This window comes from Prescottella equi, assembly GCF_002094305.1.
Taxonomy (GTDB): domain Bacteria; phylum Actinomycetota; class Actinomycetes; order Mycobacteriales; family Mycobacteriaceae; genus Prescottella; species Prescottella equi.
Genome location: NZ_LWTX01000010.1, coordinates 1 through 114,379, shown reverse-complemented (window position 1 = coordinate 114,379; position 114,379 = coordinate 1). Strand labels below are relative to the sequence as shown.

108 protein-coding genes and 2 pseudogenes (1 of these 110 cut by a window edge) are annotated in these 114,379 nt (G+C 69.4%); 49 read left to right on the top strand and 61 right to left on the bottom strand.

Going from position 1 to position 114,379, the window contains the following annotated elements; all coding sequences use genetic code 11:
• On the top strand, nt 1–2,742 hold the 3' portion of the coding sequence (locus A6I89_RS20970) for a TM0106 family RecB-like putative nuclease (protein ID WP_022594918.1). 789 nt of this gene lie to the left of the window's left edge; 2,742 of the gene's 3,531 nt are visible here — the last part of the coding sequence; its start codon lies off the left edge, out of view; it ends in the stop codon at nt 2,740–2,742.
• Here the strand turns inward: A6I89_RS20970 and A6I89_RS20965 are convergent.
• Together A6I89_RS20965 and A6I89_RS20960 are read right to left on the bottom strand one after the other, a co-directional pair.
• Nucleotides 2,712–3,890 carry an amino acid deaminase/aldolase gene (locus A6I89_RS20965; protein ID WP_005514389.1) on the bottom strand — a complete coding sequence of 393 codons (1,179 nt, stop codon included), beginning with the start codon at nt 3,888–3,890 and terminating at the stop codon, nt 2,712–2,714. The genes A6I89_RS20970 and A6I89_RS20965 overlap by 31 nt on opposite strands.
• Before the next feature lie 59 nt (nt 3,891–3,949).
• Complete coding sequence (locus A6I89_RS20960; protein ID WP_005514390.1) at nt 3,950–4,621, bottom strand: TetR/AcrR family transcriptional regulator; 672 nt, start codon at nt 4,619–4,621, stop codon at nt 3,950–3,952.
• Nucleotides 4,622–4,698: 77 nt separating this feature from the next.
• Between A6I89_RS20960 and A6I89_RS20955 the strand changes: the two genes are divergently transcribed.
• From A6I89_RS20955 to A6I89_RS20945, 3 genes are all read left to right on the top strand, one after another.
• Nucleotides 4,699–6,009 (top strand): D-arabinono-1,4-lactone oxidase, encoded by a 1,311-nt coding sequence (locus A6I89_RS20955; RefSeq protein WP_005514391.1) that lies wholly within the window; start codon nt 4,699–4,701, stop codon nt 6,007–6,009.
• Between the two features lie 34 nt (nt 6,010–6,043).
• A complete protein-coding gene (locus A6I89_RS20950; protein WP_231814860.1) occupies nt 6,044–7,402 on the top strand; it encodes an amidase family protein in 1,359 nt (452 codons plus the stop codon).
• A gap of 87 nt (nt 7,403–7,489) precedes the next feature.
• Nucleotides 7,490–8,662, top strand: coding sequence for a thiolase family protein (locus A6I89_RS20945; RefSeq protein WP_013415430.1), 1,173 nt, complete (start codon nt 7,490–7,492; stop codon nt 8,660–8,662).
• Nucleotides 8,663–8,723: 61 nt separating this feature from the next.
• Here the strand turns inward: A6I89_RS20945 and A6I89_RS20940 are convergent, their stop codons facing one another.
• Complete coding sequence (locus A6I89_RS20940; RefSeq protein ID WP_022594914.1) at nt 8,724–9,980, bottom strand: MFS transporter; 1,257 nt, start codon at nt 9,978–9,980, stop codon at nt 8,724–8,726.
• 24 nt (nt 9,981–10,004) lie between these two features.
• Nucleotides 10,005–10,871 (bottom strand): hypothetical protein, encoded by an 867-nt coding sequence (locus tag A6I89_RS20935; RefSeq protein ID WP_022594912.1) that lies wholly within the window; start codon nt 10,869–10,871, stop codon nt 10,005–10,007.
• A gap of 210 nt (nt 10,872–11,081) precedes the next feature.
• On the opposite strand from A6I89_RS20935, the gene A6I89_RS20930 reads away from it, so the two are divergent.
• From A6I89_RS20930 to A6I89_RS20920, 3 genes are all read left to right on the top strand, one after another.
• Nucleotides 11,082–11,621: a Dps family protein gene (locus A6I89_RS20930; RefSeq protein WP_013415427.1), complete on the top strand. Its 540-nt coding sequence runs from the start codon at nt 11,082–11,084 to the stop codon at nt 11,619–11,621.
• A gap of 58 nt (nt 11,622–11,679) precedes the next feature.
• A complete protein-coding gene (gene mbp1, locus A6I89_RS20925) occupies nt 11,680–11,919 on the top strand; it encodes a microaggregate-binding protein 1 (RefSeq protein WP_005514401.1) in 240 nt (79 codons plus the stop codon).
• 84 nt (nt 11,920–12,003) lie between these two features.
• Nucleotides 12,004–12,264 carry a GlsB/YeaQ/YmgE family stress response membrane protein gene (locus tag A6I89_RS20920; protein WP_005514402.1) on the top strand — a complete coding sequence of 87 codons (261 nt, stop codon included), beginning with the start codon at nt 12,004–12,006 and terminating at the stop codon, nt 12,262–12,264.
• Between the two features lie 89 nt (nt 12,265–12,353).
• On the opposite strand, the gene A6I89_RS20915 is transcribed toward A6I89_RS20920, so the two are convergent.
• From A6I89_RS20915 to A6I89_RS20890, 6 genes are all read right to left on the bottom strand, one after another.
• Nucleotides 12,354–13,322, bottom strand: coding sequence for an adenosine deaminase (locus tag A6I89_RS20915; protein WP_255221274.1), 969 nt, complete (start codon nt 13,320–13,322; stop codon nt 12,354–12,356).
• A 5-nt stretch (nt 13,323–13,327) separates the two neighbouring features.
• On the bottom strand, nt 13,328–14,089 hold the full coding sequence (locus tag A6I89_RS20910) for a crotonase/enoyl-CoA hydratase family protein (RefSeq protein WP_005514407.1): 762 nt from the start codon (nt 14,087–14,089) through the stop codon (nt 13,328–13,330).
• On the bottom strand, nt 14,079–15,593 hold the full coding sequence (locus tag A6I89_RS20905) for a class I adenylate-forming enzyme family protein (RefSeq protein WP_022594908.1): 1,515 nt from the start codon (nt 15,591–15,593) through the stop codon (nt 14,079–14,081). The genes A6I89_RS20910 and A6I89_RS20905 overlap by 11 nt, the downstream gene beginning before the upstream one ends.
• Before the next feature lie 85 nt (nt 15,594–15,678).
• Nucleotides 15,679–16,497, bottom strand: a complete 819-nt coding sequence (locus tag A6I89_RS20900; protein WP_022594906.1) for an enoyl-CoA hydratase/isomerase family protein — start codon at nt 16,495–16,497, stop codon at nt 15,679–15,681.
• A 22-nt stretch (nt 16,498–16,519) separates the two neighbouring features.
• Nucleotides 16,520–17,401, bottom strand: coding sequence for an alpha/beta fold hydrolase (locus A6I89_RS20895; protein WP_022594904.1), 882 nt, complete (start codon nt 17,399–17,401; stop codon nt 16,520–16,522).
• Nucleotides 17,402–17,518: 117 nt separating this feature from the next.
• Nucleotides 17,519–19,882 (bottom strand): ATP-binding protein, encoded by a 2,364-nt coding sequence (locus A6I89_RS20890; protein ID WP_022594902.1) that lies wholly within the window; start codon nt 19,880–19,882, stop codon nt 17,519–17,521.
• 94 nt (nt 19,883–19,976) lie between these two features.
• Between A6I89_RS20890 and A6I89_RS20885 the strand changes: the two genes are divergently transcribed.
• Complete coding sequence (locus A6I89_RS20885; protein ID WP_022594900.1) at nt 19,977–20,681, top strand: GNAT family N-acetyltransferase; 705 nt, start codon at nt 19,977–19,979, stop codon at nt 20,679–20,681.
• A 29-nt stretch (nt 20,682–20,710) separates the two neighbouring features.
• Entirely contained in the window at nt 20,711–21,781 is a 1,071-nt protein-coding gene (locus A6I89_RS20880) for a glutathione S-transferase family protein (protein ID WP_022594898.1), read from the top strand.
• Between the two features lie 7 nt (nt 21,782–21,788).
• Here A6I89_RS20880 and A6I89_RS20875 read toward each other — a convergent pair whose 3' ends face one another.
• Nucleotides 21,789–22,175, bottom strand: a complete 387-nt coding sequence (locus A6I89_RS20875) for a VOC family protein (protein WP_037085474.1) — start codon at nt 22,173–22,175, stop codon at nt 21,789–21,791.
• Nucleotides 22,176–22,355: 180 nt separating this feature from the next.
• On the opposite strand from A6I89_RS20875, the gene A6I89_RS20870 reads away from it, so the two are divergent.
• The 8 genes from A6I89_RS20870 (at nt 22,356) to A6I89_RS20835 (ending at nt 34,876) form a co-directional block, all read left to right on the top strand.
• Nucleotides 22,356–23,075, top strand: a complete 720-nt coding sequence (locus A6I89_RS20870) for a hypothetical protein (RefSeq protein WP_022594896.1) — start codon at nt 22,356–22,358, stop codon at nt 23,073–23,075.
• 33 nt (nt 23,076–23,108) lie between these two features.
• Nucleotides 23,109–23,927 carry an alpha/beta fold hydrolase gene (locus tag A6I89_RS20865; RefSeq protein ID WP_022594894.1) on the top strand — a complete coding sequence of 273 codons (819 nt, stop codon included), beginning with the start codon at nt 23,109–23,111 and terminating at the stop codon, nt 23,925–23,927.
• A 30-nt stretch (nt 23,928–23,957) separates the two neighbouring features.
• On the top strand, nt 23,958–24,356 hold the full coding sequence (locus A6I89_RS20860; protein WP_139794593.1) for a DUF6153 family protein: 399 nt from the start codon (nt 23,958–23,960) through the stop codon (nt 24,354–24,356).
• Nucleotides 24,357–24,439: 83 nt separating this feature from the next.
• On the top strand, nt 24,440–25,156 hold the full coding sequence (locus tag A6I89_RS20855) for a DUF305 domain-containing protein (protein WP_013415415.1): 717 nt from the start codon (nt 24,440–24,442) through the stop codon (nt 25,154–25,156).
• A gap of 134 nt (nt 25,157–25,290) precedes the next feature.
• A complete protein-coding gene (locus A6I89_RS20850) occupies nt 25,291–26,334 on the top strand; it encodes an ABC transporter ATP-binding protein (protein WP_172504566.1) in 1,044 nt (347 codons plus the stop codon).
• On the top strand, nt 26,331–27,095 hold the full coding sequence (locus A6I89_RS20845) for an ABC transporter permease (protein ID WP_005514422.1): 765 nt from the start codon (nt 26,331–26,333) through the stop codon (nt 27,093–27,095). The genes A6I89_RS20850 and A6I89_RS20845 overlap by 4 nt, the downstream gene beginning before the upstream one ends.
• Before the next feature lie 73 nt (nt 27,096–27,168).
• Complete coding sequence (locus tag A6I89_RS20840; RefSeq protein ID WP_044990728.1) at nt 27,169–30,993, top strand: ABC transporter ATP-binding protein; 3,825 nt, start codon at nt 27,169–27,171, stop codon at nt 30,991–30,993.
• A gap of 112 nt (nt 30,994–31,105) precedes the next feature.
• Nucleotides 31,106–34,876, top strand: a complete 3,771-nt coding sequence (locus A6I89_RS20835; RefSeq protein ID WP_080668381.1) for a multifunctional oxoglutarate decarboxylase/oxoglutarate dehydrogenase thiamine pyrophosphate-binding subunit/dihydrolipoyllysine-residue succinyltransferase subunit — start codon at nt 31,106–31,108, stop codon at nt 34,874–34,876.
• 209 nt (nt 34,877–35,085) lie between these two features.
• Here the strand turns inward: A6I89_RS20835 and A6I89_RS20830 are convergent, their stop codons facing one another.
• The gene (locus A6I89_RS20830; RefSeq protein ID WP_013415410.1) at nt 35,086–35,697 is read right to left on the bottom strand and encodes a TetR/AcrR family transcriptional regulator; all 612 of its coding nucleotides are present in this window, start codon (nt 35,695–35,697) and stop codon (nt 35,086–35,088) included.
• Nucleotides 35,698–35,768: 71 nt separating this feature from the next.
• Here A6I89_RS20830 and A6I89_RS20825 point away from each other — a divergent pair, with 71 nt between their 5' ends.
• Genes A6I89_RS20825 through A6I89_RS20815 form a run of 3 tightly spaced genes read left to right on the top strand, consistent with a single transcriptional unit; the run spans nt 35,769 to nt 39,132 of the window.
• Complete coding sequence (locus tag A6I89_RS20825) at nt 35,769–37,355, top strand: flavin-containing monooxygenase (protein WP_022594885.1); 1,587 nt, start codon at nt 35,769–35,771, stop codon at nt 37,353–37,355.
• On the top strand, nt 37,352–38,182 hold the full coding sequence (locus A6I89_RS20820; protein ID WP_022594883.1) for an SDR family NAD(P)-dependent oxidoreductase: 831 nt from the start codon (nt 37,352–37,354) through the stop codon (nt 38,180–38,182). The genes A6I89_RS20825 and A6I89_RS20820 overlap by 4 nt, the downstream gene beginning before the upstream one ends.
• Before the next feature lie 14 nt (nt 38,183–38,196).
• Entirely contained in the window at nt 38,197–39,132 is a 936-nt protein-coding gene (locus A6I89_RS20815; RefSeq protein WP_022594882.1) for an alpha/beta hydrolase, read from the top strand.
• Here A6I89_RS20815 and A6I89_RS20810 read toward each other — a convergent pair.
• Complete coding sequence (locus A6I89_RS20810; protein ID WP_022594881.1) at nt 39,091–40,017, bottom strand: ABC transporter substrate-binding protein; 927 nt, start codon at nt 40,015–40,017, stop codon at nt 39,091–39,093. The two genes, A6I89_RS20815 and A6I89_RS20810, sit on opposite strands and share 42 nt — an antisense overlap.
• A gap of 189 nt (nt 40,018–40,206) precedes the next feature.
• On the opposite strand from A6I89_RS20810, the gene A6I89_RS20805 reads away from it, so the two are divergent.
• From A6I89_RS20805 to A6I89_RS20790, 4 genes are read left to right on the top strand one after another with little or no spacing between them, the layout of a single operon-like run.
• On the top strand, nt 40,207–41,154 hold the full coding sequence (locus tag A6I89_RS20805) for an ABC transporter substrate-binding protein (protein ID WP_022594880.1): 948 nt from the start codon (nt 40,207–40,209) through the stop codon (nt 41,152–41,154).
• The gene (locus A6I89_RS20800; protein WP_022594878.1) at nt 41,151–42,272 is read left to right on the top strand and encodes an ABC transporter ATP-binding protein; all 1,122 of its coding nucleotides are present in this window, start codon (nt 41,151–41,153) and stop codon (nt 42,270–42,272) included. Before A6I89_RS20805 ends, A6I89_RS20800 begins: the two co-directional genes overlap by 4 nt.
• 4 nt (nt 42,273–42,276) lie before the next feature.
• Nucleotides 42,277–42,966, top strand: coding sequence for an ABC transporter permease (locus A6I89_RS20795; protein ID WP_022594876.1), 690 nt, complete (start codon nt 42,277–42,279; stop codon nt 42,964–42,966).
• Nucleotides 42,966–43,673, top strand: a complete 708-nt coding sequence (locus tag A6I89_RS20790; protein WP_022594875.1) for an ABC transporter permease — start codon at nt 42,966–42,968, stop codon at nt 43,671–43,673. The genes A6I89_RS20795 and A6I89_RS20790 overlap by 1 nt, the downstream gene beginning before the upstream one ends.
• On the opposite strand, the gene A6I89_RS20785 is transcribed toward A6I89_RS20790, so the two are convergent.
• From A6I89_RS20785 to A6I89_RS20765, 5 genes are all read right to left on the bottom strand, one after another.
• Nucleotides 43,636–44,511, bottom strand: coding sequence for an alpha/beta fold hydrolase (locus A6I89_RS20785; RefSeq protein ID WP_022594874.1), 876 nt, complete (start codon nt 44,509–44,511; stop codon nt 43,636–43,638). The two genes, A6I89_RS20790 and A6I89_RS20785, sit on opposite strands and share 38 nt — an antisense overlap.
• 113 nt (nt 44,512–44,624) lie before the next feature.
• A complete protein-coding gene (locus A6I89_RS20780; protein WP_013415403.1) occupies nt 44,625–45,815 on the bottom strand; it encodes an NAD(P)-dependent malic enzyme in 1,191 nt (396 codons plus the stop codon).
• 345 nt (nt 45,816–46,160) lie between these two features.
• Nucleotides 46,161–46,481, bottom strand: coding sequence for a hypothetical protein (locus A6I89_RS20775; RefSeq protein ID WP_005514439.1), 321 nt, complete (start codon nt 46,479–46,481; stop codon nt 46,161–46,163).
• Complete coding sequence (locus tag A6I89_RS20770) at nt 46,478–47,374, bottom strand: PHP domain-containing protein (RefSeq protein ID WP_022594872.1); 897 nt, start codon at nt 47,372–47,374, stop codon at nt 46,478–46,480. The genes A6I89_RS20775 and A6I89_RS20770 overlap by 4 nt, the downstream gene beginning before the upstream one ends.
• A gap of 121 nt (nt 47,375–47,495) precedes the next feature.
• Nucleotides 47,496–48,083 (bottom strand): suppressor of fused domain protein, encoded by a 588-nt coding sequence (locus A6I89_RS20765; protein WP_022594871.1) that lies wholly within the window; start codon nt 48,081–48,083, stop codon nt 47,496–47,498.
• Between the two features lie 181 nt (nt 48,084–48,264).
• Here A6I89_RS20765 and A6I89_RS20760 point away from each other — a divergent pair, with 181 nt between their 5' ends.
• Nucleotides 48,265–49,755 (top strand): MFS transporter, encoded by a 1,491-nt coding sequence (locus A6I89_RS20760; RefSeq protein WP_022594870.1) that lies wholly within the window; start codon nt 48,265–48,267, stop codon nt 49,753–49,755.
• On the opposite strand, the pseudogene A6I89_RS20755 reads toward A6I89_RS20760, so the two are convergent.
• Nucleotides 49,689–50,174, bottom strand: a pseudogene (locus tag A6I89_RS20755) (YflT domain-containing protein); the annotation flags it as partial. The gene A6I89_RS20760 and the pseudogene A6I89_RS20755 sit on opposite strands and share 67 nt — an antisense overlap.
• A 99-nt stretch (nt 50,175–50,273) precedes the next feature.
• The gene (locus tag A6I89_RS20750) at nt 50,274–51,233 is read right to left on the bottom strand and encodes an HpcH/HpaI aldolase/citrate lyase family protein (protein ID WP_005514446.1); all 960 of its coding nucleotides are present in this window, start codon (nt 51,231–51,233) and stop codon (nt 50,274–50,276) included.
• A 55-nt stretch (nt 51,234–51,288) separates the two neighbouring features.
• Here A6I89_RS20750 and A6I89_RS20745 point away from each other — a divergent pair, with 55 nt between their 5' ends.
• From A6I89_RS20745 to A6I89_RS20730, 4 genes are all read left to right on the top strand, one after another.
• Nucleotides 51,289–52,563: a magnesium transporter MgtE N-terminal domain-containing protein gene (locus A6I89_RS20745; protein WP_005514447.1), complete on the top strand. Its 1,275-nt coding sequence runs from the start codon at nt 51,289–51,291 to the stop codon at nt 52,561–52,563.
• On the top strand, nt 52,556–53,095 hold the full coding sequence (locus A6I89_RS20740; RefSeq protein ID WP_022594867.1) for a DUF1003 domain-containing protein: 540 nt from the start codon (nt 52,556–52,558) through the stop codon (nt 53,093–53,095). The genes A6I89_RS20745 and A6I89_RS20740 overlap by 8 nt, the downstream gene beginning before the upstream one ends.
• Before the next feature lie 174 nt (nt 53,096–53,269).
• Nucleotides 53,270–54,376 carry a lytic transglycosylase domain-containing protein gene (locus A6I89_RS20735; RefSeq protein ID WP_022594866.1) on the top strand — a complete coding sequence of 369 codons (1,107 nt, stop codon included), beginning with the start codon at nt 53,270–53,272 and terminating at the stop codon, nt 54,374–54,376.
• Nucleotides 54,377–54,399: 23 nt separating this feature from the next.
• On the top strand, nt 54,400–55,536 hold the full coding sequence (locus tag A6I89_RS20730; protein ID WP_013415395.1) for an Mrp/NBP35 family ATP-binding protein: 1,137 nt from the start codon (nt 54,400–54,402) through the stop codon (nt 55,534–55,536).
• Between the two features lie 74 nt (nt 55,537–55,610).
• Here the strand turns inward: A6I89_RS20730 and tatB are convergent, their stop codons facing one another.
• From tatB to sigE, 4 genes are all read right to left on the bottom strand, one after another.
• Nucleotides 55,611–56,015, bottom strand: a complete 405-nt coding sequence (tatB, locus tag A6I89_RS20725; RefSeq protein ID WP_022594865.1) for a Sec-independent protein translocase protein TatB — start codon at nt 56,013–56,015, stop codon at nt 55,611–55,613.
• 72 nt (nt 56,016–56,087) lie between these two features.
• Entirely contained in the window at nt 56,088–57,584 is a 1,497-nt protein-coding gene (locus tag A6I89_RS20720; protein WP_044990726.1) for a S1C family serine protease, read from the bottom strand.
• Nucleotides 57,585–57,662: 78 nt separating this feature from the next.
• Nucleotides 57,663–58,025: a cupin domain-containing protein gene (locus tag A6I89_RS20715; protein WP_022594862.1), complete on the bottom strand. Its 363-nt coding sequence runs from the start codon at nt 58,023–58,025 to the stop codon at nt 57,663–57,665.
• Nucleotides 58,026–58,043: 18 nt separating this feature from the next.
• Entirely contained in the window at nt 58,044–58,718 is a 675-nt protein-coding gene (gene sigE / locus A6I89_RS20710) for an RNA polymerase sigma factor SigE (protein WP_022594860.1), read from the bottom strand.
• 271 nt (nt 58,719–58,989) lie between these two features.
• On the opposite strand from sigE, the gene A6I89_RS20705 reads away from it, so the two are divergent.
• Nucleotides 58,990–59,622: an O-methyltransferase gene (locus tag A6I89_RS20705; RefSeq protein ID WP_005514457.1), complete on the top strand. Its 633-nt coding sequence runs from the start codon at nt 58,990–58,992 to the stop codon at nt 59,620–59,622.
• A gap of 3 nt (nt 59,623–59,625) precedes the next feature.
• Here A6I89_RS20705 and glgC read toward each other — a convergent pair whose 3' ends face one another.
• Nucleotides 59,626–60,840: a glucose-1-phosphate adenylyltransferase gene (glgC, locus tag A6I89_RS20700; protein ID WP_022594859.1), complete on the bottom strand. Its 1,215-nt coding sequence runs from the start codon at nt 60,838–60,840 to the stop codon at nt 59,626–59,628.
• A gap of 100 nt (nt 60,841–60,940) precedes the next feature.
• Between glgC and glgA the strand changes: the two genes are divergently transcribed.
• Nucleotides 60,941–62,113: a glycogen synthase gene (glgA, locus tag A6I89_RS20695; RefSeq protein ID WP_022594858.1), complete on the top strand. Its 1,173-nt coding sequence runs from the start codon at nt 60,941–60,943 to the stop codon at nt 62,111–62,113.
• Here the strand turns inward: glgA and A6I89_RS20690 are convergent.
• From A6I89_RS20690 to dapE, 10 genes are all read right to left on the bottom strand, one after another.
• Complete coding sequence (locus tag A6I89_RS20690; RefSeq protein ID WP_044990725.1) at nt 62,086–62,940, bottom strand: putative RNA methyltransferase; 855 nt, start codon at nt 62,938–62,940, stop codon at nt 62,086–62,088. The genes glgA and A6I89_RS20690 overlap by 28 nt on opposite strands.
• 135 nt (nt 62,941–63,075) lie before the next feature.
• The gene (locus tag A6I89_RS20685) at nt 63,076–63,243 is read right to left on the bottom strand and encodes a DUF3117 domain-containing protein (RefSeq protein ID WP_003931055.1); all 168 of its coding nucleotides are present in this window, start codon (nt 63,241–63,243) and stop codon (nt 63,076–63,078) included.
• Nucleotides 63,244–63,393: 150 nt separating this feature from the next.
• The gene (locus A6I89_RS20680) at nt 63,394–63,966 is read right to left on the bottom strand and encodes a DNA-3-methyladenine glycosylase I (protein WP_005514462.1); all 573 of its coding nucleotides are present in this window, start codon (nt 63,964–63,966) and stop codon (nt 63,394–63,396) included.
• Nucleotides 63,963–64,292: a DivIVA domain-containing protein gene (locus tag A6I89_RS20675; RefSeq protein WP_005514464.1), complete on the bottom strand. Its 330-nt coding sequence runs from the start codon at nt 64,290–64,292 to the stop codon at nt 63,963–63,965. The genes A6I89_RS20680 and A6I89_RS20675 overlap by 4 nt, the downstream gene beginning before the upstream one ends.
• Before the next feature lie 49 nt (nt 64,293–64,341).
• Complete coding sequence (locus A6I89_RS20670; protein WP_022594856.1) at nt 64,342–65,265, bottom strand: glucosyl-3-phosphoglycerate synthase; 924 nt, start codon at nt 65,263–65,265, stop codon at nt 64,342–64,344.
• Nucleotides 65,262–66,188, bottom strand: coding sequence for a dihydropteroate synthase (gene folP, locus A6I89_RS20665; RefSeq protein WP_005514466.1), 927 nt, complete (start codon nt 66,186–66,188; stop codon nt 65,262–65,264). The genes A6I89_RS20670 and folP overlap by 4 nt, the downstream gene beginning before the upstream one ends.
• Nucleotides 66,189–66,217: 29 nt before the next feature.
• Complete coding sequence (locus A6I89_RS20660) at nt 66,218–67,999, bottom strand: long-chain-acyl-CoA synthetase (protein WP_044990724.1); 1,782 nt, start codon at nt 67,997–67,999, stop codon at nt 66,218–66,220.
• Nucleotides 68,000–68,082: 83 nt separating this feature from the next.
• On the bottom strand, nt 68,083–68,643 hold the full coding sequence (locus A6I89_RS20655; protein WP_022594853.1) for an LOG family protein: 561 nt from the start codon (nt 68,641–68,643) through the stop codon (nt 68,083–68,085).
• Entirely contained in the window at nt 68,637–69,443 is an 807-nt protein-coding gene (locus A6I89_RS20650; protein WP_022594852.1) for an LOG family protein, read from the bottom strand. The genes A6I89_RS20655 and A6I89_RS20650 overlap by 7 nt, the downstream gene beginning before the upstream one ends.
• An 18-nt stretch (nt 69,444–69,461) precedes the next feature.
• Nucleotides 69,462–70,559 carry a succinyl-diaminopimelate desuccinylase gene (dapE, locus tag A6I89_RS20645; RefSeq protein WP_005514470.1) on the bottom strand — a complete coding sequence of 366 codons (1,098 nt, stop codon included), beginning with the start codon at nt 70,557–70,559 and terminating at the stop codon, nt 69,462–69,464.
• A 116-nt stretch (nt 70,560–70,675) separates the two neighbouring features.
• Between dapE and dapD the strand changes: the two genes are divergently transcribed.
• From dapD to A6I89_RS20630, 3 genes are all read left to right on the top strand, one after another.
• On the top strand, nt 70,676–71,629 hold the full coding sequence (gene dapD / locus A6I89_RS20640) for a 2,3,4,5-tetrahydropyridine-2,6-dicarboxylate N-succinyltransferase (protein WP_037084456.1): 954 nt from the start codon (nt 70,676–70,678) through the stop codon (nt 71,627–71,629).
• Nucleotides 71,630–71,639: 10 nt separating this feature from the next.
• Nucleotides 71,640–73,034 carry an amino acid permease gene (locus A6I89_RS20635; protein WP_044990711.1) on the top strand — a complete coding sequence of 465 codons (1,395 nt, stop codon included), beginning with the start codon at nt 71,640–71,642 and terminating at the stop codon, nt 73,032–73,034.
• A gap of 206 nt (nt 73,035–73,240) precedes the next feature.
• Complete coding sequence (locus A6I89_RS20630; RefSeq protein ID WP_022594846.1) at nt 73,241–74,050, top strand: enoyl-CoA hydratase; 810 nt, start codon at nt 73,241–73,243, stop codon at nt 74,048–74,050.
• Here A6I89_RS20630 and A6I89_RS20625 read toward each other — a convergent pair.
• Nucleotides 74,047–74,652, bottom strand: a complete 606-nt coding sequence (locus A6I89_RS20625; protein WP_232244703.1) for a DUF4304 domain-containing protein — start codon at nt 74,650–74,652, stop codon at nt 74,047–74,049. The two genes, A6I89_RS20630 and A6I89_RS20625, sit on opposite strands and share 4 nt — an antisense overlap.
• Before the next feature lie 129 nt (nt 74,653–74,781).
• On the opposite strand from A6I89_RS20625, the gene A6I89_RS20620 reads away from it, so the two are divergent.
• Together A6I89_RS20620 and A6I89_RS20615 are read left to right on the top strand one after the other, a co-directional pair.
• On the top strand, nt 74,782–75,414 hold the full coding sequence (locus A6I89_RS20620; RefSeq protein WP_044990721.1) for a TetR/AcrR family transcriptional regulator: 633 nt from the start codon (nt 74,782–74,784) through the stop codon (nt 75,412–75,414).
• Nucleotides 75,411–76,373, top strand: coding sequence for a TauD/TfdA dioxygenase family protein (locus A6I89_RS20615; RefSeq protein WP_005514481.1), 963 nt, complete (start codon nt 75,411–75,413; stop codon nt 76,371–76,373). The genes A6I89_RS20620 and A6I89_RS20615 overlap by 4 nt, the downstream gene beginning before the upstream one ends.
• Before the next feature lie 3 nt (nt 76,374–76,376).
• Here A6I89_RS20615 and A6I89_RS20610 read toward each other — a convergent pair whose 3' ends face one another.
• Nucleotides 76,377–77,408, bottom strand: a complete 1,032-nt coding sequence (locus tag A6I89_RS20610) for an NADP-dependent oxidoreductase (RefSeq protein WP_044990708.1) — start codon at nt 77,406–77,408, stop codon at nt 76,377–76,379.
• A 93-nt stretch (nt 77,409–77,501) separates the two neighbouring features.
• On the opposite strand from A6I89_RS20610, the gene A6I89_RS20605 reads away from it, so the two are divergent.
• On the top strand, nt 77,502–78,359 hold the full coding sequence (locus tag A6I89_RS20605) for a 3-hydroxyacyl-CoA dehydrogenase (RefSeq protein WP_013415382.1): 858 nt from the start codon (nt 77,502–77,504) through the stop codon (nt 78,357–78,359).
• 193 nt (nt 78,360–78,552) lie between these two features.
• On the opposite strand, the gene A6I89_RS20600 is transcribed toward A6I89_RS20605, so the two are convergent.
• From A6I89_RS20600 to fdxA, 5 genes are all read right to left on the bottom strand, one after another.
• On the bottom strand, nt 78,553–79,956 hold the full coding sequence (locus A6I89_RS20600) for an acyl-CoA synthetase (protein WP_022594840.1): 1,404 nt from the start codon (nt 79,954–79,956) through the stop codon (nt 78,553–78,555).
• Between the two features lie 25 nt (nt 79,957–79,981).
• Nucleotides 79,982–80,950: a proline dehydrogenase family protein gene (locus A6I89_RS20595; protein WP_022594838.1), complete on the bottom strand. Its 969-nt coding sequence runs from the start codon at nt 80,948–80,950 to the stop codon at nt 79,982–79,984.
• Entirely contained in the window at nt 80,947–82,596 is a 1,650-nt protein-coding gene (pruA, locus tag A6I89_RS20590; protein ID WP_022594836.1) for an L-glutamate gamma-semialdehyde dehydrogenase, read from the bottom strand. Before pruA ends, A6I89_RS20595 begins: the two co-directional genes overlap by 4 nt.
• Nucleotides 82,597–82,798: 202 nt before the next feature.
• The gene (gene dapC, locus A6I89_RS20585) at nt 82,799–83,899 is read right to left on the bottom strand and encodes a succinyldiaminopimelate transaminase (RefSeq protein WP_044990706.1); all 1,101 of its coding nucleotides are present in this window, start codon (nt 83,897–83,899) and stop codon (nt 82,799–82,801) included.
• Between the two features lie 15 nt (nt 83,900–83,914).
• Nucleotides 83,915–84,238 carry a ferredoxin gene (fdxA, locus tag A6I89_RS20580; RefSeq protein ID WP_005514494.1) on the bottom strand — a complete coding sequence of 108 codons (324 nt, stop codon included), beginning with the start codon at nt 84,236–84,238 and terminating at the stop codon, nt 83,915–83,917.
• A 221-nt stretch (nt 84,239–84,459) separates the two neighbouring features.
• Between fdxA and A6I89_RS20575 the strand changes: the two are divergent.
• Nucleotides 84,460–86,253, top strand: a pseudogene (locus A6I89_RS20575) (thiamine pyrophosphate-requiring protein).
• Nucleotides 86,254–86,297: 44 nt separating this feature from the next.
• On the opposite strand, the gene A6I89_RS20570 reads toward A6I89_RS20575, so the two are convergent.
• The 3 genes from A6I89_RS20570 to A6I89_RS20560 all read right to left on the bottom strand — a co-directional run bounded on the left by A6I89_RS20570 (nt 86,298) and on the right by A6I89_RS20560 (nt 90,018).
• Entirely contained in the window at nt 86,298–87,104 is an 807-nt protein-coding gene (locus tag A6I89_RS20570; protein ID WP_022594830.1) for an MBL fold metallo-hydrolase, read from the bottom strand.
• A gap of 63 nt (nt 87,105–87,167) precedes the next feature.
• A complete protein-coding gene (locus A6I89_RS20565) occupies nt 87,168–89,774 on the bottom strand; it encodes a bifunctional FO biosynthesis protein CofGH (protein WP_044990704.1) in 2,607 nt (868 codons plus the stop codon).
• Nucleotides 89,775–89,814: 40 nt separating this feature from the next.
• Complete coding sequence (locus A6I89_RS20560) at nt 89,815–90,018, bottom strand: hypothetical protein (protein ID WP_037085488.1); 204 nt, start codon at nt 90,016–90,018, stop codon at nt 89,815–89,817.
• A 137-nt stretch (nt 90,019–90,155) separates the two neighbouring features.
• Between A6I89_RS20560 and A6I89_RS20555 the strand changes: the two genes are divergently transcribed.
• Nucleotides 90,156–90,635, top strand: a complete 480-nt coding sequence (locus tag A6I89_RS20555) for a PH domain-containing protein (protein ID WP_044990702.1) — start codon at nt 90,156–90,158, stop codon at nt 90,633–90,635.
• Nucleotides 90,632–92,164 carry a PH domain-containing protein gene (locus tag A6I89_RS20550; protein WP_022594824.1) on the top strand — a complete coding sequence of 511 codons (1,533 nt, stop codon included), beginning with the start codon at nt 90,632–90,634 and terminating at the stop codon, nt 92,162–92,164. Before A6I89_RS20555 ends, A6I89_RS20550 begins: the two co-directional genes overlap by 4 nt.
• On the opposite strand, the gene A6I89_RS20545 is transcribed toward A6I89_RS20550, so the two are convergent.
• The 5 genes from A6I89_RS20545 to typA all read right to left on the bottom strand — a co-directional run bounded on the left by A6I89_RS20545 (nt 92,155) and on the right by typA (nt 97,537).
• The gene (locus A6I89_RS20545; RefSeq protein ID WP_005514502.1) at nt 92,155–92,565 is read right to left on the bottom strand and encodes a hypothetical protein; all 411 of its coding nucleotides are present in this window, start codon (nt 92,563–92,565) and stop codon (nt 92,155–92,157) included. The two genes, A6I89_RS20550 and A6I89_RS20545, sit on opposite strands and share 10 nt — an antisense overlap.
• Before the next feature lie 49 nt (nt 92,566–92,614).
• Nucleotides 92,615–92,773 (bottom strand): hypothetical protein, encoded by a 159-nt coding sequence (locus tag A6I89_RS24725; RefSeq protein ID WP_005514503.1) that lies wholly within the window; start codon nt 92,771–92,773, stop codon nt 92,615–92,617.
• A gap of 86 nt (nt 92,774–92,859) precedes the next feature.
• Entirely contained in the window at nt 92,860–93,735 is an 876-nt protein-coding gene (gene mshB, locus A6I89_RS20540) for an N-acetyl-1-D-myo-inositol-2-amino-2-deoxy-alpha-D-glucopyranoside deacetylase (RefSeq protein WP_022594822.1), read from the bottom strand.
• Nucleotides 93,736–93,740: 5 nt separating this feature from the next.
• A complete protein-coding gene (locus tag A6I89_RS20535; RefSeq protein WP_172504564.1) occupies nt 93,741–95,528 on the bottom strand; it encodes an ABC transporter family substrate-binding protein in 1,788 nt (595 codons plus the stop codon).
• Between the two features lie 113 nt (nt 95,529–95,641).
• Nucleotides 95,642–97,537: a translational GTPase TypA gene (typA, locus tag A6I89_RS20530; protein WP_005514506.1), complete on the bottom strand. Its 1,896-nt coding sequence runs from the start codon at nt 97,535–97,537 to the stop codon at nt 95,642–95,644.
• Between the two features lie 398 nt (nt 97,538–97,935).
• Between typA and A6I89_RS20525 the strand changes: the two genes are divergently transcribed.
• The gene (locus tag A6I89_RS20525) at nt 97,936–98,118 is read left to right on the top strand and encodes a hypothetical protein (protein WP_005514508.1); all 183 of its coding nucleotides are present in this window, start codon (nt 97,936–97,938) and stop codon (nt 98,116–98,118) included.
• Nucleotides 98,119–98,127: 9 nt separating this feature from the next.
• Here the strand turns inward: A6I89_RS20525 and A6I89_RS20520 are convergent, their stop codons facing one another.
• Entirely contained in the window at nt 98,128–98,520 is a 393-nt protein-coding gene (locus A6I89_RS20520) for a (deoxy)nucleoside triphosphate pyrophosphohydrolase (RefSeq protein ID WP_005514509.1), read from the bottom strand.
• Between the two features lie 33 nt (nt 98,521–98,553).
• Here A6I89_RS20520 and A6I89_RS20515 point away from each other — a divergent pair, with 33 nt between their 5' ends.
• Nucleotides 98,554–98,844 carry a 4a-hydroxytetrahydrobiopterin dehydratase gene (locus A6I89_RS20515; protein ID WP_005514511.1) on the top strand — a complete coding sequence of 97 codons (291 nt, stop codon included), beginning with the start codon at nt 98,554–98,556 and terminating at the stop codon, nt 98,842–98,844.
• On the opposite strand, the gene A6I89_RS20510 is transcribed toward A6I89_RS20515, so the two are convergent.
• Complete coding sequence (locus tag A6I89_RS20510; RefSeq protein ID WP_013415368.1) at nt 98,786–100,054, bottom strand: mannosyltransferase; 1,269 nt, start codon at nt 100,052–100,054, stop codon at nt 98,786–98,788. The two genes, A6I89_RS20515 and A6I89_RS20510, sit on opposite strands and share 59 nt — an antisense overlap.
• Nucleotides 100,055–100,439: 385 nt before the next feature.
• Here A6I89_RS20510 and A6I89_RS20505 point away from each other — a divergent pair, with 385 nt between their 5' ends.
• Entirely contained in the window at nt 100,440–101,195 is a 756-nt protein-coding gene (locus tag A6I89_RS20505) for an Rv1157c family protein (RefSeq protein WP_041674609.1), read from the top strand.
• An 84-nt stretch (nt 101,196–101,279) separates the two neighbouring features.
• Nucleotides 101,280–101,618, top strand: coding sequence for a hypothetical protein (locus A6I89_RS20500; protein WP_022594817.1), 339 nt, complete (start codon nt 101,280–101,282; stop codon nt 101,616–101,618).
• Here the strand turns inward: A6I89_RS20500 and A6I89_RS20495 are convergent.
• Nucleotides 101,615–102,079: a MarR family winged helix-turn-helix transcriptional regulator gene (locus A6I89_RS20495; protein ID WP_022594816.1), complete on the bottom strand. Its 465-nt coding sequence runs from the start codon at nt 102,077–102,079 to the stop codon at nt 101,615–101,617. The two genes, A6I89_RS20500 and A6I89_RS20495, sit on opposite strands and share 4 nt — an antisense overlap.
• Nucleotides 102,080–102,137: 58 nt before the next feature.
• Between A6I89_RS20495 and A6I89_RS20490 the strand changes: the two genes are divergently transcribed.
• The 3 genes from A6I89_RS20490 (at nt 102,138) to A6I89_RS20480 (ending at nt 104,819) form a co-directional block, all read left to right on the top strand.
• Nucleotides 102,138–103,637, top strand: coding sequence for an MFS transporter (locus A6I89_RS20490; protein ID WP_080559270.1), 1,500 nt, complete (start codon nt 102,138–102,140; stop codon nt 103,635–103,637).
• A gap of 328 nt (nt 103,638–103,965) precedes the next feature.
• Complete coding sequence (locus A6I89_RS20485) at nt 103,966–104,208, top strand: hypothetical protein (RefSeq protein ID WP_005514519.1); 243 nt, start codon at nt 103,966–103,968, stop codon at nt 104,206–104,208.
• A gap of 110 nt (nt 104,209–104,318) precedes the next feature.
• Nucleotides 104,319–104,819 (top strand): nuclear transport factor 2 family protein, encoded by a 501-nt coding sequence (locus A6I89_RS20480; protein WP_013415363.1) that lies wholly within the window; start codon nt 104,319–104,321, stop codon nt 104,817–104,819.
• A 71-nt stretch (nt 104,820–104,890) separates the two neighbouring features.
• Here A6I89_RS20480 and A6I89_RS20475 read toward each other — a convergent pair whose 3' ends face one another.
• From A6I89_RS20475 to A6I89_RS20455, 5 genes are all read right to left on the bottom strand, one after another.
• Nucleotides 104,891–105,253, bottom strand: coding sequence for a hypothetical protein (locus A6I89_RS20475; RefSeq protein ID WP_005514524.1), 363 nt, complete (start codon nt 105,251–105,253; stop codon nt 104,891–104,893).
• Between the two features lie 91 nt (nt 105,254–105,344).
• A complete protein-coding gene (locus A6I89_RS20470; protein ID WP_044990716.1) occupies nt 105,345–106,094 on the bottom strand; it encodes a DUF1906 domain-containing protein in 750 nt (249 codons plus the stop codon).
• A 112-nt stretch (nt 106,095–106,206) separates the two neighbouring features.
• Entirely contained in the window at nt 106,207–107,163 is a 957-nt protein-coding gene (locus A6I89_RS20465; RefSeq protein ID WP_013415361.1) for a restriction endonuclease, read from the bottom strand.
• Nucleotides 107,164–107,296: 133 nt separating this feature from the next.
• On the bottom strand, nt 107,297–108,733 hold the full coding sequence (locus A6I89_RS20460; RefSeq protein WP_013415360.1) for an FAD-dependent oxidoreductase: 1,437 nt from the start codon (nt 108,731–108,733) through the stop codon (nt 107,297–107,299).
• A gap of 121 nt (nt 108,734–108,854) precedes the next feature.
• Entirely contained in the window at nt 108,855–109,439 is a 585-nt protein-coding gene (locus A6I89_RS20455) for a TetR/AcrR family transcriptional regulator (protein WP_005514528.1), read from the bottom strand.
• 144 nt (nt 109,440–109,583) lie between these two features.
• Here A6I89_RS20455 and A6I89_RS20450 point away from each other — a divergent pair, with 144 nt between their 5' ends.
• Nucleotides 109,584–110,684 carry an ABC transporter permease gene (locus A6I89_RS20450; RefSeq protein WP_232244702.1) on the top strand — a complete coding sequence of 367 codons (1,101 nt, stop codon included), beginning with the start codon at nt 109,584–109,586 and terminating at the stop codon, nt 110,682–110,684.
• Nucleotides 110,685–110,752: 68 nt separating this feature from the next.
• Here the strand turns inward: A6I89_RS20450 and A6I89_RS20445 are convergent, their stop codons facing one another.
• A complete protein-coding gene (locus tag A6I89_RS20445) occupies nt 110,753–112,369 on the bottom strand; it encodes an amidohydrolase (protein ID WP_013415358.1) in 1,617 nt (538 codons plus the stop codon).
• Nucleotides 112,370–112,554: 185 nt separating this feature from the next.
• Between A6I89_RS20445 and A6I89_RS20440 the strand changes: the two genes are divergently transcribed.
• Nucleotides 112,555–112,776 (top strand): PLDc N-terminal domain-containing protein, encoded by a 222-nt coding sequence (locus A6I89_RS20440; RefSeq protein WP_005514534.1) that lies wholly within the window; start codon nt 112,555–112,557, stop codon nt 112,774–112,776.
• Here A6I89_RS20440 and A6I89_RS20435 read toward each other — a convergent pair whose 3' ends face one another.
• Entirely contained in the window at nt 112,777–113,445 is a 669-nt protein-coding gene (locus A6I89_RS20435; protein WP_022594808.1) for a class F sortase, read from the bottom strand.
• Between the two features lie 3 nt (nt 113,446–113,448).
• On the bottom strand, nt 113,449–114,379 hold a 931-nt coding region (locus A6I89_RS24885), incomplete at its 5' end, for a hypothetical protein (RefSeq protein ID WP_237171835.1).

Here is a 114,379-nt window from a genome sequence, read left to right as displayed (position 1 = left end):
GCTACCCGGAACGCACCCGTCCCGGGCCTGTCCGCGGCGACGCTGGACACCCTGCGGTCCCAGGCCGCCCTCCAACTTCGCCAGGAGACGTCGGGCACCGCCGAGTACGAGATCTTCGATGCCGCCGCGCTCGCCGCGCTGCCGCCACCCGATCCGGGCGACATCTACTTCGACTTCGAGGGCGATCCACTGTGGGCGGAGCCCGGTGAGGCCGAGTGGGGCCTGGAGTACCTCTTCGGTGTCCTGGAGGAGCCCACGGCGGGCGGCGCGCCGCTGTTCCGTCCGTTCTGGGCGCACGATCGAGCCGAGGAGCGAAATGCGCTGTCCGCCTTCCTCGAATACATCCGGGCGCGACGCATCGCGCATCCCGGAATGCACGTCTACCACTACGCGGCATACGAGAAGTCGGCGCTGCTGCGCCTGGCCGGGCGTCACGGCGTCGGCGAGGAGGAGGTCGACGAGTTGCTGCGCGCCGGGATCCTCGTGGACCTCTATCCGATCGTCCGCGCGTCGCTTCGGATCGGCGAACGGTCGTACAGCATCAAGAAGCTCGAGCCGCTGTACCTGGGAGAGGACCTGCGCGACAACGACGTGACGACCGCGGCCGACTCCGTCGTCGCGTACGCGCGCTACTGCGATCTGCGTGATCTCGGTCGGCCGGACGACGCCGCCGACGTGCTCCGTGAGATCCGCGACTACAACGAGGACGACTGCGTCTCCACCCGGGAACTGCGCAATTGGCTGCTGGCCCGTGCCGCCGACCACGGCATCTCGCCCCACTCACGCGAAATCACGCCTCCCGCGTCCGAGCCCGAAGAGGACAGCGCCGCCGAACGCGTCCTGCGCCGTTTCGCCGGTGAGGGACCGGCCTCGGCCCGGACCGGCGAGCAACAGGCTGCGGCGCTCGCGGCCGCCGCAGTCGGGTATCACCGGCGCGAGCGAAAACCGTTCTGGTGGGCGCATTTCGCGCGACTCACCGAACCGGTGGACGACTGGCCCGACACCCGGGACGTGCTTGTCGTCGACCACGCGGAAGTGGTGCAGGGCTGGCACAAGAGCACGCCCCGACAACGGAAGCTGCGCCGACACGTCCGGCTCACCGGTACCTTCGGCACCGGCAGCACGATACGACCGGGCGCCGAAATGTTCCCGCTGTACGAGCGGCCGGTGCCGGGAGCCAAGACCTCGGAACACCCTGGCGGGCGCGCGTGGTCGACGGCCGTCGTGTCGTCTGTGGACACGAACGCGGACTTCGACGACGTCGTCGTCGTGGAGGAGACCCTCACCGGCGACGTCGAATACGACGCCACACCGATGGCGCTCGCCCCGGGGCACCCGGTCGCGACGGCCCGGATCGACCGCGCCGTCGAGGAGTTCGCGGGGGCCATGGCGTCGGCCCTGCCCGTGTCGCCCGCGAACGCGGCAACGGACGTCCTGCGCCGGGTTCCTCCGCGGCTGCGCAGCGGATCCGGACTGCCGGCGATCTCGGGGTGCGACCCGGCGACCGCCATCGCCACCGCGCTCGTCGATCTCGACGACTCGTACCTCGCGGTGCAGGGGCCGCCGGGTACCGGCAAGACGTACACCGGGGGGCGGGTCGTCGCGTCTCTCGTCGCCGAACACGGATGGCGGATCGGCGTGGTCGCCCAGTCTCACTCGGTGGTGGAGAACATGCTGGATGCCGTGGTCGACGCGGGGCTCGACGGCTCTATGGTCGCGAAGAAGGCCGACGCCGCGCCGGGCCGCCGGTGGACCGCCCTCCCCACCACCGAGTACCCCCGCTTCCTCGCGGACGCCACCGCCGGTTGCGTGATCGGCGGGACGGCTTGGGACTTCGCGCATTCCGGCCGCGTGCCGGTCGGCAGCCTCGATCTGCTGGTGATCGACGAGGCCGGACAGTTCTCGCTCGCGAACACGATCGCGGTGAGCGCGGCCGCCCGCAATCTGCTCCTTCTCGGGGACCCGCAGCAACTTCCGCAGGTCAGCCAGGGCACCCATCCGGAGCCGGTCGACGAGTCCGCACTGGGTTGGCTCGCCGCGGGCCGCGATTCGCTGCCCCGCGACCGTGGCTACTTCCTCGAACGGACGTGGCGCATGCATCCCGCGCTGTGCGAGCGGGTCTCCCAGCTGTCGTACGAGGGCCGACTCCACTCGGAGGAGACGGTGACGACCGCGCGACGCCTCGCGGGCCTCGGCCCCGGAGTGCACGTCGAGACCGTCGAGCACGACGGCAGATCGACCGAATCCCCCGAGGAATCCGCGGCGATCGCCGCCCGGATCCGGGAACTTCTCGGCCGAGCCTGGACCGATCCGAGCGACTTCGCCGGCACCCGGCCGCTCGGCCAGGCCGACGTCCTCGTCGTCGCTCCCTTCAACGCGCAGGTTGCACGGCTCCGGCAGGATCTCGCGGCCGCAGGACTGCCCGATGTCCTCGTCGGAACCGTCGACAAGTTCCAGGGACGTCAGGCGGCGGTCGTCCTCGTGTCGATGACGGCGTCGACGGCCACCGACGCTCCTCGCGGGATGTCGTTCCTGTTGTCCCGCAATCGGCTGAACGTCGCGGTGTCGCGCGCCAAGTGGTGCGCGATCGTCGTGCGCTCGCGCACGTTCACGCACTACCTGCCGCCCACCCCCACCGCCCTCGCCGAACTGGGCGCCTTCCTGCGATTGGCGCCCGAACCGGCCGGGGACCGCGACCGCGAGTCACCGGGTCAGCCGAAGCACATTCCTTCGCCGCGGTAGGTCGGGGTCGCCGTGGCGCGCCCGTCCTCGTCCACGAGGTGAACCTGGGTGAAGCGCTCGCACAGCTCGCCGGCCTTCGCGTGCCGGAACCACACCCGGTCCCCAACGGCGAGTTCGGCTGCGGCGGCGCCCGTCACCGGGGTCTGCACCTCGCCGGCGCCCTCGTTGCGCAGCAACGTCAATCCGGTCGGCCACACCGGCGCCGGTACGCGCGTCTTCCCCGCGGGACCCGACGCGATGTAGCCGCCGCCGAACAGCGTGGTGATCTTCGGGGTCGGCTTCCGGACCGCGGGCAGCGCGAAGAACATGGCCGGTCGCGGCCTGAACGAGTGGTAGCGGTCGAACAGGGTGGGCACGTACAGGCCGGAGCCCGCGGTGACCTCGGTGACGACCGAATCGGCCGAACTCACCTCGATCGAGCCGGTCCCACCGCTGTTGACGATCTCGAGCCGCCCGACCTCTGCGGTGACGGCGTCGACGACAGCCGTTCGCCGCGTGGACAGTTCGGCCGCGGACGCCTTCTTCACCATCCGCACCGCGAAGCTGGTGTCGGGTAGACCGGCGATCTGTGCCTCGTAGAACATGACACCGACGACGGCGAATCCCCGATCGGCCGCGGTCCGGGCGAGCCGGGCCACCTGGCCCGGCTCACGCAGCGGCGACCGCCGCACCCCGAGGTGCGCCGGTCCGAGCCGCAGCGAGGCGTCGACGTCGAGACAGATCCTCGGCCGCACACCGGCGGAGCCGACCGCGTCGCGGATCAGGTCCAGCTGCGCGACGTCGTCGACCATGAGCGTGATGCGTCCGAGCAGTGCGCTGTCGGAACCGAGTTCGGCGAGCGCGCCCCGATCCACCGTCGGGTAGCCCATCAGCACGTCTTCCGCGCCCTGCCGCGCCAGCCATACGGCCTCCCGCAGCGAGTACGCCATGATGCCCCGGAAGCCGCCCGACGCGGTCAGGCCGGAGCCGAGCGCGATCTCGAGGACGGCTCGGCACCGCACCGACTTGCTCGCGACCCGTACCGGCGTACCCTCCGCGCGCCGCACCAGGTCTTCCGCGTTCGTACGCAACGTCGCGAGATCGAGGGCCGCCAAGGGCGGATCGAGGCTCGCGGTCGCGGCGTTGAGACGGTCGATCGTCGCAGTCACATCAGTTCCGTTCGTCGGTCCCGTCGAACACACGGGAGGCAGGCGTCCGGATCAGTCGATCACTCTCCTGAACGATTGTCCAGGTCCGTACCCGCCTCGACGGCCTTGCTGCCGACGATGCGAACCAGGTCGTCGAGTTCGGTGAGGATCGCGGCGCTGTCGCGATCGACCAGCCAGCGCAGGACGATTCCGTCGATGACGGCGAGCGCGAAACGCGCGATCGCCTCCACCGGCTCGGTCCACGTGCAACCCGTCCGCCGCGCGCTCTCCTCGAGGAACACGGTGGCCTCGATGTCCATGACCCGGTACTGCTCGTCGGCGACGCTCCCGGCGAGCGGCGCGCCGGCCGCACGATGGCGCAGCGCGTAGGCGGTGATCTCGTAGGTGAGCAACTGACGATCGGCCGTGGCCTCGATCAGGGGCCACATGCCGGTCAGGCCGGTGTGCAGCACCTCGCGCAGGTCGCGGAGTCCGCTGAGCTCCTGCGTGTCCCACACCGACGCGAACGCCTCGCGCATGCCCCCGCTGAGCTGCAGCACCAGACTCTCGGCCATGGCCGCGACCAGCGCCTCCTTGCTCTCGAAGCAGTAGTGCACCACCCCGAGCGAGACCCCCGCCTCCTCGGCCACGGCACGGATCGTCACTGCCGCAATGCCACCCCGTTCGGCAATGTTCAACGCCGCTTCGACGAGCTGGGCGCGGCGCTCTTCCGCTGGAAGCCGATTCAACATCCCATGATCGTAAAACCCGGAGACGAAATTTCGTGTCTCATTTGCCTGGACGCTCGTCCAGGTGAATAGTTGCGGGAATGGCACAGGACACGTGGCGCAACTGGGCGGGGACCCACTCGTCGACACCTCACCGATTCGAGACTCCTCGATCGGTAGCCGAACTGAGCACGCTGGTCGCGCAGGCGACCGAGCAGGGATTACGCGTCAAAGCCGTGGGGGCGGGCCATTCGTTCACCGGGGTGGCCGTCACCGACGGCGTCCTCGTCAGCCTCGACAACATCTGTGGCATCGAGTCGGTCCGGCAGACGCCGGAAGGCCCGGTCGCCACGGTGCTGGCCGGGACACGTCTGCGCAGCCTCAACGAGCAGTTGTGGGAGCGCGGGCTGGCGATGATCAACCTCGGCGACATCGACGTGCAGTCGATCGCCGGCGCTCTCGGGACCGGCACCCACGGAACCGGCGCCCGCTTCGGCGGCCTGGCGACACTGATCCGCGGACTGCAGATCGTGCTCGCCGACGGCACCGTCGCGGACTGCTCGGAGACGGAGAATCCCGAGCTCTACCAGGCCGCCCGGATCGGGCTCGGCGCGTTCGGCATCATCACCAAGCTCGACCTGGCGGTCACCTCGGCCTACGCGCTGCGCGCGGTCGAGGGCCCGGCCCGGCTCGACGAAACACTCGACGGACTCGAACACGATCTCGCGACCGTCGACCACTTCGAGTTCTACTGGTTCCCGCACACCAATCGCGTACTGACGAAACGCAACACCCGACTCCCGGGCGACACACCGTTGGAACCGGTGAGCCGGATCCGTGGCTTCCTCGACGACGAGTTGATGTCGAACACGCTCTTCGAGGGCATCAACCGGATCACCACGGCTTTCCCGGCGGCGATTCCGCAGATCAACCAGATCTCGGCGCGCGCGCTGTCGGCGCGGCAGTTCGTCGACCGCAGCTACCACGTGTTCGCGTCGCCGCGCCGGGTGCGATTCCGCGAGATGGAGTACGCGGTGCCGGTCGAGACCGTCAAGGACACGTTGCGGGAGATCTCGACCTGGCTCGATCGGTCCGGCTGCAACATCGCGTTCCCCGTCGAGGTGCGCTTCGCGCCCGGCGACGACGTGTGGCTGTCGACCGCGAACGGTCGTGACAGCGCGTACATCGCGGTGCACCAGTACCACCGGCGCGATCACCGCGAGTACTTCGACGCGGTCGAGGCGATCGCGCGTGCTGTCGACGGTCGCCCGCACTGGGGCAAGATGCACGGGCGCACCGCCGACGATCTGCGTCCGACGTACGCACGCTTCGACGACTTCTGCACGGTGCGCGACAAGCACGACCCCGCGCGCACGTTCGACAACGCCTACCTCCGACAGGTTCTGGCCTGACACGGCCTCGATCGACCGAATTACCGGTCGGCGCATGGCTAGTCTGAGCGATGTGCCGACCGGACCGGAGCGACCACGACTCGATCGCCGCGCGTTCCTCCGCGCGAGCGCGGTGGCCGTGATCGCGGGCGGGGCCACCCTGGCGGCGGGCTGCGGCGACGGACCCGAGGATCCCGGTGTTCCGCCGCTGCCGGGCGGGAACGTCGTCCCCGAAGACAAGTCGATCTGGCGGGTCATGGGCGATCCACTCGTTCCCGCAACCGGTTCCGGCCCCACGAGCGGCCTACGCGTCGCCGTCACCGACCTCTTCGCGATCGAGGGACAGCGCATCGGCGCCGGCAACCCGGCCTGGCTCGGTCAGGCGGCGACGGAGACCGCTACGGCCGACAGCGTGGCTCGTCTGCTCGCGGGAGGCGCGACGGTCGCCGGTATCGCGCAGACCGTCGGCTTCGGGTTCGGGCACTCGGGAATCAACACGTCGTACGGGACGCCTCCGAACGCGGCCGCCTCGGGACGCGTCCCCGGCGGCGCTACGTCCGGGGCGTCGACCGCGGTGGCCCGCCGCACGGCGACCGTCGGCCTGGGTCCGGACACCACCGGGTCGATCCGGATCCCCGCCGCCTACCAGGGGCTGTACGGGTTCGGCCCCACGCACGGTGCGGTCTCGACAGCCGGGGCGATGCCGCTCTCGCGAACCTTCGACAACGTCGGCTGGGTGTGCGCCGACGCGCCGACACTCGCCACCGTCGGCGATGCCCTCCTCCCCTCCGCACCCGAGATCGAATTCGACGCGGCCGTCACCTGGCCGGGACTGCTCGCCGTCGCCGACGCCGACGTCCAGCCCGCGGTGCGTGCCGCGCTGGCGCAGTGGAAGCGGTCCGGTCTGCCGCCGCTCACCGAGGAGGACCTCGACATCGCCGCGCTGCCCGACTGGTACGACGCGGTCGTCGCCGTACAGGGATACGAGGCGTGGCAGCAGTACGGCGGCTGGGTGTCCACCGCGACCGGTTCGGTCACGGACGAGGCGCGGGTGAACTTCCTTGCTGCATCCAAGGTTTCGGCGTCCACGTACGACCGCAGCCTGGCCGACGTACGCCGGGCCGCGCAGACCGTCCGCGACTTCCTCGGCTCCCGGGTGCTGCTGCTGCCGACCACGGGATCGGCGGCGCCGTCGTCCTCCGACGACCCCGGAAGCGTCCACCTCGCCGCCACGCTGCGCACCACGGGACTGCTGATCACGGTGGCGACCGTCGCCGGACTGCCGGTGGCAACCGTTCCGGTGCGGTCCGAAGGGGGCCTACCGGTGGGGCTCTCGGTGATCGGTCCCGCCGGGCGTGACCGGGACGTGCTCGCGCTGGTCGGCCGAATCGTCCGGGCCGGCGTCGCAGTGTGAAGAACGGCGTTACCGACGGCCGGTCATCAGCATATTTCTTGAACTGATTACACTCGATCCACTTACCTTCGGAGAGAGTGAGGCGACATGCGTGACGCAGTAATCGTCGAGGCAGTACGTACCCCCATCGGCAAGCGCAAGGGTTCACTTGCGGATGTGCACGCGGTGGAGCTGTCCGCCCACGTGCTCCGCTCGATCGCTCAGCGCACCGGGATCGATCCCGCGATCGTCGACGACGTGTACTGGGGCAACGTCAACAGCGTCGGCATGCAGACGGGCAACATCGGCCGCATGGCCGTCCTCGGCGCCGGCTGGCCCGAGTCCGTTCCCGGCCTGACCGTCGACCGCCAGTGCGGCTCGTCGCAGCAGACCATCTCGATGGCCGCCGCGTCGGTCATCTCCGGGCAGGCCGACGTCATCGTCGCCGGCGGTGTCGAGATGATGACCTCGGTTCCGCTCGGCTCCTCGAACGTCCCGGGTACCGGCGATTCCGCCGGCCCGGCCCGTGAGCGCTACGCCGCGCAGCTCGAGGCGCCCGGCTTCAACGGCCGCTTCAACCAGGGCGTCGGCTCCGAGCTGATCGCGCAGCAGTGGAACATCTCCCGCGCGCAGCTCGACGAGTACTCGGTGGCCTCGCACGAGCGCGCCGCCGCCGCGCAGGACGCCGGCGCCTTCGACGCCGAGATCGCGCCCTTCACGCTGGCCGACGGCACCGTGTTCTCCGCCGACGAGGGCATCCGCCGCGGTTCCACGACCGAGAAGCTCGGGCAGCTGAAGTCGCCGTTCCTCGAGGGTGGCGTCATCACCGCCGGCAGCGCGTCGCAGATCTCCGACGGCGCCGCCGCGGTGCTGGTGATGACCTCGGAGAAGGCCAAGGCCCTGGGCCTGACGCCGCTCGCGCGCATCCACACCGCCGTCGTCGCCGGCGACGACCCGGTCAAGATGCTGACCGGGCCGATCCCGGCGACCGCGCTGGCGTTGAAGAAGTCGGGACTGTCGATCGACGACATCGACGCCTTCGAGGTCAACGAGGCGTTCGCCTCGGTGCCCATGGCGTGGCAGCTCGAGACCGGCGCGTCGATGGACAAGATGAACCCGCTGGGTGGCGCGATCGCCCTCGGCCACCCGCTGGGCGGTTCGGGTGCACGTCTCGCCGCGACGCTGGTGCATCACCTGCAGCGCACCGGCGGCCGCTACGGCCTGCAGACGATGTGTGAGGGTGGCGGCACCGCGAACGCCACCATCTACGAGCGCATCTGACGCGCGACGCGAACAGTGAAGGCGGCCGCCCCTGCAAAGGGTCGGCCGCCTTCGGCGTTCCTCAAGACCGACGCGCGTGCACCGCGAGCGCCGGGACGATCAGCAGGGAGACCAGCCCACCGAGGATTGCCAGCCAGCCGTAGCTCGCGGCTCCGACGACCATGCCCGACGTCAATCCGCCGCCGGCGCCGGCGATCGCGATCGTGAGGTCCACGGTCCCCTGGGTGCGGGCGCGGGTGGCGATCGGCACGGAGTCGGTGATGATCGCGGTTCCGCTGACGAGTCCGAAGTTCCAGCCCAGGCCGAGAAGGGCGAGTGCGACGGCGAGCGCGGGGACCGACTCCGCCGGCGCCGCCGCGGCAGTGACACCGGCGGCCAGCATGGTCAGCGCGGCTGCGCCCGCGACCGGACGCGGGCCGAACCGGTCCGCGAGTCGTCCCGACAGCGGCGACGGCAGGTACATCGCCGCGACGTGGATCGCGATGACCAGCCCTGCGGCGCCCGTGCCGTGACCGTGGTGGAGCATGTGGATCGGGGTCATCGTCATGACCGCAACCATCACGAGTTGGGTGAGGACCATGACCGTCGCTCCGAGGGTCACCGACGGGTTCCAGGTCCGGGCCGCCGCCTCCTCGTCCGCACTGCCCGCGGCGCTCGAGACGAATTCGCCCGCCGCGGCGTCGATGTCGCGGGCGAGCAACAAGGGATCCGGTCGCAGCATCGACCACAACACCGCCGCGGCCGCCGCGTACGCGACGGCGGCCAGGATGAACGGTCCTGCGAGCGCGGGGATTCCGAGGCCGTCGGCGACACGGCCCATCACCGTCACCAGATTCGGGCCCACGACGGCGCCGAGGGTCGTCGCGACGGGCACGGTGCTCACCGCCCGGCCACGATGCGCGGGCTCGGCCAGATCGGCTCCTGCATAACGCGCCTGCAGATTCGTCGCCGTCCCCGCCCCGTAGACGAACAGCGCGATCAGCAGCAACACGACGTTGTCGACCGCAGCCGCGGCCACCACGCCCACGCTGCCGAGGGCGCCGACGCCGTATCCCGCGGCCAGGCCGGCCCGGCGACCGAGGCGTTGCGAGAGCCGACCGACGGCCACCGCCGCCGCGGCGGAGCCGATCGTGAACAGCGCACTGGGGACGCCCGCGAGCCCGGTACCGCCCAGCATGTCCTGGGCGAGCAGGGCACCGACGGTGATCCCGGCAGCGAGCCCGGCACCGCTGAGGATCTGCGCGGTCACCAGCACCGCCAGCACCCGGCGCTGGGCGCCCGCGACATCGGGCGTCGTCGTCACATTCTCCGAGGTCACGACACGAGATCCTAGCGACGGCGCTCAGCGCAGTTCGGCGACCGCAGCGTCCGCGTCGGCAACGCGCCGGTCCGCGTGCTCGGCGGCATCGTGTGCGGTGGCGAGCGCGTCCACGGCCGCGACCTCCGCTCGCGTCAGGAACTCCGCACGCTCCTCGAGCTGCGCGAGTTCACGTCGCACGCTCTGCAGACGTCGTTCCCCGTCGGCCACGTCGGACCGGATGCGCGCCAACTCGTCCTCGGCCGCCGACAGCGCCTCCTGTGCGGCCTCCGCTTCGGCCCGGGCCGCGGCCGCCGCGAGCTGCGCGCGCTCGCGCTCCGCCGCGCGCTCGGCCTCACGCCCGCCCTCGCCCTCGCTCTCGCCCTCGCGGTTGCCGGGATGCGACTCGGGCCGGTCCTCGACGGCCTCGAGCCCGGACGGGCCGAAGCCGCTGTAGGTGGCTGCGCCCAGCAATCGACCTCGACGTACGGTGTCGGCGAGTTCGCGGTCGGCCATCGCCGCGTGCAGGGTTTGCGAAACCTCCCGCAGCGCAGATTCGTTCAGCGCTCGGCCGTGCTCGCGCACGAGCTTCTGCGCCCGCGTCGTGAGCGAACGCACCAACCGCTGCCGCTGCTCGGTGAGCCCGCGCAGGGTCTCGGCATCGAGTCGGCGCTGCGCCCTCTGGAGTGCGTCGCCCAGCGCGAGGACGGCGTCGACCTCGTCCGGCAGTTCACGCGCCAGGAGGTTGACAGCCCACCCCACCACCGTCGGCTTCTTCAGGCGCGCGATCGCGGTGGCGGCCTCTCGGTCCTTCGACGCTTTCGCCTCCGCGACCCGAGTGGTCCGGGCCGCGACGAAGCCGGAGGGATCGAGCGCGTACAGCTCGTCGGCCACCTGGTCGACATTCGTCATCGGTCGATCTTGACACCGGGATGCACGCTCGACCAGCAGGCCGAACACCCCGCTCGACCTGCGGCAACTTATCTGCCGTGCGCGACATAGATTTTGTAGTACGGTTGGAGACGACAACATCACTTCTCCGAATAAGGGTTGCATCCGGCGAATCGGATGCATGAACCCCGCGGCGAAGGGGAATACCTGGAGAGGACGAAAGGACAGACGATGACGAACTTCACGGTTCCGGGACTGACCGCCGAACAGGGCTCCGAAGTCGCCCAGACTCTGCAGAACCGGCTCAGCGCCTACAACGATCTGCATCTGACCCTCAAGCACATCCATTGGAACGTCGTCGGACCCAACTTCATCGGCGTGCACGAGATGATCGACCCGCAGGTGGAACTGGTCCGCGGGTACGCGGACGCGGCGGCCGAGCGCATCGCCGCTCTCGGCGCATCCCCCAAGGGCACGCCGGGCGCCATCGAGAAGGACCGGTCGTGGGACGACTACTCGGTCGGCCGCGACAGCGCGCAGGCCCACCTCGCGGCGCTCGACCTGGTCTACACCGGACTGATCGAGGACAACCGGAAGGCGATCGGCAAGGTCGGCGAGATCGATCCCATCACCGAGGACATGCTGATCGGTCAGACGGCGGAACTGGAGAAGTTCCAGTGGTTCGTCCGCGCCCACCTCGAGAACTCCGGCGGGCAACTCGCGAACGAGGGCGAACCCACCGAGAAGAAGGCGGCCGCTGCGGCCCGCTGATCCACCCGACCGAAACGATCCACCCGACCGTCAACTCCCCGAGGGGAAAGGAACCGCGATGACCGAACAGCGCAAGAGTGGGCCCGCTGAAGCCGTCGAAGGCGTCGTCGAAGGCATCAAGGGCAAGGTGAAGGAAGTTGCCGGCGCCGTGACCGGACAGGACTCGCTGCGCCGCGAGGGCGAGGCCCAGCAGGACAAGGCAGAAGCGCAGCGCGAGGTCGCTCAGAAGGAAGCCGAGGCCGAGAAGGCCCGAGCCGAAGCCTCCGCGCAGGAAGCGCGCCAGCGCGCCGAGCAGTAGACACGCGCCGGACGAATCCTGGTCCGGGTGCCGGTCGGGGGTACCCGGACCGGCCCGGACCGCCCTCATCTCGAAAGGACCGCCATGCTCTCTCTCGGAATCATCGGTTGGATCATCATCGGCGGTCTCGCCGGCTGGATCGGCAGCAAGGTCATGAAGACCGACGAACAGATGGGAATCATCCTCAACGTCGTCGTCGGCATCGTCGGTGGTCTCATCGGTGGCTTCATTCTCAGCGCGTTCCTCGACGTCGAGGGCGGCGGCTTGATCTTCAGCTTCTTCACGTGCCTGTTCGGCGCGATCATTCTGCTGTTCCTCGTCAAGCTGGTCACCGGTCGACGCTGACGGCCACGATCACGGAATGGGCCCGGCCACCTCGAGGTGGCCGGGCCCATTCGTCTGCGGAGACACCGACAGGCGTCGGCGCCGCTCGGTCAGACGGCGAGCAGCTCCGCCTTTCTCGCATCACTCGCGAACGATGCCTCGATCGAGTTCCGCGCCAACTTCTCGACCTCGTCGTCCGTGAGGCCGATTCCGCGCCGAAGTTGAGCGAAGTTCTCGCCGACGTCCCCGCCGAAGTACGCCGGGTCGTCGGAGTTGACGGTGACGCGCAGACCGGCCCGGAGCATCGTCCGCAGCGGATGGTCGTCGATCGTATCCACCACGCGCAGGCGCACGTTGGACAGCGGGCACACCGTCAACGGAATCTCCTCGTCCACCAGACGCGCCACCAGGGCCGGGTCCTCGAGACAGCGCACGCCGTGATCGATCCGCTCGGCGCCGAGCAGATCGAGCGCCTGCCAGATGTACTCGGGTGGCCCCTCCTCCCCCGCATGCGCCACCACGTGCAGGCCCTCGGCCCGCGCCCGTGCGAACACGTCCTCGAACAGCGTCGGCGGATAGCCGACCTCCGCCGAATCGAGGCCCACACCGAGTAGCGGCGCTCGCAGGCGCAGCAGTTCCCCGAGCGTCTCCTCGGCGTCGTGCACCGGCTGGTCTCGGAGGAAGGCCGCGAGCAGACCGCTGCTCACTCCGAATTCGCGCTCGCTCGAGTCGAGCGCATCGAGCAGGCCGTCGAGCACCTCCTGGAGGGGGACACCGCGACTGACGTGCGCCTGTGGGTCGAAGAAGATCTCGGCGTGCCGCACCCCGGCCGCCGCGGCGCGGCGCAGGTAGTCGCGGGTGAGGTCGGCGAAATCCTCCGCGGTCCGCAGCACCGCCATGTTGGCGTAGTACAGATCGAGGAAAGACTGCAGGTCGGTGAACTCGTAGCGCGACTCGAGGTCGGCCAGCCCGCTGTAGGGAAGATGCATGCGGTTGCGCTCGGCCAGCGCGAAGATCAGCTCCGGCCCCAGCGCACCCTCGATGTGCATGTGCAGCTCCGCGAAAGGTGTCACGCCCACGATCGTCAACGCCCCTTCCACACGGGTGCGCGCTTCTCCGCGAAGGCGGTGGCACCCTCGCGCGCGTCCTCGGAACCGAAGACCGGCCCGATCACCTCGAGCTGCCGGGCGAACGCCTCGTCGGCGGCCCACTCGCCGGATCGGACGAGTACCTCCTTCGTCTTCGCGACGGCGAGTGGCCCGTTGGCGGTGATCCGGTCCGCCAACGCGAGGGCGCCGGCGAGTGCACCGCCGGGTTCGGTCAGCGTGTTGACGAAACCGTATGCGGCGGCCTCCTCGGCGGTGAACGGGTCGCCGGTGAGCGCGTACTCCATCGCCTTCTGATACGGAATCCTCTGAGGCAGACGCAGGAGCCCTCCCGCACCGGCGGCCAACCCGCGCTTGACCTCGGGGATACCGAAACGGGCCTCACGCGAGGCCACCACCAGGTCGGTGGCGAGCACCAACTCGGTACCGCCCGCGAGCGCGTAGCCCTCGACCGCCGAGATGATCGGCTTGCGCGGCGGCGACTCCGTGAAGCCGAGCCCCCGGCCCGGAGCCACGATGTTCTCACCGGCTACGAACGCCTTGAGATCCATACCGGCGCAGAAGTTTCCGCCCGCTCCCGTGAGGATCGCGAGCGACAGACCGTCGTCCTCGTCCAGCTCGTCGACCGCCGCCGCCAGGCCCCGGCTGACCGCACCGTTGATCGCGTTGCGGGCCTGCGGGCGATTGATCGTGATGACCAGCACCCGCCCCCGGCGCTCGAGGAGAACCTCATCCGACATCTGCGTTTCCCTTCGTCGTGGAACACGAATTCTCCAACCACGCGCGCACCGACGGCCGATCGACCCGTCCGGTCGATCCTCGCGGCAGGTGCCGCACACGCGCACACAGCCGAGGCGGCAGACGGTGCCCGAGGGGGCCGTCGAGGTACTCCCGGACCGCGTCGAGGTCGAGCGCGACGCCCGGCGCCGGCACCACCGCGACCGCGAGGTCGGGTCCCCGTGGCGTCGACACTCCGACCACGACGGCCTCCTCGATTCCCGGGAAGTCCAGCAGGACAGCCTCCATCTCACGGCTGTAGACCACCCCACGCGGGATCTCGACTGCATCCGCCGCCCGACCGACGAGCCGGACCTCGCCACCCCGGCCCATCCGTACGACGTCGCCGGTGTGCAGCCATCCCCCGGCGATCGTGCGCGCTGTGGCTGCGGGGTCGCCCCAGTACCCTCGCATCACGCTCGGCCCCCGGCACCACAACTCGCCGATCCCGTCCTCCGAGCCGGCGACCGCGAACTCCATTCCCCCGTGCGGCGATTGGGGGCGATCGGCACCCGAACTCATCTGGACCACGAGCCCGGCACCGCCGGTCTCGGTCATCCCCCAGCCCGAGACGACGTCCGCGGCGGGAAAACGCTCGCGCAACAGACGCAGGGTGGCCCCGGACAGCAACTCGTCGTCGTGGGCCAGGACCCGTAGCCGCCCGAAACGGGCCGAGGAGACGCGTGCCACCTCCCGACACAACGGAGCGGGAGCCGAAAGACGTTCGATGCCTTCGCTTTCGATCGCGTACAGCACGCTGTCGGCGTCGAACTCGGGAGCGAGAACGACGGTGCCGCCAGCCACCAGGGTCGGCAGCAACTGCGCGACACACGCGGCCGCCGAACTGAGCGGCAACGCCACCGCGTGCCGGACCCCGTCCGCCCCGCCGGCCCACGAACCGATCACCGCCTCGACGGTGGACAGAACGTTCTCGTGGCTCAGTTCGACGCCCTTGGGGGCTCCGGTCGTCCCGCCGGTGTAGAACAGCAGCGCCGTGTCGGGGGGCGACGCGCCGTCGTCGATGAAGGGTGTGCCGCTGGGGAGTTCACCGTCGAGCACCAGCAGACAGCCGCTGTCCGCGAGAACGTGCCGGAGCTGCCGGGTCCCGTGTCCCGGGTGCACCGGCACCGGCACACCGCCGGCGAGCAGCACTCCCAGGAAGGCCTGCACCCATCGCACGCCGTTCGGCATCCGGACCCCGACCCGGTCACCGATGCCGACTCCCTGCTCGAGCAGACCGCCGGCGACTCGGGACGCCGACGTCCACAACTGCGCGTAGGTGAGCCGCGGTCCGCCGCCCGCCTCGACGACGGCCTCGCGCCCGCCGTACCGGTGCGCGGAGATGTCCAGCAGTTCGGTGAGGCACGGCGTCAGCCCGGTGTAGTGAAGCAGGCCGTCGGCACGGCGCACCATGCGGCCGCCGAGCGACGGGTCCGCGACGGCCGGATACTCGAGCAGCGACGCCATTGCCACCTCCACCGAGTCGGTTTGGCCCCGACTATATGACCCGCGTCACAGAAGTGGCGAGCGAACCACGCGGCACCGGCCGGCCTCACCGGCCGGTGTAGGTCGCGTGCCCGGGTCCTACGTCGAGGAAACTACGGACCGCCCGGCGCAGGTCGTCGGTGTCGAACAGTTCGCCCGACACCTCCGGAGTGACCGAATCCGCGTGCGTCACACCGCCCGCCCTCCAGGCGGCGACGATCTTCTTGGTCGCGGCGTGGGCACGGGTCGGGCCGTTCGCGAGTCGCTCGACGAGTGCTCGCGATTGCGCGTCGACGTCCTCGTGCACGTAGTTCACGACACCCCACTCACGCAGAGTGGGCGCGTCGTACAGGTCGGCGGTCATCACCAGTTCCCGGGCCCGGCCGGAGCCGGCCCGTTCGGCCAGCCGCTGCGGGCCACCCATCGACGGAGTGAGGGCGACAACCGTCTCCACCAGCCCGAACCGGGCCTTCGGTCCGGCGACGACGATGTCGCACGCGAGCGCGATCTCGAATGCCGCGGTGAGCGTGAGCCCGTGCGCCGCGAACACCACAGGGCACGGCAGCGCCTCGATCGGATGGCAGATGCGCGCGAACAACGACTCCCACAGCTCGCTTCCCTGCTCCGGCGTCAACCCGTCGAACACGTGGACGTCGACACCCCCGGAGACCACCTTCCCCTCCGCCCGCAGCAGCACTGCCCGCGGCGGTTGCGCCGTGAGGTCTGCGATGTCGGCGACGACGGCGTCGAACATCGCTTGGTCGAAGAGATTCAGTGGCCCGTTGTCCAGGGTGAGCACGGCGACCTCGGCGCCACCGGCAGTGGCGATGCGTTCGAGTCGGGTGGGACGGACACTTCCGGACGCCTGCGCGGATGACTCGGTCATCGCCCCAGCGTCGCACAGGCCGTCAGGCCGCGGCACTCGTCGTCGACAGCAGGACGCTGCCCATCGCCCGGCCGAAGCCGTCCGGGTCCCCGATCAACCAGCCGTGGCAGCCGGCGACCCGGTGCACCTGCGGCTCTCGAAGCGCAGTTCGCAACGACTCGAAACTTGCGCGAGGAATGAAGGTGTCACCACTGCTCCACACCAGTGTGGCCGGTACGCCGCGGTCGACGACCTCCTCGGCTTCGGCACGCAGATCCGCGGACCGGGCCAGTTCCCCGATCCGCCACAGCGCGGCCGGATCCCGTACCGCGTTGCGCAGGCTGGCGCCCGCGATGGACGCGATCGCCGATCCCGGGGTTCCCGTGAGGACCGCGTCGGCGAGCGCGGACGCACCCCACCGCCACAGCGGCCGGTGCCGGATCTCGCGGACGGTGCCGCTCGGGGACCACGCGCCGCCGCCGACGGAGTTGACGAGCACGAGTTGCGACACCCGGTCGACGCGCGCGTGGGCGGACGCCAGCGCCACGCCGCCGCCGAACGAATGACCGACCACCGGGACGGGTTCGTCGATGCCGACCGCGTCGAGGAAGCGGGCGACCCAGTGGCCGTAACCCGCGAAACCGTGCTCGCGGTGCGGCAGGGCGCCGGTGCCACCGAAGCCGGGCAGCGCGGGTGCGTACACGCGCACGCCGACGGCGGCCAACCGCTCCACGGCAGCGGCGTAGGTGCGCGGCGCCAGCCCGAATCCGTGCAGGAACAGCACCGGAGTACCCGACCCCGCGATCCCGTACGGCACGGTGCGCCCGTCGACCGGCACGTCGCGCCAGCGGAGGCGGGGCCGGACCTCGGGCACGACTGCGGCGGCCGGGTCGATCGAACGATGGACGGGCGGCTGGTGATGCAAGGCGGCACCTCGACTTCCGGTATGCGTTGCATCACACGTTTCCGGCCGCCCGCGGATACCGGGACGGTGGATCTACCCGTTTCGGCTACCTGTTTCCGGCTCGGGCGCCATCGCGGATCACGCCCGGTTCCGCTCCGCCACCCATGCCGCGATCTGGGTGCGGGATCCGAAGCCCAACTTGGCGAGCACCCGCTCGACATGCCCCTCCGCGGTGCGCTGCGAGATCACCAGGGTCTCGGCGATCTCCCGGTTCGTCATGCCCTGCGCGACCAGATCGGCGACCTGCCGTTCCCTCCGGGTGAGGCCCGGCGACTCCTCCGCGGGCACCACGATCCGCATGGGGGCCGTCGGGGCGTCCATCTCGCCTCGGGTCAACCCCGAACTGTCGCTCCGGTGCAGCGCGTAGTCCGTGGCGTCGGCGAACTCCAGTGCGGCCCCGCGAGCGAGTGCGCCCTCGAACGCGCGCTCACCGAGCAGCGCGCGGGAGCGGCGACGGCACTCCTCGTGGAACATCAGCATGGTCGGTATCAGCACCGGGGGTACCCCCATCGTCTGCCGGAGGGACTGTGCGGCGCCGGAGAGCACTGCCGCCCGGTCGCCGTCCCGCGCCTGGGCCGCCTCCCAGGCCAGCGCCTCGATACACCCCGCGCCCGCGAACCGGTCGTCCACCAGGACGGCCAGCGTCAGCGCCTCGGTGAACAGTGAGCTCGCACGTTCGTATTCGCCCTGCCGCCACAGGCTCAGCCCCAGGAGGAACATCGCCCGCGCGCGGTACTCCGACTCGCCACGAGAACGGGTGATGGCGAGCACTTCCTCGAGGCAGGCCCGTGCGACGCCGACGTCCCCGCTCATACCGGTCACCAAGCCCAGTCCCAGCAGCGCCCAGATGAGCCCGTGCGGATCCGGCAGGCTCCGCATGGGCCCGACCGCACGCTCGAAGAACCCGATCGACTCGGCCAACTCGCCCCGGTACAGCGCCTGACGCCCCCGGGCATGCGCGACGAGGGCGTCCACGACGGGATCACCGATCACCACCGCGAGCTGCCCGGCCTCGGCGACCAGCGCCGCTCCCGCCGTGAAGTCCTCCTGCATGCCCGCGAGTTGGCTGGCGAAGCACAGAGCCGAGATCCGCGCCCGGCCCGGACCGGCATCAGACGCGTCGAGCGCCCGTGCGAACCAGTGCCGTCCCTCGCCGAGCATCCCGCGGCAGAACCAGAAGGGGTACAGGGCGTTCGCCATCCGCACCGCGTACTCGCCCGAGCCGGGCTCGGTCACGCCGAATTCGAGGGCGTCGCGCAGGTTCGCCCGCTCCCGGGTCAGTCGAGCGATCCGCTCCGGCTGCTCGGGGCCCACCCAATTCGCGTGCGAACTCTCGGCGAATCCGAGGTACCAGTCCCGGTGCCGCGTCCGACACTCCCGGCACAGGCCCGACTCCTCGAGCTTCTCCTGCCCGTAGTCGCGCAGCGTCTCGAGCATGCCGTAGCGCACACCGGCCGCCGACTTCTCCACCGTGAGGATGGACTTGTCGACCAACGAGGCCACCAGGTCGACCATGTTGCCCGCACCACCTCGATCGGCGCAGATGCTCTCCACGGCGTCGAGTTCGAATCCTCCCGAGAACACCGACAGCCTGGCCCACAATCGCTGTTCCTCCCGGGTGCAGAGGTCGTAGCTCCAGTCGACACTCAGGCGCAGGGTCTGCTGCCGCGTCGGCGCCACGCGGCTCCCCGCAGTGAGGATGCGATAGCGGTCGGTCAAACGGTCGAGAATCTGGTCGAGCGAGAGCGCCCGAAGACGCGCCGCAGCCAGTTCGATCGGCAGCGGCAGCCCGTCCAGTCGGTGACAGATCCGGACCACCGTCTCCCGGTTGTCGTCCGTGACCGCGAAATCCGGGACGGCCGCGCGGGCGCGTTCCTCGAACAGCGTCACCGACTCGTATCCGGGCAACGCCTCGAGGCTCGGTGGCCGGTCGGGATCCGGCACCGCCAGCGGGGGAACGCGCAGGACGGCCTCACCGCCTACCCCGAGCGGCTCCCGGCTCGTTGCGACGACCCGAACCCCCGGGCACTCCCGCAGCAGTTCGTCGACGAGCTTCGCAGCCGCGTCCAACAGGTGTTCGCAGTTGTCGAGGACGATCAGGGCGTTCCGGCTCGTCAGGTGTTCCGCCAGCAGGTGGGACGGCGACTGCGCAGCCTGGTCGTGCAGTGCGAACACCGCCGCGACCGTGTCGGGCACCAGACCCGGATCGTGCAGATCCGCGAGTTCGACGAACCATGCACCGTCCGGGAAGTCGCGCCGCACATCCTCGGCCACCCGCAGCGCCAATCGCGTCTTGCCGACTCCGCCGATTCCGATGAGTGTCACCAGCCGCGACTCGGCGAGCAACCTCTTGGCACCGGTGACATCGCGCCGCCTACCGACGAAGGTCGTCAACGTGGAGGGGAGGTTTCCCAGCCCCGTGCTACGTGCGGTGGGCGACATGAGCACTCACGCTCCCTCGATCCGCCTTGCTGATTCGACGGTACGCCCATCGGCGCCGGATCAGTGGTCCGCGGCAGGCACTACCGTTGTTCGCGTGGACGGCCATCAGATCGACATCATCCGGCTGGCGTGGGCCCGGGAACTGGGGCTTTCGGACCGCGCCCTCGGCGAGCCCGGCACCCGCCACGTGCGGGTCGACGAGACGACGGACCGGATCCGGTTCGTCACGGTCTCGGGTGCGAGTGCGCTCGTGGGTCCGGACTGGGCGGTGGAACGGGCACGGCTGCACGACGACGACGAACTGGTCCACGGCGGCGGGCTGCTCGCCCTCGCGAAGGACCACGCCGGACGCTGTTCGGGTCCCGTGGAACTGGGCTGGGCGGCCGACTTCGGCAAGAGCATCGCGGTCGACGAGCCGCTCGTCTCGCACGAGCGCGAGCACGTCGTCGCGCTCCAGAGTCTGTGCCCACCGGACGACGTCGCCGAAGCCGGCCTCACCGGCAAGTCCACGTGGTACACGATCGTCGACGACGATCACCGTCCCCTCGCATCCGCCGGTTACACGGAATGGCAGGGCATCGTCGCCGACATGGGCGCACTGACGGCCCCGTTCGCGCGGCGCCGCGGGCTGGGGATGACCGCGGCGCAGCTGGCCACCAACGACGCCCTCGATGCCGGCCTGATCCCGCAGTGGCGCGCCCACCGCGACAACGTCGCGTCCCGGCGGCTGGCGGCCCGGCTGGGCTACGAAGAACTCGGAACCCACCTGTCGATCGCGGTCACCCCCAGTACCGTGTGAGAAGGACCGACACACGGAGCTGATGCGCGATGAGTGACGACGGGAACGACCGCACGGACAGCACGTCCGAGACGGGAGCGGGCGCCGATTTCGTGGAGCCCGGCAAGGAATTCACGCGCGACACCCGCTACATCACCACCCGGATCACCGCCGACGGCCGGGACGGCTATCCCGTAGAGCCCGGGCGGTACCGGTTGATCGTGGCCCGCGCGTGCCCGTGGGCCAATCGCGCGATCATCGTCCGCCGCCTGCTGGGCCTGGAAGATGTTCTGTCCATGGGCATCTGCGGTCCCACGCACGACGAGCGGAGCTGGACGTTCGACCTCGATCCGGGCGGTGTCGATCCCGTGCTGCGGATCCCCCGACTGCAGGACGCCTACTTCGCCCGCTTCCCCGACTACCCGCGCGGCATCACCGTGCCGGCGATGGTGGAGATCTCCACCGGGCAGGTGGTCACCAACGACTTCGCCCAGATCACTCTCGACCTGTCGACCGAGTGGAAACAGTTCCATCGCGAGGGCGCCCCCGACCTGTATCCCGAGGATCTGCGCACCGAGATCGACGAGGTGTCCGATCTGGTGTTCCACGACGTCAACAACGGGGTGTACCGCTGCGGCTTCGCCGGATCACAGGACGCCTACGACGCCGCCTACGACCGACTCTTCGCCCGACTCGACTGGCTCACCGAACGCCTGTCGACACAGCGCTTCCTGGTGGGCGACACCATCACCGAGGCCGACGTCCGGCTGTTCACGACGCTCGCCCGATTCGACGCCGTGTACCACGGACATTTCAAGTGCAACCGCAGCAAGCTGTCGGAGATGCCTGTGCTGTGGAACTATGCGCGAGATCTGTTCCAGACGCCCGGGTTCGGTGACACCATCGACTTCACCCAGATCAAGCAGCACTACTACATCGTGCACCGCGACATCAATCCGACGCAGATCGTGCCGAAGGGTCCGGACCTGTCGCCCTGGCTCGAACCGCACGGCCGCGAAGCGCTGGGCGGACGCCCCTTCGGGAACGGCACCGCGCCACATCCTCCGCGGCCGGAAGAGGTTGTGCCCCCGTCGCACTGGGCCACCGAACGGCACGAGTGAGCGTGGTTCACTCACCGGTGTAGGTGCCGAAACTCCAGTACACGCCCTCCGGATCGCGGCACGTGAATCCGCGCGAGCCGTAGTCCTCGTCGCGCAGACCGTCGACAACGGAGGCGCCTGCATCCACCGCCCGCAGGTACAGCCCGTCCGGGTCGTCCGTCACGAGGTACACCGCCCCGACGCCGCTGGGCAGCTCGCCGAGCACGGAGTCCTCACGCGGGGAGCCGAGCATCACGCCCCCGCCGCCCGGCCACACCAACTCGGCGTGGTCGACGCGGCTGCCCTCGCCGTACACCGCCTTCTCCTCGAAACCGAACGCCTCGACGAGGAACACGATCGCCGCACGGGCGTCCGCGTATCGCAGGGCGGGCCAGACCCGGGTCGCACCGGACATGTCGAACACCTGCTCTCGGCTCGGCGTCACGGACCGGTCCAGCCTATCCGCGCCACCACCCCCCGAGCGGGGAATTCGGCGGTCGTCTCGCCCGTTTCCATATAGTTGGCTGACGACCGCCCGGACCGCCGACACCGGAAACCGATGTGAGGACCGACGATGGCCGATAAGCAGAGCCGAATGGAGTCGACGATCGTCTCCGTCCTGGACAACGCGAGCCGACTGCAGGCCCCAGCGGTCGCGAAGTACGTCGAACGCGTGCGGCGCGCCCACCCCGATGAGACGCCCGCGCAGATCGTCGCGCGCATGGAGAAGATGTTCCTGAGGGCCGTCACCGGCAGCGGCAGCGCGGTCGGGGCCACCGCTGCGGTTCCCGCGGTGGGCACGGTGGCGTCGATCGCCGCGGTCGGCGCCGAGACCGCGTTCTTCCTCGAGGCCTCGGCACTGCTCACGCTCGCGATCGCGTCCGTTCACGGCATCTCCCCCGTCGACCACCAGCAACGTCGCGCCCTCGTCCTGGCCGTGGCGCTGGGCGAATCCGGAATGGAGATCGTCGAGAAGGCCACCGGAATCACCGCGACCAACTGGGCGCGACTCGTCACCGGCCGGATTCCGTCCGGGACGATGAAGACGATGAACACCTCCCTGGTCCGCAAGTTCGTGACCAAGTACGCCGCCAAGCGCAGTGCCCTGGTCCTCGGCAAACTCCTGCCGGCGGGTGTCGGCGCCGTCATCGGCGGTGCGGGAAACCGCGCGATCGGACGTGGTGTGATCGACAATGCTCGTGAGGCCTTCGGACCGGCACCGGCGCTGTGGCACGACCGGGCCGGTCTGCCGGGCGAGGCGCGACTGCACGTGGTCGAGCCTCCCGACAGTGAGACCCGCGCCATCCGGCGCTGAGGACCGGGGCCGGACGAGGAAAGGAAGGGCGCCGTGCTTTCCGAAACTCCTGACCCACCCCACGTCCTGGCCGTCGGCGCCGGGGACCGCACCGTGGTGCTCGTCCACGGGTACTCCGACCACGGCGGCACGTGGCAGAAGGTGATCCCGACGCTCGCCGAGCGATATCGCGTGCTCGCGGTGGACCTGCCCGGTTTCGGGCGCAGTTCCGGGTACTGGCGCGAACCGCTCATCGACGGCTACGTGGAGGCCCTCGCCGATCTCGTCGCCGACGAACCGGAGCCCGTGAGCGTGATCGGCAACTCGCTCGGATCGGTGACGGCACTCGCCTTCGCTTCGCAGCGGCCGGACCTCGTCGCGAACGTCGTGCTGTCGGACATGCCCGGCGTCACCGGAATCCCGCGCACGTGGACGCGGGGCACCCAGCTGCGGCTCGACAGGATCACCCGGCTGCTCACCGCACCGCTGCCCGACCGCTACCTACAACAGATGATGGGCGCCGTCTATGCGGGCCTGGCGCTGCGTCATCCGCTCCGCGCCGACGCGGCCGTCCGCGCCGGATACAGCGAGCACTACGCGACGCGGCAGCAGGTCTCGAACCTGCTCGCGATCGGCACCGTCGTCATCCGCGAGATCGCGGATCTCCCGATTCCCCGGATGCTCGACGAGCTGACCGTGCCCGCACTCCTGCTGTGGGGCGAGAACGACCTCCTCACCCCCGCCAAGGCCGCGCGCCGGGTGACCGTCACCGCGGACCGCGCCGTCGCCGTCATCCCGAGTTGCGGGCATTGTCCGCAGCTGGACTGCCCCAGCGAGTTCCTCGCGGAGGTGTTGCCCTTTCTGGCCCGGTGACCGACCCTTCCGGTCGGTACAGTCGAAGGCATGCCCGGCCAGCTTCGAGTGACGTTCGCTCGACTCGTGGCCCTCTGCGCGCTCACCCTCGGTGTTCTCGCGATGCATCACGTGACGACGGGCACGCTCGCGGAGCCGACCGCCTCCAGCCACCACGGGCCGGGACATTACGGCCACCCCGCACCGGACCCGAGCGGTGCGCCCGACGACACCGACCACGCCCCAGATCACGGGGCCTTCCACCTCTGCCTCGCAGTGCTCGTCGCGGCGACCCTCACCCTCGCGATCTGGTTGCTCCTGCGGACCGCCCGGACCCGGCGCATCCGCCTGCCCCGAGCAGCGGGACCTGCAGGCCGCGCCGGCCGCGGGCCACCGTTCGCCCCCACCACGTCGGCGTTCCTGTCGTCGCTCTGCATCCTGCGGGTGTGACAGGGCCACTGCGGCGCGGCTTCTCCGCCGTTCCGGCCGCAGTCCGGACCCCGATCACCGAATACGTGAGGAAAGTACGAATCATGAACAGCAAGCGCATGCTCGTCGCCGTCGGATCCGCAGCAGCGGTCGTCGCACTCGTCGCCGGATGCACCAGCGACGAATCCGACGACAACGCGACCACCAGCGCCACCACGAGCGCCTCGGTCAGCGCGTCCGGCACCGCCGAACAGGGCGGCCCGCACAACGACGCGGACGTGGAGTACGTCCAGATGATGATCCCGCATCACGAACAGGCCGTCGAAATGGCCGAGCTGGTCCCGAGCCGCACCGGGAATCCCGACATCATCGCGTTGGCCGACCAGATCGAGAAGGCCCAGGGCCCCGAGATCGAGCAGATGGAGGGCTGGCTGAAGGCGTGGGGCGCACCGGAGCCGAGCAAGGCCGAGGCCCCCGGCGCCACCAGCGACGGCATGGATCACGACGGCATGGAGGGTGACGGGACGTCGATGCCCATGCAGTCGATGCCCATGACGTCGATGAACTCGATGCCCGGCATGGAGGGCGGCGGCCACGGCATGATGTCCGCCGAGCAGATGCAGGCACTCGAGAACGCGAAGGACGCCGAGTTCGACAAGATGTGGCTCGAGCTGATGATCGCCCACCATCAGGGCGCGGTCGCCAGTTCCGAGCAGATCCTGCAGACCGGTGAGAGCGAGCAGGTGCGCCAACTGGCGCAGCAGATCGTGTCCTCTCAGCAGGCGGAGATCGCGCAGATGGAAGCCCTGCTGAACAAGTAGGTCCGCGCCCGTCGGGATGTCGGGTGCCCGGCTCGTCCTTCGACGCCGGGCACTCGCCGTCCGAACCGGTCGGTACCCTCGTCGGGATTCGATCGCCACCGGTCGACACGAGGGGGACATTCGTGAGTGTGCAGATGGGACCGCCGGCCGCGATCGAAGCGCGCCGGCTGTCCAAACAGTTCAAGACTGTACGGGCCGTGACCGACCTGAGTTTCACCGTCCCGCTCGGGTCGATCACGGGATTCCTCGGTCCCAACGGTTCCGGAAAGACGACGACCCTCCGGATGCTGCTGGGCCTCGTTCGTCCGACCGGCGGCGACTCTCGCATCCTCGGGGTTCCGTTCCACACCATCGAGGAGCCCGCGCGTGCCGTCGGGGTCGTCCTGGACTCGCGCGGCCTGCATCCCGCCCGCACGGCGCTCGACCACCTCCGCGTGTACGCGTCGGCCATCGGCGTACCGGACGGACGCGCCGCTCAGATGCTGCACCTCGTCGGCCTGACCGAGGCCGCCGACCGTAAGGCCGGCACGTTCTCGCTCGGCATGCGTCAACGGCTGACCATCGCCACCGCCATGCTCGGCGACCCGCAGATACTCGTCCTCGACGAGCCGTCGAACGGCCTCGACCCCGAAGGCATCGCGTGGCTGCGCGACTTCCTGATCGGTTTCGCGCGCTCCGGACGCACCGTGCTCGTCTCCAGCCACCTGCTCCGGGAGGTCGAGCAGATGGTGAGCCATGTCGTGATCGTCAGCCGCGGCACGCTCGTCCACCAGGGATCGATGGACGCGCTGCGGGCCGCTCACCGGGCGCGCCTGCTGGTGTCGTGCTCGGATCCGGCCCGCCTCGCGACCGCACTGGCTGCGACGGGCGTCGTCGACATCCAGCACCTCGCGGACGGCCGCATCGCGATCGGCGGAGCCGATCCCGCCACTGTCGGCCATGTCGCTGCGGAAGCGGACGTCACGGTGTTCGGTGCGGTCACCGAGCACGTGGACCTCGAGCAGGTGTTCCTGGCCATGACGTCCGGGCAGTACGCCGCCGCACCGGGCTCCGGGTTCGCGCCGGGCTACGGACCGCCGCCACCCGGCTACGGCGCCCCTCCCGCATACCCGCAGGCCCCGATACCGCCACCGGTCCAGCCGTGGTTCGGTCCCACGAACGGCGGTGGACCGCGATGAACCGACTGCTCACCGCCGAGTTCCGCAAGATCACCACCCTGCGTCTGTGGTGGGCGCTCGGGCTGGCTCCGCTCCTGATCGGCCTGCTCTCCGGCGCGATCAGTGTGCCGTTCGTGTCGGCACTCGCGCAGGAGACCGAGTCCGACGAGCTCGCGATCGCCGTCGCTGCAATCGGCCTGTTCGTCGCGCTCGGTTCGGTGTTCCTGTTCGCGGCGCTCTTCGGCGCGCTCAACGCCGGTGCCGAATACCGGCACAACACGTTCGCCGGCACCTTCCTCACCACCCGCGGCCGCGACCGGGTCGTCGCCGCCAAGCTCCTCGCGACGGCCGCCGTCGGACTCCTCTACTGCCTGGTCGTCGAAGTCGTCAGCGTGCCGCTGCTGCTCGCCTTCGCACCCGACGACTTCCGGGTCGATTCCACGATCGTCGGCGTGCTCCTGATCGGACTGGTCGCGTCCACGCTGTGGACGTTGCTCGGTGCCGGACTGGCGCTGGCGACGGCGTCGTCGATCGGCAGCGCCGTCGGCATCGTGGCCTGGTACGTGGTCGGCGAAGGGACAGTGCGTCTCGTGCTGTCCGGACTCGGACTGGGCACCGTCGCCCAGTGGCTACCAGGATCGGTGACGCTCACCGCTTTCGCCGCTGTCGTCGACGACAGCATCACACCCGGTTGGCCGCAGTGCCTGGTCGCGTTGGCACTCTGGGCGGCGGCGTCGTGCGGACTCGGATGGTGGGCCACCCGGCGCCGCGACATCACCTGATCCGGTATCGCCCGATCCGGGGCCTCGGCGCCCCCGACATGACTGTCGGGGGACCGGACTACCGTTGATCGGGATGGCAACACAGGATGCGACACCGGTCACCGACATTCGCCGCGGCTGGATACGACGACTCGCCGCGGAGTGCTTCAGCCACCGGAGGACCGCCGTGGGCGCGCTCGCGGTGACGGCGGTGGCGGCGCTCATCGACATCGTGTTCCCGCTGCTCACGAAGGTCGCGGTCGATGCGGCGTCGGGCGGCGAATCCTCCGCCACCCGCGTCATCGCGGGCATCGCCGCGCTCATCGCGCTCCTCGGCGTCGTCCGGTTCGGATGCCAGTACGGGCGACGAATGCTCGCGGGACGGCTGTCCCTCGACGTGCAGCACGACCTGCGACTGGGCCTGCTCGGCTCCCTGCAGCGGCTCGACGGCCGCGGCCAGGACCAGATCCGCACCGGCCAGGTGGTGTCGCGGTCGATCACCGACCTGCAACTCGTCCAGGGGCTGCTCGCGATGGTGCCCATGTCGGCGGGCGTGGTGCTGCAGTTCGTCCTCGCGCTGGTGATCATGGCGTGGCTCTCGCCGCTGCTGACCCTCGTTGCGCTCGTGGTGGTGCCCGCGGTCGCCCTCGTCGTGTACCTGGTGCGGCCCACACTGTTCGCGGCCACGTGGTCCGCCCAGCAGCGCGCCGCCGACCTCGCCCAGCACGTCGAGGAGACCGTGACCGGTGTGCGGGTGGTCAAGGGCTTCGGACAGGAATCCCGGGCGGTGGATCAGCTCGAGGGCCTCGGACGCACGCTGTACGCCGAGCGTCTGCGAGCCGCCCGGATCAACGCTCGGTTCGCGCCGTCGATGGCAGCGATCCCCCAGCTCGGCCTCGTCGGTGTCGTGGCGCTCGGCGGGTACCTGGCCCTGCACGACCGGATCACCGTCGGCACGTTCCTCGCGTTCGCCGCATACGTCGCCACCATGACGGCCGCGACCCGCACACTGTCGCAGGTCGTGATCATGGCGCAGCTGTCGCGGGCCGCGGTCGAGCGGGTGTACGAAGTCATCGACACCGAACCCGAGGTGTCGGATCCACCGCACCCGATCGACCTTCCGGACGGCCCGCTCGGCGTCCGGCTCCGTGACGTCGGTTTCGGCTTCGACGCCGACCGAGCCGTCCTGTCCGGCCTCGACCTGACCATCGCGCCCGGCGAATCCGTCGCTGTCGTCGGCCCGGCCGGATCCGGCAAGACCGCACTGTCGCTGCTGCTCCCCCGCTTCTACACCCCGAGTGCCGGAACCGTCGCGCTCACCGCCGACGGCCGAGAGTTCGACGTCGCCGACGTGCGCGCCGACCAGCTTCGCGAGGCCGTCGGTCTGGTGTTCGACGAGCCGTTCCTGTTCTCGGACACCATCGCGGCCAACATCGCGCTCGGACGCCCGGACGCGAGCGCCGAAGAGATCCGGGCCGCCGCGAAACTCGCCCAGGCCGACGAGTTCGTCTCCGCGCTCGCCGACGGATACGACACCGTCGTGGGCGAGCGGGGTCTCACCCTGTCGGGCGGTCAGCGCCAGCGCGTCGCGCTCGCCCGCGCGCTGCTCGTCGACCCGCGCGTCCTGATCCTCGACGACGCGACGTCCGCGGTGGACGCCACCACGGAGGCCGTCATCTTCGACGCCATCCGCAGCGGACGGGAGCGGACGACGCTCATCCTGGCGCACCGGCGGTCCACGCTCACGCTCGCCGATCGCGTCGCGGTCCTGGACGAGGGCCGGATCATCGACATCGGCACGGTCGACGAGCTCGACGAGCGGTGCCCGCTGTTCCGTGCGCTGCTCGCGTCCCCGGATCCGACCGACACCACCGAGGACGCCGCTCCCGTCGCCACCGCGCCGGACCCCACCGAGGCCCGGCTGTGGCCGGACGTCGAGGACGACGACGGCGAGTACGCAACCGGCGACGGCATCCCGGCCCGACCGGGCCACGGGCACGGCGGTGGCGGCGGACACATGAGCGGCGCACTCGGCGGGGTGGCGGCGACACCGGAGTTGCGGCGTGCGGTCGATGCACTGCCGCCCGCCGACGAGGACCCCGAGACCAACACGCGCAAGCTGCGTCGCGACGACCCCGAGTTCCGGTTGAGCCGGCTGCTGCGTCCGGTGCGGTGGATCCTCGCCGGCGTCGTCGTGTGCCTGGCGCTGGACTCGCTGATCGGCATCACCTTCCCGGCGATCGTCCGGTACGCGATCGACCACGGCATCGTCCCGGGCGATTCGGGACCGCTCTGGGCGGCCGCGGCTCTCGGCACGGTGCTGGCCCTCATCGGTTGGCTCGTCGTCGCGGTCCTCACGGTCATCACGGCCCGGGCCGGCGAGCGGGTGCTGTTCGGGCTGCGCGTGCGCAGCTACGCCCACCTGCAGCGGCTTGGCCTGGACTACTACGAGCGCGAGCTGTCCGGTCGGATCATGACGCGGATGACGACCGACGTCGATGCGCTGTCGTCGTTCATCCAAACAGGCCTGTCCACGGCCGTGGTGTCGCTGTTGACCCTGGTCGGGATCGCGGTCGCGCTGCTCGTCACCGACGCCACCCTGGCTCTCGTCGCGCTGGCCGCGCTCGTGCCGTTGACGATCGCGACCGTCGTCTTCCGTCGCGTCTCCAGCACCGCGTACTCGGTGTCGCGGGAGCGTATCTCCCTCGTCAACGCCGAGTTCCAGGAGAACGTCGCCGGCCTCCGCGCCGCGCAGGCGTACCGCCGCGAGGAGTTCACCGCACAGCGGTTCGCCGAGCGCGCGGACAGCTACCGCCGCAGCCGGATGCGCTCGCAGCGGGCGATCTCGGTGTACTTCCCGTTCATCACGCTGCTGTCCGACCTGGCGCTGGCCGCGGTCGTGTTCGTGGGCGCGCAGCGGGTGGCCGACGGGTCCGCGACCGCCGGCACGCTCGTCGCGTTCGTGCTGTACCTCGGGCTGCTGTTCGGACCGATCCAGCAGCTCTCCCAGGTGTTCGACGGCTACCAGCAGGCCGACGTGGGCCTGCGCCGGATCGGGGATCTGCTCGCCACCCCCAGTTCGATCGAGACAGCCGGCGCCGAACACACCGTCCCGATCAGCGGCCACCTGCGCGGCGACGTGACCTTCGACGACGTCAGTTTCCGGTATCAAGGCGCCGAGTCCGACGCGCTCAGCGACGTCTCACTGCACATTCCGCCCGGCACCACCGTCGCGCTCGTCGGGCGTACCGGCGCGGGCAAGTCGACCGTCGTCAAGCTCCTCGCCCGCTTCTACGACCCGACGACGGGCTCGGTGCGGGTGGATTCCGAGGACCTGCGCCGCTATCCCCTGCACGACTATCGGCGTCGCCTCGGCGTCGTGCCGCAGGAGGCACACCTGTTCACCGGTACCGTCGCGAGCAACATCGCGTACGGGCGGCCGGAGGCGAGCCGCGCCGAGATCGAGGCGGCCGCACGTGCGGTGGGCGCGTTGCCGACGATCGCGGCGCTCCGCGGCGGCATGAATCAACCGATCGGCGAGCGGGGCCAAGGTCTGTCCGCCGGGCAGCGTCAGTTGATCGCGCTGGCACGCGCCGAGATGGTCGATCCGGACGTGTTGTTGCTCGACGAGGCGACCGCGACCCTCGACCCCGCGACCGAGCGGCTCGTCCTCGAATCGAACCGCATGGTCACCCGGAAACGCACGTCAGTGGTGGTCGCGCACCGGCTGGCGACCGCCGCCCGCGCCGATCTCGTCGTGGTGGTGGACGGCGGCCGGATCGTCGAAAGCGGTGCTCACAGCGCACTTCGTCATGCGGGTGGTCACTACACGCGACTGTGTGATGCGGCAGCGCGCGAACAGGGGAATAATCGGTCGGCGAGAACCGTCTTCGATGGTGACCCCATCGCAACAGTGTGAGACAGCCGACACGCGGCGGACCGGATGGCCGAGCCCGACGCGCGGAGGCTAGCCTCATGTGTATAGGCGCTCTGATCGGGTACCGAAGAAAGAAACGAGGCGAACACCTGCCGTGAGCAGCAGCTCTACTTCCCAGTTCGGACAGAACCAGTGGTTGGTTGACGAGATGTACCAACGCTTCCAGGATGATCCCTCATCCGTGGACGCGAGTTGGCACGAGTTTCTGACGGATTACTCGCCCGACGCGGCGAATGCCGCCGGGAACGGTGAGGCGCTCAACGGCGCCGGTGATGTCGCCACCGAGGCCGCGAACGGGGCCACCGCCCCCGCACCGGCTGCTGCAGCTCCCGCCGCACCGGCACCCGCTGCGCCCCCGGCCGCGCCTGCCGCTCCGGCACCCAAGCCCGCCGCCGCCCCGGCGCCCAAGGCTGCGGCACCGAAGGCCCCGGCCCCGAAGGCTGCGGCACCCAAGCCCGCCGCGGCTGCTCCCGCGGAGACCTCCACGCAGGACACCAACCAGGTCCTGCGCGGTGCGGCCGCCACCGTGGCCCGCAACATGTCCGCCTCGCTGACCATCCCGACGGCCACCAGTGTTCGCGCCGTCCCGGCCAAGTTGATGTTCGACAACCGCATCGTCATCAACAACCACCTCGCCCGTACCCGTGGCGGCAAGGTCTCCTTCACCCACATCCTCGGCTACGCGATCGTGCAGGCGGTCAAGTCGTTCCCGAACATGAACCGGCACTTCGCCGAGATCGACGGCAAGCCGAACGTCGTCACCCCGGCGAGCACCAACCTGGGTCTGGCCATCGACCTGCCGGGCAAGAACGGCAGCCGTTCGCTGGTCGTCGCAGCCATCAAGGGCTGCGAGTCGATGAACTTCGTGCAGTTCTACGGCGCCTACGAGGACATCGTCCGGCGCGCGCGCGACGGCAAGCTCACTGCCGAGGACTTCTCCGGTGTCACGATCTCGCTGACCAACCCGGGCGGCATCGGCACCGTGCACTCCGTGCCGCGCCTGATGCAGGGCCAGGGCGCCATCATCGGCGCCGGCGCGATGGAGTACCCGGCCGAGTTCCAGGGTGCGAGCGACGAGCGCATCGCGGAGATGGGCGTCGGCAAGCTCATGACGCTGACCTCCACCTACGATCACCGGATCATCCAGGGCGCCGAGTCCGGCGACTTCCTGCGCACGATCCACAACCTGCTGATCAGCGACGAGTTCTACGACGAGGTCTTCCACTCGCTGCACATTCCTTACGAGCCGGTCCGCTGGCGCAAGGACGTGCCGGAGGGCGCCGTCGACAAGAGCACCCGTGTGCTCGAGATGATCGCCGCGTACCGCAACCGTGGCCACCTGATGGCCGACACGGATCCGCTGCAGTTCGTCAAGGACAAGTTCCGCAGCCACCCGGACCTCGACGTCACGAGCCACGGCCTGACGCTGTGGGACCTCGATCGCGAGTTCAACGTCGGTGGTTTCCACGGCAAGTCGCGGATGAAGCTGCGCGACGTCCTGTCGATCCTGCGCGACGCGTACGCCCGCCACATCGGCGTCGAGTACACGCACATCCTCGAGCCGGAGCAGCAGGCATGGCTGCAGGAGCGGGTCGAGGCTCCGCACGTCAAGCCGACGGTGGCGCAGCAGAAGTACATCCTGAGCAAGCTCAACGCCGCCGAGGCGTTCGAGACGTTCCTGCAGACCAAGTACGTCGGCCAGAAGCGCTTCTCGCTCGAGGGTGCCGAGTCCGTCATCCCGATGATGGACGCGATCATCGACCAGGCGGCCGAGCACAAGCTCGACGAGGTCGTCATCGGCATGCCGCACCGTGGTCGCCTGAACGTCCTGGCGAACATCGTCGGCAAGCCCTACTCGAAGATCTTCACCGAGTTCGAGGGCAACATGAACCCGGCGGCCGCGCACGGCTCCGGCGACGTGAAGTACCACCTGGGCGCCGAGGGCACCTACATCCAGATGTTCGGCGAGAACGACATCAAGGTCTCGCTCACCGCGAACCCGTCGCACCTGGAAGCGGTCGACCCGGTCCTCGAGGGCCTCGTCCGCGCGAAGCAGGACCTGCTGGACAAGGGCCAGGACGGCTTCACCGTCATGCCGCTGATGCTGCACGGTGACGCGGCGTTCGCCGGTCAGGGTGTCGTGGCCGAGACGCTGAACCTGGCGCTGCTGCGCGGCTACCGTACGGGCGGCACCGTGCACGTGGTCGTCAACAACCAGGTCGGCTTCACCACCGCCCCGGAGCACTCGCGTTCGTCCGAGTACTGCACCGACGTCGCGAAGATGATCGGCGCGCCGATCTTCCACGTCAACGGCGACGACCCCGAGGCCTGTGTCTGGGTTGCGCAGCTGGCCGTCGACTTCCGCGAGAAGTTCGGCAAGGACGTCGTCATCGACCTCATCTGCTACCGCCGTCGCGGTCACAACGAGGGCGACGACCCGTCGATGACGCAGCCGGCGATGTACGACCTGATCGACACCAAGCGCAGCGTTCGCAAGAGCTACACCGAGGCGCTGATCGGCCGCGGCGACATCTCGCTCAAGGAGGCCGAGGACGCGCTGCGCGACTACCAGGGCCAGCTGGAGCGGGTGTTCAACGAGGTTCGCGAGCTCGAGAAGTTCAAGCCGGAACCGTCGGAGTCGGTCGAGCTCGACCAGACCCCGCCTGCCCGCCTGACCACGGCTGTCGATGCCGCGACGCTCGCCCGTATCGGCGACGCGTTCGTCAACGTGCCCGACGGCTTCACGGTGCACCCGCGCGTCAAGCCGGTCATCGAGAAGCGCAAGGAGATGTCCCGCGAGGGCCACATCGACTGGGCGTTCGCCGAGCTCCTCGCGTTCGGTTCGCTGGCCGAGCAGGGCGCCCTGGTGCGCCTGGCCGGTCAGGACTCGCGCCGCGGCACGTTCACGCAGCGCCATTCGGTGCTCATCGACCGCAAGACCGGCGACGAGTACAACCCCATCGCGGAGCTCGCGACGGCAGCCGACAACGGCGGCAAGTTCATGGTGTACGACTCGGCGCTCACCGAGTTCGCGGGCCTGGGCTTCGAGTACGGCTACTCGGTCGGCAACCCCGACGCCCTCGTGCTGTGGGAGGCGCAGTTCGGCGACTTCGTCAACGGAGCGCAGACCATCATCGACGAGTTCATCTCGTCCGGTGAGGCCAAGTGGGGTCAGCTGTCCGACGTCGTGCTGCTGCTGCCGCACGGCCACGAGGGCCAGGGCCCGGACCACACGTCGGGCCGCATCGAGCGGTTCCTGCAGCTGTGCGCCGAGGGCTCGATGACGGTTGCCATGCCGTCGACCCCGGCCAGCTACTTCCACCTGCTGCGTCGTCACCACCTCGACGGCATCCGCCGTCCGCTCGTGGTGTTCACGCCGAAGTCGATGCTGCGCAACAAGGCTGCGGTCAGCAACCTCGAGGACTTCACCACCGGCAAGTTCCGGTCGGTGTTCGAGGAGCCGTCGTACGAGTCCGAGGGCGCCGACCGCTCCAAGGTCAAGCGCGTGCTGCTGACCTCGGGCAAGATCTACTGGGAGCTGCTCGCCAAGAAGCAGAAGGAGAACCGCGACGACGTCGCGATCGTCCGGATCGAGCAGCTGTACCCGATCCCGCGCCGCCGCATCGCGGAGACGCTGGACCGCTACCCGAACGTCAGCGAGTTCTTCTGGGTCCAGGAGGAGCCGGCGAACCAGGGTGCGTGGCCGTTCCTCGGCCTGGCTCTGCCGGAGCTGCTCCCCGAGCGGCTCGCGGGCATCAAGCGCGTCTCCCGTCGCGCGATGTCGGCACCGTCCTCCGGCTCGAGCAAGGTTCACGCCGTCGAGCAGCAGGAGATCATCGAGACCGCGTTCTCGCCGACGAAGTGATCCCGCTGATCGGCTGACCAGCCGAACACGACACCGGCCCGTCCACTTTCCGAGTGGGCGGGCCGGTGTCGTTCTCTGCCCCGTATCGGGCGTCCCCGCGATAAGTGCGCAAAACGCGAGATCCAGCACCCGTCCCCCGCGATAAGTGCGCAAAACGCGAGACCGAGCCGGCGCGCCCCCGCGATAAGTGCGCAAAACGCGGGGCAGGGTCAGCCGCCGAGAAGGGCCTCCGCGGCGCCGGCGCTGAGGGCCACCGCGGGCAAGGCGGTGACGAGTAGTTCGATCAGTTCGTCCCGGGGGATTTCGGGTCCTCGCAGCCACGTGATCGTGGCCTCCTCGACGAACGCGATCCACCCCCGCACCGACAGGGCGATGCGGGCGTCGGGCTCGATTCCGAGACTCGGCAGTTGTTCGACGACGCGTCGCGCCATCTCGGCTCGAGTGCTTTCGAATACCTCGCGCATCGCCGGATCACCACTCGCGGTCCCCCGCAGCAGCGACACGTACGTGTCACGGTTCTCGGAGACGTAGTCGACGTACGCAGCCATGACGTCGCGCAGCATGTCGATGACCGGGAGCTCGAGGTTCGGCGCGGTGCGCGCAAGCATCTCGGCACTGGAGTGGCGCACGATGGCGACATGGAAGTCGTGCTTGGACGCGAAGTAATGGAACAGCAGACCACGGGACACGCCGGCCTGGTCGGCGATGTCCTCGACGGAGATCTGTTCGAGCGGCCGGTCGGCCAGCATCCGGACACCGAGGTCGATGAGCTGGGCACGCCGTTCCTCCGGGCTCAGGCGTACTCGTTTGACGGCATCCATGGACCACACCTTACTGAATTGCAGTCAGTAAGCTATTGACTGCTGATCAACAAGCTCCTACGCTCCCATACATGAGTCTTCCAGTCACAGATACTTCCGCCCGGGCCGCGTCCCCGCGCCAGGTCGACACCCTGATCATCGGCAGCGGCTTCGCAGGCCTCGGCGCTGCTATCAAGCTGGTCCAGGAGGGCAAGCACGACTTCCTGGTACTCGAGCGCGGCAACGACGTCGGCGGCACGTGGCGCGACAACACGTACCCGGGTGCCGCGTGCGACGTCCCGTCCCACCTGTACTCGTACTCGTTCGCACTCAATCCCGAGTGGACGCGTTCGTTCTCGCCGCAGCCGGAGATCCAGAACTACATCGCTTCGGTGGCTCGCAAGCACAACGTGCTCGACAAGCACATCTTCGGGTGCGAGGTGCAGTCCGCTCATTGGAACGCGGAGACTGCGCACTGGGATGTGCAGACGTCGAAGGGCAACTTCGTCGCGAAGATCGTCGTCGCCGCTGTCGGCGCCCTGTGCGAGCCGTCGCTGCCGGACATCGCGGGCATCGAGGGCTTCGAGGGCGAGATCTTCCACTCCGCGCAGTGGAATCACGACGCCGACCTGAACGGCAAGCGGATCGCGGTGATCGGCACCGGAGCGTCGGCCATCCAGATCGTGCCGCAGCTGGCGGCCAAGGCCGCGCAGCTCGACGTCTACCAGCGGACCGCGCCGTGGATCCTGCCGCGGGCCGACCGCGAGTACACCAAGGCCGAGCACCTCGCGTTCAAGTACGTCCCGGGATTCCAGAAGCTGTGTCGCACCGGCATCTACTGGATGCGCGAGACTCAGGTGGTCGGTCTGGCGAAGGCGCCGATCTTCATGAAGCCGTTGCAGTTCGCTGCCGAACGGCACCTGCGCCGGCAGATCAAGGATCGGGAGCTGCGCCGTAAGGTGACCCCGAACTTCCAGATCGGCTGCAAGCGCATGCTGATCTCCAACAACTACTACCCCGCCCTCGCGCAGCCGAACGTCGACGTCGTCACCGACGGCATCGCCGAGGTGCGCAAGAACTCCGTCGTCGACCGAAACGGGGTCGAGCGTGAGGTCGACGCGATCGTCGTCGCCACCGGCTTCCACGTCACCGACTCCCCCACGTTCGCCGGCATCTTCGGCAAGGACGGCCGGTCCCTCGCGCAGACGTTCGACGAGGGCGGCCAGCAGGGCTACAAGGGGTCGGCGATCGCGAACTTCCCCAACATGTTCTTCCTCGTCGGTCCCAACACCGGTCTGGGCCACAGCTCGATGGTCTTCATGATCGAGTCGCAGCTCAACTACGTGGTCGACGCGATCAAGGTGATCGAGCGCTACGACATCGGCACCATCGAGGTCCGCAAGGACGCGCAGGACGCGTACAACCGCGAACTGCAGGCCAAGCTCTCGAAGAGTGTGTGGAACAACGGCGGTTGCGCCAGTTGGTATCTCGACAAGCACGGCAACAACACCACGCTGTGGCCGGGCTTCACGTTCGAATTCCGCAACATGACCAAGCAGTTCGATCTCGGGGCGTACCGCAGCGTGACGACCGGCGATCTGCCGGCCACGACGACGGTCGCGGACCGCATCGACACCGAACTGACCGATCTCGACGACGACAAGGTGGCGGCACAGTGAGCGAGTTTGCAGGAAAGGTCTGCGTCATCACCGGCGCAGGCTCGGGAATCGGCCGGGCCCTCGCCCTGAACCTGGCCGGCCAGGGCGCGAAACTTGCGCTTTCCGACATGGATTCGGTGGGACTGGCCGAAACCGTTCGACAGGTGGAGTCCCTCGGCGCCGACGTCAAGTCCGATCATCTCGATGTCACGCAGCGCGAGGCGGTGCTCTCCTACGCCGACGCCGTGGTGGCCCACTTCGGCAAGGTGAACCAGGTGTACAACAACGCCGGCATCGCCTTCCACGGCGAGGTGGAGCGCTCGGAGTTCAAGGACATCGAGCGGATCATGGACGTCGACTTCTGGGGAGTCGTCAACGGCACCAAGGCATTCCTGCCGCACGTCATCGCGTCGGGCGACGGGCACATCGTGAACGTCTCGAGCCTGTTCGGCCTGCTGTCCATTCCGGGTCAGAGTGCCTACAACGCCGCGAAGTTCGCGGTGCGTGGGTTCACCGAGTCGCTCCGGCAGGAGATGCTGATCGCGAAGCACCCGGTGAAGGTCACGTGTGTCCACCCCGGCGGTATCAAGACCGCGATCGCACGCAACGCCACGATGCCCGACGGTGACGACCAGGCGACGTTCGCGCAGTTCTTCGACAGGCGCCTCGCCCGCACGACACCCGAGGAGGCCGCGAAGACGATCACCACCGGTGTCCGTAAAGGCAAGCCGCGGGTGCTGATCGGTGCGGACGCGAAGTTCCTCGACGCGTGGGTGCGAATCGTCGGCCCGAGCTACCAGCGGGTGGTCGCGACGGTCACGTCCCGCGTGCTGCCCAAGTCGAAGTAGCGGAGGTATCCACGGTGCGTGCGGTCCGCCTTCCCCTGCCCGTCGTCGAAGCGAGCATCAAGCCGTTCTACCGACTCGCGCTCGACGCGCGTCTCCCGGTCCGGGTACAGCGGGCGCTGTTGGACCTCGCCGCACCGATCCAGACCCTGCCCGACGGGACGGTCGTCGAGAGGACCACTCTCGCCGGCCGTCCCGCCGAGCGGATCACCGTCGGCGCCACCGAGCGGCGGCACGCGGTGCTGTATCTGCACGGCGGGGCGTACACCATCGGATCGCTCGGCACCCACCGTTCGCTCGCCGCGTACCTGGCACGCGAATCGGCCTCGGCCGTCTACACCCTCGACTACCGGCTGGCCCCGGAGCATCCGTTTCCGGCCGCTCTCGACGATGCCGTCGCGGCGTTCATCGAGTTGGTCACCGACCACGGGTTCACGGCCGATCGGGTGGCGGTCGCCGGCGATTCGGCCGGTGGCGGGTTGGCGCTCGCGACGGCCCGCCGGTTGATCGACACTCGGGGCCTGTCCCCGGCCGCACTGGCGCTCATCTCGCCGTGGGTCGATCCGGGTTCGCGCGAGGCGCCGTTCGATCGCGACACCGTGGTGAACACCGCGTGGGCCCACTCGTCCGCCGGGGCATACCTGGGCGGCGGCGACCCGGTCGATCCGGGCTACGCGCCACTGCACGGCGATCCCGCGGGGCTGCCACCCACCGCGGTCCACGTCGGCACGGCCGAGGTCCTCTACCCGCAGATCGTCGAGTTGGCCGCGCGCCTACGCGCGGCGGGGAACCGTCTCCACTACGTGGAGTACCCACGCCTGTGGCACGTCGCGCACCTGCAGGCGTCGTTGCTCGGGGAAGCCGCGGACGCCGTGGCCGACCTCGGCGGCTTCCTTCGCGGGGCCTTCGATTCAGACGTGCTCTTCGAGCCAGACGCCGGCGGCGTCGGCTGACGAGATCTCGCCGTCACGCACTCGCGCCGCCATCGCGGTCAGGTCGTCGGTGCTCAGTTGCAGGACCACGCTCAGACTTCGGACGTCGTCCGCGGTCAGCACACCGCTCCGGAAGAGCGGGATCACGTTCTGGGCCGTGAACGCGCCCTCGTCGTCGGTGAGCACGACCAACTCGTCCTGCGCGATCACCGGGTCGGCCGCGGTTGTCCCGCGCACCGGAGATGCCCCGACGACGGCCAGTTCGCGGGTGGCACCGGCCGGCGATCGGGTGGGCACCACCTCGGCGAACGTGCACCCGTACCGCGCCTGCAGCCGGTCGAGAGCGCCCGCGTCGGAAGCGAAGTCGTCGGACGCGTGGAGTGAGAGCGTGGAGCACCGGGGTGCGAGGTCGGCAACCGAACTCGCGCCCCACGACTCCGCCTGCTGCTCGGTCAGGACGAGCGCCGACCGGTCGTCGGCGGGGGCGTACTCGGACACCGAAAGACCCTGCGGCAAGGACCTGCTGAGGGCGTCGTACACGTCCTCGGCCTCGGTGGCGTCCGCCGTGGGGTCTAAGCGGTGCAGCAGCCGCCCGGTGTGCTCGGGCACGAGCGAGACGCGGTCGGCGTCCAGCGCGGCCAGGCGGTCCGCCTGGTCGCCCAGGCCCAGGACGAGTTCCGTGGACCGACCGCTCGCGCCGAGGGCACCCGCGTACAGACGGGCGACGAGTTCGCTCTCCACCGTGTCGGCCGCGCCGATCACCACCGTGGGAGCGGTGGGACCGCCCGTCCGGCTGCTCGTGTCGACCCCGCACGCCGTGGCGATCACGACTGCGGGAACCACCGTCAGCCAGGCCGCGAGACCTGCCGCACGCCCGAGGATGCCCCCATTTCCGTTCGGTGCCACCGTGTCCCTCTCCGATCGACGTCTCGTGCGACCCCGGCATCGTCGTGCCGTGCGGTTGTCGTACCTATCGTTACACTGAGTTCGCGCACCATCACGAGCGGTCGACAGATCCGGCTTGCTTCACCGCGCGGCGACCGTTCTCCGGGGATTGCGGGGGTGGCGTCACGCCGGATCCGATGGAAGGACGACATGAAGGTTTCCCGGATTCGTACGCGCCGCCGTTTGGGCACGGGGCTGATCGCCCTGCTCGCACTGTCCCTCGCCGCGTGCGGTGGAGATCCCCTGGACAGCGGCGGATCGGGCGGCGACACCGACGCGATCGTCGTCGGATCGGCGAACTTCCCGGAATCGGAGACCGTCGCGTTCGTCTACGCCGAGGCGCTGCAGGCCAACGGGTTCGACGTGCAGACCCGAATGAACATCGGCTCGCGCGAGGTGTACATCCCGGCACTGCGCGACGGATCGCTCACGCTGATCCCCGACTACACCGGGAACCTGCTCGAGTACATCGATTCCGCGTCGACGGCGACCACGGCCGCGGAGATCGACGCGGCGCTGCCGGCTGCGTTGGCGCCGGATCTCGCGATCACGACACCCGCACCGGCCGAGGACAAGGATGCCGTGGTCGTCACCCGGGAGACGGCCGAGAAGTGGAACCTGACGTCCATCGCCGACCTCGCGGCGCACTCCGCCGAGGTGACGTTCGCGGCTCCGGCCGAGTTCCAGGAACGGTCGGTCGGGCTGCCCGGACTGCGGGAGAACTACGGTCTCGACATCGCGCCGGCCAACTTCGTGCCGATCGGCGACGGCGGTGGACCCGCAACCGTCAAGGCACTCACGTCCGGGCAGGTGACGGCCGCGAACATCTTCACGACCTCCCCCGCGATCGAGGCGAACGACCTCGTCGTGCTCACCGATCCCGCGAACAACTTCCCCGCGCAGAACGTCGTTCCGCTGATGCGGGCATCGGCGAAGACCGACCAGCTCTCGCGTGTCCTCGACGTGGTGTCCGCCAAGCTCACCACCGAGGAACTCGTCGACCTCAACGACGCAGTGTCCGGCGACAGCAAGACCGAACCGCAGGCCGCCGCGAAGCAGTGGGTGGCACGACAGGGCCTGGACACCCCCGTCTCGTGATCTCCTTCTCCGCTGTCTCCAAGCGTTTTCCGGACGGCACGGTGGCCGTCGACGGACTGGATCTGAAGATCGACGCCGGATCGTTCACGGTCTTCGTCGGCCCGTCCGGCTGCGGCAAGACCACGTCGATGCGGATGATCAACCGGATGGTCGTGCCCACCGCGGGCACCGTGACCGTCGACGGCCGCGACGTCGCGACCACGGATGTCGTCGAACTGCGGCGCAGCATCGGGTACGTCATCCAGGGCGGCGGTCTGCTGCCGCACCGCACCGTCGTCGACAACGTGGCGACGGTGCCCGTCCTGCGGGGGCAGTCCCGCCGTGCCGCCCGACGCGCGGCGCTGGACGTGCTCGATCGGGTGGGGCTCGACCGCGCGCTGGCGAACCGCTATCCGGCGCAGCTGTCGGGTGGCCAACAGCAGCGGGTGGGGGTGGCGCGGGCGCTCGCGGCGGACCCGCCGATCCTCCTGATGGACGAGCCTTTCAGCGCGGTCGATCCGGTGGTGCGCGCCGAACTGCAGTCCGAGATGCAGCGGCTGCAGGCCGAACTGCGCAAGACGATCGTGTTCGTCACCCACGACATCGACGAGGCCGTCCGGCTCGGCGACAGGGTCGCAGTGTTCGGCCCGCACGGCCGGCTGCAACAGTACGACGCCCCGGCCACCGTACTGTCGTCTCCCGCAACCGATTTCGTCGCCGATTTCGTCGGCCGTGACCGTGGCTATCGCGGGCTCTCCTTCCGAAGCGCGGATTCGGTTCCGCTGCACGAGATCCGCCGCCTCCGCGAATCCGAGGTGCCCGCCGCGACTCTCGCTCCCGGCGACTGGGCGCTCGTCGTCACCGATGCCGGACACCCCCAGGGGTGGATCGATGCCGCCGGTCTGGACGCCGTCCGGGCCGGCCGGCCGATCGCGGATGCGTCGGCGGCGGGTGGGTCGCTGTTCACGATGGGCACCGATCTGCGGCAGGCGCTGGACGCGGCGATCTCGTCGCCGTCGGGGACAGGTGTCGCGGTCGACGCCTCCGGGGCGGTGGCCGGTGGCATCGATGCGGCCGACGTCGTCGCCCTGCTCGCCGAGCAGCGACGCACCGAGGATCGCCTCCGGAACGACCGGTGACGGCGTGTGCTACCTGACCGAGAACTTCTCGTACGTGCTGGAACTGACGCGCGAGCACCTGAGCTTGGCCCTGCTCCCGCTGCTGCTGGGACTCGTGATCGCGATACCGCTCGGCACCGCGGTCCGGCGCGTGCGGTGGCTGCGGCGCACGACGCTCGTGATCGCGAGCATCTCGTTCACGGTCCCGTCGCTCGCGCTGTTCGTCACGGTGCCCACTGTGGTCGGACTGCCGATCCTCGATCCCGCGAACGTGGTGATCGCGCTGACCGTGTACTCGACCGCGCTGCTGGTCCGCGCGGTACCGGAGGCGCTCGACGCGGTGCCGGAGGACGTCGTGGACTCCGCCACCGCGATGGGGTTCACCCCGCTGCGCCGGGCGCTGACCGTCGAACTGCCCCTCGCCCTGCCGGTACTCCTCGCGAACGTTCGCGTCGTCGCGGTCACCAACATCTCGCTGGTGTCGGTGGGCGCGCTCATCGGCGTCGGTGGTCTCGGTGAGCTGTTCACGAAGGGCTACCAGCGGGACTACCCGGAGCAGATCGTCGCCGGCATCGTCGCGATCGTCGTGCTGGCGTTGCTGTTCGATGCCGCGCTGTACCTCGCCGGCCGGTTCCTGACGCCGTGGCAGCGCGGCGGCACCCGTCGGACCCGGTCGCGGCGCGCGACCGTCGAACTGTCGGAGGGCCCGGCCTGATGTTCACCAGTGCGTGGGACTACCTCGTCGACCCGGCGAACTGGCAGGGTCCGACGGGCATCGGCGCCCGGATCCTCCAGCACCTCTGGTACAGCCTGCTGGCGGTCGCGGGGGCGGCCGTGATCGCCGTGCCGATCGGGTTGGCGATCGGGCACTTCCGCCGCGGCGAGATCGTGGTCGTGGGCGCCGTGAACGCGCTGCGGTCGCTGCCGACGCTCGGTGTCCTGACGCTCCTGGTCCTGCTGCTCGGCCTGGGTCTGGTCCCGCCGATCCTCGCACTGGTGCTGCTCGGCATCCCGCCCCTGCTCGCGGGGGCCTACGCGGGCGTCGCGAACGTGGATCGACAGGTGGTCGATGCCGCCGAGGCGATGGGGATGACGACGCGGCAGGTGCTGCTGCGCGTGGAGGTCCCCAACGCGCTGCCGTTGATCCTCGGCGGGTTGCGCAGCGCGACACTGCAGGTGATCGCGACCGCGACCGTGGCGGCCTACGTCAACCTCGGTGGACTCGGCCGGTACATCTTCGACGGCCTCGCGCTGCGCAGCTACGACCGGGTACTGGTCGGTGCGCTCCTGGTCGCGGCCCTGGCCCTGATCGTCGACGGTCTGCTCGCCGCCGCAGTGTGGGCGTCGGTGCCCGGCACCGGACGCCTGCGCCGCCCGGCGGCGATCACGTCGTCGCCACGAACTTCAGAATCGTCGAGTTGACCTCGTCGGGCCGCTCCAGTTGCAGGAAGTGGCCGGCCCCGGAGACGACGTGCGCCTCGCTTCCCGGTGGCAGCCCGGATCCGACCCGCGCCGCGAGACGCGGGTCGAGGCACCCGTCGCGGTCGCCGTGGAGGTAGAGCGTCGGGACGATCGGTGAGCGCATCTCCGCGCCCACCCACCGGCGGTAGCGGACAGGGGGACGAGGTAGCGGCCGAGCCATGTTGCGGTAATAGCCGATCACGGCGCGCCGGTGTGCCGGATCGGCCATGGCCTCCATCACGGCGGGTAGATCGTCCGACGCGTCGTAGCCGGGTGACCAGTCCGCCCACAGGCGCGGAACAATCCGGCCCGCCAACTTCTCGGGCAGCACCGGCAGTTGGTTGAACAGGATGTACCAGCTGTTGCGGAGCTGACGGGGCAGCGCGGGCAGCACCGCCGGGGTGCGCAGCGCGGGAAACGGTGGCACCGAGAGCGCCACAGCGGCGACGAACGGGCTGTCGGGGTGTGCGGCGAGCACGTTGGCGGTGATCGCACCCCAGTCGTGGCCGATCAGTACCGCGTCGACTCCCCCTCCCGCGCGGTCGTGGACGGCCACCGCGTCGTCCATCAGGGCGGCGACGTGCCCGCTGCCGTCCGCGGGGATCTCGGACGGTGCGTACCCGCGTGTGAAGGGGGCGACCACCCGCCAGCCGGCGTCGGCCAGGACCGGTCCCAGGTGCCGCCAAGTGTGGGCCGTGTCCGGGAAACCGTGCAGCAGGACCGCGAGCCGGCCCGTCGCAGGGCCCCACGTCAGTGCCCGCAGCCGGACCGCGTCGAGCTCGAGGGTGATCTCACGCATGCCGACCATCCTGGACGAGGCGGCCCGCGTGCGCACCCGATCCGGCGACATCACGCGTCAGGGCCCCGCCGCAGTCGCGGCGGGGCCCTGTTCACGCGTCGAGCGGTGCGTCGTCAGGCGACGCCCTCGTCCTTGGCCGCCTGCGCGACTGCAGCAGCCACGGCCGGCGCGACCCGCGGGTCCAGCGGGCTCGGCACGATCTTGTCGACCGCGAGCTCGTCCCCGAGCACCGACAGGATCGCCTCGGCGGCGGCGAGCTTCATGCCCTCGGTGATCCGGCGGGCACCGGCGTCCAGGGCGCCCTTGAAGACGCCCGGGAACGCGAGCACGTTGTTGATCTGGTTCGGGAAGTCGCTGCGACCCGTCGCGACGATCGCCGCGTACTTGGCGGCGATGTCGGGGTGGATCTCCGGGTCCGGGTTCGACATCGCGAAGATGATCGACTCGGGCGCCATCGTCGCGATGATCTCCTCGGGCACGGTTCCGGCAGAGACCCCGAGGAACACGTCTGCGCCGTCGAGCGCCTCGACCAGGCCGCCGCTGCGGCCGGCCGGGTTGGTGCGGGCCGCGAGGTCGGCCTTGATCTCGCCCAGGTCCTCGCGATCGGAGGACACGATGCCCTTCGAGTCGAGAACGGTGACGTCGGCGATGCCCGCAGCGAGCAGGATGTTGGCGCACGCGACACCGGCCGCGCCGGCCCCGGAGATCACGACGCGCAGCGCGGTGATGTCACGGTTCTGAACCTTGGCCGCACCGCGCAGCGCGGCGAGCGCGACGATCGCGGTGCCGTGCTGGTCGTCGTGCATGACCGGGCAGTCGAGGGCCTCGATGACGCGGCGCTCGATTTCGAAGCAGCGCGGAGCCGAGATGTCCTCGAGGTTCACTGCGCCGAAACTCGGGCGCAGTCGCACGAGGGTCTCGACGATCTCGTCGGGGTCCTTGGTGTCCAGAACCAGCGGGATCGAGTTGAGGCCCGCGAAGTTCTTGAACAGGGCCGACTTGCCCTCCATGACCGGCAGCGACGCGCGGGGGCCGATGTCCCCGAGGCCGAGGACCGCGGTGCCGTCACTCACGACCACGACGAGACGGTTGGTCCACGTGTAGCGATCGGCCAGCGTCTCGTCAGCGTGAATTGCGCGGCTGACCTGCGCAACGCCGGGCGTGTACGCGATCGACAGCGCACGCTGGGAATCGAGCGGGGCGGTGGTCTCGACCGAGAGCTTGCCACCGATGTGGCCCGCGAAAATTTCCTCGTCGGTTATTTCGACCTTTGGCGTAACGGAAGCTTCAGACACAGGGGACACGATGACACTCCTCTTGAGACCAGACTCACTCGGGTCCTGGTTACTGAGAAGTAACCGAGTCGTGGAGGTGAAAACGACGCGGCACTTGACGAACGCAGGATTGATCGGTTGCAGCTACCGGAACGCGCGATCGTTGCACTGCTAGCCGGAGCGTGATGGCGCCGGGCGGGGTGGGCCCTGGCACAAGTTCTTGCCACCTGAAGAACTCCGAGAAGGGCGGTAGCACCCACGCGGAGTGCAATGATTCTGCACCATCGGAAGGCCGGAATCAAATCTGCCAGAACGGTCACGATCTCACGGAAACAGGTCTCTACCTGTGAGGATGCGTCGGCCCACGACGAACGGTCAGGACCACCACTGGGTCCACAGCAACAGGCCGGTGAGCGCGAGGATCACTCCCGAGGCCAGGACGGAGGCGGCGCCCCGGCGCCGGTCGGCGAAGATCTGCAGGCCCACGGCGAGCACGCTCACCACCACATGCGCCGCGATCGACTCCGCGCCGGGACCCGGAAAATCCCGGTTCGTGGCGAGGTATGCCGCGACGATCACGACGACGGTCAGCACGACGACACCGCCGGAGACGACACCGGACAGTCCGCGCAGCATCCTCGCGACCCACGGATCACGCGGGCGGCGACGGACGGAACCGAGGTTCTCGTAGGTCATCGACGCGCTCCGTCGGTCGCGGGGACGTCCGTGACCGCGTCGCCGGTCAGCACCGGGACGCCGGTCGCGCGGGCGACGATCTCCTCGAGCGCCTCCGGTGCGGTCGTGTGCTGTCCCAGGGCGATCGTCTTGTTCTTTCCGTGGTAGTCCGAGGACCCGGTGGCGACGAGGTCGAGTTCGGCGGCCAGGGAGCGCAGCAGGGCCGTGTCGGCCGCGCCGTGATCGGGATGATCGACTTCGAGTCCGCCGAGCCCGTGCTCGGCGAGTTCCCGGATGTGTTCGAGATCGAGGAGTCGGCCGCGGGCACGCGCGCGGGCGTGGGCGATCACACTGACACCGCCCGCGTCGGCGACCATCTCGACGGCCCGCTCGAGCGGGGTGTCGGACTTCTCCACGTAGTACGGGCTGCGCGTGGAGAGCAGATCGGTGAAGGCGTCTCCGACACTGTCCACGACGCCGGCCCGGACCAGCGCCCGCGCCAGGTGCGGACGGCCCACCGCGGGTCCGGCATCCGCGAGAATCGCCTCCGGATCGATCGGCAGGCCCGCGGCGGCCATCCGGACCGCCATCGCCCGCAGCCGGGTCACCCGCTCGTCGCGCAGACGTTCACGCTCGACGGCGAACTCCTGCGACTCGGGATCGAACAGGTACGCGAGCAGGTGCACCGCGACGGGCCGGCCGTCCTCGCCGCGCCCCTCGCACGACATCTCCATTCCGCGCACCAGTCGCAGCCCGGACGGCAGCGCGGCCGCGGCTTCCTTCCATCCGGCCGTGGTGTCGTGATCGGTGATCGCGAGCACGTCCACGCCCGAGGCGGCAGCCTTCCGCACCAACTCCGCCGGGGAGTCGGTGCCGTCCGAAGCGGTCGAGTGTGTGTGGAGATCGATACGCACCGAACCAGTGTGTCAGGTTCGCTCCGGCGACGCCGCGCGCCCGCGGTAGCAGTGATCGACCCCCGACGCATTCGGTTGGCCCCCAACCGAATCGGACATCACCGCACCGACCGGGACGGCGTCAGAGCGCGGCGGCCCCACGACCGGGGTCGCGGACGTCGATGCCCGCCTCCGTCCACGCCTCGCGCAGCGCTGCGGCTCCCTTCAGACGGACCCACGCCGCCTCGGTGCCGGTGAGGGGCACCACCTCGAGGAACTGCACGGGGTCCAGCGGTTCGGGCAACTCGAGGTCCGGGATGTCGCTCTCGCCGAGCAGCACAGCGGTGAAGGGCACGCCCTTCCACAGCGGTTCACCGAGGTCGATCAGCCCGTCCGGGCGCAGTACCACTCCCTCGACGGCAGGCGCGGCCGCGAGCACCGCCAGCGTCCGATGCACGCCTGAGGCGACGCCCGCGCCCCCGACCAGGCTCAGGACTATTTCTGCCCGTGGACCGCGGGTGGGATCCGCGATCATGTCGCTCGGATCGCCCATCGGGTGCCGGGAGCACCCCAGGCTGACGTACCGGACGGGCGCGTCGCCGGTGCCCGGATAGCGCAGGACGTCGACGGGCTCCAGACCCAGGAAGGTCACCGACGCCGCCGTGGGCTCGGGACCGCCGATGTGCTGGTCGAGATGGGAACGCACGGCCGAGACAACGCTGTCAGTCACACACCCATCTAACACCGGCGGCGCAGCCGTCTCACCGACGCCTCGAACGCGCTTGCGCGCGAGGTCTTTCGGCCCCGTCTCCCGGCCACAGGGAACGCGACTGTACTTCGGGACGCGGAGCCACTAGTTAAATGAGGTAAACAATTTTGCAGGAGTTACCTTGTCTCGCCCCGATAGGCGCGTGCCCCGCACGGGCACGTCCGGAACGCTGCTCACCGCGGCGCTCTGCTTCGTCATCCTCGTCGTGTCCGTCCAGCAGACGGTCGTGCTCCCGCTGTCCGGGGTCATCAGCCGTCAGCTGGACATCGGCACCACCGCCGTGGGATGGACCCTCACCGCCGGATTCCTCGCCGCCGCCGTCATGACTCCCGTCGCCGGGCGCATGGCCGACCTGCGCAGCAAGAGGACGGTGCTCCTCGCGGTGCTCGGCATCGTCCTCGCCGGATCGGTGGTCGCGGCTGTGACCGAGTCACTGCCACTGCTGATCGTCGCCCGGGTCCTGCAGGGCGTGTCGTTCGCGGCGTTCCCGGTGAGCCTCGCGATCGTGCGCGAGGAACTGGCGCCCGGCAAGCTTGCGTCCGCGATGGGCCTGTTGTCCGGCACACTCGGTTTCGGCGGCGCCGTCGGCATGGTCCTCACCGGACTCGTCGTTCCCGACGGCGCGGACTACCGCCACGCCTTCTGGCTCGCGACCGCCCTGACGGTCGTCGCGATCGTCCTGGTGATCGCCGTCGTCCCCGCACGCGCGAATCCGGCGAGCGGTCGCGTGGACTGGCCCGGCGCGGTGCTCCTCGGCATCGGACTCGTGCTGATCCTGCTGCCGCTCTCGGAGGCCAACGCTTGGGGTTGGGCGTCGGCCCGCACGCTCGGCTGCGCGAGCGCGGGCATCGTGGTGCTCGGGTGCTGGTTCGTCCTCGAGCGCCGCATCGCCCATCCGCTGGTGCCGACCGAGATGCTGACGCACCGCCCGGTGCTGTTCACCCACCTCGCGGGGCTGCTGGTGGGCGCCGGCATGTTCGTGAACATCACGACGCTCACGTATTTCGTCCAGACGTCGCGCGAGAACACCGGCTACGGGTTCGGCGCGAACCCCATGGAGTCGGGGCTGGTCTACATCCTCCCGGGCGCGACGGTGGGCGTCGTCGCGTCGATCTGCTCGGGCGCCCTCATCACCCGCTTCGGCGCACGCACCGTGATGACGGCCTCGGGAGTCCTGGGCGTGATCGGCTTCGGATCTCTCGCCGTCGCGCACGACGCTTCGTGGCAGGTCATCGTGGGATCGATGGTGGCGTCGGCCTTCACGAGCCTCGCGTACGCCGCGATGCCGGCACTTCTCGTGGCCGAGGTGAGCAGCGAGAACACCGGAGTCGCGAACAGCGTCAACTCGATCGCCCGCACCGCCGGTAGTTCCGTCGCGAGCGCTCTGCTGGCAACGCTGCTCGCGAGCCTCACGATCGGCGACACCACGTTCGCCCGGGTGGACGCCTACCTGATCGCGTTCGGGTTCGGTGTGGTGTGCGCGGTCGTGTCGACCGTGCTGGTCCACGTCGGCGGCGGAGGCCGACGCACCACGAGCTTGCGGGACGAGATCCCCGCGCCCGAGCAGAGTGCGAGCTTGGCCAGCATGTCGCGGGCCGACTCCGCCGTCTTGGGATCGCAGAGCACGTCGTAGCGGCCGGCCACCAGTTGCATCGTCGACGAGAAGTCGCGTGTGCCACGGGCTGCCGCGTACGGAATCGTGGTCGAGATCAGGCCGAAGACGATGCCGCCGAAGATGCCCACCAACAGCGGTCCGAGGAACTGACCGGTGAAGATCCCGAGCAGCAGACCGAAGAACACGCCCAGCCAGGCACCCGAAACGATGCCACCGCCAATGACTTTGGCCCAGGTGAGGCGTCCGAGCACGCGCTCGACCTGCATGAGGTCGACGCCGACGATCGTGACGTCCTCGACCGAGAACTGTTGATCCGACAGGTAGTCCACCGCACGCTGCGCCTCGGCGTAGGTGGGGTACGAGCCGATGGGCCAGCCGGTGGGCGGGGTCGGCAATCCGCGCCCCTGTCGGTTCGGCTGCGAGAGTGGATTCGTCATCGTCTTCGTCTCTCCTGCTCGGGCGTGCGGTATGTCCGGTTTCTACCGGTGGCCGGTCCTTGATATCAATTGTGCCCGCACCGCCGGTCGGACGCCCCCCTAGTCGGACGGGGGCGTGAACGACGACGTCCGGGTCATACCCGCGGCGCGCCCCTTGGCCGAGATGACCAACGCCATCTTGCGACTCGCCTCGTCGATCATCTCGTCGCCGAGCATCACCGCCCCGCGGGCGCCACCGGCGGCGGAGGTGTGGAACTCGTACGCGTCGAGGATCAACTCGGCCTGGTCGAAGTCCTCCTGACGCGGGCTGAACACCTCGTTGGCCGCATCGATCTGGGAGGGGTGCAGCACCCACTTGCCGTCGAACCCGAGCGCAGCGGTGCGCTGCGCCGACCGCCGGAACGCCTCGACGTCTCGGATGGCGAGGTACGGGCCGTCGATCGCCTGCAGATCGTGCGCCCGGGCCGCCATCAGGATGCTCATCAGGATGTGGTGGTAGGCGTCGCCGCGGTCGTAGCCGTCGGGCTGTTCGCCGACGACCAGGGTGCGCATGTTGATGCTGGCCATGAAGTCCGCCGGGCCGAAGACGAGGGTCTGCACGCGCGGGCTCGCCGCCGCGATCGCGTTGATGTTCGTGAGCCCGATCGCGTTCTCGATCTGCGGCTCGATCCCGATCCGGCCGACCTCGAGGCCGTTGGCCTTCTCGATCTGGGTGAGCAGGAGATCCAGTGCCTGAACGTGACTCGCGTCCGGCACCTTCGGCAGCAGCACGGCGTCGAGATAGGCACCAGCCCCGCCCACGACGGTTGCGATGTCGGCGTGCGTCCACTCGGTGGTCCAGTCGTTGACCCGCACCACCTTGAGCTGGTCGCCCCACCCGTCCTCGCCCAGGGCGTCCACGATCCGGGCCCGCGCCTCGGCCTTGGCGATCGGCGCCACCGCGTCCTCGAGGTCGAGGAAGATCGCGTCCGCCGGAAGACCCTTCGCCTTGTCGATCATCTTGCGGCTGGATCCCGGAACAGCGAGAACCGACCGACGCGGCCTGAAGCGAGAAGTCATGACCGGCGGCCTCCGAATTCAGTGGATATCCCAATGAGGATTTAGCCTTTTCATCATGGCAGCTGTGAACAAGGTATTCGCAGCCAGGCTCGCCGGCCTGGTGGTTCTCGGACCCGACGGCGAGTCGATCGGTCGTGTGCGCGACGTCGTGCTCACCATCCGAATAGGCAGACAACCGCCGCGAGTGCTGGGTCTCGTCATCGAGATGTTCACGCGCAAGCGCATTTTCGTTCCCATGCTCCGCGTCACCGCGATCGAGCCGGCGTCGGTGACCCTCAAGACCGGCAACGTCAGTCTGCGCCGGTTCGACCAGCGTCCCACCGAGATCCTCGCGCTCGCCCAGGTACTCGATTCGCGGGTCCGCATCGACGATCCGGAGGTCACCGAGGCCATCGGCACCGAGGCCGTCATCGTCGACCTCGGCATCGAACTCACCCGCACCCGCGACTGGGTGGTGTCCCGGGTGGCGGTGCGTGCCCAGCGGGGCCGGCTCGGCCGGCGCTCGGCGATCCACGTCGTCGACTGGCAGCACGTTCACGGATTGACCCCCACCGCGCTGTCGATGCCGGGGCAGGGCGTCTCCCAGTTGCTGATGCAGTTCGAGGGCATGCGCGCCGCCGACGTCGCGCACGCGATGCGGGAACTGCCCGAGAAGCGACGGCACGAGGTGGCTCTCGCGCTCGACGACGAACGACTGGCGGACGTCGTCCAGGAATTGCCGGCGGACGACCAGACCGACCTGCTGCTGCACCTCGAGGTGGAACGCGCGGCCGACGTGCTCGAGGCGATGGACCCCGACGACGCCGCCGATCTGCTCGGTGAGTTGCCCGAGACCGACGCCGAGTCGTTGCTGCAGTTGATGGATCCCGAGGACTCCGAGCCGGTCCGGCGGCTACTCGAACACTCCCCCGACACGGCCGGCGGTCTGATGACTCCCGAGCCGGTGGTGCTGACGCCGTCGACGACGGTCGCCGAGGCCCTCGCCCGTGCCCGCAACGCCGATCTCACCCCGGCCCTCGCGAGCATGGTGTTCGTGGTGCGCCCGCCCACCGCGACGCCCACCGGTCGCTATCTGGGCTGTGTCCACCTGCAACGGTTGCTCCGAGAACCGCCCGCCAACCTGGTGGGGGGCGTCCTGGACGACGACCTGCCCCGCCTCGATCCGGAGGACTCGCTCGCGACCGTCACCCGGTTCTTCGCGACCTACAACCTCGTGTGCGCACCCGTCGTCGACGACGAGCACCACCTGCTCGGCGCGGTGACCGTCGACGACGTCCTCGACCACCTCCTGCCCACCGACTGGCGCGAGGAGGACCACAACCATGAGTGAGCTGAGTGGACGTCAGCGGCTCGAGACCCCTCGCGGTACCCGGGGTCTGCGATTCCACATCGACGTCGAGGCCGTGGGGCGGGTGAGCGAGAACATCGCCCGCTTCCTCGGCACGGGCCGCTACCTGCTGATCCAGACGGTGATCGTGATCGTGTGGGTGGCCCTCAACGTGTTCGCGGTCCGGTTGCAGTGGGATCCGTACCCGTTCATCCTCCTCAACCTGGCGTTCTCGACGCAGGCCGCGTACGCCGCACCGTTGATCCTGCTGGCCCAGAACCGGCAGGAGAACCGCGACCGGGTGTCACTCGAGGAGGATCGGGCACGCGCCGCCCAGACGAAGGCCGACACCGAGTTCCTGGCCCGCGAGCTCGCGGCCCTGCGGCTCGCGGTCGGCGAGGTCGCGACCCGCGACTACCTGCGCCGCGAGCTCGACGACATCCGCCAGATGCTGACCGACCTCGCCGAGCGGGAATCCGGACGCGATGAGGACGAGCCCAGGCCGACCACTCCCAAGCCGCGCACCCGCAAGTAGCGGACCGGTGCCCCGACCTCCGTCGGCAAGCCGTGGCGAACGCTCGGCCCGTTCTCCGACACGACCCGTCACCAATATGTAACGTGTGTCACATCGATCGAGATGTAGCGGACGGCGACGCTCGGTCGTGCAACACGAGTGGATGCGGGTTTGCCGCAAGGAGGGGTCTGAAGAGTGCGTGTGCGTGGAATTCTCGGTACGTCGTCCCTCGTCCTCGCCGGAGTCGTGACCGCAGCGGCATCGATCGGAGGCGTTTTCGACACCTCGTCTCCGGAACCGGCGTCGCCGGCCGCGGCCGCGGCTGTGTCTTCGTCTTCGACCACGACCGAGGCGCCGGCGGCGCAGGCCGCGATGGTCCCCACCGTCGGACTCGTTCCCGCCGCGCCCCGGCCCGAACGGCAGCTGCGCACCGCCAAACCGGCGCCGGCCCCCACGCTCCCGGACCCGACCGCGCTGCTCGCGGGAGCCGCGCCGCGGTCGGTGCCGGTCCCCGTGGTCGTCGGGCCGCTCGGCATTCCCGAGATCGTCCTCAACGCGTACCGCTCGGCAGAGCTGGCGATGGCGGGCACGCAACCCGGATGCGGCCTGCAGTGGAACCTCCTGGCAGGAATCGGCAAGATCGAATCCGGACATGCCGGCGGCGGCCAGACCGACGCCGCGGGCACCACGGTGACGCCGATCCTCGGTCCCACCCTCAACGGCCACCTGGCCGGCAACGAGATCATTACCGACACCGACCGCGGCGCACTCGACGGCGACCCGGTGCACGATCGGGCGGTGGGCCCGATGCAGTTCATCCCGAGTACCTGGGTGCGCTACGCGTCCGACGGCAACGGCGACGGCGTCGCCGACCCGAACAACGTCTTCGACGCGACGCTGTCGGCCGCGCGGTACCTGTGTGCGGGCGGATTGAATCTGAACGACCCGTCCCAGCTGACGCGCGCGGTGCTCCGCTACAACAACTCGTCGGCGTACATGGCGAACGTGCTGTCGTGGTCGGCCGCCTACCGGACCGGTGGCACGCCGGCCCCCGCCGTTCCGGTCGCCCCGGCACCACCCGAGCGTTCCCCCGACACGGAGGCGGTGGCCGAGGCCGCGCCGACGCCGGCTCCGTCGCCGACCGAGCCCACGACGACCCCGGCCGCACCACCCGCCGAGCAGCCGGGGGCGACCGTCCCCGCCCCCATGCCACTGCCGACCGTTCCGGGTCTGCCGCAGCTGCCCTGCCTCGTCTTCTGCCCACCGCCGGCACCCGCGCCGACGCCGGGGCCCGCCGCATAGTGGGTGCCGCTTAACATGGGGGCATGGCAGCCCTGACCGAAACCGCCGTCCGCACCGCATTGTCGAAGGTGCAGGACCCCGAGATCCGTAAACCCATCACGGAACTCGGCATGGTCAAGAGCATCGACATCGGCGACGACGGCAGCGTCGACGTCGGCATCTACCTGACCACGGCAGGATGCCCCCTGCGCACCGAGATCACCGAGCGGGTCACCAAGGCCATCGCAGACGTCGAGGGTGCCGGCGCGGTCCGCGTCGAACTCGATGTGATGAACGACGAGCAGCGCACCGAACTGCGGCGCTCGCTGCGGGGCGACTCCACCGAACCCGTGATCCCGTTCGCCCAGCCCGGATCGCTCACCCGCGTGTACGCCGTCGCGTCCGGCAAGGGTGGCGTCGGAAAGTCCAGCGTCACAGTCAACCTCGCGGCCGCGATGGCGGCCAAGGGGCTGTCGGTGGGTGTGCTCGACGCCGACATCTACGGTCACTCCGTCCCCCGCATGCTCGGCACCGACGCCAAGCCCACGCAGGTGGAGCGGATGATCATGCCGCCGCAGTCGCACGATGTGAAGCTGATCTCCATCGCCCAGTTCACGCAGGGCAACACCCCGGTCGTGTGGCGCGGACCGATGCTGCACCGCGCCCTGCAGCAGTTCCTGGCCGACGTGTTCTGGGGCGATCTCGACGTGCTGCTGCTCGACCTGCCGCCCGGCACCGGCGACGTCGCCATCTCGGTGGCCCAGCTCATCCCGGGCGCTGAGATCCTCGTCGTCACGACTCCGCAGCAGGCGGCCGCCGAGGTGGCCGAGCGGGCCGGAGCGATCGCGCTGCAGACGCGTCAGCGCATCGCGGGTGTGGTCGAGAACATGTCGTGGATGGAGTTGCCGGACGGCACCCGGATGGAGGTGTTCGGCTCGGGCGGCGGCCAGGCTGTCGCCGACCGTCTCACGAAGGCCGTGGGCGCCACGGTGCCGCTGCTGGGTCAGATCCCGCTCGAGCAGGCGGTCCGCGAGGGCGGCGACGCCGGGCTCCCGATCGTCCTCGGTGCCCCGGACTCCCCCGCCGGTACCGCGTTGCGCGACATCGCGGACAAGCTGTCGGTGCGTTCGCGTGGCCTCGCCGGTATGTCGCTCGGGATCGACACCGTCCGCCACCTCTGACCCGGGACCGCTCGTAGCACAAGAGCCGGATCGCGTACGCGATCCGGCTCTTTGCGCTGCTCTCCCGGCGGAGGTCAGGTGGCGTCGGGGTCGACCGGTGGCCTCTCACCGGCCGCGAGCGGCTTCGACTCGGGTGCGGCGGCCGCGGGACCCGGGGCGCCGGTCCCGTTCCCGAACGGCTTGCCGTCGAAGGTTCCCTTGAGCACCGAGTCGTCGCCGTCCAGCAGATGCTTGGTGATGACGGCGCGCGGGGTCATGCCGCGCAGTTCGTTGAGGTCGGCGAGCGGCTTACGGAGATCGTCGAACTCCGGGCCCAGTTCGTCCTTGAGCTGTTGGCTGGCACCGCTGGCGTAGTCGCGGACCTGCCGGATCGATTTGGTGACCCAGCTGACGGCGCCGGGTAGCCGCTCGGGACCGAGGATGACGAGCGCTGCGATGAGGAGCACCATGAACTCGCCCCAGCCGATGTTGCCAAACACGGGTTCAGAGTACGTGTCCGCACGCGGACCCGCTCGTGCGATACGTAAATTTCACATACGCGACGCGTTCCGTCAGTCCGATGTCGGGGTCACTTCCACGTCGACGGACCGTCCGGACCGGAACAACTGCACGGTCACCGGCTTGCCGACCTCTTGGTCGTGCACCGCGACGATCAGTTCGTCGGCGCTCGACACCGACCGATCCCCGACCTTCACGATCACGTCGCCCTCGACGATGCCGGCCTTCTGTGCGGGGCTGTCCGCCTGCACGTTCGCCACCTCGGCGCCGCTGGTCGCGTCGTTGATGACGGTCCGCGCATTGACGCCGATCTCGGGGTGGTGGACGACCCCGTTGCGGATCAGCTCCTGCGCGACAGCCGTGACGTCGTCGATCGGAATCGCGAAGCCGAGACCCACCGACCCACCGCTCTCCGAACGGATCGCCGAGTTGATGCCGATGACCCGGCCGTCCATGTCGATCAGCGGGCCACCCGAATTGCCGGGGTTGATGGCGGCGTCCGTCTGCACGGCGTCGATCACCGCATCGGTGTCGGTGCCCGCACCGTTGAGCCGGACGGGCCGGTTGAGGGCGCTGACGATTCCCCGGGTCACGGTTTTGTTCAGCCCGAGCGGTGACCCGACGGCCACGACGTCCTGGCCGACCTGCACCTCCGAGGACTTGCCGAGATCGGCAACCGTGAGGTTGCGCACGTCGGTCTTGAGGACCGCGAGGTCGGTCTTGATGTCGCGGCCGACGATCTGCGCCGGCACCTTGGTTCCGTCGGAGAACGTCACCCGGATCGTCGCGCCCTCCGGGGCGGTGGCGGCCATCGAGATGACGTGGTTGTTGGTGACGATGTATCCGGCGCCGTCGACGACGACGCCCGAGCCGGTGCCCGACTGCTCGCCCTGCGCGACCTGGATGGAGACGACCGACGGCAGGACCGCGTCGGCGACCGCCGCGATCTGTCCCACCGGTTCCTCGCCGTCGTCGCCCGACTGCGACAGCGTCACGCTGCGACTGGTGAGGCTGTCCCGATCCGACGTCGCCGCGATTCCGATGAGCCCACCGACGAGCCCGATCGCGAGCGCGAGCGCCGCCAGCCCGGCCAGCGCCTTGCCCTCGACGTGGCCGCCGAGCAGGACGTCCCGCACACCCAGTTTGGGTGCGTCGGGCATCGGGGCCGGACCGTCGCCCGCCTCGGCGGGCGCGCCGAGGCGCACGGGTGCATCGGGATCGCGCCACGGATCGGCGGGAGTGTCGTCGGCGGCCGGGATCTCGACCACGGGTTCGGGTGCGCGCTGGATCAAGTCGGACTCGCCGTCGGGGCGGCCGAAAGCCTCGGCCAGCACCGGGTCGGGTCGTCCGACTCGGATCGGGGACGGTCCACCGGCCCGTGGATCGGCGGCGCGGACGAACGAGCCGGTGACGTCCGCTGGACGACCGAAGGCGTGCGTGGCGGCCGGATCCACCTCGGGGCGGTACACCGGGCGCGGGGCCAGACGCGGCCCCTCGGGTCGATCCGATCCGGCGTCCGCCGCTCCGGGCGTCCTCGAGTCAGCCGTCACGCGCGTGTATCCCCCTCGTGTGCGTCGATCACGGATGCCAGTATCGCCGATTCGGGCGGCCGCGCGGGTCGCGTCACGTCAGCGCCGACGGCGGAAGGGCCAACGCCGGGCGATGTCGCTGTCGCGTTCGAAGGAGATGATCCCGGGCACGGAGTCCTGCCGGGGCGCGGGATCGGGCTCGGCCGGATGACACCGGGGAATCTGGCTGAGGAGGCCGAGAAGGGAACTCGGCATCGACACCTCGGAGGCGGCGCGGCGCAACGCGATGCGGGCCTGCTGCTGCGCCTCCACCTCGGCCGCGCAGTCCGGACACAGCGCCAAGTGCTGCGACGCGCGCAGATAGGCGTTCATCCGCAGTTCGCCGTCCACGTAGGACGCGATCGCTTCGCTCGCAAGGTGCTCGGTAGAGCCGAACTGACGAGGTCTGCGCGCCTGCGTCATCAAACCCTCCTGCATTGCCTACCCGACACCGATCTGGTCGGCATCAACCTTTCCATTCGCGGCGAGGTGCTCACGCAGCGCCTGTCGTCCACGATGGATCCTGCTGCGAACAGTACCCAGCTTGACGCCCAGTGTCGCACCGATCTCCTCGTACGACAGGCCCTCGATGTCACACAGGACCACGGCGGCGCGGAACTCCGGCGCGAGCGAGTCCAGCGCGGACTGCAGGTCGGGGGCCAGCCGGGCGTCGTGGTAGATCTGCTCGGGGTTGGGCGAGTCGGAGGGGACGCGGTCGTAGTCCTCCGGCAGCGCCTCCATGCGGATGCGGTTGCGGCGGCGGACCATGTCCAGGAAGAGGTTGGTGGTGATGCGATGCAGCCAGCCCTCGAACGTGCCGGGCTGATAGTTCTGCAGCGATCGGAACACGCGGATGAAGGTGTCCTGGGTGAGATCCTCGGCGTCCTGTGCGTTGCCGGAGAGCCGGTAGGCCAGCCGGTAGACCCGGTCGCCGTGCTCGCGAACGAGCTCGTCCCACGACGGCATCGCGGACTTGTCTCCCGTTGCGTCGAACGCGGCGGTGCCCGTCGGTTCGGTCACGTCCGCGTCGATGCCGAGCGCGGACACACCTGAATCTGTGCCCGCCGCGAGCGCACGGTCGGCGGTGTCGGTGTCGATGCGTTCGGCATTGATCATGTGGATGGGTGGATCCTCCTACTCAGGACCGCTGATCACGAGACACGGAATTCTGCCGGTTCAACTCCCGAGAACGAGAAATTGTTCCCGACGATCCGCGGTTGCGCGATCTTCACGCCGTGCGGTCTAGTCGTCCGGCGATGAGATCACCCTCTCGCACCTCGATATGTGGCGAATATGAGCAACCTGAGCAGCGCCTGAGAATCTTGCCGGGCGCGGACGCGAGCGAGCCTCGGCACCGCGCAGGAACGGCCCGGCTAGCCTCTATTGCGTGCTCACCAACGCCGAACGAATTCTCACTCACACCGAGGACACCATCCTCGAGGACGAGATGCTCGCCACCGCGCGCGATCGCGCCGTGGAACTCGGCGCAGCGCCCGTGCCTCCGCCCGTGGGGGCGGCCCTCGCGCTCTTCACCAAGATGCTCGACGCGAAGACGGTCGTCGAGGTCGGGACGGGCGCAGGAGTGAGTGGTCTATGGCTGCTGCGGGGCATGCGCGAGGACGGCGTGCTCACCACCATCGACAGCGAACCCGAGCACCAGCGCGCCGCCAAGCAGACGTTCCGGGTCGCGGGCGTGGCCCCGTCCCGCACCCGGCTGATCAACGGCCGCGCCCTCGACGTGCTGCCGCGGCTCGCCGATTCCGCGTACGACCTGGTGTTCGTGGACAACGCCCCGGCGGATCACCCGCACTTCGTCCGCGAGGGTGTGCGTCTGCTGCGCCCGGGCGGCGTCATCGTGCTCCACAACGCACTGCTCGGCGGCCGGGTCGCCGATCCCGGCCAGCGCGACGCGGCGACGGTCGCGGTGCGCGAGGCCGCGCGCGCGATCGCGGACGACGAGCGCCTCACCCGCGTGCTGTTCCCCATCGGCGACGGCCTGCTGTGCGCCGCCCGCCTCTGATCGCTAGATCCAGACGCCCTTCCCGATCGTGACGACGCCGCCGTTGCTGACCGCGAAGCGCTGACGGTCACGTTCGAGGTCGACGCCGATGATCTCGCCCTCCCCCACGACGACGTTCTTGTCGAGGATGGCGCGACGCACCACGGCGCCCTTGCCGACGCGCACGCCCGGCATCAGGACGCTGCCCTCGACGGTGGCGCCGTCCTCGACCATCACGTTGGAGCTCAGTACCGAATTGCGAACCGTCGCCGCGGACAGGATGGATCCGGCACCGACCACCGATTCCTGCGCCAGACCGCCCTTGACGAACTTGGCTGGCGCGAGGTTCTCGGCGCCACCGCGAATGGGCCAGCGCCGGTTGTAGAGGTTGAACACCGGGTGCACCGACACCAGGTCCATGTGCGCGTCGTAGAACGCGTCGATCGTCCCCACATCGCGCCAGTACCCGCGGTCCCGGTCCGTGGCACCCGGCACCACGTTGTTCTTGAAGTCGTACACCGAGGCGACCCCGGCGTCGACGAGCGCGGGAATGATGTCGCCGCCCATGTCGTGGTCGGAGTCCGAGTTCTCGGAGTCGGCCCGGATGGCGTCGACGAGAACCTTCGTGGTGAACACGTAGTTACCCATCGACGCGAAGGTGACGTTGGGATCGTCGGGGGTCCCGGGCGGATGAGCCGGCTTCTCCAGGAACTGAGTGATCCGGCCGGATTCGTCGCTGTCGATGCAGCCGAACGCGTACGCCTCGCTGCGGGGCACCCGGATGCCGGCGACGGTGACCCCGGCGCCGGAGTCGATGTGATGCTGGACCATCTGCTCGGGGTCCATCCGGTACACGTGGTCGGCACCGAAGACGACGATGTACTCGGGGTCCTCGTCGTACACGAGGTTGAGCGACTGGAAGATCGCGTCGGCACTGCCCGTGTACCACCGTGGTCCGAGCCGCTGCTGCGCCGGGACCGGGGTGATGTACTCGCCGGCGAACCCGGACAACCGCCAGGTCTGGGAGATGTGCCGGTCCAGGGAGTGCGACTTGTACTGGGTGAGCACGCAGATCCGCAGGTAGCCGGCGTTCACGAGGTTGCTCAGCACGAAATCGATGAGCCGGTACGCGCCGCCGAAAGGGACGGCGGGCTTGGCGCGGTCAGCGGTGAGCGGGTACAGGCGTTTACCCTCGCCACCGGCGAGCACGATCCCGAGCACATGTGGCTGACTCCTCACACCAGTCAACCTATCCGGCGTCCACCGGCCGCCGCCAGCGTTGCAGGCAAACGCCCGGCGCCGCTGGCCGGAAACGGGTTCCGGCGGTTACGTTTAGCCGGTGCGGGTCGCGATGATGACGAAGGAATATCCCCCGGAGATCTACGGCGGCGCGGGTGTCCACGTGACCGAGCTGGTCTCGCACCTGCGCGCGCTGTGCGAGGTGGACGTCCACTGCATGGGCAGGCCGCGCGACGGCGCCGTCGTCCACGACCCGGACGCGGACCTGTCCGCCGCCAATCCCGCCCTGCGCACACTGTCGGCGGAGCTGCGGATGGCGAACGGCGCGGGTGGCGCCGACGTCGCACACTCGCACACCTGGTACACCGGTCTCGCCGGGCACCTCGCGGGCGCTCTCTACGACATCCCGCACGTCGTCACGGCGCACTCGCTCGAGCCGCGTCGGCCCTGGAAGGCCGAGCAGCTGGGTGGCGGATACCGGATCTCGTCGTGGTCCGAACGCAACGCGATGGAACATGCCGACGCGATCATCGCGGTCAGCGCCGGAATGCGGGCCGACGTGCTCGACACCTACCCGGCGATCGATCCCGCCCGAGTGCACGTGGTGCACAACGGGATCGACACGGACGTCTGGTACCCCGGCCCGGCAGACGCCGGCGCCACCTCGGTACTCGCCGCGCACGGCATCTCGCTCGAGCGGCCGATCGCGGTCTTCGTCGGACGCATCACCCGACAGAAGGGACTTGCCCACCTCGTCGCCGCCGCGCACCGGTTCGATCCCTCGATCCAGTTGGTGCTGTGCGCGGGCGCGCCCGACACGGCGGAACTGGCGGAGGAGACGGAGCGGGAGGTCGCCCGCCTCGCCGCGGCGCGAGGCGGAGTGTTCTGGATCCGCGACATGCTACCCACCGCCCAGGTGCGCGAAATACTTTCCGCCGCGACGGTTTTCGTGTGCCCGTCGGTCTACGAGCCGCTGGGGATCGTGAACCTGGAGGCGATGGCGTGCGCCACGGCGGTGGTCGCCTCGGACGTCGGCGGCATCCCGGAGGTGGTGCAGGAAGGTGTCACCGGACGCCTCGTGCACTACAACTCGTACGAGGTGGAGGCCTTCGAACACGCGCTCGCCGACGCGGTCAACGCGGTGGCCGCCGATGCCGGCGCGGCAGCGCAGATGGGTCGTGCGGGACGCGCCCGTGCAACGGCCGAGTTCTCGTGGGCCCGGGTGGCGCAGCAGACGCTGGAGGTCTACCGGGACGTACTCGCTCGCCGATAGCTCGAGACCACGACCGACGCGGTCACCGGGAACGGTTCGGGCAGAGCGGCGATCGCCTCGGCGCGCCGCTCGGGGGGCAGATGGCGAGCGGAGGGCCCCATTCCGACGAGGTGGTCGACGTCGCGATGCGACAGCGGCATGGTGATCTCGACGGGCGTGCGGTGGACCCGCTCGAAACGTCCCGCCAGCGTCTCGCCGAGGCGCTCGACCTTGCGGTCGTCGACGCGCACCATGCCGAGCAGGTCGACCAGTTCGCGCAGGTGGCGGTCGGTGGGGGTGAGCACGACGAGGACTCCGCCGTCGCCGAGGACGCGGTCGATCTCGGCAGCGTTGCGCGGCGCGAAGATCGACAGCACGTGGGTGAGGACCCCGTCCAGCACCGGCAGTTGCCGCCACACGTCGGCGACGACCGCCGCGGCCCGCGGGTGCGATCGCGCCAGCCGGCGCGCCGCCGGTTTGGAGACGTCCAGTCCGATACCTCGAGCGGTCGGCGCCGCATCGAGCACGCGGGCGAGATAGTGACCGGTTCCCGCGCCCACTTCCAGAATCCGCGGTTCGACGTCGTCCCGGGTGGACTGCACGACAGCGTCGGCCACGGCCGCCATCAGCGGGTCGAAGTGACCGGCGTCGAGGAATTCGCAGCGGTCCGCAACCATCTCGGGGCTGTCGCCGGTGAACTTGCTGGGGGCGCCGGTCAGCAGCGTGACGTAGCCCTGCCGGGCCACGTCGAAGCTGTGCCCACGCGGGCAGACCAGGGTCCGATCCACGGGGTCGAGCCCGTCACCACACTGAGGGCACGCGAGGAGCGCACTCACATCCGCCAGCACCGGTACCGCCGTGCCCTTTCCGCCAGATCCGTCGTTCGAGCCACCGCGCGACGATCGCCACACAGGCATCGGCCGGGTTGTCTCACTGACAATCGTGAGCCGACCCGGCCGAGACACCGCGGAGGGATGCACCGATCAGCTGGTGACACCCTTGAGTTCGTCCCCCAGCGCCGCAGCCTCTTCCGGGGTCAGTTCGACGACCAGACGTCCACCGCCCTCGAGTGGAACCCTCATGACGATTCCTCGTCCCTCTTTGGTTGCCTCGAGGGGACCGTCCCCGGTCCGGGGCTTCATGGCCGCCATCCTCTGCTCCCTCCAAATCTGCGCCGGACTCCGCTAGCGCCTCGGGTTACCGTTTGCCCCGCCAGCAATTAGCGAGGCTCCTGGTCCATTCTTCCCTATCGAGTGGGTTGCCGGGTAGCTGAGGCACAAAACCCCTCGAATCCGGCGCCCTCACGAGCCCGGTTCGACCCAGCACGACGCGAGGTGATCGTCCACCATCCCGGTGGCCTGCATGAGCGCATACGCAGTGGTAGGGCCCACGAAACGGAAGCCGCGACGCTTCAGCTCCTTCGCCATCGCCGTGGACTCGGGGGTGACGGCCGGAACGTCCTCGACTCGGTCCAGGCGCCTGGCGCGCCGCGGCGGTGCGAACGACCACAGCAGCGTGTCGAGGTCCGTGCCGGACAGGTCGAGGACGGCGCGCGCGTTCCCGATGACGGCCTCGATCTTCGCGCGGTTGCGGACGATCCCGGCATCGCCCAGCAGACGTTCGACGTCTGCCTCGCGGTAGACCGCCACTCTTTCGGGGTCGAACCCGTCGAAGGCCTTCCGGAACGCTTCGCGCTTGCGCAGGATCGTGATCCACGACAGTCCCGACTGGAACGCCTCCAGGCACAGGCGCTCGAACAGCTCGTCGCGGCCGTGCAGCGGCTGCCCCCACTCGAGGTCGTGGTAGTCGGTGTAGAGCCGGGAGCCTGCGGAGTCGACCGCCCACGGGCAGCGCGACCGCTCGTCGAGCGTCATCGTGGCACCTCCGGGTCCCCCGCTTGGCCGGCGGCACCGGCACCCGCGTCACGGGCCGCCAATTGTGCTCGCAGCGAGTCGATTTCCCGCCCCAGGCGGTCCAGCGCCCAGTCGACCTCGCTCGCCTTGTAGCCGCGCAACGTCTGCTGGAACCGCAACGCCTTCACGTCCGCCGCGGTGACGTCCTCGGCAGGCAGCACCGTCGCGGTGGTCCCCGGCGGCAGCGGCGGCAATTCCTCGGAACGACCGAACACGGCGCTCGCGCCGAGGAACAGCAGGCCACCGACGAGCACCATGACCAACAGGTAGATCAGGACCGTCAGCATGCCCCGATCCTGTCACGAACCCCCGACACCGGCCGTCAGGAGTGAGCGGTCACGGCCGGACCGTGTTCATCGGCGGCCGATCCGCCAGCGAGACGTCCGTGTACGCCGGCACGAACGAGTCGCCGTCCACCAGGAACTGGGTCAGTCCGGCACCCGTGTCGTCGACGCCGCAGCGCCGCAGCATCGTGCCGATGATCTGCCGGCTCATCACCCCGAGTTCGGACAGCGGCCGGTTGCGGTGCTTGCGCACCCCCAGGTTGACCTGGCCGATGGCGCCGAGGCCGAGGCGGTCGTAGGTGTCGAGCAGCAGTCCGATCTCGACCCCGTAGCCGGGCGCGAACGGTACCGACGACAGCAGCTCGCGAGTACCGGCGTACTCACCGCCCAGAGGCTGCAGAACGCACGTGAGTTCGGGGCGCAGCGCCGCCAGCATGGGTCGGGCGACCAGTTCGGTGACGCGTCCACCGCCGTTGGCGTCCTCGGTGCCGCTGACTCGCAGCGGCCGGCGGTAATAGCCCTTGACCAGGTGGATGCCGTCGACCGTGAGCAGCGGACCCAGCAACTTCGGGACGAACGCGGGGTCCGGTTCCACGAGGTCGGAGTCGACGAAGGCGATCAGGTCTCCTGTGCTCGCGGCAATCGACCGCCAGAGCACCTCCCCCTTGCCCGCGACCGGAGGCAGGCCCGGCACGGCGTCCTCCCGGCTGATCACCGTCGCACCGGCGGCCGCGGCCCGCTCGGCCGTGGCGTCGCTCGAGCCGGAGTCGAGCACGATCAGTTCGTCGACCAGGCCTCCCAACAGCGGGTGGATGGTGTCGACGACTCCGGCGACGGTCTTCTCCTCGTCGAGCGCGGGCAGAACCACGGACACGGTCCGTCCGGCCTTGGCGCGCTCGAGCTCGGCGATGCTCCACTCCGGGTGATCCCAGCTGTTCGCGTCCGTCCACGTGCGTGACGCCTCGGTGATGCTCATGCCAACCCCCGTACGGTGCGGACGGGCTGCCGTGTTCCCATGATCGCGGCGACCATGTCGACCACCCGACGGGTCGAGGCAACCTCGTGGACGCGGAACACGCGGGCGCCGCCGGCCGCCGCGAGAGCGGTGGCCGCCAGAGTGCCCTCCAACCTGTCCGCCAGTTCCACTCCTAGAGTCTCCCCGACGAAATCCTTGTTGCTCAGGGCCATCAGGACAGGCCATCCGGTGTTAACGAGATCTTCCACACGGCGCAACAATTCGAGCCCGTGGAAGGTGTTCTTCCCGAAATCGTGGGTCGGGTCGACGAGGATCGAGTCGGATTTCACCCCCAGCGCGGTGGCGTGCTCTGCCGCTCGCACCACCTCGTCGACGACGTCGGCGACCACATCGGCGTACCGCACGCGATGCGGCCGCGTACGCGGGACCGCTCCCCCGGTGTGCGAGCAGACGATGCCGGCGCCCAGTTCCGCGGCGACCTCCACCAGACCCGGGTCCGCGCCCGCCCACGTGTCGTTGATGAGGTCGGCACCCTCGGCGCACGCAAGGCGCGCGACCTCGCTGCGCCACGTGTCGACACTGATGATGACGTCCGGATAGCGCGCGCGGATCGCCTCGACGAACGGGACCACCCGACGGGTCTCCTCGGCGGCGTCCACCAGCGTGCCCGGTCCGGCCTTCACCCCTCCGATGTCGACGAGGTCCGCCCCCTCGTCCACCGCGCGGTCGACAGCTGCCATCGCCGCTTCGTCGGAGAAGGTCGCGCCGCGGTCGTAGAACGAGTCGGGGGTGCGGTTGACGATCGCCATGACGAGGGCACGATCGGTCGCGACCGGCCTGCCGCACAACGTGGGCAGGACGTGACCGGGTGCCCAGGGGGCCGAGGTCACCGAATCGTTGTCGGAGGCGGGGCGCGGTGCCATGCCCCCATGTTCGCATGACCGACGTCTCACTACGCCCCGGGAGCGGTCCCGTCGGCCACCTCACGCACGTACCCGTCGTACGCGGGCCGGTATCCGTCCCTACGACCCGCCAGCACGTAGAGCCGCTCGACATCCGACGAGTACGCCTCCTCCCGCAGTTCCACCTTGCGGCTCTTGAACGTCGAGGTCGTCTCGAGGGAGTCGACGACGCGCACGAAGAGGGGGACCGCATACGACGGCAGCCGGTCGAACAGGTGCGCGGCCAGCCGGGCACCGTCGAGTTCGTGTCCGTCCCGGAGCGTCACCGCGGCCATGCCGGCCTTGCCGTCCGTGCCCGGGACCGCGACGCCGTACACCACCGACTGCTCGATCGCCGGGTGCGCCGACATCGCGCCCTCGACCTCGGTCGTCGCGACGTTCTCCCCCTTCCAGCGGAAGGTGTCGCCCAGCCGGTCGACGAACGCGACGTGCATGAAGCCCTGGTCGCGGACGAGGTCACCGGTGTCGAACCAGCAGTCGCCGTCCTTGAAAGCGTCTCGGACGAGCTTGCTTTCGGTGGCCTCGGGGTCGGTGTAGCCGTCGAAGGGCGCCCGGTCGGTGACCTTGGACAGCAGCAGGCCCACCTCGCCGACGCGGACGCGGCGCAGCCGCCCGTCCTGCGCACGTCGTGCCCGCCCGGTGTCCTGGTCGTACTCGACCACCGCGTGCGGCAGAGGGCAGACGCCGGCGGTGCGCTCGACGCCGAGCGCGTTGACGAACGCGATGTTGCATTCGCTGGCGCCGTAGAACTCGGCGACGCGGTCGATCCCGAAGCGCTCGGTGAACTCGGTCCAGATCTCCGGCCGGAGCCCGTTACCCACCATGAGCCGAATCCCGTTGTCGCGGTCCGACGGTCGCTCGGGTTGGTTGAGCAGGTAGCGGCACACCTCGCCGATGTAGACGAACGCGGTGGCACCGTTGCGCTTCGCGTCGTCCCAGAATCGCGACGCGGAGAAGGTACGGGCGATGGCGAACGTGGCACCCGACGACAGGACCGACGAGAGCGAGACCGTGAGGGCGTTGTTGTGATAGAGCGGAAGCGCGCAGTACAGGGTGTCGTTGCGGCGCAGCCGGACTCCCATCGCCCCGAGCCCGGACATGCTCTTGAGCCACCGGAAATGGCTCATCAGACTGGCCTTGGGCATCCCCGTCGTGCCGGACGTGAAGATGTAGAACGCGCGCTCCTTGGCCTGGATCTGCTCGCACACAGCAGGATTCGACGGGTCGGCACTTTCGGCGAGCTCGTCCAGCTTGCCCGCGGACAGCACCGTGTCCGCGTCCGGCGCCCCCGACAGCGACGAGATCGCCTCGTCGCACTCCTCCCCCACGACCAGGACCCGACTGTCGAGCAGCGACAGGCTGTGTGCGAGGACCTCGCCCCGCTGATTGTGGTTCAGCATGCCGGCGACGGCACCGAGTTTGACGGCCGCGAGGGTGAGCAGCAACGTCTCGGGACGGTTCTTCATCAGGATCCCGACCACGTCGCCGCGCTCGACGCCCTGCTGGACGAGCACGTCGGCGTAGCGGTTCACCCGCTCGTTCGCCTGCCGATAGCTGATCGAGGCACCGTCGAACCGGATGAACGGCCGATCCGGCTGGCGTCGCGCCAGGTCCTGGAAGACACGGCCGATGGATTCGCGCGCGTCCGGCTTGCGGGTGAGGCCGAGTGCGCCGCGAGCCAGGCTCGGAATCTCCGTCGCCATGCGTGGCAGTTGCAGCGCCAACTGCACCAGACCGATCGTCGAAGCGGCGGCGTCTGAACTCATCGGCATCCTTGTCGGGAGGGGACGGGTCGTTTCTTACTTCACAGTAACCTTTGTGACCCGTCCCCGGAACCCCTGGAGCGGCACCGCTTTCACCCCGCGCACGCGTCCAGTGCCGTCTCGACGTCTCCCGTCACGATCAGACCGTCCAGCGCACGTTGCGCCACGAACCCTTGCGGCTTCAGGCTCTCGAGCCACTCGAGCAGGCCCCGGAAGTGATCGACGGGGTCGAGCATCACCACCGGCTTCTGGTGCATCCCGAGGTATCCGGCGGTCCACGTCTCGAACAGTTCCTCGAGCGTGCCGATACCGCCGGGCAACGTGACGAAGGCGTCCGCCCGGTCCTCCATGATCTTCTTGCGCTCACGCATCGTGTCCGTGACGATCAGCTCGTCGGCGTCGACGTCCGCAACCTCCTTGTGCACGAGCGCCTTCGGGATCACGCCGACGGTCCACGCGCCGGCCTCACGCGCCGCAGTAGCGACAGCGCCCATCATCGAGACGTTGCCGCCGCCGGAGACCAGCTGCCACCCGCGGCGCCCGATCGCCGCGCCCACCTCGGACGCCAGCCGCAGGAACTTCTCGTCGACGGGCCCGGACGCGCAGTACACGCACACGGCGAACTTCCCGGCAGTCCTGTCCTCGTTCACCATTCGTCCTCGTCTCCCAGAAGTGCGGCCTCGTCCACGCCCTGCTGCGACTCCACGACGATGCGGACCACCTCGTCGATGCTGTCGGTGACGTGGATGAGGTCGATGTCGCCGGGCGAGATCTTGCCGGACGGTTCGAGGGCACTGCGCAGCCAGTCCATCAGCCCGGACCAGAACTCCGTCCCGACCAGGACGATCGGGAATCTCGTGATCTTGCGCGTCTGGACCAGGGTGAGCGCCTCGAACAACTCGTCCAGCGTCCCGAACCCGCCCGGCAGACAGATGAACGCCTGCGAGTACTTGACGAACATCGTCTTGCGCGCGAAGAAATACCGGAAGTTGATGCCCAGGTCGACCCAGTCGTTCAGGCGCTGCTCGAAGGGGAGCTCGATGCCGAGCCCGATCGAGTAGCCCCCGTTCTCGCTGGCCCCGCGGTTGGCCGCCTCCATCACCCCCGGGCCGCCGCCGGTGATGACCGCGAAGCCGGCGTCCACCAGTGCGGCAGCGAGGTCGTGCGCCGTCGCGTACTCGGCGGACTCTTCGGGTGTGCGGGCCGAGCCGAACATCGTGACCGCACGAGGCACCTCCGCGAGCGCCCCGAAGCCCTCGATGAACTCGCTCTGGATCCGCAGGACCCGCCACGGGTCGGTGTGCACCCAGTCGGTCGGTCCACGCTGATCGAGCAGTCTGCGGTCGGCGTTCGTCGACTCGGCCTTGCGATCGCGCCGCAGCATGACCGGACCGCGGTGTTTCACCGTCGAACTGTCGGGCCGGGCGGCGCCGGTCTTCCTGTCAGGTGCCATGCGGCCCAGGCTAGGCGTTCACGCACTCAGGTATCCACGCAGCACGTGCGCCACGTCGGTGATCTGCTGGACCGGCACGTGCTCGTCCCGCTTGTGCGCGAGGTTCGGGTCGCCCGGGCCGTAGTTGACCGCCGGGATCCCCAGCGCCGAGAACCGGGAGACGTCGGTCCAGCCGTACTTGGCGCGGAACTGCCCGCCCGCGGCGGCGATCAGTGCGGCCGCGGCGGGGTTGGCGAGTCCCGGCAGCGCGCCGGGCGAACTGTCGGTCACCTCGAACCCGAGTTCCAGGCCGGCCAGCGCCGACGCGTCGAACACCTCGCGCACGTGGTCGATCGCCTGATCGACACTGCGGTCGGGCGCGAACCGGAAGTTGACGTCCATTTCCGCGGCGTCCGGCACGACGTTGCCGGCCACCCCACCCGAGATCCGCACCGCGGACAGGCCCTCGCGGTAGACACACCCGTCGATGTCCACGGACCGGGCCTCGTACGCCGACAGCCGCTCGAGCACGGGGGCGAACTTGTGAATGGCGTTGTCGCCCAGCCAGGATCGGGCCGAATGCGCCCGCACGCCCGACGTGCTCAGCCGCACCCGGAGGGTGCCCTGGCAGCCCGCTTCGATGAGTCCGCCGGTGGGCTCGCCGAGGATCGCGACGTCGGCGCGCAGCCAGTCCGGCAACTCGCGTTCGATCCGGCCGAGACCGTTGTACTGCGCGGCGATCTCCTCGCAGTCGTAGAACACCAGCGTGAGGTCGTGCGCCAGGTCGGCGACGGTCGCCGCGAGGTGCAGGAACACCGCGTCACCGGACTTCATGTCGACGGTGCCGCAACCGTGCAGCAGATCGCCGCGCTCGTCCACCGTGCGCCGGCTCGGGACGTTGTCGGCGATCGGCACGGTGTCGAGGTGGCCGGCCAGCATCACCCGACTGGGCAGGCCCCGGTCGGTGCGGGCCAGCACGGCGTCGCCGTTGCGGATCACCTCGAAGCCCGTGGTCTGCTCCCGCAGCGCCTCCTCGACCGCGTCGGCGATTGCGCGTTCGTCGTGCGACACGCTCGGAATGTCCACGAGCGCCGCGGTGAGATCGATGGGGTCGGCATGCAGATCGAGGAGACTCACGTCTCCAGGTTAGGCGCTGCCACGTCCGCGCCCCCGACCGGTCGGAACGCGCGCATGATCACAATCGGACTCACCGGGCAGGAAGCCTGCCGCCGACTCGCGTAACCTGTGCACCCGTGAGTGCACAGGGAGCATCTGCAGTAGGCGTCGCCAACGTGACCGAGTCGGGCACGGTCCTCGACACCTGGTACCCCGCCCCCGAACTGGGCGAGTACGAGGACAACGGAACCGTCGCGCTCGAGGGCACCGACATTCCGTCGGACCTCGCGCTGCTGGCCGGTCACGACGAGGCCCGTGAGGTCAAGCAGGTCGTGGTCCGCACCACGATCACCGACCTGTCGGCCCCGCCGGTCGACGCGCACGACGCCTACCTGCGTCTGCACCTGCTGTCGCACCGTCTGGTGCAGCCGCACGGCGTGAACCTCGACGGCCTCTTCGGCCTGCTCGCCAATGTCGTGTGGACCAACTTCGGCCCCTGCGCGGTCGAGGGTTTCGAGCTGGTCCGCTCCCGCCTGCGTATCCGCGGCGCGGTCACCGTCTTCGGCGTGGACAAGTTCCCCCGGATGGTCGACTACGTCGTCCCGTCGGGCGTGCGCATCGCCGACGCCGACCGGGTCCGCCTCGGCGCCCACCTCGCGAGCGGCACCACCGTCATGCACGAGGGCTTCGTGAACTTCAACGCCGGCACGCTCGGCAGCTCGATGGTCGAGGGCCGCATCTCGGCGGGTGTCGTCGTCGGTGACGGCTCCGACGTCGGTGGCGGCGCGTCGATCATGGGCACCCTGTCCGGTGGCGGCAAGCAGGTCATCGCCGTCGGCGAGCGTTGCCTGCTCGGCGCCAACGCCGGCCTGGGCATCTCGCTCGGCAACGACTGCGTCGTCGAGGCCGGTCTGTACATCACCGCGGGCACCAAGGTCACCGGCCCGGACGGCACCGTCGTCAAGGCGGCCGATCTCAGTGGCCGGTCGAACATCCTGTTCCGCCGCAATTCCGTCTCCGGCGCCGTCGAGGTGGTGCCGTGGAAGGGCACGGGCGTCGAACTGAACGCTGCCCTGCACGCAAACGACTGATTCGGATTCTGTGAGCTCCACCGACACTCCCGTTCGACTAGGGCACGGCCTCAAGGTCCGTCATCTCACGATGATGGGCCTGGGGTCGGCCATCGGCGCCGGCCTGTTCCTCGGCACCGGTGTCGGGATCGCGAAAGCGGGCCCCGCGGTCCTCATCTCCTATCTGATCGCCGGCTTCGTCGTCGTGTGTGTGATGCGCATGCTCGGCGAGATGGGCGCCGCTCTGCCCGCCAGCGGATCGTTCTCGCACTACGCGCGCATCGGGATCGGCGAATGGGCCGGCTTCGTCATGGGCTGGCTGTACTGGTTCATGCTGATCATGGTGCTGGGCGCCGAGATCACCGGCGCCTCCGCGATCGTCAACGACTGGCTGCCCGGCGTACCCCAGTGGGTGATCGCGCTGGTGTTCGTCACCTTCTTCGCCGTCGTCAATCTGGCGAAGGTCAGCAACTTCGGCGAGTTCGAGTTCTGGTTCGCAGCCCTCAAGGTCGCCGCCATCATCGGCTTCCTCGTGGTGGGCGTCCTGCTGGTCTTCGGTCTGCTGCCGGACACCGATCCCGTCGGATTCACGAACCTGCTCGGTGAGGGTGGGTTCATGCCGAACGGGTTCAGCGGTATCGCGGCGGGCCTGCTGGTGGTCGCCTTCGCGTTCGGTGGCATCGAGATCGTCACCATCGCGGCCGCCGAGTCCGAGAACCCCGAACGATCGATCGCGACCGCCGTCCGCACCGTCATGTGGCGGATCAGCGTCTTCTACATCGGCGCTATCGGCATCATGGTTCTGGTCCTGCCGTGGAACGATCCCGAACTGCAGGACGGTCCCTTCGTCGCCGTGCTCGAGCGGGCGAACATGCCTTACGTCTCCGGGTTGATGGAACTGGTCGTGGTGATCGCGCTGCTGTCGGCGTTCAACGCGAACGTCTACGGCACCTCGCGGATGGCGTTCTCCCTCGCCCGGCGCAACGACGGGCCCGCGGCCCTCGCGAAGCTGTCCAAGACGGGCGTCCCCACCAACGCGGTGCTGCTGTCGGTGTTCTTCGGTTTCGTCAGCGTGCTGCTGAACTGGCTGCTGCCGGACGATCTGCTCGGCATCCTGCTCAACGCCGTCGGCGCGGCGCTGCTGGTGATCTGGGTGTTCATCGTCATCGCGCACCTGCGACTGCGCCCGAAGCTCGAGCGGGAGGGCAAGCTGACGGTCCGGATGTGGCTGTTCCCCTACCTGAGCTACCTCACGCTGGTCCTGCTGGCTGGATTCGTGGTGCTGATGGCGTTCGACGAGGACGCCCGGAAACAGCTGATCTCCACCGCGGTGTTGTTCCTCGTGATCCTCGCGCTCGGGTTGCTCACGCAGCGGCACCGGGCACGCAAGTCCTCGGCTCTCGCGGAGTCGGACGCCCAGCTGTAGCCCGCGGCATCTGTAGCACGCGCAATCCTCGGGCGAGTTCACACACTCCTTGTCGGCATCACACCCGCGTTCTGCAGGGAACAGGTGTGTGATGCCGGCAGAAGGTGTGTGCCGTTGCAGCGTGGTGTCCCGCAAGAACGGGCACATCGGGCGCTCCCGCGGCGTAGGGTCGGCGCACACCGACCCCTCTGCCAGTAGGAGTTCCCTTGAGCTTCATCCTCGTCGAACGGCCGCGTGAGCACGTCGCGCTGGTGACCCTCAACCGTCCGGAGCGGATGAACGCGATGGCGTTCGACGTGATGCTGCCGTTCCGCGAGGCACTCGACGCCATCAGCAACGACACCTCGGTCCGGGCCGTCGTGATCACCGGTGCGGGCCGGGGTTTCTGTTCGGGCGCGGACCAGCGATCGGCCGGCCCGATCCCCCACATCGAGGGGCTGACCCGACCGACGATCGCGCTCCGCTCGATGGAGTTGCTCGACGACGTCATCCTGACGCTGCGCCGCATGCACCAGCCGGTGATCGCGGCGGTCAACGGCGCGGCGATCGGCGGCGGACTGTGCCTGTCGCTGGCCGCGGACATCCGGCTCGCCGCTCCCGAGGCCTACTTCCGCGCGGCCGGGATCAACAACGGCCTCACGGCGAGCGAACTCGGACTGAGCTACCTGCTGCCGCGGGCGATCGGATCGTCGCGGGCGTTCGAGATCATGCTGACCGGCCGCGACGTCGACGCCGACGAGGCCGCACGCATCGGGCTCGTGTCCCGCGTCGTGGCGCAGGAGGATCTCCTCGAGGAGGCGTTCGACATGGCGCAGCGGATCGCCATGTTCTCGCGGCCCGGCGTCGAACTCACCAAGCGCACCCTGTGGTCGAGCCTCGACGCGTCGTCGATGGCGCAGCACATGAACCAGGAAGGACTCGGCCAGTTGATGATCCGACTGATGACCGACAACTTCGAGGAAGCCACCCTCGCCCGCAAGGAGAAGCGGGACCCGGTCTTCCGCGACAGCCGCTAGATCGCGGAGATCTCGTACTCGGCCTCCGCCTTCCGGAACTGCGCCTCGAGGCGAGGCCAACGCTCCTCCGACCCGAACTCGATGCGCGCCCGCGCGAACTGCTCTCGCGCACCGATCACGTCGCCCGACGCCAGCCGGTACCGGAACACGTCGAAGTCGATGTCGGAGTCCGCGGCTCGGGCGACGGCGTCCGGGCCGTCGAGCTCACCCAGCACGTCCAGCGCGGCGACGAGCGCGGCGCGCAGTTGCTCGGCGACGGCCGAGACGTCGGTGTCGGCGGTCACCGTGACGTGTGGTCCGATCCCGGGTGCGAGGTGTTCGATCCTGCGCCGGAACTGGCAGTCGACCTCCTTCGGGCGTTCCTGCGGAACCCGTCCGACGACCCGGGCGAACTCCGCCGAGTAGACGCCGCAGTTGACGTAGAAGCGGATCGACTCGTGACTGTTCCCGGCCGACCGTTGGAGGTTGACGACGTCGGTCAACCCGCCGCGATCGCGGGTGAAGGTCAGCTTCTGCTTCCTGAACCCGTGTGACTTCAGCAGCGGAGCAATACCGGTGCCGACCACGGACGAGAACGCCCGCTCGGCGGATTCGGAGATCATGACGCCATCGTTCCAGACCCACGCGTCGCCCTCGGGGACCTCGGAGACCATGGAGGCCCTGCCCGCTTGACCCGTTAAGGTTTCGGCCTTAAAGTCTGCGATGTGACCCAGAACACGTCCAGCAGGGCGATGCTCGTGGCTGCCGAACGGATCGTCGCCGAACGCGGTATGCCCGCACTCACACTCAAGGACGTCCAGCTCGCGGCCAATCAGGCCAACAAGTCGGCCGCCAAGTACCACTTCGGTTCTCGCGACGGCCTCATAGAGGCGCTCGTCGAGCTCCGCATGACGCCGGTCAACGCACGACGACAGGAACTGCTGGACGAGATCGGGCGACTCGGGGGCCCGCCGACGGTTCGGCAGGCCGTCGAGGCGCTCGTCCGCCCGCTGGCGGCGGAGACGCTCGGCCGACCCGGGAGCCGGTACGCGCGCTTCCTCGTCCAGGCCCTGTTCGACCCCGCGCTCGCGGACATGATCCAGAAGCACCTGCGGGCCGAGACCTACCGGCGAGTGCACCACATGCTGATCGATCTCTGCCCGACACGCGGTGACATCGCGAAGTGGCGCGCGGACACCGTCGTCACGCTCGGAATGACCACTCTTGCAGCACACGAGGGCCGCGACCGCACGCAGCAGCAGACCGCCGCGATCGTCGCGGATCTGGTCGACACGTGCGTCGCGGTGCTCGAGGCCCCCACATCCGTTCCACACAGCACTCCAGATTCGACGGAACACACCGATCCCCAAGGAGTTTCGCTATGACCGCTTCCGCAAATCCCGACATCTTCCGGACCTTCATCGAACCGCGTCCGACGGACCCCCTCTACGCAGTCGGCCCGCTCGTCGCACGACGCACCACCGAGAGCGCCGACGACCGACCCTACGAATTGTTCTCGCTCACACCGAAGACCCCGACCATCGGCGCCGAGGTGTCCGGGATCCGGCTGACCGGCGACCTGTCCGACGACGTGCTCGCGGAACTGCGACGCGCACTGCTCGAGTGGAAGGTCCTGTTCTTCCGTGACCAGGACATCGACCGTGCCGATCATCGTGCATTCGCCGCCCGCTGGGGTGAACTCGAGCAGCACCCCTTCTTCAAGTACACCCAGCCCGGCCAGAGCGATGCGGACGTCGCGACCCTGGCGAAGGACGCGATGGCCGCCGGTGTCGAGAACATGTGGCACAACGACGTGACGTGGCACGAATTTCCCTCGTTCGCAGCGGTCCTGCGCGGCGTCGAGGTACCGGACGTGGGTGGGGACACGCTGTGGGCCGACACGGGCGCCGCATACGATCTGCTCCCGGAGGATCTCCGCGCGCGCATCGACCATCTCGAGGCCGAGCACGATTGGATCAACTCGTTCGGCCGCGGGATGCCGGTCGAGACCGTCGAGATGCTCCGTCCGGTCTTCCCGCCCGTGGTCCACCCCGTGGTCCGCGTCATCCCCGAGACCGGACGCCGCGTGCTGTTCGTCAATTCCGTTTTCACACAACGCATCGTCGGCGTGTCCGAGGAGGAGTCGAACGAGATCCTGCGCGCGCTCTACCGGCACGTCCAGCGTCCGGAGTTCCAGGTGCGGCTGCACTGGAGCCCCGACACGATCGCGTTCTGGGACAACCGCACCTGCCAGCACTACGCGTCGAGTGACTACTTCCCCGCACGTCGGGTGATGGACCGGATCTCGATCGTGGGCGACAAGCCGGTGGGTGTCACAGCCTGACGCTCACTCCTCCGGCCCGACGCGAACCACCAGTTTGCCGAAGTTCTTGCCGTGCAACATCCCCAGGAACGCCGACGGCGCATTGTCCAGTCCGTGCACGACGTCCTCCCGGTACTTCAGCCGACCTTCGGCGATCCACCGGGAGGCGTCGCGTTCGAAATCCGCGTACATCTCCGCGACGAACTCGGACTGGATGAACCCGCGCACCGTCAGACTCTTCGTGAGCACGAGCCCCATGAACGCCGGCAACCGGTCCGGCCCCTCCGGAGTTGTCGCAGCATTGTACTGGGAGATCAACCCGCACACCGGGATCCGGGCGTAGAGGTTGAGCAGCGGCAGGACTGCCGCGGTGACCGGCCCGCCGACGTTCTCGAAGTAGACGTCCACGCCGCCCGGAACCGCGGCACGCAACCGGTCGGCGAAATCCGTTGCCCGGTGGTCGACGGCGGCGTCGAACCCGAGTTCGTCGCGCACGTACGCGCACTTGTCGGGGCCGCCGGCGATGCCGACGGCACGGGCGCCGTGGATCTGCGCGATCTGCCCGACCGCAGAGCCCACCGGCCCGGCCGCGGCCGCCACCACGACGGTCTCCCCGGCCTGCGGGCTGCCGATCTTCAGCAGCCCCGAATACGCCGTGAATCCGGGCATTCCGAGCACCCCGAGCGCGGTGGACAGCGGGGCACGGTCCGGGTCGAGGGGCCGGACGGTGTCACCGTCGACCACGGCGTGCGTCTGCCACCCGGTGTACCCGAGGACGTAGGTGCCGGCGGCGATGCGCGGGTTCCGTGACTCGAGAACCCGGGAGACCGTCCCACCTACCATGACGTCGCCCACCTCTACGGGATCGGCGTAGGACTCGGCGGCGCTCATCCGGCCCCGCATGTACGGGTCCAGCGACAGATAGACGGTGCGCAAGAGCACCTGGCCATCGGACAGGTCGGGCAATTCGACTGTCTCCGTGCGGAAGTTGTCCGCAGTCGGCTCTCCGTGCGGTCGTGACGCGAGGACGATTCTTGTGCTCGTGACAGCGCTCATACCCCGACGGTACGCCCGCCCCCGGTCGGCGGGGATAGGGTCGAAGGGAACCGGCCGGCGCCCGATTCGGCCGCACGAGAGCCTGGAGGTTTCATGACGGACATTCGAAAGGTCACCGTACTGGGCGCGGGAGTTCTGGGTTCCCAGATCGCCTTCCAGACGGCTTTCAAGGGATTCGACGTCACCTCGTACGACATCGACGACAAGGCGCTCGACGCCGCGCGCGGTCGCTTCGCCGGCCTGGTCGACACCTATCGGCAGGAGGTTCCCGGCGCCGACGACGGCAGCGCCGACGCCACCCTGGACCGGCTGACGCTGACGTCCGATCTGGACGCGGCCGTGGCCGACGCCGATCTGGTCATCGAGGCGATCCCGGAGATCCTGTCCCTCAAGCAGGACACGTACCGCAGGATCGGTGCCGCCGCGCCGGAGCGGACCATCTTCGCGACGAACTCGTCGACGCTGTTGCCGAGCGACCTCGCCGAGGCCACCGGCCGTCCCGACCGCTTCCTCGCGCTGCACTTCGCGAACCGGGTGTGGCGGTTCAACACCGCGGAAGTGATGGGCACGGAGCGGACCGATCCCGAGGTGTTCCGCACCGTCGTCGAGTTCGCCACCGAGATCGGCATGGTCCCGATCGAACTGCACAAGGAGAAGTCGGGCTACGTCCTGAACTCGCTGCTGGTGCCGTTCCTCAACTCGGCCGCCGCCCTCGCCGCCGGCGGCTACGCGCAACCGGAGGACGTCGACAAGACCTGGAAGATCGCGACCGGCGCGCCCCTCGGTCCGTTCCAGATATTCGACATCATCGGCCTCACGACGCCGTACAACATCATGTCGCACGGTGACGAGGACGCGCAGAAGCTGGCGGTGTGGCTCAAGGAGAACTACATCGACAAGGGCAAGCTCGGCGTCGCGTCGGGTGAGGGCTTCTACAAATACGACGCCTGACCGCCGGATCGCCGGCAAGCGGGGCGAGGGGCAGGCGCCGATGCGTGGCGGCACCTGTCCCCCGGTCTCTCGTCAGGCCGGGACCGGCCCCGTGCCGACTCGACCTCGCCCCGATTCCGGAACCGGCGGCTTCGCCACCCGTGCGCCTTTCCGGTGCCCCCAGCTACCAAAAAGGCGCACGGGCGCGCAGCGCCTAGAGCAGCTTCTTCTGCACCTTGCCCATCGCATTGCGCGGCAGCGACTCGACCAGGCGGACCTCGCGCGGGCGCTTGTGCACCGAGAGCTGCGATGCGACGTGGTCGATCAGCGCCTGCTCGTCGAGTCCGTCGCCGACGACGAACGCGACGATGCGCTGGCCCAGGTCGGCGTCGGGCAGTCCGACGACGGCGGCCTCCTTGACGCCCGGGTGCCCGAGCAGCGCAGTCTCCACCTCCCCGGCACCGATGCGGTAGCCGCCGGACTTGATGAGGTCGGTGGACTCACGGCCGACGATGCGGTGGAAGCCGCCGGCGTCGATGACCGCGACGTCGCCGGTCTTGAACCAGCCGTCCTCCGTCCACGACTCGGCGGTGGCGTCGGGCCGGTTCAGGTAGCCGTCGAACAGCGTCGCCCCGCGGACCTGCAGGCCGCCGATGCTCTCGCCGTCGTGCGGCACCGGGTCCCCGTGCTCGTCGCGCAGCCGGGTCTCGACGCCGCGTACCGGCACGCCCACCCAGCCGGGTCGGCGTTCGCCGTCGACGCGGGTGCTGATCGTCAGCATGGTCTCGCTCATGCCGTAGCGCTCGATCGGGGTGAGCCCGGTGAGCGCGCGCAACCGCTCGAACACCGGGACCGGCAGCGGCGCACTGCCCGACACCAGCAGCCGCGCACCGCTCAGGGCACGGGCCGACGCCTCGTCCTCCACGATTCGGGACCACACGGTGGGCACCCCGAAGAACAGCGATCCACCGGCCCGCGCGGCGTCCGCATACGCCTGCGGCGTCGGTTTGACGGTGTGGACCAGCCGGCTGCCCACCCGCAGCGGGCCGAGGACACCGAGGATCAGCCCGTGCACGTGGAACAGCGGAAGGCCGTGCACCAGAACGTCCTTGGACGTCCAGTCCCACGCCTCGGCGAGCGCGTCGATCCCGGCGGCGATCGCGCGACGGCTCAGCAGCACGCCCTTCGGCGGACCCGTCGTGCCCGACGTGTACAGCACGAACGCGGTGGACGACGGGTGCGGTTCGGGATGGCTGTGCCAGTCGCGGGCGTGCACGCGCACCGGCACCACCGGCAGCGCGGATCCCTCCGGAGCCCGGCCCAGCCACCCCTGCGCCCCGGAGTCGGAAAGGATGTGTTCGAGCTCGGCCGGACCCGAATCCGGCGGAACCGGAACCACCGTGACCCCCGCGAGCAGGCAGCCGACGACGGCGATCACCGTCGCGGGCGTGGGCTCGGCCAGCACCGCCACCACCCGGGCGCCGGCGATGCGCTTGGCCAACGCGCCGGCCGCCCCGAGGATGTCGGTGCGCGAGAGTACGGTGTCGCCGATTCGGACGGCGTCGGGCATGTCGTCGCCGCGCGCGACGGCGAGGGGATTGAGCGAACTGAGCAGCACGACGCTCACTGTCTCACATCGCGCGTCAGCCCCGAGAGAGCGTCGAACGCAGGAAGAACCGAAGGTTCGACGGCCGCTCCGCCAACCGCCGCATGAAGTACCCGTACCACTGCGCGCCGTACGGCACGTAGACCCGGACCCGACGCCCCGCGTCCACCAATCGGGCCTGCTCGAGGTCGCGGATCCCGAACAGCATCTGATGTTCGAAATCGTCTGTTCCGCGCCCGGTTTCGGTGACCAGTCCGTCCACCGAGGCGATCATCGCCGGGTCGTGGGTGGCCACCATCGGGTAGCCGTCACCTGCCATGAGGACCCGCAGGCACCGCCGGTACGACGCGTCGACGTCGGCCCGCGACCGGTACGCCACCGACTCCGGTTCGCGGTAAGCGCCCTTGCACAGCCGGATCCGCGATCCGGCGCCGGCAAGGTCGCGGCAGTCGCCCTCGGTCCGCCGCAGATATGCCTGCAGCACCGTCCCGAGCCACGGGAAGTCGGCCCGCAATTCCCGCACGATCGCCAGCGTGGAGTCGGTGCGGGTGTGGTCCTCGGCGTCGACGGTCACCCACACCCCGTGCTCGTGGGCGGCCGCGCAGATGGTCCGCGCGTGGTCGAGCGCGATCTTGTCGCCGTCGCCCGGCAGCCCCTGGCCCAGTGCGGACAGCTTCATCGACACCTCGAGCGTCCGCACTCCGGTCGCCGCGGCCTGGGGCAGGCGCGCGAGCTCGGCGAGCAGTTCGAGATACGCGACGACGGTGTTCCGGGCCTGCTCGACGTCGAGGGTGTCCTCGCCGAGGTGGTCGATGCTCACCGATCGGCCCGCGACCAGCAGCGTCGACGTCGCGGCCATCGCGTCGGCGAGCGACTCCCCCGCCACGAAACGGCGCACGATCGACTTGGTGACCGGCGCCCGGGTGACCGCACTCTTCACGCTCGACGAGCGCGCTGCGGCCAGGATCGCCGGCCGCAGCGGATTCGACAGGACGCCCGGCGTCATCGGCCGTGCCCCGACCCCATGTGCGGGTAGCGATGATCGGTGGGCGGGACGAAGGTCTCCTTGATCGTGCGCGGCGATACCCACCGCAGCAGGTTGAGCGGCGAGCCGGCCTTGTCGTTGGTACCCGACGCCCGCGCCCCGCCGAACGGTTGCTGACCCACTACCGCGCCGGTCGGTTTGTCGTTGACGTAGAAGTTCCCCGCCGCGTACCGCAATGCCGCCGAGGCTCGTTCGATCGCCGCGCGGTCCGTGGCCACCACGGCGCCGGTCAACGCGTACGCCGCTGTCGTGTCCACCGCGGTGAGCACGTCGTCGAACGCCTGCGGGGCGGAGTCGTCGTAGACGTGTATCGACAGAATCGGACCGAAGTACTCTTTCACGAGCGCCTCGTCGCGCGGATCGTCCACCGTGAGGACCGTCGGCCGGACGAAGTACCCCACACTGTCGTCGTACTTGCCGCCCACGGCGATCCGCACTCCGTCGGCGCCGCGCGCCCGCTCGATCGCCGCGACGCTCTTGTCGTAGGCGCGCCGGTCGATCAGCGCACCGCCGAAGTTCTCCAGATCGGTGACGTCGCCGTAGGAGAGGGCGTCGACCTCGGCGAGGAACTGGTCCTGCATCCGCGACCACACCGATCGCGGAATGTAGGCGCGCGACGCCGCCGAGCACTTCTGGCCCTGGTACTCGAACGCCCCGCGGATCAGTGCCGTGGACAGCACCGCCGGATCGGCCGACGGGTGCGCCACCACGAAGTCCTTGCCGCCCGTCTCCCCCACCAGGCGCGGATAGCTGCGATAGTCGGCGATGTTCGCGCCCACCTCGCCCCACAGGTGGCGGAACGTCGTGGTGGAACCGGTGAAGTGGATGCCGGCCAGCCGTGGATCACGCAGCGCCACATCGGAAACGGCGAGACCGTCGCCGGTGAGCAGGTTGATCACGCCCGGTGGCAGGCCGGCGGCCTCGAGCAGGCGCAACGTCCAGTACGCGGCGAGCGTCTGGGTGGGCGACGGCTTCCAGACCACCGTGTTGCCCATCAGCGCGGGAGCGGTCGGCAGGTTCCCGGCGATCGCGGTGAAGTTGAACGGCGTGATGGCGTAGACGAAACCCTCGAGCGGGCGGTACTCGAGCCGATTCCACACCCCGGGCGACGACGTCGGTTGCTCGGCCAGGATGCCACGGGCGAAGTGGACGTTGAACCGCCAGAAGTCGACCAGTTCGCACGGAGCGTCGATCTCGGCCTGCTGGACGGACTTGGACTGCCCCAGCATCGTCGCCGCCGCGATCTTTTCCCGCCACGGCCCGGACAGCAGATCCGCCGCCCGCAACAGCACCGCGGCCCGCTCGTCGAACGGGAGCTCGCGCCACGCCGGCGCCGCCGCGGTCGCCGCCTCGATGGCCGCGGACGCGTCGTCGTACGTCGCATTCGAGTAGGTGCCGAGGACGGCGGAATGCCGATGCGGTTGAACCACTTCCCTCGGTTCACCGCTGCCGTGACGGTGCTCGCCGCCGATCACGTGCGGGATCGCGACCACGGTCGAGGTGTGCTCCGCCAGCGCCCTCGTCAGTCGGTCGCGCTCGGGACTGCCGGGCGCGTAGGAGTGGACCGGCTCGTTGTACGGCGCCGGAACGTCCGTGACGGCATCCATGCTGCCCTCCTCAGCCAGTAGCCAAGTGACTGCAACCAAGCTCAGGCTACGCCCGCCACCGCCTCCCGCGCCCCGCAACAAGTGCGCGAAGCGTCAGATCGAGTGCCCTCTCCCCGCGATAAGTGCGCAAAACGCGAGAACCCGGGCCCCACGCGCGCGATAAGTGCGCAAAACGCGAGAACCCGGGTACCCGAAGATGAGATCAGGACAGGCGCGCTGCGGCCGCCTCGATCCGCTCGTCGGTGGCCGTCAGGGCGATCCGGACGTGCGCGGCGCCGCGCGGTCCGTAGAAGTCGCCCGGCGCGACCAGGATGCCGCGCTCGGCGAACCAGTCGACCGTGGTGCGGCAGTTCTCGCCGCGGGTGGCCCACAGGTACAGGCCTGCTTCCGAGTCGTCGACGGTGAAACCGGCACCGCGCACGGCGGCCAGCAGGACGTCACGGCGGCGGCGGTACCGCTCGCGCTGCTCCTTCTCCTGGTCGTCGTCGGTGAGCGCGGCCGCCATCGCCGCCTGGATCGGCGTCGGCATCATCATGCCCGCGTGCTTGCGCACCTCGAGCAGTTCGGCGACGAGCGCCGGATCGCCCGCGACGAAGCCGGCCCGGTAGCTGGCCAGATTCGACGTCTTCGACAGCGAGTGGATTGCGATCAGCCCGGTGTGGTCGCCGCCGCACACCCTCGGGTCGAGGATCGAGACGGCTTCACCCTCCCAGGTCAGGCCCAGGTAGCACTCGTCGGACGCGACGATGGCGCCGCGCTCACGCGCGAAGTCGACCACCTTCCGCAAATGCTCCACGCCGAGGACCTTGCCGGTGGGATTCGACGGCGAGTTCACGAAGATCAACGCCGGCTTCTCCGGCCCCAACTGCGCGGTCCCATCGGCGCGCAGCACCCGGGCACCGGCGAGCAACGCACCCACCTCGTACGTGGGATACGCAACCTCGGGGATCACGACCAGGTCGTCGGCGCCGAGACCGAGGAGGCTCGGCAGCCACGCGATGACCTCCTTGGTGCCGATCACCGGCAGGATCGCCGCGGGATCGACGCCCGTCATGCCGTAGCGGCGGGCCAGGGACGCCGACGTCGCCTCGCGCAGCGCGTCGGTCCCGTGCGTCGTCGGATAGCCGGGCTCAGCCGACGCCGACGCCAAGGCGTCCCGGATGCCCGGGGCAACCGGATCGACCGGAGTTCCCACCGACAGGTTGACGATCCCGTCGGGATGGGACTGGGCCTTCTCCTTCGCGGACGCGAGGGAGTCCCACGGAAAATCGGGCAGGGACTGGGCCACGGGAATGCGAGGCAACGCCGGAACCCCTACCTACTCTTCGCCCATGGGGGGCAGCGCCTTGATGAACGGCGGGTCGAAGTCGACCTTGCCGAGCTTCGCCGCACCGCCCGGCGAACCCAGATCGTCGAAGAAGTCGACGTTGGCGGCGACGTAGCCGTTCCACTGATCCGGAACGTCGTCCTCGTAGAAGATGGCCTCGACGGGGCAGACCGGCTCACACGCACCGCAGTCCACGCACTCGTCCGGATGGATGTAGAGCATGCGACCACCCTCGTAGATGCAGTCGACCGGGCACTCCTCGATACATGCCTTGTCCATCACATCGACGCACGGTTCGGCAATCGTGTAGGTCACTGCTGCTCTCCCTGCCTTTCTGACACGGGCGCTCGGGCGCCTCGGTGAGCCGGATGCCGGGCTCGCGCCCGACGACCTTCCGGAAGGTCCAGTATGAAGCGCGCGCGCCGACGCAGTCAGGTAAGGGTGACCTACGAAGCCCGGCGGCTCCGCTGCGAACCCGCCGCTCGTTTGCCTCCCCCGCGGCGCGGGTAGCCGGATGCACCTGCAGAGGAGGCGCCATGGCCGACCGGAACGTCGCGGACTATCTGCTCGAGCGCCTACGGGCGTGAACCGTCGAGCACGTGTTCGCGTACGCGGGCGACGGCATCAACGGGATCCTCGCCGCATGGGGTCGAGCCGACAACCACCCCAGGTTCGTGCAGGCCAGGCACGAGGAGATGTGCGCCTTCGAGGCCGTCGGATACGCGAAGTTCTCCGGCCGGGTCGGGGTGTGCATGGCGACGTCCGGCCCGGGCGCGATCCACCTGCTCAACGGCCTCTACGACGCCAAGCTGGATCACGTTCCCGTGGTAGCGATCGTCGGGCAGACCAACCGGAGCGCGATGGGCGGCTCCTATCAGCAGGAGGTGGACCTGGCGAGCCTGTACAAGGACGTGGCCGCCGACTACGTGCAGACCGTGAACGTGCCCGAGCAGCTGCCCAACGTCCTCGACCGCGCGATCCGCACCGCGCTCTCGCAGCGTGCGCCGACGGCCCTCATCATACCCGCCGACGTGCAAGAGTTGCCGTACTCGCCACCTACCCACGCCTTCAAGATGGTGCCGTCCAGCCTCGGTTTCGACCTTCCGCAGATCGCCCCGGACGACGACGCCGTCCGGCGGGCCGCCGACATCCTCAACGCCGGCTCCAAGGTCGCGATGCTGGTCGGCACCGGGGCCCGGGGGGCGGACGCCGAACTCGCCGAGGTGGCCGACCTGCTCGGTGCGGGCGCCGCGAAGGCCCTGCTGGGCAAGGACGTGCTGTCCGACGAGCTGCCCTGGGTCACCGGATCCATCGGCCTGCTCGGCACCCGGCCGAGCTACGAGATGATGACCGGCTGCGACACGCTGCTCACCGTGGGGTCGAGCTTCCCGTACAGCCAGTTCATGCCCGATTACGGACAGGCGCGCGGGGTACAGATCGACATCGACGCCCGGTTCGTCGGCATGCGGTACCCGTACGAGGTCAACCTGGTGGCGGACGCCCGGGCCGCGCTGCGAGCACTGATCCCGCAGCTCGAGCGCAAACAGGACCGGTCGTGGCGCGAGGGCATCGAGGCCGACGTCGCCCGCTGGTGGGAGACGATGGACAGGCAGGCCCGGGTAACGGCCGACCCGGTCAATCCGCTGCGATTGTTCTCCGAGCTCTCCCCGATCCTGCCCGACGACGCGATCGTCACCGCCGATTCCGGATCGGCCGCCAACTGGTATGCGCGCCAACTCCGTTTCCGCGGCGACATTCGGGGTTCGCTGTCGGGGACGCTGGCGACGATGGGTCCCGGCGTCCCGTACGGCATCGGCGCGAAGTTCGCCCACCCCGGCCGGCCGGCGATCGCGTTCGTCGGCGACGGCGCCATGCAGATGAACGGTATGGCCGAGCTGATCACGGTCAAGCGGTACTGGCAGGAGTGGTCGGACCCGCGCCTGATCGTCGCCGTCCTGCACAACAACGACCTCAACCAGGTGACGTGGGAGATGCGGGCCATGAGCGGCGCACCGAAGTTCACCGAGTCGCAGAGCCTCCCGGACGTCGACTACGCCGCCTTCGCCGCGAGCCTGGGACTGCAAGGCATCACCGTCGACGACCCCGACGCCCTCGCCGGCGCGTGGGACCGCGCCCTGTCCGCGGACCGGCCCACCGTCCTCGACGTCCACACCGATCCTGACATGCCGCCGATCCCGCCCCACGCGACGTGGGAGCAGTTCAAGGGCGCGACCGCCGCCGTCCTGGGCGGCGACGAGAATGCGTGGGGCTTCGTGAAGACGGGCATCAAGACGAAGGCCCAGGAGTTCCTGCCACACCGCAAGGACTGAACCGTTCCTGCGGCGGGAGGCGCCGACGTCGAGAGGCACCGACGCTACAGCGTCACCGTCTCCCCGCGATCGACGTACACGATGCGGTCACCGAGGCCGCGCCGCGTCACCTCGTCGCGAAAGTCCGAGAGCGGCGAGGCGAAGACCGTGTAGTCGTCGAAGTGCACGGGCACCACCTTCGGTAGGGAGAGCAACTCCACCAGGTCGGCGCCCTGGCGGCCGTCCATCGTCACGGTCAGCCCGAACGGCAGCCGGTCACCGGCCGGCAGCCGGGTCCCACCGAGATGCACGACGCCGACATCCAGATCCGGGTGCCGGCGCGGAATCTCCTGCAGCGCATCGACGATCAGCGTGTCACCCGAGATGTACAGCCGGCGCTCCACCGGGCCGCCGAGCGGACCGAACTCGAGGATACTGCCCATCACCGGCGGCAGTAGGCGGCGCGCCACCACCGGCGCGTGCTCCCCCGGCGCCGCCGTCACCACCACCTGGGCGCCACCCGTCGTGAGCGTGTGCCGCTGCCAGGTCTGCAACCCCGTCGCCCGCGAGAATCCTCTGCGGTGCAGTCTCTTCGCGGCGTGCGGCGTCGTCAGCACCGGCAGATCCCGGTCGAGGTGCCGCTGCGCGACCCGGTCCCAGTGGTCACCGTGCAGGTGGGAGAGCACGATCGCGGCGAGCGGCGGCAGGTCCCGCACGTCGATCGCCGGATCGTGGCGGCGCGCCGAGACGAGCCCGTACCCGAGATACGCGTGCTGTCCGCGGTGCAGGAAGTTCGGATCGGTCAGCACCGTCAGATCGCCGTATCGCAGCAGCACCGTCGCGTTGCCGACGAACGTCAGTGTCAGGTCCACCTGGGGCTCCCTTCGGCCTCTCGACCACGGGTGCCCCGGCGCGAACCTTCCGAAACAGCGAACTCACCGCACCGGAATGGGTGCACCCTCCCGGCGGCTGTAGTTCGTCAGTCGTTCGTGCGCCGGACGACCGATGCCCTCGGCGATGGCCCGCAGCTCCTCGACCGTCTTCTCCGAACCGTGCTGCGATCCGGCCATCCGCGAGATGGTCTCCTCCATCAACGTTCCGCCGAGGTCGTTGGCACCGCCCTGGAGCATGGCCTGCGTGCCCGCGACGCCGAGCTTGACCCAGCTGGTCTGGATATTGGCGATCCGGCCGTGCAGCATGATCCGCGCCAGCGCGTGGGCCGCCCGGTTGTCGCGCTGCGTCGGCCCCGGGCGGGACGCGCCGGCCAGGTACAGCGGTGCGCTCTGGTGCACGAACGGCAGCAACACGAATTCGGTGAATCCGCCCGTGCGGTCCTGGATTCCGCGGATGACGTTCAGATGCCCGACCCAGTGCCGGGGACTGTCCACGTGGCCGTACATCATCGTCGAACTCGACCGCAGTCCCACCTCGTGCGCGGTGGTGACGACGTCGATCCACGCCGACGCGGGCAGCTTGCCCTTGGTGAGGACCCAGCGGACCTCGTCGTCGAGGATTTCCGCGGCGGTGCCCGGGATGGTGTCGAGGCCGGCCGCACGCAGCTCGGTGAGCCAGTCGCGGACGCTCTGACCGCCGCGGGAGGCGCCGTTGACGATCTCCATCGGGCTGAACGCGTGCACGTGCATCGACGGCACCCGGCGCTTGACCGCCCGCACCAGGTCCGCGTACCCGGTGACCGGCAGCTCGGGGTCGATGCCGCCCTGCATGCAGACCTCGGTCGCGCCCGCGACGTGCGCCTCCCACGCCCGGTCCGCGACTTCCTCGGCCGACAGCGTGAACGCGTCCGCGTCCCCCTTGCGCTGCGCGAACGCGCAGAACCGGCAGCCGGTGTAGCAGATGTTGGTGAAGTTGATGTTCCGGTTGACGACGTAGGTGACGTCGTCGCCGACGGCGTCCTTGCGCAGCGCGTCGGCGAGCGCGACGACGGCCTCGAGGCCGTCCCCGTCGGCCGTCGCAAGTGCGAGGTACTCGTCGTCGGACAGCGTCGCCGGATCGCGTTCGGCGCTGCGCAACGCGGACAGCACGTCGGTGTCCACGCGGGCCGGCGCGGCGCGACCCAGTTCGAGAACCTGCTCGCGCACGGTCTCCCAGTCGCCGAACGCGCTACCGAGGTCGGATCGGGTCTCGGTGTTGCGGCCGTCGGTGTCGATCTCGGTGTTGAGGTCTACGCGGCCGGACGACACCCACTCCTCGTCCGGTTCCTGCCACGGCAAACCCGCCGGCTTCACGTCGGCCCGGGCGAGGCCGGTCATCGGGTCGGCCACAGCGCGCACGTGCGCCCCGATCCGTGGATCGATCCACGGATGCCCGGCCAGCACGTACTGCGGCTGCGCCGCGGTCCGCTCGACCAGCGTGTACCCGGCCTGCGCGGTGATCGCGGCGAGCGAGTCCAGATTCGGCCACGGCCGTTCGGGATTCACGTGATCGGGGGTGAGCGGCGACACCCCGCCCCAGTCGTCGACACCCGCGCCGATCAACGCCAGGCATTCCGCCTCGGATACCAGGTTCGGGGGCGACTGGATCCGCATCCCCGGCCCCAACAGCAGGCGCGCGACCGCGATGGTGGCCAGGAACTCCTCGAGGTTCGCGTCGGGGGCGTCCCGCATAGCGGTGTCCGGCTTGGCCAGGAAGTTCTGCACGATCACTTCCTGCACGTGCCCGAAGGCCTTGTGCAGCTTGCGGATCGCCATGATCGACTCGGCGCGCTCGGCGAGCGTCTCGCCGATACCGACGAGGATGCCGGTCGTGAACGGCACCGACAGTCGTCCCGCGTCGGTGAGCGTGCGCAGCCGCACCTCGGGATCCTTGTCGGGGCTGCCGTAATGGCACTCGCCCTTGTCCGTGAACAGGCGGGTCGACGTCGTCTCGAGCATCATGCCCATCGACGGCGCCACCGGCTTGAGCCGCGAGATCTCCTCCCAGCTCATGACGCCCGGGTTGAGGTGCGGCAGCAGTCCGGTCTCCTCCAGAACCCGGATCGACATGGCCCGCACGTAGTCGAGAGTGGAGTCGTAGCCACGCTCGTCGAGCCACTGCTTCGCCTCCGGCCAGCGATCCTCCGGCCGGTCACCGAGGGTGAACAGTGCCTCCTTGCAACCCAATTCGGCGCCCTGGCGGGCGATCTCGAGAATCTCGTCGGGCTCCAGGTACATGCCGTGCCCGGCCGCCCGCAGCTTGCCGGGGACCGTCACGAACGTGCAGTAGTGGCACTTGTCGCGGCACAGGCGCGTGATCGGGACGAACACCTTGCGCGAGTACGACACCGTATTCGGCCGTCCCGCAGCGAGCAGGCCCGCGTCGCGCACCTTCGCGGCGGACGCGCACAGATCCTCGAGGTCGGCGCCACGCGCGTGCAGCAGCGTGGTGGCCTCGTCGACGTTGAGCGTCGCGCCGTCCCGGGCCCGGCGCAGGACTCGCCGCATCGCACTCGCGGACGGGCCCTCGGTGGGAACCGACGGGATCGGCAGAATCGTGGACCGGTCGGTGTCATCGCTCGAGTGACTCACCCGACGATCATGCGCCACCGACCGGTCTCGCTGCCACCGTGGGTCTCACACCACCCGTCTAACCGCGGGGATAGTCCTCGTCCAACGGAACGCTCCGCCGCTGCTCCGCGGCGTCCGCCGGATTCACTTCGAGGGGTGTCGGCGGCGGCGTCGACTCCTCGTGTTCGTCGTCCGACTCGGCCGGAGTCAACTGTTCGACGAGATCGGCCTCTGGAACGTCCACGGCCCCCGCGTCGTTGTTCTCTGCGTCGGTCCTAACCATCACGACCACCTCCCGTCTCGACAGGCACCGCACGCCCTGTGCGGCCACCTCCACCATAGGACGCATCGTCCCGACTCGGGCAGGATGAGGTCGTGAGCGTTCCGTCCGACCCGACCCGTTCCCCGCGTACGGTGACCATGGCCGACCCGGCATGGCGACCGAGCACGAAGGCCCCCGCGCTGTGGGCCACCACCGCAACCCTCGTCTGGCTCCCGGTGTTCGCGGCGCAGGTCGTGTGGGCGGTGCTCGACGGACGCTGGACGACGTGGCCGCACGTGACGGTGTTCGCGGTGACGCTCGCAGTCGCGGTCGCGGACATCGCGGTCGTGCCGCGGTGGCGGTACCGGGTACACCGCTGGGAGATCAGCGACGACGCGGTCTACACCCGCACCGGCTGGTTCGATCAGGAACGGCGCATCGCACCGATCACCCGCATCCAGACCGTCGACACCGAACGGGGACCACTCGACCGTCTGTTCGGTCTCGCGACCGTCACCGTCACCACGGCGTCGTCCGCCGGGGCGGTCAAGATCACCGCTCTGGACCTCGACGTCGCCGACCGCACAGTCGAGCAACTGACCGCGATCACCGCCCGCAATGCCGGGGACGCGACGTGAGCGTGCCGGCCGAGAGGACCGGCGAGGCCGCCCTCGCCGCCGAGGACGAGCAACCGTGGCTGCGCCTCGACAAGCGGATGCTGCTCGTCCACCCCGTCAACGAGGTCGTGAAACTGCTCCCGGTGATCGCGGTCTCGTGGATCGTCGGCAGCAGCAGCGGCAATCACTACTGGGGCCTGATCGTGGTCGCCGCGCTCGTCGCGTACGGCGTCCTGCGCTGGGTCACCACCACCTACCGGATCGGCCCGGTACACGTGCAGTTGCGTCGCGGCGTCTTCCAGAAGAAGGTGCTGTCGGTCCCCCGCAACCGGATCCGGTCCGTCGACGTCGAGGCCCGGGTGTTGCATCGACTGCTCGGGCTGGCCGTGCTGCGGATCGGCACCGGACGCCACAGCGGACGCGACGAGGAGAAGTTCGAACTCGACGCACTCGACGTCTCACTCGTTCCGGATCTGCGAACCGCGTTGCTGTCGGGTCACGGGCCGCACCCCGGCCGACCCGACGCGGACAGCGCCCCCGACCGGGAGGGTGCCGAGATCGGCCACTGGACCCCGGCCTGGGTGCGGTACGCCCCGTTCTCCGTCACCGGACTTGTCGCGATCGGCGCGCTGGTGGGCATCGTCTTCCAGTACGGCCTGGTGGACAGCATCGCGCGGTCGCCCGCATTCGAGGAGGGCGTCGACTCCGCGCAGCAGGCCGGCGCACTCGTCCTCGCGGTCCTCGGCTTCCTCGCCTTCGTCGGGCTGTTCCTCGCCGCGAGCGTTCTCGCGTGCGTCCGCTACCTCGTCGTCTACGGCCGCATGACCGTCACCGACACCGGCCGCACACTGCACGTGAGCCACGGTCTCCTGCGGACCCGGCAGACCACCCTCGACCGGCAGCGCCTGCGCGGCACGACGCTCAAGGAGCCGCTGCTGCTGCGGCTGGCGGGCGGCGCCTCGCTCGACGCGATCATGACCGGTGTTTCCGCCGAGCACCGCGAGTCGTCGCTGCTGCTGCCGCAGAGTCCGCGCGCCGAGGCCATGCGTGTGATGGCGACCGTGCTCGGCGACGATCGCCAGGCCGAGACACCGTTGGCATTGCACGGCCCGGCCGCACGGCGACGGCGCTACACCCGTGCGCTGTGGCCCGCTGTCGTGGCCGCCCTCGCCGCGGCGGGCGTCGCGGTCGCCGGACGCGACGTTCCGTGGCCCGTGTGGGCAGGCGTCGTGGTCCTCGCCGTCGCCGGTGCCGGCCTCGCCCGGGACCGCTACCGCGGGCTCGGTCATGCCGTCCTGCCCGGCTGGCTGGTCACCCGCAGCGGCTCTCTCGACCGCCGACGCAACAGCCTGGCAGCAGACGGCATCATCGGCTGGACGGTGCGGCAGACGTTCTTCCAGCGGCGCGCCGGAGTCGCCACCGTGATCGCCGCGACCCCGGCCGGCACCGGCCGCTACGTCGTGCACGACCTCCCGGCCGAGCATGCCTGGGCGCTCGTGGACGCCGTGACGCCCGGCGCGGGCGGCATCTGGCTACGCGTTCAGCGCTGAGCCGCCGCCACGAGCGACGAGAGCCGGACCTGGAACAGGTACAGGCCCGCCGGAAGCAGTGCCGCGACGAACAGCAGCAGGGTGCGCCAGTCCTCGAACACCAGCACGTCGCCGCCCGGACCGCCGATCGCGCACAGACCGAAGCCGAAGAGCCACCCGAACAGCGGCAGCGCGGCCACGAGAGCACGATCGGTGAACTTGCGGGCGCCCAGTACCAGCAACAGGTTGACCACTGCGGAAATCAACACCGTGATCGGGAACGGCGTCGTCCCGATGTACGTCGGCAGGAACAGCACCGACAGCACCGCGCAGAGGAAGCCGTCGAATGTGAGCAGGGCGAGTGTCGTGCGCGCCTCGGCGGGCGACGCGGGCGGGTCGACGGCGATGCTCGGGTCGGTCATGACTTCAAGGGTCCGTCATCGGCGCCGACGCGGCGACGGCGGGGTCCGGTCACGGCACCGGCGGATAGCCCATCGCCGTCAGTAAGTCGCTCATCTGGTGTGCGAACGCGTGCAGTGAGCCGATGTAGAGGTCGTGGAAGTACGGCGCCATCGGCCGCAGGCTGTCCACGAAAGCCGTGATCGCATTCTGGAGTTCCCAGTTGTACATCCGCAGCGACCTCCCGTTCGACAGGGGCTGGTGCCGACGCACGGACCCCCACGAACGTGGCCTGGGTCATAGCTTACGGGGAATCGTCAGCCGATCCCGCCGAACAGATCCTTCTCCCGTCCGTCCGATTCGACGGGCCCGGGCTCACCCCGGACCAGGGTGTAGTGCTCGACGGCGAGGATCGGCTGGATCACGTTGTTCGACAGCGCGAACTCGGTCCCCGACGGTGCGACGGTCACCTGCGTCGCGTGTGCCCGGAACGCGGCGCGTTTGGCGTCCAGCACCGGCCGGACGTCCACGGCGGCGGTCACGGACGCGTCCGGCACCGTCGGGAGTTCGTCGGGCGTCGGCATCCGCCAACCGTGCGGCACGTCGGTGATCGCGGCCACTTCCGCCTCGAGCGTGGACCGCTCGGTGACCGTCCAGTAGAACTTCGCGACATTCCAGGGTTGCCCGCAGTCCGGGAAGGCGTCGGTCCCGGCAGCCTCGACGGCGGCCGTCGTGAGCCGGTGCGCCTGAATGTGATCGGGGTGCCCGTAGCCCCCGACCGGATCGTAGGTGACCACCACGTGCGGGCGTAGCTCCCGGATCACCGCGACGATCGCGGCGATCGCCTCGTCGATGTCGGCGTTGACGAACGCGCGCGGATTACGAGCTGACGGCGTGCCCACCATCCCGGAATCCCGCCAGCGACCCGCACCGCCGAGGAAGCGCGGCCGGGACACGCCCAGCGCTTGCAGCGCGCCGGTCAGCTCCATGATCCGGTAGCCGCCCAGCTGATCCGCCGCGCCCGCGACCAGGCCGGCCCACCGGTCCCCGATGACCTCGCCCTCTTCGCCGAGAGTGCAGGTCAGCACCGTCACGTCGGCGCCGTCGGAGGCGTACCGCGCGATGGTGCCGCCCGTCGTGAGCGTCTCGTCGTCGGGATGGGCGTGCACGAACAGGATGCGTCGGGCGTTCATCTCACTCACTTCGTCGTGCGGGTCCACACTCCGGCGTCGCCGAAGATGCCCACCGGGATCGGACCCGCCAGCGACACGCCCTCCACACCTGGACCGGCGACCACGATCGCGTTGTCCTGGAGGACCGGCAGGACGGCCGCCAACTCCCACAGCCGGGGCTCGGCGTCGGCGATGACCCGCGCCGGGTCGTCGAGGCCACGCAGGGCCGCGTCGATCCCGGGCTGCAAGCCGGGATCGCACAGACCGGACAGGTTGCTGGGAGAGCGCACCGACGGCGCCGGCGTGGCCGCGGACGTGGGTGCCGGAGACGTCGTCTGCGGCGTCGTATCCGGTGCCGACTCCGACGTGTCCAGCGGCAGGCAGCCGAAGCGGGACGCCAGCGACGTCGCCGGGTCCGACCCGGCGCGTTCCCAACCGACGACGGCGTCGACCGTGCCCGACGTGAGTGCCTCGCCGTACAGGTCCTCGGCCTTGAGCGCACGCACCGAGGCCGCGATACCCGCCCCCCGCCACTGGTCGGCGACAGTGTTGGCGACGGCGATCGCGATGTCGTCGTTCTCCGGCGCACCCAGTACGAGGGTCAACTGCTCGTTGTCCCGCACCAGACGTCCGACGGTGACGGTCTCCGGGTCGTTGCCCTCGGCGAGCGTCGGGACGACCTGGAAGCCGGCACCGGCGAGCGCCCCGAAGGCCTGCTCCCGCGTCGGCGGCGGTGGCGCCGTCGGCGCATACCCCGGGTCGGACGGAGCCAGCACCTGTGCGCGCGCGGGGGTGGCGGACGATTCGCTGCCCGCCCCCACCGTGGCCAGCAGGTTGGGATCGAGAAGTCCGAACAGGCCCTTGCGGACCGTGGGCTCGGCCAGCGTGGACACCCGGCCGTTGAGAGTCACCGACAGCACCCGTGGCTGCAGTTCGGTGCCGGTGCGCACGCTGGGAATGACCGACAGCTGCCCCAGTGTGGCGGCACCGCCGTGCACGCGGGCCACCTGGGCGTCGCCCGAGCGGATCGAGTCCGCGAGCTGGGCCGGGGAGCCACCGCGGCGCATCAGGATCTGATCCGCCTTGGCGGGGGTGCCCCAGAACCGGTCGTTACGCTCGAGCACGATCTCGTCGCGGCCGCGATCGACCGACTTGATGTGGAACTGCGCCCCCGAGACCGGAATGCTGTCACCGAGCCCGCGGGCGAAGCCGCCCGGCGTGTCCTTGACCAGATGCGACGGCAGCAGGTCGGTGAAGAGCTCGCGCCACGCCGGATACGGGGCGGTGAGAGTCACGGTGACGGTCTTGCCGCCCCCGGACGACTCGACGTCGTCGATCAGACCGTAGCCCGCAGGATCCACGACGCCCGGCTGGGTGATCATCTGCTGCCACAGGTAGCGGAAGTCCTCGGCCGCGATCGGAGCACCGTCCGACCACTGGGCCTCGTTCCGCAACTGGTAGGTGATGGTCGTCGGAGCCTCCGGCGGCACCGCGGTCGCCGACACCAGCACGGACGGATCGGGCACCCACAGCGTCACGCCGGGGCGCGCCGGATCGAGCGCGGGACGGAACGGACTGGGCAGCACCAGCGCGCTCACCGCCGAGTTGACGGGTGACTGGTCCGCGAGGAGATGCGGATTGAACCCGATGCCCACGTCGTCGATCGCGACGGCAACGGTGTTCTTGGTGGGAACCGCAGTCGTCGGCTTGGGGCTGTCGGTGCTCTCGACCGGCGGCGGCGGGTTGGCGGTACAGGCCGCCAGCGCCAGCAGCGACACCGCAGCCAGGGTCCTCGGAACCAATGCACGGAACATCCCGTGCCGTACGTGCGCCACTACCGGCCCTCCCGTCCGCGAGCGGCACACCCGCCCGTGCGCGTTGCGCGAGCACTCAGCCTCGCACAACGCGCACGGAACGCGTCACACACTTACAGCGCGGCCTTGTCACGCGACTTCGCGCGCGAACGCTCGCGAGCGCGATCGGTCTGCGACAGATGCAGCTTGCGCACGCGCACGACCTCGGGAGTGACCTCGACACACTCGTCGGCGGCACAGAACTCCATCGCCGCCTCGAGGGTCAGCTCGATCGGCTTCGCGAGCGTCTCCGTCGCGTCGGCCGTCGCCGAGCGCATGTTGGTGAGCTTCTTCTCCTTGGTGACATTGATGTCGAGGTCCTCGGCGCGCGGGTTGATACCCACGACCATGCCCTCGTACGTGTCCGAGCCGGGCTCGACGAAGAAGGTGCCGCGGTCGGCCAGCTGGATCATCGCGAACGGGGTCACCGAGCCGGTGCGGTCCGAGACCAGCGAGCCGGTGTGGCGGGCGCGGATCTCGCCGGCCCACGGGGCGTAGCCGTGCGAGACGGCGTTGGCGATGCCGGTGCCGCGGGTCTCGGTGAGGAAGTCGGTGCGGAAACCGATGAGGCCACGCGACGGAACGATGAACTCCATCCGAACCCAGCCGGTGCCGTGGTTCGTCATCTGGACCATCTTGCCCTTGCGGTTGGCCAGCAGCTGGGTGATCGCGCCCAGGTGCTCCTCGGGGGTGTCGATCGTGAGCTCCTCGAAGGGCTCGTGCAGCTTGCCGTCGACATGCTTGGTGACGACCTGCGGCTTGCCGACCGTGAGCTCGAAGCCCTCGCGGCGCATCTGCTCGACGAGGATGGCCAGTGCCAGCTCGCCACGGCCCTGGACCTCCCACGCGTCGGGGCGTCCGATGTCGAGCACGCGCAGCGACACGTTGCCGATCAGCTCGGAGTCCAGACGCGACTTGACCATGCGGGCGGTGAGCTTGTGGCCCTTGACCCGGCCGACGAGCGGCGAGGTGTTGGTGCCGATGACCACGGAGATGGCCGGCTCGTCGACGGTGATGGTCGGCAGAGCCACCGGGTTCTCGATGTCGGCGAGGGTGTCGCCGATCATGATCTCGGGGATACCCGCGACGGCGACGATGTCACCCGCCACGGCGACCTCGCCGGGCTCACGGTTGACGCCGACGGTCTTCAGCAGCTCGGTGATCTTGACGTTCTTGACGCCGTCGGCGTGCATCCACGCGACGTTCTGACCCTTGCGGAGCTCGCCGTTGTGGATGCGGACCAGCGCGAGGCGACCGAGGAAGTCGGAGGCGTCGAGGTTGGTGACGTGGGCCTGCAGCGGCGCGGCGGAATCACCCTTGGGCGCCGGCACGTGCTCCATGAGGACGTCGAACAGCACGTCGAGGTTCTCGGTGTCGGGCGCCTGTCCGTCCTCGGGACGGTTCATCGACGCCTTGCCCTCGCGGCCCGACGCGTACAGGACCGGCAGGTCCAGCAGCGCCTCCGCGGCGGCGGCGGCCTCGTCGTCGAGATCGGACGCCAGGTCCAGGAGCAGGTCCTGGGCCTCGGTGACGACCTCTTCGATGCGCGCGTCGGGTCGGTCCGTCTTGTTCACGACGATGATGACCGGCAGCGACGCGGCGAGCGCCTTGCGCAGCACGAAGCGGGTCTGCGGCAGCGGACCCTCGGACGCGTCGACGAGCAGCACGACGCCGTCGACCATCGACAGACCGCGCTCGACCTCGCCACCGAAGTCGGCGTGGCCCGGGGTGTCGATGACGTTGATGACGGTGACGGTGCCGTCCGGGTTGTGGCGGTGGACGGCGGTGTTCTTCGCGAGGATGGTGATGCCCTTCTCGCGTTCGAGGTCACCGGAGTCCATGACGCGGTCGACCAGCTCGGCGCGCTCGGCGAAGGCGCCGGACTGGCGCAGCATGGCGTCGACGAGGGTGGTCTTGCCATGGTCGACGTGCGCGACGATGGCGACGTTACGGAAATTGGTGGTGCTCACGCGGGGCGTTCTCCTGGCTGCTGACGGGGCCACACGAAGTTGCTGTCGTACGGCTTCTGGCTGCCGCTACGCGCATGCGTGATTCCCATTCGCGATCCCCCGAGTATCGGAACGCACCGGACGTCGCACGAAGAATCGCGACGTGTGCACCGACGGGGGACTGCGGCCAGCGAATACCCTACCCGCCCGAGCGGCCGCCCTCCGCACCGCGCCCCTCCTACGACGGCCCTGACCAGGCGATAGTGATCTACACCACTACGGTCGGAGGTCCTGCGAACTCTCCCGCGGCGCTGCGTCCGGCGTCGGGTCGTCGTTGCCGCGGGCCCGGATAAGGGTAGGTTTACTCTCGTGCGGGAATGCTCCGGGCACCGCACTCGGGAGGAAGGCCGGGTTCGCACATGGGCAAGGGAAAGGTGAAGGCCAGCAAGGTCTCTGGCCTCAAGCCCAAGAAGAAGTGCTGCCGGAAGAAGACGCGCTGCCTCAAGTGTCCGGTGGTGATCATGCGGATGAAGAAGCTCGAGAACGAGGGCGCGACCAAGAAGGAACTCAAGAAGGGCCTGAAGAAGGCGCGCGCCGCGTGAGTGGCGATGTCACCCGCCCAGCAGTGCCACCAACTCGGGCAGCCAGCCACGGTCGTTGCCGACGAGGGCGATCTCGCGCAGTTCGAGTGCATCCACCCAGCGCAGTGCCGCATGCTCGAGGGCCTGCGGCGTCCCGCTGACCAGTTCGGCCCGGTAGGCGCGCAGCACCAGTCCTCCGCGGAGCGGGACGTCGGCGCCGATCCGCTCCCCTGCCGTCGCCTCGACGCCCAGTTCCTCGCGCAGTTCGCGGCGCACCGCGTCGCTCGGCGCCTCGCCGGGCTCGACCTTCCCTCCGGGCAGTTCCCACAGACCGGCCAACTCGGGCGGTCGGGTGCGCTGTGCGAGCAGCAGGCGTCCGTCCCGGATCAGCGCGGCTGCGACGACCTCGCGTCCAGCGCTCATTGCGGTCCCCTCGCCATCGCACCATCATGAGGTATGGCCGAGCTGCTGTCCGACACCGAGATCGATGCCGCCCTCACGAATCTGCCGCACTGGCGCCGCGACGGCGCGTCGCTCACCCGAACCATCGAGTCGGCGAGCTTTCCCGCCGCCATCGCGTTGGTGGACCGCGTCGCCGAAACCGCGGAGTCGATGAACCACCACCCGGACATCGACATCCGATGGCGCACGGTCACGTACTCGCTATCCACCCACTCCGCGGGCGGGATCACCGGATCGGATCTGGAGTTGGCGCGGCAGATCGACGATCTGGCGGCGTCGGCGTGACGGGGTGCCGCCGGCCCGCGTAGGCCACCCATGCGAACAGCACCAGCGCCCCGACGACGTTGACGGTCGCGGCCCACGCGAGCACGCCTGGGCGCGAGATGGGCTCGTCCTCGATCTGCTTGAGCAGCCACGGCACACCGACGACGGTCACGGCGAGCCAGCCGGCCGCGATGATCCGGGAACCGAGCAGCCGCCCGTACGGGCCGTGCACGAGCCAGATCAACATCGGCAGCACCCACACCCAGTGGTGGACCCAGGAGATCGGTGACACCAGCAGCCCGAAGAGCTGGACGAGCACCAGCGTGCCGAGTCGGTCGTCCCGCCCGAGAGCCCGCCACGCGAAGAACGCGAGCCCGGCGGAGACGACGACGGCCGCGATCCACACCGCCCCGGATTCGACGTCGTGACCGGCCAGGCGGCTCAGCGCGCCACGCAGCGACTGGTTCCAGGCCGATCCGACGGGCCCGATCCGGTCGGCGTCGCCGAACTTCGAGGTGAAGTAGTCACGAGCCTGCGCGCCGATCACGAGGTAGCTCACCGCGACCGTGCCGAAGAAGGCGACGGCGGAGAAGATCGCGGCCCGCCAACGACGCTGCGCCAGGAAGTACAGCCCGGTGACCGCGGGCGTCAGTTTGATGCCGGCCAGGACACCGACGATGCCACCAGACAGCCACCACCGGGCGCTGCGGACGGCGATCATCGCACCGAGCACCAGGAACACGTTGACCTGCCCGTAGTCCAGGGTGGTCCGGACCGGTTCCGTCCAGATTCCCACCGCGGTCCACACCGCGGCCACGTACTGCCAGTGCCGTTCGCGGGCGACCTCACCGAGCAGCAGTTCCAGACTGATGCGGATCACCCAGAACAGCGCCGCGACCGTGGCGAGCTGCCAGAGAAGCCCGACCAGCCCGAACGGCAGGTAGTGCAGCGGCAGGAACACGAGCGCCGCGAACGGCGGATACGTGAACGGGAGCGGGAAGTCGGGCGTCTCCTCGGAGTACGTGAAGGCGTACAGATCGCCACGCAGCAGCGCGGCCGAACCGTCGACGTAGACGTGGAGGTCGACGAAGTTCGCACCGTTCGGCGTCAGGTAGGTCCACAGCAGTCGGAGGATCACCGAGAGGGCGAGTAGCAGCGGCGCCCACCGGAGAAGTCCGCGCGCGGCCGCGGCCGTACGCGGCCGTCGATCGGCACGTGAAAGCTGGGACACTGGCGGCGCTCTCCCGTGATCGTGTGTGCTGGCAGGACGCACCCAGTGTGGCGCGGGAGCGGGAAGGACCAGGTGTGGCGTCAGCCTAACGCCCCGGCCCGATGCGCCGAAAATACCTTGCTCATCAGTAACAGTTGCATCAAGGTTCACATTTTCCGCATACGTCACAGATATTGTCACCAGGCGATGGCAGTTACATCACAGCTTGAATAGACTCCGCTGGGTCGTGGATCACGAATGCGACGTGCAGAACAGTCTGTACACATCGGGGGATCGATCCATAGAGTGACCCGCGACGAACAACCCGCGACCACGGAGGCCGTGGGCGCCCGTGCGGCAGACCGACGCTGTCAGCAAGCGTCTGAACGACAAGGATGGGGAAACCGTGATTCGTAACCGAGGAACGCGACGAGCAATCACTGCATGCGCAGTCGTGGCCGCCGCTGCGCTCGCTGTACCGGCCAACGCGGCCGCACAGCCGACGCCTCCCGGGCTCCCCGAGGGCGTCTCCATCGATGCGCTGACCTCCCTCGCGCCCGCCATCCTGGGTGCCGCGGCGGCGCCGGCGGACATGCAGGACGTCGACGCCAAGACCGACCTGCTCGCCCAGGCCCGCATCCTTCTCGAAGGCGCGAACCTGCCGCCGGAACTGAAGTCGACGCTCGAGCGCGTCATCACGTTCCTGGACGGCAGCGGTGGCGGCGGACCGGAGATCCCACAGGACGGCCCGGTCATCGCGCAGTTCCTGTACCCGACCGTGGGCAAGGGCTGCATCGCCCCGTCCAGCGATTCCGTCGGCACGGCCCTGGCCGTCCCCGGTCCCGCGCACCTGCCGCCTCCGGGCCCCGGCGCCGGCCAGGCCGGCTTCGTCTTCACCGCGCTCGGCACCGCGAAGGCGGCCCCGAACCAGGGCATGACGGTGTCGTGGATCAACGTCGACAACGGCCGCCGCGAGACCCAGCCGTTGACCACGGAGGCCCGCATCAACCCGGACGGACCGGCGACGCTGTCGGCGATCGCGAACACCGGCCCGGGTCGTGTGCTCGCCGTGATCTCCGGCGACCTCACCACCGAGCCCGACGGTTCCGCGCCGATCACGTGCAACTTCCTGCCGACGGTCGGAATGTTCGCGGTCGCGTAACCCCGCTCGCACAGGGAAAGGCCCCGCCGGCTCCGGCGGGGCCTTTCCCTGTTCACGGCCCAGGCTCGCGTGGTAGACCGGGGAATGGCCGAGACGACGAAGTCGATCCGCTCACTGCACTCCCGACGATCCATCCTGTCGATCCGATCGGAGGGATCGATCCTCTGCATCGGCAGCGTGGGCTCCATCCTGTCGATCGGATCCATCGGGTCGGTCCTGTCGATCGGTTCCGTCGGCTCCGCCGGGTCGGCGATGTCCTCGCTGTCGTTCGGCAGCATCGGTTCCCTGCTGTCGGGCCTGTCCCGCTGGTCGCTGTTGGCCTGGCGTGGCGTCGGGCAGGCACCCGACGAACGTCCGACCCTCGTGGTCGTCGCCGACGAACCGGACCTCGCCGAGTCGACGACGTTGCACGTCCAGTCCTAGTCGGACTCCGGCCTCGGCCAGGCTCGACCCTCGAGCGCTTCGACATCCCGGTTGAACCGCACCAGCAAATCGTGGAGCAACGCGATCTCGTCCGGGGCCCAGTCCTCGAGTACCCGTTCGGCACCGTCGCGGTTGAGATCACGATCGGCTCGCAGGCGCGCCAGGCCGGTCTCCGTGGCTCGAATCTTGCGCGCCACACCGCCGTCCGGATCGGCGATGCGTTCGACCAGTTCGTGTCGCTCGAGCGCCCCCACCTGACGGTTGACCGTGGAGATGTCGAGGAGGAAAGCCTCGGCCAGTTCCTTGAGGCTCATCAAACGATCGAGTTGCAGGCGCGCGAGGATCAGGTAGGCCGAGCGGTCGAGGGTCTGTTGTCCCCGTTGCCACGACAGGGCGTGGTAGCGCGACAGGAGCATCAACTCGTACTCGACGCCCGCTACGGTCCGGTCTTCGTCGGACAAACCCGACCCCTTCCACCTCGATTGCCCGCAATGTCCGCGTTGTGCGGTACGGCGCCCGATGTGTACGGTACACATTCTTCCAATTTTCTCTTTCTGCAGTTTCTTTCGAGGAGTTTCCTTGTCCACACCCGTCGCGTCCTCGACGGTGAAGACGACCCCATCCGTATCCGGCAACGCCATCGTCGCGATTCTCGGCTTCTGCGGCATCGTCGTCTCTCTGATGCAGACGCTCGTCGTCCCGATCATTCCCCAACTGCCACATCTGATCTCGGCCTCACCGGCTGACGCGTCGTGGGCCGTCACCGCCACTCTCCTCGCCGCCGCCGTGGTCACCCCCATCAGCGGCCGGCTCGGCGACATGTTCGGCAAGAAGAAGGTCCTCGTCATCAGCCTGGGCCTGGTCGTCGCCGGGTCCGTGGTGTGCGCCTTCGCCGACTCCCTGATCCCGCTCATCGTCGGTCGTTCCTTGCAGGGCGCCTCGGTGGGGGTGATCCCGCTCGGCATCAGCATCCTGCGCGACGAGTTGCCTCCCCGGAAAGTGGCCGGCGCGATGGCCATCGTCAGCGCCACCCTCGGCGTCGGCGGCGCGATCGGACTGCCGATCGCGGCAGCGGTCGCGCAGGTGGCCGACTGGCACGTGCTGTTCTGGATGTCGGCCGGACTCGGCCTCGTCTGTGCGGCACTGGCCGCCGCCGTCATCCCGGAATCCTCCGTCCGGAACCCTGGCCGATTCGACTTCGTCGGCGCGATCGGGCTCAGCGCAGCGCTGATCCTGTTCCTGCTGCCCATCACCAAGGGCGGCACGTGGGGCTGGAGCGACCCACTCACCCTCGGCCTGCTCGCAGGATCCCTCGTGTTGTTCCTGGCCTGGGGATTCCTGCAGCTGCGCACGGCGCGGCCGCTCGTGGATCTGCGAGTGTCCGCCCGTCCGCACGTGCTCTTCACCAACCTCGCGTCGATCGCGATCGGCTTCTCGATGTACGGCAACTCCCTGACGCTGCCCCAGTTGCTCATGGCACCGGAATCGACCGGGTACGGACTCGGGCTCTCGATGGTCACGGCGGGCCTCGCGCTGGCCCCGGGCGGGATGGTGATGATGGCACTCTCGCCGGTCTCCGCCAAGATCTCGGCCTGGCGGGGACCGCGTTTCACCCTCATGGTCGGCTCGGTCGTCGTCGGCCTGGGCTATACGTTCGTGTACTTCCTGTCGTCCTCGGTGTGGATGATCGTCGTCGGCGGCATGATCATCGGCGCGGGCGTCGGACTGTCGTACTCGTCGATGCCTGCGCTGATCATCGGTGCCGTCCCCGTGTCGGAGACCGCCGCCGCGAACGGTCTCAACTCCCTCATGCGGTCGATCGGCACGTCCAGCGCGGCCGCTGTCATCAGCGTCGTCCTGGCGAGCATGACCGTGACGCTGGGGACCGCCACGATTCCCTCGTTCGATGCGTTCCGCGCGACGTTCGTCATCGCGATCGTCGCCGCCCTGGTGTCGTTGGCGTTCGCGTTCCTCATCCCGAAGGCCCGCCCGGCGGCCGCCGGGACGCAGCACCCCTGACGGCCGTCCGAATACGGGGAAGGCCCGCAACCGGGGATCCGGTTGCGGGCCTTCGTGGTTCTCGTGGCGTCCTACTGCTGGCCGCCGCCCGAGGACCCGTCCGAGGAACCCAGGTACAGGTTCGCAGCGATCGCGTAGAACAGGTTGATGAGGAAATCCACGAGAGCCTCCGAGTCGTAGCGGTTTCGGACCGATAACGGTAGCCGACCGGTTCTTGCGAACCGGACCGACACCGGGCGTATCGGAACATCCGTCCAACTTGTTTCACTCCGCAGGCGCGGTAGCGTTGAGGAAGCATGTGAAGTCACTCCAGACGGGAGTCACGACCATGAGCAGAGAGAAGTGGTGGGTACTCGCCGGCCCGGACAGCGGCTGGTCGCTCGAACAGCGGGCCAACGGCGACCACGTGGTCGTCAACACGACCACCTCCGAGGAACACGTGCTCAACGGGTACCAGTGGATGCACGTCAAGCATGCCGACGCGGCAACGGGCACACCCGAACACGGCCTGAAGGTCCTCGGGGAGGGCCCGCCGCCCTTCGGCCGATGGACCGAACTCCACGGCACCTGAAAACCCACCCGAATCCGGCAAAAAACTGAAACACGTTCCAGCCGTGCGTTAGGTTGCAGGTGAGTCCGCGTGCGAGGCGGGCGACCGCATCGACCACGAGGAGCGCAGCCATGCCGTGGACCCGCGAAGAACTCGAAGGAGCCTTCGAGAACTACCAGAAGACCGTCGTGCGAGCGACGCAGACCGGCGACTGGAACCTCTTCGCCGACATGTTCACCGAGGACGCCACCTACCTCGAGCACGCATTCGGCCGATTCGAGGGCCGCGAGGAGATTCGCCGTTGGGTGACGCGCACGATGACCGCGTTCCCGGGCAATCGCATGCCCGAGTTCCCCGCCTCCTGGCACGTCGTCGACGTCGAACGCGGCTGGGTGATCTGCGAGATCCAGAACCCGATGGAGGATCCCGGTGACGGCACCGAGCACGGCGCCGCGAACATCACGATCCTCCACTACGCGGGCGACGACCTCTGGTCGCACGAGGAGGACGCCTACAACCCGATGAACTTCTTCGCGATGGCGAAGAAGTGGTGCGAGCATGCGGAGGCCGCGGGCAACCTGCCCGAGGATGCACGTGTGTGGCGCGAGAAGATGGCGAAGCTGCCCGGCTGATCAGCACCCGGGAACGACGACGGGCGCCCTCCGTACGCGGAGGGCGCCCGTTCTCGTGTGCGACGAGTTCGTCAGTAGCTGGTCCAGAGCACCGCGATCAGGGCGTTGACGATGCCCAGGATGCCCACGATGTGCGCGAAGTTCGGGTTGCCCTCGCCGCGCTTCTGGCGAGCCCGGCCGATCTCTGCGACGGCGACGATGATCAGCGTGATGAGCAGCTTGACGCCGATCTTGGCATGGTCGTAGTCCTTGCCCAGCGAATCGACGGCTTCGCCGAGGCCGACGATGACGAGGCCCGACAGCAGCTGGATGCGCGCGCCCCAGACCATCACCTCGCTGATCCGGGGGGCCTTCAGGACCGAGAGGTAACCACCGACGATCGCGGCCATGCCCAGCAGGTGCACGGCGACGAGGATGTTGTAGACGACAGACATGCCATTACCTTAGCTTTACGTATCCGGCGGTCTCACAATTCCGCGGCCACAATCCATCGTTGGATGGATTCTCCCGGGATCGATTCCTCGACTATGACAGGAAGAACGGCTTCTGCGCCGACCATTGACCGTACTGCGGCTTGAGGATCGAGTTGAGGTCGATGCCGATGCCCTCGATCTGTCGCTTGTCGATCTCGAACTGGTGCAGGTGCGCGGCCGGATGCACGTAGCCGGCCGGGGATCCCCAATTGTGCTGCCAGAACAGTCCCCCGATCCCGGCGCGCAGGCAACGGTCGATGGTCGGCGTGTTGGCGTACACGCCGACGTTCCGCCGCCCGAGGACCTCCTCCCAGCCCCGCAGGTAGGGCGCGATGAGGTTGTCGAATTCCCACGGCGACGGATTGTCGTCGATCGACGCGTAGATCGGGCGGTTCTCGGGGCCGCCGGCAGCCCGGTGCAACTCCAGTCCGCGTTGCGCGTGGCGGATGCCGGCGTCGAAGCCGCCGCGCCAGTCCGACGTCTGCCCCTTGCCGAACTGGTAGCAGGAGACGATCTGCAGGCCGAACGCCGCCATGGCCGCGGCCTCACCGAACTGCATGGGCTTGCCGAGCATCCACTCGGCACCCGGACGCCGATCCGACACGTACCTGATCGCGCCCACGTGGCCGGCCGCACGGATGCCCAGCGGAGACGGCACGCCGGCCGAGTAGTCGATCAGGGTCGCGGGCCCGGCGTTCGCGACCGACGGTCCTGCGAGCGCCGCGAGCCCCGCTGCCGCGGTGCCTGCCGCCGCGTACTTGAAGAGTTCTCGCCTGGAAACCTGCACCGTGAAACCTCGCATCGCCGGGACTGGGGTGTGCGGCGACGGATTCGGCGCCCGCACTTGTCGATTCGACGGCTATTCCACCACAGCAACTCTGGTTCCGTCAGTCACATCGGTGACTTCGGTACCACTAGCTCGACTCGAGGCCCGCGAAGAATCCGGTGTTGACGGCGACGTCCTCGACGACACGGGTCCGGGTCTGCACACCCAACCCGTGCTCTTTGAGCAGTTCACAGAGCCGGTCCCCGTCGATCAGATCCACCGGCGGCGCACCGTCGCGCCGCGATTCCGCCCGGGCCTCGCTGGTGAACGTGCCGGTCGTGATCAGCAGGCCCTTCTCCCCCCGGCCCGCCATTGCTCCGCGCAGATCTCGCACCGCCCCGGCGCCGACGCTGCCGCTCACCCGCTTGCACTGGAAGGCGACGGGGAAGCTCAGCAGCGAGATCTGGCACATACCGATGCCGTCGATACCACCGTCCGCGGTCCGCCCGGTGATGGTCGCGGTCGAGAATCCCGCTTCCCGGAGCAGGCGCTGCGTCAGACGCTCGAACGCCGTGGACGACATGCCGAGCACCGCCTCGAGCACCGTCGACTTCCAGGCGGCCGTGTCGGCGTCGTTGTAGGCCGAATCCGGCGTGGTGTCGGTCTCGGCGTCGGCAAGCGGAAGCACCTGCGCGTCAGGTGTATTGGCCTTGCGGCTGAGCCGCTGCCGACGCTTGTCTGCGGTGAAGGCCAACAGCAGCGGCCGTAATTCCGGTTCGGTGACCGCGCGCCCCTGCTTGGTGACACTCCACACCGCCCGCCGACTGTTCGCGAGCAGACCCATTCCCTTGAGATAGGTTCGGGCCCAAGCCAACCGGTATTCGACCTCGGTTCCGGGCCCCTCACCGTGCAGGACCCCCTGCAACTCCGGGGACCACCCCTGGCGCTCGACCACGGCGCCGTCGAGTTCGTTGTTCGACGCCGATCCGCCCAACGCGATGAGCGCCTGGAGCGTGGGCCACAGCAGTTCGGTGTACGGCGGCAGTTGAGCGATCAGCTCCTGCTGACCGGCGACGCCGTCACGCCGTGGCTCCTGTTCCTGCACACCCGCTCCCATCCGCGCCGTCCATCGATGGCCGCTCGACACGGGATCGGCCAGCCGACCTGGATGTTATCGGGTGTCGCGCCCTCCCCCGAATCCGGTGGTTCCGCCGGAGCAGCGGAGCCACCGGTGCACGTCAGGCCCGGGCAGCGGCGTCGCGGCCGGCCACCCGACCGAACGCGAGGGCGTCGGCGATGTGGAAGCCGCCGTCCTTGCGCCAGCTGTAGGTCGAGCTCACCTCACCGGCGGCGTAGAGACCGGCGATGACCTCTCCCCGGGTGTCGAGGACGCGCGCTCGCCCGTCCCGGCGAGGGCCACCGTTGCTCCAGCCCAGCAGTGGCGTCACCTCGAGCACGTAGAACGGTGCCTGCGTCACGGCGCCCAGCGTCTGCGGCTCGCGCCCGAAGTGGTCGTCCCGACCCGCCTCGCACGCCGCGTTGTACTGCTCGACGGTGCGCTCGAGCGTCTGTGCGTCCACCCCGATCAGGTCGGCGAGTTCGGCGATCGAGTCGGCGCGGCGGATCCAGCCCTTCTCGATCTCCGCGCTGTTGTCGACACTCCACCGGCTCCCGTTCATCAGCAGGTTCCAGCCCACGGGGAGCACGTCGGGCGTCGGGCTGAGCGGACCTGCCGTACGCATCTGCTCGTCGAAGATCAGGTGGAAGGGGCGCAGCGGGAACAGCTCGTACGCGCCACCGCGGGCGGTGTGGCCGTGCTTGGGCTCGGAGCTCTCGTCGGTGAAACGGCGCCCGTCGCCGGACACCCACAGGTAGTTGTGCGCGTTCCACAACGCCAGGTAGTGCCCGAACTCGTCGTCGCCTCGCACCCCGGTGATGGTCATCATGTTGTCCATGTGCCACAGGTCGGCGCCCACCGCCTGCGCCAGGCGGTGGCCGTCGCCGGTCGAGGCCGGCGATCCCCACAGCACGTGGTCCTCGACCCGCAGGTAGTCCCGCACCATCTGCGGATCGGCCGCGAATCCCCCGGTGGCCAGCACGACGCCGCCACGCGCGCCGATCCGTCGGTGTCCGGCGGGCCCCGCCACGACGACGCCGACGACCGCTCCCGCGTCGACGATCAACTCGACGGCGGGCGTACGGAACCGGGTCTCGATGCCACGCTCCGCGAGCGCGCGGCGCAGGAAGTCGTGGAGCAGTCCGTTACCCATCCGGCCGCCGACGGTGTCCATCCCGGCGTAACAGTCACTGCCCTCCAGCTCCAGGTATTCGGGCTCCGTGTGGTAGTCGCCGCTCATGGCGACGTCCGCGCCGAGCCCTTTGAGCCACGGTGAGATCTCGGCCGTCTCCCTCGCCCACGCCTCGACGACGTCCTCGGCGACAGGGAAGGGACCGTTCAGCGCGTGCAGGAAGATGCGAGCCCGCTCCGGGTCCCGGTTGACCCACCAGCCACTGCCCGAGACGCGGGTGTTGCCGCCCGCCGTCGCCTCGTCGCACTTCTCGACGACCAGAACCGTGGCGCCGGCCTGATGCGCGTCGAGCGCGGCGGCGGCGCCCGCAGCGCCGGATCCCACCACCACCACATCGAATTCCTCGTCGAAGCCCGTCACGCCCACATTCGCCCCTCTCGGTCATGTGATCCACACCGCTTTCGCAAGCCGATGTGATTCACACCATCTTTCAACGGAGCCGGGCGGGGCGCGCCGGGGTTCCCATCCAGCGGAACAGTCGCCGGCGTCAGCGGTCGACGAGCACCTGCAGAGCGGCGCCGTAGCGTTCGACGATGTCGTCGATCGGCGCTGCTCGCAGCCACGGGCTCTCCATGACGTAGAGCGCGGCCATGAGTCCGGACAGCTGCGCGGCCAGCAGATGCGCGCGCAGCTCGGCATCCTCGCCCATCAGACGCGGAGCCAGTGGCGCGACGATCATCTGGTCGATTGCCTCCTGCAGGTGCTCTCGCACGACGGGCCGGTCGGACGCACGCACCAGGGCGGCATAGACCGCCGTCGGCTTGTCCGCCTGCTGCCGCCGCGTCCGTCGGACGACGAAATCCACCAGCGCCCTACCCAATCCGTCCAGTGGGCCCTGCACCACCTCGACGAAGGCGTCGGACATCGTCATCGTCCGGATGAAGAGCTTCTCCTTCGAGCCGAAGTAGCGGATGACGAGCGCCGGATCGACGCCGGCGTGCCGAGCGATGTCGCGGACCCCGGTGGCGGCGAAACCCTGCTCGGCGAACAGTTCCGCGGCAGCCGCCTGCACCGCTTCGCGGTTGTGGGCGGTGCCCGCGCGGGCGTGGGGTTCGGGTGTCTCGACGGTCATCGATCGTCCTTCGCTCGGAGGTGTCCGATTCCAACCTTGCCGCAGAGCCTACGTCAACAGTGTTGACATCCGGTCGTCAACACTGTTGACTATCCGTCGCGTCAACAGTGTTGACATTTCGACGATTCAGAAAGGGCGATGCGGATGCCCAACACCACCGATCAGCGCCACGACGACTGGGACCGAGCCATGGAGGCCGACACCGAGGCGGTCGCCCCCGCGCTCCACCTCGACCACGGCGCACCCGACGGCGCCGCCGGCGGTCCCACCCAGTGGCGCACCGTCGTCGAATCGATGGTGTTTCCGCTGTTCTTCGCGGTCATGTTCGCGCTCTGTTATGTCAGCGCGTTCCACAACCCCGCGCCGCGCGAGGTGGAGATCGTCGTCGTCGGCCCCGAGTCCGCCACGACCGCGCTGGTCGACCGGCTCGCTCCGACCGTCGGCGACAAGTTCGACCTCGAGACCTCCACGGACGCGACCGGCGCGATCGATCGCCTGCAGAACCGCGAGATCGCCGGCGTGATCGAGCTGGGTCCGACGATGAACCTGCACATCGCGTCCGCCGAGGGCACGATGCGGGTCCAGGCCGCGGAGGGGCTCGCACAGCCGCTCGCCGCCGCGCAGGGCGTCGACCTGAACGTGGTCGACCACGCGCCGCTCGCCGCGGACGATCCGACCGGCACCGGCCTGTTCTATCTCGTCATGGTCTGCACGATCGTCGGGTACCTGACGATCACCGTGCTCTCCCAGGTGGCGCCGCGCATGCGATTGCGTCAGCAGCTCGGTGTGCTGGGCGTGATGTCGGTGGTCGGTGTGCTCGCCGCATATCTGGTCTCGGCGATCTTCGTCGGCTTCTACGGCGCGTCGTTCGCGGCCAGTCTCGCGCTGCTCGCCGTGGTGATCGCCTACACGATCGTCGTGGGGTTGGTGAGCATCCTCGTCAACCGGGTGTTCGGCAAGGCCGCGATCATGGTCGTGATGGTCTTGATGATCTTCGTGAACTTCCCGAGTGCTGGTGGCGCGTTCCCCGCCGACTTCCTACCCGGCTTCTGGTCCGCACTCAGCCACTTCTGGATCGGCGCGGGTGCCGTCGACGCCACCCGTTCGATCGTCTACTTCGGCGGCACCGGCGTCGGCCACGGACTGCTCGTGATCGGCGGATGGTTCGTCGTCACCGCGGCCCTGTTGGGGCTCACGCAGCTCCGCAAGCCGAAGGCCGAGGCACCGCAGCAGCAGGCCGGCTGACCGCACTCATCGCCATACGGCTCGACCAAGAACACCGTCCAGGGATTCCCGGGCGGTGTTCTTCGTCGTCAGCTCAGGCTGCCGTACACCGTGGCGCCGGCGAACACCGTGGCCCGCACCTCGATGTCCGCGATCCGCTCGGGATCCACAGCGAGCGGATTCGCCGACAGGACGACCAGGTCGGCGTGCATCCCAGGTTTCAACGCGCCGATGGAATCCTCACTGAACAGCTGCCAGGCCGCGTCGACGGTCTGGGCGCGCAGCGCCGCCTCCACCGGGATGCGCTCCTCGGGCGCCAGCACCCGCCCGCCGCGGGAACGCCGGGTGACGGCGTCCGCGATGTTGCGCAGCGGATCGGTCGGCGTGACCGGACCGTCGTTGTGGAACGAGATGCGATGACCGGCAGCCAGCGCCGAACCCGCGGCGGCCCAGTGCCCGCCGTGCTCGCTACCGAACAGATCGTCGACGAGGACGTCACCCCAGTAGTAGAGGTGGTCGACGAACAGGCTGCAGGTCACCCCCAGGTCGGCGGCGCGTCGGAACTGGTCCGGGCGCATCGCACCGACATGCTCGAGGCGCAGTCGGTGATCGTCACGCGGGTTCGCGGACAGCATCTGCTCCCACGCGTCGAGGACCATTGTGATCGCGTCGTCGCCATGCGCGTGGCACGCGATCTGCCAGCCCTGTTCGTAGTACGGGGTGCTGATCTCGAGGATCTGCTCGCCCGTGTAGTTGGCTCCGCCGTGACTGCAGGCCATGCCTAGTGCGCGCGTGGCCGGGGTGTCCAGGTAAGCGAAGCTGAGCGCGATGTTCCCGATCCACGGTGAACCGTCGGACCAGATCTTGATCCCGACCTGCCGCACCATCTCGTCACCCGCGCCCGGCTCGAGGTCGGACCCGCGCTTCGGCCCCGACATCTCGTAGAGCCGCAGTCGGGTGGTGAGGACCCCGGCCTCGGCGGCCGCGGCCAGCGGAGCCCGCATGCCCGGGTCGAACGCCATCTCGCTCACGGTGGTGACGCCGGCAGCGTTCAGTCGCGCGGATTCGGCCGCGAGCAGGTCGGGGAATCGTCCCGCCGCCGAGGCCAGCACCGGGCCGGCGATCGCGATCACGGCCGCCGACTCGTATGCGACACCGGTGAGCTCACCGGTGTCGGCGTCGCGCCCGAAGCGGGCACCCTCCGGATCGGGAGTGTCCTCGGTGACGCCGGCGGCGGCCGCGGCGGTCGAGTTGAAGTAGGCGGCATGTCCGGAGTTGTGCAGGACGATCAACGGCTTGTGCGGCGACTGCTCGTTCATCCACTGCAGAGTGGGCTCGTCGAGCCCCTTCTGCAGCAGCGGATCCCAGCCGTTGAGTACGGCGCCTTCGGGGCCGGCGTCCGCGACGGCTTGCGCGATCGTGGCGAGCACGCCGTCGGCGTCGGGGACCGTGACGGGGCGGATATCGACGACGGGCTCGCCCAGCAGGACCGCCTCGTTCAGAGGGTGACCGTGCGCCTCGATGAATCCCGGCATGATGCAAGCGTTTCCGACGTCGTGGACGACGGTCCGAGGGCCGATGAATCCGGCGACGTCGGCGTCGGCCCCGACTGCGACGATGCGCCCGTCCTCGACGGCAACCGCAGTCGCTCGCGGATTCGCGTCGTCCATCGTCAACACGTCACCGAACACCACCAGGTCAGCCATCGGCACTCTCCGCTCCGTTCCCGGCTTCGGGCGGCCGGTTCTCGCCCGACAGGCTACAGACCAGCCGTTCTCTTCGCGCGTCCTGCGCGTGTGGCCCGGCCGCGTCGTGTCGTCGTCCGGTAGGAAGAACGGAGGGCGTTCGACCAGCGCGGACGTCGACCTGTGGACACGGAAGGAAAGGCCCCATGGCGAAGAAGAAGTGGTCGGAGATGAGCCCGATTCAGCGCGCGGTGATCATCGCAGCCGGCTCGGTCCAGTTGAGCCTGGCGGCGACCGCGTGGGCGGATCTCGCGACCCGGCCGCGCGACGAGGTCAACGGCAGCAAGCGGAGGTGGGCCGCGATCATCGCCGTCAACTTCATCGGCCCCCTGTCGTACTTCCGGTGGGGGCGGCGCACGTCTGCGTGATCACTGCGCCGACTGCACACGTTCCTCGACGAGGTCGGCGAAGACGACGGTGTTGTCGCGGTAGCTTCTTGCAGCAGTGTCGAATTCGCCGCCACATGTGATCAGCCGGAGCCCGGGGTGATCGATGTTGCCGTACACCGCCGCGGTCGGGAACTCCGCTTTCGCGTAGCGGTCGACTCTCGTCACCCGGAACACAGCCGTGACCCCGTCGGATCGGATCGTGTCGATCGTGTCGCCCGGTACCAGTTCGTGGAGGCGAAGGAACACGCCGGGCTCACCGCCCCAGTCGACGTGGCCGGCGAGTATCGCGGGACCTCGTTCGCCGGGAACCGGTGAGCCGGAATACCATCCGGCGGGGAATGCTCCGGGCGGCACCTCGAGCGTGCCGTCCGGCTCCAGCCCGAGATCGACGAGTTCGGTGTCGACTCCGATCGCGGCGACGACGAGTCGGTCGGGGCGGAGCACCGCGTTTTCCGGACCGGACACGATCGGGGCGGCGGCTGACGTCGTGGGTGCCGGACCGGATTGTGCCGGGACGGCCGATTCGGGTGCGGCGCAACTGGCCAGCAGGAATCCGCATGCGAGGGCCCCGGCAAGAACGGCCGACAGGCCGGTTCCGGACGATCTCCGGAACCGGCCTGTCGGCTTGTCGTTCACGGTCGAACTCACTGCCTACTGCTTGCGGCGGTGGCGTCCGGTGGCTGCGGCCGTTCCGGCCGTGGCTGCCAGCAGCAGTGCGGTTCCCAGCAGCAGCCCCCGCCCCGCGGTGTCGCTCGGGGCGCCCTTGTCACCGGCTTCGACGCCGCCGACGGGTACCGCGGAGATCTGAGCGCCCCCCTGCTGCGCCGCGGCGGGCGCGCTCACGTTCTGCAGAGCGGCTGCCTGGGCGGCAATCGGCTGCGTGATATTCCCATTGCCCGCGCCTTCGGCTTCGGCTTCGGCTTCGGCTTCGGCTTCGGCCTCGGCTTCGGCTTCGGCATTCGCACCGCTGCCGGCGTTGCCGGTCGAGGCCAGGGTGCTGCCGAGTGCGGCGCCTCCGCCGAGGGCACTCCCGAGTGCCGCACTGCCGAGGGTTCCGCCACCGGCAAGGGTGCTGCCGAGGGCCAGCCCGCCTACCGCGGCACTCCCGAGGACTGCACTGCCCAGGTCGGAGCTACCTGCTTCGCCGCCACCGGCGCTGCCGTTCTCGGAGCTACCGGCCTCGGTTTCACCGGCGCTGCCCAGTCCGAGGCTGCCGAGGGCGAGGTCCGTGAGGCTCCCCAAGCCGAGGTCACCGCTTCCTGCGGTCAGCCCGCCGCTGCCCGTGCCGCTGCCGGAGGCACTGCCCGAACCGAGGTCCGCCAGGCTACCGAGGTCCGCACTACCCACATCGGTACCACCGGTGCTGCCCGCATCCCCTGTGGACCCGAGTGCCGCGGCACTACCGACAACCGGCAGAGCCAAACTTCCGAACGGAAGCGCCAAGCTACCCAGCGCAAGCTCACCCAAGCTGCCCAGGTCCAGATCGCCACTGCCGGCTGTCAGCTCACCGCTACCGGTCTCCAGGCTGCCGGTGTCGCTACCGGAATCACTGCCCGAACCCAGGTCAGCCAGGCTACCCAGA

What these genes read in the sequence shown, in the direction of transcription:
- A6I89_RS20730 (WP_013415395.1), top strand. Translation starts at nt 54,400, where the DNA reads ATGGCAGCCCTGACCGAAACCGCCGTCCGCACCGCATTGTCGAAGGTG.
- A6I89_RS20560 (WP_037085488.1), bottom strand. Translation starts at nt 90,018, where the DNA reads ATGGTTAGGACCGACGCAGAGAACAACGACGCGGGGGCCGTGGACGTT.
- A6I89_RS20670 (WP_022594856.1), bottom strand. Translation starts at nt 65,265, where the DNA reads ATGAGCATCACCGAGGCGTCACGCACGTGGACGGACGCGAACAGCTGG.
- A6I89_RS20555 (WP_044990702.1), top strand. Translation starts at nt 90,156, where the DNA reads ATGGCCGACCCGGCATGGCGACCGAGCACGAAGGCCCCCGCGCTGTGG.
- A6I89_RS20775 (WP_005514439.1), bottom strand. Translation starts at nt 46,481, where the DNA reads ATGACCTACGAGAACCTCGGTTCCGTCCGTCGCCGCCCGCGTGATCCG.
- A6I89_RS20615 (WP_005514481.1), top strand. Translation starts at nt 75,411, where the DNA reads ATGACCGCTTCCGCAAATCCCGACATCTTCCGGACCTTCATCGAACCG.
- A6I89_RS20610 (WP_044990708.1), bottom strand. Translation starts at nt 77,408, where the DNA reads ATGAGCGCTGTCACGAGCACAAGAATCGTCCTCGCGTCACGACCGCAC.
- A6I89_RS20660 (WP_044990724.1), bottom strand. Translation starts at nt 67,999, where the DNA reads ATGCCGATGAGTTCAGACGCCGCCGCTTCGACGATCGGTCTGGTGCAG.
- A6I89_RS20680 (WP_005514462.1), bottom strand. Translation starts at nt 63,966, where the DNA reads ATGACGCTCGACGAGCGGTCGCGCTGCCCGTGGGCGGTCGACTCCGCA.
- A6I89_RS20950 (WP_231814860.1), top strand. Translation starts at nt 6,044, where the DNA reads ATGGCTAGTCTGAGCGATGTGCCGACCGGACCGGAGCGACCACGACTC.
- A6I89_RS20470 (WP_044990716.1), bottom strand. Translation starts at nt 106,094, where the DNA reads ATGCGAGGTTTCACGGTGCAGGTTTCCAGGCGAGAACTCTTCAAGTAC.
- A6I89_RS20875 (WP_037085474.1), bottom strand. Translation starts at nt 22,175, where the DNA reads ATGTCCGGTGCGACCCGGGTCTGGCCCGCCCTGCGATACGCGGACGCC.
- A6I89_RS20490 (WP_080559270.1), top strand. Translation starts at nt 102,138, where the DNA reads ATGTGTACGGTACACATTCTTCCAATTTTCTCTTTCTGCAGTTTCTTT.
- A6I89_RS20945 (WP_013415430.1), top strand. Translation starts at nt 7,490, where the DNA reads ATGCGTGACGCAGTAATCGTCGAGGCAGTACGTACCCCCATCGGCAAG.
- A6I89_RS20595 (WP_022594838.1), bottom strand. Translation starts at nt 80,950, where the DNA reads ATGACGCCGGGCGTCCTGTCGAATCCGCTGCGGCCGGCGATCCTGGCC.
- A6I89_RS20655 (WP_022594853.1), bottom strand. Translation starts at nt 68,643, where the DNA reads ATGGTGAACGAGGACAGGACTGCCGGGAAGTTCGCCGTGTGCGTGTAC.
- A6I89_RS20715 (WP_022594862.1), bottom strand. Translation starts at nt 58,025, where the DNA reads ATGACGCAGGCGCGCAGACCTCGTCAGTTCGGCTCTACCGAGCACCTT.
- A6I89_RS20920 (WP_005514402.1), top strand. Translation starts at nt 12,004, where the DNA reads ATGCTCTCTCTCGGAATCATCGGTTGGATCATCATCGGCGGTCTCGCC.
- A6I89_RS20675 (WP_005514464.1), bottom strand. Translation starts at nt 64,292, where the DNA reads ATGCTGACGGTCCTGATCTACCTGTTGGTCATGGTGCTCGTCGGTGGC.
- A6I89_RS20485 (WP_005514519.1), top strand. Translation starts at nt 103,966, where the DNA reads ATGAGCAGAGAGAAGTGGTGGGTACTCGCCGGCCCGGACAGCGGCTGG.
- A6I89_RS20855 (WP_013415415.1), top strand. Translation starts at nt 24,440, where the DNA reads ATGAACAGCAAGCGCATGCTCGTCGCCGTCGGATCCGCAGCAGCGGTC.
- A6I89_RS20830 (WP_013415410.1), bottom strand. Translation starts at nt 35,697, where the DNA reads ATGGATGCCGTCAAACGAGTACGCCTGAGCCCGGAGGAACGGCGTGCC.
- sigE (WP_022594860.1), bottom strand. Translation starts at nt 58,718, where the DNA reads ATGATCAATGCCGAACGCATCGACACCGACACCGCCGACCGTGCGCTC.
- A6I89_RS20475 (WP_005514524.1), bottom strand. Translation starts at nt 105,253, where the DNA reads ATGTCTGTCGTCTACAACATCCTCGTCGCCGTGCACCTGCTGGGCATG.
- A6I89_RS20450 (WP_232244702.1), top strand. Translation starts at nt 109,584, where the DNA reads ATGCCCAACACCACCGATCAGCGCCACGACGACTGGGACCGAGCCATG.
- A6I89_RS20745 (WP_005514447.1), top strand. Translation starts at nt 51,289, where the DNA reads ATGGCAGCTGTGAACAAGGTATTCGCAGCCAGGCTCGCCGGCCTGGTG.
- A6I89_RS20805 (WP_022594880.1), top strand. Translation starts at nt 40,207, where the DNA reads ATGAAGGTTTCCCGGATTCGTACGCGCCGCCGTTTGGGCACGGGGCTG.
- A6I89_RS20955 (WP_005514391.1), top strand. Translation starts at nt 4,699, where the DNA reads ATGGCACAGGACACGTGGCGCAACTGGGCGGGGACCCACTCGTCGACA.
- A6I89_RS20900 (WP_022594906.1), bottom strand. Translation starts at nt 16,497, where the DNA reads ATGACCGAGTCATCCGCGCAGGCGTCCGGAAGTGTCCGTCCCACCCGA.
- A6I89_RS20685 (WP_003931055.1), bottom strand. Translation starts at nt 63,243, where the DNA reads ATGGCGGCCATGAAGCCCCGGACCGGGGACGGTCCCCTCGAGGCAACC.
- A6I89_RS20910 (WP_005514407.1), bottom strand. Translation starts at nt 14,089, where the DNA reads ATGTCGGATGAGGTTCTCCTCGAGCGCCGGGGGCGGGTGCTGGTCATC.
- A6I89_RS20935 (WP_022594912.1), bottom strand. Translation starts at nt 10,871, where the DNA reads ATGACGAATGTCGACCAGGTGGCCGACGAGCTGTACGCGCTCGATCCC.
- A6I89_RS20905 (WP_022594908.1), bottom strand. Translation starts at nt 15,593, where the DNA reads ATGGCGTCGCTGCTCGAGTATCCGGCCGTCGCGGACCCGTCGCTCGGC.
- A6I89_RS20440 (WP_005514534.1), top strand. Translation starts at nt 112,555, where the DNA reads ATGGCGAAGAAGAAGTGGTCGGAGATGAGCCCGATTCAGCGCGCGGTG.
- A6I89_RS20605 (WP_013415382.1), top strand. Translation starts at nt 77,502, where the DNA reads ATGACGGACATTCGAAAGGTCACCGTACTGGGCGCGGGAGTTCTGGGT.
- A6I89_RS20860 (WP_139794593.1), top strand. Translation starts at nt 23,958, where the DNA reads ATGCCCGGCCAGCTTCGAGTGACGTTCGCTCGACTCGTGGCCCTCTGC.
- A6I89_RS20515 (WP_005514511.1), top strand. Translation starts at nt 98,554, where the DNA reads ATGGCCGAGCTGCTGTCCGACACCGAGATCGATGCCGCCCTCACGAAT.
- A6I89_RS20545 (WP_005514502.1), bottom strand. Translation starts at nt 92,565, where the DNA reads ATGACCGACCCGAGCATCGCCGTCGACCCGCCCGCGTCGCCCGCCGAG.
- A6I89_RS20525 (WP_005514508.1), top strand. Translation starts at nt 97,936, where the DNA reads ATGGGCAAGGGAAAGGTGAAGGCCAGCAAGGTCTCTGGCCTCAAGCCC.
- A6I89_RS20960 (WP_005514390.1), bottom strand. Translation starts at nt 4,621, where the DNA reads ATGTTGAATCGGCTTCCAGCGGAAGAGCGCCGCGCCCAGCTCGTCGAA.
- A6I89_RS20870 (WP_022594896.1), top strand. Translation starts at nt 22,356, where the DNA reads ATGGAGTCGACGATCGTCTCCGTCCTGGACAACGCGAGCCGACTGCAG.
- A6I89_RS20625 (WP_232244703.1), bottom strand. Translation starts at nt 74,652, where the DNA reads ATGATCTCCGAATCCGCCGAGCGGGCGTTCTCGTCCGTGGTCGGCACC.
- A6I89_RS20750 (WP_005514446.1), bottom strand. Translation starts at nt 51,233, where the DNA reads ATGACTTCTCGCTTCAGGCCGCGTCGGTCGGTTCTCGCTGTTCCGGGA.
- A6I89_RS20890 (WP_022594902.1), bottom strand. Translation starts at nt 19,882, where the DNA reads ATGTCGCCCACCGCACGTAGCACGGGGCTGGGAAACCTCCCCTCCACG.
- A6I89_RS20740 (WP_022594867.1), top strand. Translation starts at nt 52,556, where the DNA reads ATGAGTGAGCTGAGTGGACGTCAGCGGCTCGAGACCCCTCGCGGTACC.
- A6I89_RS20520 (WP_005514509.1), bottom strand. Translation starts at nt 98,520, where the DNA reads ATGAGCGCTGGACGCGAGGTCGTCGCAGCCGCGCTGATCCGGGACGGA.
- A6I89_RS20845 (WP_005514422.1), top strand. Translation starts at nt 26,331, where the DNA reads ATGAACCGACTGCTCACCGCCGAGTTCCGCAAGATCACCACCCTGCGT.
- A6I89_RS20455 (WP_005514528.1), bottom strand. Translation starts at nt 109,439, where the DNA reads ATGACCGTCGAGACACCCGAACCCCACGCCCGCGCGGGCACCGCCCAC.
- mbp1 (WP_005514401.1), top strand. Translation starts at nt 11,680, where the DNA reads ATGACCGAACAGCGCAAGAGTGGGCCCGCTGAAGCCGTCGAAGGCGTC.
- A6I89_RS20930 (WP_013415427.1), top strand. Translation starts at nt 11,082, where the DNA reads ATGACGAACTTCACGGTTCCGGGACTGACCGCCGAACAGGGCTCCGAA.
- folP (WP_005514466.1), bottom strand. Translation starts at nt 66,188, where the DNA reads ATGGCACCGCGCCCCGCCTCCGACAACGATTCGGTGACCTCGGCCCCC.
- A6I89_RS20785 (WP_022594874.1), bottom strand. Translation starts at nt 44,511, where the DNA reads ATGCGTGAGATCACCCTCGAGCTCGACGCGGTCCGGCTGCGGGCACTG.
- pruA (WP_022594836.1), bottom strand. Translation starts at nt 82,596, where the DNA reads ATGGATGCCGTCACGGACGTTCCGGCGCCGTACAACGAGCCGGTCCAC.
- A6I89_RS20535 (WP_172504564.1), bottom strand. Translation starts at nt 95,528, where the DNA reads ATGTTCCGTGCATTGGTTCCGAGGACCCTGGCTGCGGTGTCGCTGCTG.
- A6I89_RS24725 (WP_005514503.1), bottom strand. Translation starts at nt 92,773, where the DNA reads ATGTACAACTGGGAACTCCAGAATGCGATCACGGCTTTCGTGGACAGC.
- A6I89_RS20650 (WP_022594852.1), bottom strand. Translation starts at nt 69,443, where the DNA reads ATGGCACCTGACAGGAAGACCGGCGCCGCCCGGCCCGACAGTTCGACG.
- A6I89_RS20850 (WP_172504566.1), top strand. Translation starts at nt 25,291, where the DNA reads ATGGGACCGCCGGCCGCGATCGAAGCGCGCCGGCTGTCCAAACAGTTC.
- A6I89_RS20790 (WP_022594875.1), top strand. Translation starts at nt 42,966, where the DNA reads ATGTTCACCAGTGCGTGGGACTACCTCGTCGACCCGGCGAACTGGCAG.
- A6I89_RS20840 (WP_044990728.1), top strand. Translation starts at nt 27,169, where the DNA reads ATGGCAACACAGGATGCGACACCGGTCACCGACATTCGCCGCGGCTGG.
- A6I89_RS20500 (WP_022594817.1), top strand. Translation starts at nt 101,280, where the DNA reads ATGGCCGAGACGACGAAGTCGATCCGCTCACTGCACTCCCGACGATCC.
- A6I89_RS20445 (WP_013415358.1), bottom strand. Translation starts at nt 112,369, where the DNA reads ATGGCTGACCTGGTGGTGTTCGGTGACGTGTTGACGATGGACGACGCG.
- mshB (WP_022594822.1), bottom strand. Translation starts at nt 93,735, where the DNA reads ATGAACGCCCGACGCATCCTGTTCGTGCACGCCCATCCCGACGACGAG.
- A6I89_RS20620 (WP_044990721.1), top strand. Translation starts at nt 74,782, where the DNA reads ATGCTCGTGGCTGCCGAACGGATCGTCGCCGAACGCGGTATGCCCGCA.
- A6I89_RS20825 (WP_022594885.1), top strand. Translation starts at nt 35,769, where the DNA reads ATGAGTCTTCCAGTCACAGATACTTCCGCCCGGGCCGCGTCCCCGCGC.
- A6I89_RS20880 (WP_022594898.1), top strand. Translation starts at nt 20,711, where the DNA reads ATGAGTGACGACGGGAACGACCGCACGGACAGCACGTCCGAGACGGGA.
- A6I89_RS20480 (WP_013415363.1), top strand. Translation starts at nt 104,319, where the DNA reads ATGCCGTGGACCCGCGAAGAACTCGAAGGAGCCTTCGAGAACTACCAG.